The organism is Streptomyces sp. NBC_01320 (assembly GCF_035974375.1).
Classification (GTDB): Bacteria; Actinomycetota; Actinomycetes; order Streptomycetales; family Streptomycetaceae; genus Streptomyces; species Streptomyces yanii.
The window spans coordinates 9682070-9797412 of record NZ_CP108390.1 but is presented as its reverse complement, the minus strand read 5'-3'; the positions used below and the strand labels follow the sequence as shown (position 1 = coordinate 9797412).

At 69.8% G+C, this 115343-nt stretch carries 71 protein-coding genes and 7 pseudogenes (1 of these 78 cut by a window edge); 31 read left to right on the top strand and 47 right to left on the bottom strand.

Going from position 1 to position 115343, the window contains the following annotated elements; genetic code table 11:
- Window positions 1-256 carry the 3' portion of a TOBE domain-containing protein gene (locus tag OG395_RS44440; RefSeq protein WP_327247976.1) on the top strand. It extends 140 nt beyond the left edge of the window, so the window shows 256 of its 396 coding nt (coding positions 141-396); its start codon lies off the left edge, out of view; its stop codon occupies window positions 254-256.
- A 113-nt stretch (window positions 257-369) separates the two neighbouring features.
- Here the strand turns inward: OG395_RS44440 and OG395_RS44435 are convergent, their stop codons facing one another.
- From OG395_RS44435 to OG395_RS44425, 3 genes are all read right to left on the bottom strand, one after another.
- A complete protein-coding gene (locus tag OG395_RS44435) occupies window positions 370-651 on the bottom strand; it encodes an NAD(P)-dependent oxidoreductase (protein ID WP_327247975.1) in 282 nt (93 codons plus the stop codon).
- 82 nt (window positions 652-733) lie between these two features.
- Window positions 734-877, bottom strand: coding sequence for a hypothetical protein (locus OG395_RS44430; protein ID WP_327247974.1), 144 nt, complete (start codon window positions 875-877; stop codon window positions 734-736).
- Between the two features lie 144 nt (window positions 878-1021).
- Complete coding sequence (locus OG395_RS44425) at window positions 1022-1492, bottom strand: molybdopterin-dependent oxidoreductase (protein WP_327247973.1); 471 nt, start codon at window positions 1490-1492, stop codon at window positions 1022-1024.
- 372 nt (window positions 1493-1864) lie between these two features.
- Between OG395_RS44425 and OG395_RS58605 the strand changes: the two genes are divergently transcribed.
- From OG395_RS58605 to sbnA, 9 genes are all read left to right on the top strand, one after another.
- Window positions 1865-2053: a hypothetical protein gene (locus OG395_RS58605; RefSeq protein WP_442818667.1), complete on the top strand. Its 189-nt coding sequence runs from the start codon at window positions 1865-1867 to the stop codon at window positions 2051-2053.
- An 8-nt stretch (window positions 2054-2061) separates the two neighbouring features.
- On the top strand, window positions 2062-2886 hold the full coding sequence (gene modA / locus OG395_RS44415; RefSeq protein ID WP_327247972.1) for a molybdate ABC transporter substrate-binding protein: 825 nt from the start codon (window positions 2062-2064) through the stop codon (window positions 2884-2886).
- Window positions 2883-3761: a molybdate ABC transporter permease subunit gene (gene modB, locus OG395_RS44410; protein WP_327247971.1), complete on the top strand. Its 879-nt coding sequence runs from the start codon at window positions 2883-2885 to the stop codon at window positions 3759-3761. The genes modA and modB overlap by 4 nt, the downstream gene beginning before the upstream one ends.
- Before the next feature lie 109 nt (window positions 3762-3870).
- On the top strand, window positions 3871-4962 hold the full coding sequence (locus tag OG395_RS44405) for an ABC transporter ATP-binding protein (protein WP_327247970.1): 1092 nt from the start codon (window positions 3871-3873) through the stop codon (window positions 4960-4962).
- A gap of 491 nt (window positions 4963-5453) precedes the next feature.
- Window positions 5454-7988: a Pls/PosA family non-ribosomal peptide synthetase gene (locus OG395_RS44400; RefSeq protein ID WP_327247969.1), complete on the top strand. Its 2535-nt coding sequence runs from the start codon at window positions 5454-5456 to the stop codon at window positions 7986-7988.
- 65 nt (window positions 7989-8053) lie between these two features.
- Window positions 8054-11317 carry a non-ribosomal peptide synthetase gene (locus tag OG395_RS44395; protein ID WP_327247968.1) on the top strand — a complete coding sequence of 1088 codons (3264 nt, stop codon included), beginning with the start codon at window positions 8054-8056 and terminating at the stop codon, window positions 11315-11317.
- A gap of 23 nt (window positions 11318-11340) precedes the next feature.
- Window positions 11341-12345, top strand: a complete 1005-nt coding sequence (locus tag OG395_RS44390) for a TauD/TfdA family dioxygenase (RefSeq protein ID WP_327247967.1) — start codon at window positions 11341-11343, stop codon at window positions 12343-12345.
- Window positions 12342-13412, top strand: coding sequence for a 2,3-diaminopropionate biosynthesis protein SbnB (gene sbnB, locus OG395_RS44385; RefSeq protein ID WP_327247966.1), 1071 nt, complete (start codon window positions 12342-12344; stop codon window positions 13410-13412). The genes OG395_RS44390 and sbnB overlap by 4 nt, the downstream gene beginning before the upstream one ends.
- Before the next feature lie 214 nt (window positions 13413-13626).
- Window positions 13627-14634: a 2,3-diaminopropionate biosynthesis protein SbnA gene (sbnA, locus tag OG395_RS44380; protein WP_327247965.1), complete on the top strand. Its 1008-nt coding sequence runs from the start codon at window positions 13627-13629 to the stop codon at window positions 14632-14634.
- A 417-nt stretch (window positions 14635-15051) separates the two neighbouring features.
- Here sbnA and OG395_RS44375 read toward each other — a convergent pair whose 3' ends face one another.
- Window positions 15052-15411 carry a peptidoglycan-binding domain-containing protein gene (locus tag OG395_RS44375; protein ID WP_327247964.1) on the bottom strand — a complete coding sequence of 120 codons (360 nt, stop codon included), beginning with the start codon at window positions 15409-15411 and terminating at the stop codon, window positions 15052-15054.
- 367 nt (window positions 15412-15778) lie between these two features.
- On the opposite strand from OG395_RS44375, the pseudogene OG395_RS44370 reads away from it, so the two are divergent.
- The 3 genes and pseudogenes from OG395_RS44370 to OG395_RS44360 all read left to right on the top strand — a co-directional run.
- Window positions 15779-16086, top strand: a pseudogene (locus OG395_RS44370) (carbonic anhydrase); the annotation flags it as partial.
- 66 nt (window positions 16087-16152) lie between these two features.
- Window positions 16153-16622: pseudogene (gene cynS / locus OG395_RS44365) on the top strand (cyanase).
- Window positions 16623-16741: 119 nt separating this feature from the next.
- A complete protein-coding gene (locus tag OG395_RS44360; RefSeq protein WP_327247963.1) occupies window positions 16742-17242 on the top strand; it encodes a nucleoside deaminase in 501 nt (166 codons plus the stop codon).
- On the opposite strand, the gene OG395_RS44355 is transcribed toward OG395_RS44360, so the two are convergent.
- A complete protein-coding gene (locus OG395_RS44355) occupies window positions 17217-17381 on the bottom strand; it encodes a hypothetical protein (RefSeq protein ID WP_327247962.1) in 165 nt (54 codons plus the stop codon). The genes OG395_RS44360 and OG395_RS44355 overlap by 26 nt on opposite strands.
- A 217-nt stretch (window positions 17382-17598) precedes the next feature.
- Here OG395_RS44355 and OG395_RS44350 point away from each other — a divergent pair, with 217 nt between their 5' ends.
- Window positions 17599-18981 (top strand): MFS transporter, encoded by a 1383-nt coding sequence (locus OG395_RS44350; RefSeq protein WP_327247961.1) that lies wholly within the window; start codon window positions 17599-17601, stop codon window positions 18979-18981.
- Window positions 18982-19043: 62 nt separating this feature from the next.
- Here the strand turns inward: OG395_RS44350 and OG395_RS44345 are convergent, their stop codons facing one another.
- Both OG395_RS44345 and lnt read right to left on the bottom strand, forming a co-directional pair.
- Window positions 19044-19523: an NUDIX hydrolase gene (locus OG395_RS44345; protein ID WP_327247960.1), complete on the bottom strand. Its 480-nt coding sequence runs from the start codon at window positions 19521-19523 to the stop codon at window positions 19044-19046.
- 30 nt (window positions 19524-19553) lie between these two features.
- The gene (gene lnt / locus OG395_RS44340) at window positions 19554-21149 is read right to left on the bottom strand and encodes an apolipoprotein N-acyltransferase (protein WP_327247959.1); all 1596 of its coding nucleotides are present in this window, start codon (window positions 21147-21149) and stop codon (window positions 19554-19556) included.
- 206 nt (window positions 21150-21355) lie between these two features.
- On the opposite strand from lnt, the gene OG395_RS44335 reads away from it, so the two are divergent.
- The gene (locus OG395_RS44335) at window positions 21356-22486 is read left to right on the top strand and encodes an O-antigen ligase family protein (RefSeq protein WP_327247958.1); all 1131 of its coding nucleotides are present in this window, start codon (window positions 21356-21358) and stop codon (window positions 22484-22486) included.
- A gap of 22 nt (window positions 22487-22508) precedes the next feature.
- On the opposite strand, the gene OG395_RS44330 is transcribed toward OG395_RS44335, so the two are convergent.
- Both OG395_RS44330 and OG395_RS44325 read right to left on the bottom strand, forming a co-directional pair.
- Window positions 22509-23072 carry a hypothetical protein gene (locus OG395_RS44330; protein ID WP_327247957.1) on the bottom strand — a complete coding sequence of 188 codons (564 nt, stop codon included), beginning with the start codon at window positions 23070-23072 and terminating at the stop codon, window positions 22509-22511.
- 69 nt (window positions 23073-23141) lie between these two features.
- A complete protein-coding gene (locus tag OG395_RS44325) occupies window positions 23142-23927 on the bottom strand; it encodes a glutamate racemase (RefSeq protein ID WP_327247956.1) in 786 nt (261 codons plus the stop codon).
- Between the two features lie 58 nt (window positions 23928-23985).
- On the opposite strand from OG395_RS44325, the gene OG395_RS44320 reads away from it, so the two are divergent.
- The gene (locus tag OG395_RS44320) at window positions 23986-25164 is read left to right on the top strand and encodes a glycosyltransferase (RefSeq protein ID WP_327247955.1); all 1179 of its coding nucleotides are present in this window, start codon (window positions 23986-23988) and stop codon (window positions 25162-25164) included.
- A 52-nt stretch (window positions 25165-25216) separates the two neighbouring features.
- Here OG395_RS44320 and OG395_RS44315 read toward each other — a convergent pair whose 3' ends face one another.
- Together OG395_RS44315 and OG395_RS44310 are read right to left on the bottom strand one after the other, a co-directional pair.
- The gene (locus OG395_RS44315; protein ID WP_442818666.1) at window positions 25217-26533 is read right to left on the bottom strand and encodes a TerD family protein; all 1317 of its coding nucleotides are present in this window, start codon (window positions 26531-26533) and stop codon (window positions 25217-25219) included.
- 148 nt (window positions 26534-26681) lie between these two features.
- A pseudogene (locus OG395_RS44310) lies at window positions 26682-28311 on the bottom strand (IS200/IS605 family accessory protein TnpB-related protein).
- A gap of 577 nt (window positions 28312-28888) precedes the next feature.
- On the opposite strand from OG395_RS44310, the gene OG395_RS44305 reads away from it, so the two are divergent.
- On the top strand, window positions 28889-29251 hold the full coding sequence (locus OG395_RS44305; protein ID WP_327247954.1) for a hypothetical protein: 363 nt from the start codon (window positions 28889-28891) through the stop codon (window positions 29249-29251).
- Window positions 29252-29393: 142 nt separating this feature from the next.
- Here OG395_RS44305 and OG395_RS44300 read toward each other — a convergent pair whose 3' ends face one another.
- From OG395_RS44300 to OG395_RS44260, 9 genes and pseudogenes are all read right to left on the bottom strand, one after another.
- Window positions 29394-30572: an IS701 family transposase gene (locus tag OG395_RS44300; protein WP_442818665.1), complete on the bottom strand. Its 1179-nt coding sequence runs from the start codon at window positions 30570-30572 to the stop codon at window positions 29394-29396.
- A gap of 70 nt (window positions 30573-30642) precedes the next feature.
- Window positions 30643-30972: pseudogene (locus OG395_RS44295) on the bottom strand (hypothetical protein); the annotation flags it as partial.
- Between the two features lie 56 nt (window positions 30973-31028).
- Window positions 31029-31460 carry a hypothetical protein gene (locus OG395_RS44290; protein ID WP_327247953.1) on the bottom strand — a complete coding sequence of 144 codons (432 nt, stop codon included), beginning with the start codon at window positions 31458-31460 and terminating at the stop codon, window positions 31029-31031.
- A 140-nt stretch (window positions 31461-31600) separates the two neighbouring features.
- Window positions 31601-31837: a hypothetical protein gene (locus tag OG395_RS44285; RefSeq protein ID WP_327247952.1), complete on the bottom strand. Its 237-nt coding sequence runs from the start codon at window positions 31835-31837 to the stop codon at window positions 31601-31603.
- A gap of 150 nt (window positions 31838-31987) precedes the next feature.
- Window positions 31988-32314 (bottom strand): annotated as a pseudogene (locus OG395_RS44280) (hypothetical protein); the annotation flags it as partial.
- Between the two features lie 97 nt (window positions 32315-32411).
- Window positions 32412-32912, bottom strand: a complete 501-nt coding sequence (locus OG395_RS44275; RefSeq protein WP_266988909.1) for a DUF3224 domain-containing protein — start codon at window positions 32910-32912, stop codon at window positions 32412-32414.
- A 92-nt stretch (window positions 32913-33004) separates the two neighbouring features.
- Window positions 33005-33133, bottom strand: coding sequence for a hypothetical protein (locus OG395_RS44270; RefSeq protein WP_327247951.1), 129 nt, complete (start codon window positions 33131-33133; stop codon window positions 33005-33007).
- A gap of 66 nt (window positions 33134-33199) precedes the next feature.
- The gene (locus OG395_RS44265) at window positions 33200-33427 is read right to left on the bottom strand and encodes a hypothetical protein (protein WP_327247950.1); all 228 of its coding nucleotides are present in this window, start codon (window positions 33425-33427) and stop codon (window positions 33200-33202) included.
- 50 nt (window positions 33428-33477) lie between these two features.
- A complete protein-coding gene (locus OG395_RS44260) occupies window positions 33478-34149 on the bottom strand; it encodes a helix-turn-helix transcriptional regulator (protein ID WP_327247949.1) in 672 nt (223 codons plus the stop codon).
- A gap of 384 nt (window positions 34150-34533) precedes the next feature.
- Between OG395_RS44260 and OG395_RS44255 the strand changes: the two genes are divergently transcribed.
- A complete protein-coding gene (locus OG395_RS44255; RefSeq protein WP_327247948.1) occupies window positions 34534-35406 on the top strand; it encodes a hypothetical protein in 873 nt (290 codons plus the stop codon).
- A gap of 65 nt (window positions 35407-35471) precedes the next feature.
- On the opposite strand, the gene OG395_RS44250 is transcribed toward OG395_RS44255, so the two are convergent.
- Together OG395_RS44250 and OG395_RS58600 are read right to left on the bottom strand one after the other, a co-directional pair.
- Window positions 35472-36014: a recombinase family protein gene (locus OG395_RS44250; RefSeq protein WP_327247947.1), complete on the bottom strand. Its 543-nt coding sequence runs from the start codon at window positions 36012-36014 to the stop codon at window positions 35472-35474.
- Window positions 35989-36258 (bottom strand): annotated as a pseudogene (locus tag OG395_RS58600) (DUF4158 domain-containing protein); the annotation flags it as partial. The pseudogene OG395_RS58600 and the gene OG395_RS44250, both read right to left, overlap by 26 nt.
- Between OG395_RS58600 and OG395_RS58595 the strand changes: the two are divergent.
- The gene (locus tag OG395_RS58595) at window positions 36206-37099 is read left to right on the top strand and encodes an amidohydrolase family protein (RefSeq protein ID WP_442818664.1); all 894 of its coding nucleotides are present in this window, start codon (window positions 36206-36208) and stop codon (window positions 37097-37099) included. The pseudogene OG395_RS58600 and the gene OG395_RS58595 overlap by 53 nt on opposite strands.
- Window positions 37100-37127: 28 nt before the next feature.
- Window positions 37128-39962 carry an ATP-binding protein gene (locus tag OG395_RS44245; protein ID WP_327247946.1) on the top strand — a complete coding sequence of 945 codons (2835 nt, stop codon included), beginning with the start codon at window positions 37128-37130 and terminating at the stop codon, window positions 39960-39962.
- 121 nt (window positions 39963-40083) lie between these two features.
- Here the strand turns inward: OG395_RS44245 and OG395_RS44240 are convergent, their stop codons facing one another.
- From OG395_RS44240 to OG395_RS44230, 3 genes are all read right to left on the bottom strand, one after another.
- The gene (locus OG395_RS44240) at window positions 40084-40920 is read right to left on the bottom strand and encodes an alpha/beta fold hydrolase (RefSeq protein ID WP_327247945.1); all 837 of its coding nucleotides are present in this window, start codon (window positions 40918-40920) and stop codon (window positions 40084-40086) included.
- A 96-nt stretch (window positions 40921-41016) separates the two neighbouring features.
- Window positions 41017-41706 carry an alpha/beta hydrolase gene (locus OG395_RS44235; RefSeq protein WP_327247944.1) on the bottom strand — a complete coding sequence of 230 codons (690 nt, stop codon included), beginning with the start codon at window positions 41704-41706 and terminating at the stop codon, window positions 41017-41019.
- Between the two features lie 251 nt (window positions 41707-41957).
- The gene (locus OG395_RS44230; protein WP_327247943.1) at window positions 41958-43334 is read right to left on the bottom strand and encodes an IS1380 family transposase; all 1377 of its coding nucleotides are present in this window, start codon (window positions 43332-43334) and stop codon (window positions 41958-41960) included.
- Between the two features lie 143 nt (window positions 43335-43477).
- Between OG395_RS44230 and OG395_RS58590 the strand changes: the two are divergent.
- Window positions 43478-44320: pseudogene (locus tag OG395_RS58590) on the top strand (transposase); the annotation flags it as partial.
- 75 nt (window positions 44321-44395) lie between these two features.
- Here the strand turns inward: OG395_RS58590 and OG395_RS44225 are convergent.
- The 6 genes from OG395_RS44225 to OG395_RS44200 all read right to left on the bottom strand — a co-directional run bounded on the left by OG395_RS44225 (window position 44396) and on the right by OG395_RS44200 (window position 53849).
- Window positions 44396-45301 (bottom strand): alpha/beta fold hydrolase, encoded by a 906-nt coding sequence (locus OG395_RS44225; protein WP_327247942.1) that lies wholly within the window; start codon window positions 45299-45301, stop codon window positions 44396-44398.
- 85 nt (window positions 45302-45386) lie between these two features.
- Complete coding sequence (locus OG395_RS44220; protein ID WP_327247941.1) at window positions 45387-46352, bottom strand: RNA polymerase sigma factor; 966 nt, start codon at window positions 46350-46352, stop codon at window positions 45387-45389.
- Between the two features lie 172 nt (window positions 46353-46524).
- Window positions 46525-47085 (bottom strand): bifunctional DNA primase/polymerase, encoded by a 561-nt coding sequence (locus OG395_RS44215; RefSeq protein ID WP_327247940.1) that lies wholly within the window; start codon window positions 47083-47085, stop codon window positions 46525-46527.
- A 374-nt stretch (window positions 47086-47459) separates the two neighbouring features.
- Window positions 47460-50567 carry an ATP-binding protein gene (locus tag OG395_RS44210; RefSeq protein ID WP_327247939.1) on the bottom strand — a complete coding sequence of 1036 codons (3108 nt, stop codon included), beginning with the start codon at window positions 50565-50567 and terminating at the stop codon, window positions 47460-47462.
- Window positions 50568-50785: 218 nt separating this feature from the next.
- Entirely contained in the window at window positions 50786-51469 is a 684-nt protein-coding gene (locus tag OG395_RS44205) for an alpha/beta fold hydrolase (protein ID WP_327247938.1), read from the bottom strand.
- 130 nt (window positions 51470-51599) lie between these two features.
- Window positions 51600-53849 carry a helix-turn-helix domain-containing protein gene (locus OG395_RS44200; RefSeq protein ID WP_327247937.1) on the bottom strand — a complete coding sequence of 750 codons (2250 nt, stop codon included), beginning with the start codon at window positions 53847-53849 and terminating at the stop codon, window positions 51600-51602.
- Window positions 53850-54455: 606 nt separating this feature from the next.
- On the opposite strand from OG395_RS44200, the gene OG395_RS44195 reads away from it, so the two are divergent.
- Window positions 54456-54992 (top strand): RidA family protein, encoded by a 537-nt coding sequence (locus OG395_RS44195; protein ID WP_327247936.1) that lies wholly within the window; start codon window positions 54456-54458, stop codon window positions 54990-54992.
- Window positions 54993-55286: 294 nt separating this feature from the next.
- On the opposite strand, the gene OG395_RS44190 is transcribed toward OG395_RS44195, so the two are convergent.
- Window positions 55287-56048: a DeoR/GlpR family DNA-binding transcription regulator gene (locus OG395_RS44190; protein WP_327247935.1), complete on the bottom strand. Its 762-nt coding sequence runs from the start codon at window positions 56046-56048 to the stop codon at window positions 55287-55289.
- Between the two features lie 385 nt (window positions 56049-56433).
- Here OG395_RS44190 and OG395_RS44185 point away from each other — a divergent pair, with 385 nt between their 5' ends.
- The 7 genes from OG395_RS44185 (at window position 56434) to OG395_RS44155 (ending at window position 65117) form a co-directional block, all read left to right on the top strand.
- Window positions 56434-57195, top strand: a complete 762-nt coding sequence (locus OG395_RS44185) for a DeoR/GlpR family DNA-binding transcription regulator (protein ID WP_327247934.1) — start codon at window positions 56434-56436, stop codon at window positions 57193-57195.
- A 128-nt stretch (window positions 57196-57323) separates the two neighbouring features.
- Entirely contained in the window at window positions 57324-58649 is a 1326-nt protein-coding gene (locus tag OG395_RS44180; RefSeq protein WP_327249651.1) for an ABC transporter substrate-binding protein, read from the top strand.
- On the top strand, window positions 58646-59632 hold the full coding sequence (locus tag OG395_RS44175; RefSeq protein ID WP_327247933.1) for a carbohydrate ABC transporter permease: 987 nt from the start codon (window positions 58646-58648) through the stop codon (window positions 59630-59632). The genes OG395_RS44180 and OG395_RS44175 overlap by 4 nt, the downstream gene beginning before the upstream one ends.
- Window positions 59629-60516 carry a carbohydrate ABC transporter permease gene (locus OG395_RS44170; protein ID WP_266988873.1) on the top strand — a complete coding sequence of 296 codons (888 nt, stop codon included), beginning with the start codon at window positions 59629-59631 and terminating at the stop codon, window positions 60514-60516. The genes OG395_RS44175 and OG395_RS44170 overlap by 4 nt, the downstream gene beginning before the upstream one ends.
- The gene (locus OG395_RS44165) at window positions 60513-61502 is read left to right on the top strand and encodes a zinc-dependent alcohol dehydrogenase family protein (RefSeq protein WP_327247932.1); all 990 of its coding nucleotides are present in this window, start codon (window positions 60513-60515) and stop codon (window positions 61500-61502) included. Before OG395_RS44170 ends, OG395_RS44165 begins: the two co-directional genes overlap by 4 nt.
- Window positions 61499-62452 carry a carbohydrate kinase family protein gene (locus OG395_RS44160; RefSeq protein WP_327247931.1) on the top strand — a complete coding sequence of 318 codons (954 nt, stop codon included), beginning with the start codon at window positions 61499-61501 and terminating at the stop codon, window positions 62450-62452. The genes OG395_RS44165 and OG395_RS44160 overlap by 4 nt, the downstream gene beginning before the upstream one ends.
- A 229-nt stretch (window positions 62453-62681) precedes the next feature.
- A complete protein-coding gene (locus tag OG395_RS44155; RefSeq protein ID WP_327249650.1) occupies window positions 62682-65117 on the top strand; it encodes a helix-turn-helix domain-containing protein in 2436 nt (811 codons plus the stop codon).
- 232 nt (window positions 65118-65349) lie between these two features.
- Here OG395_RS44155 and OG395_RS44150 read toward each other — a convergent pair whose 3' ends face one another.
- Window positions 65350-65715 (bottom strand): hypothetical protein, encoded by a 366-nt coding sequence (locus tag OG395_RS44150; RefSeq protein WP_327247930.1) that lies wholly within the window; start codon window positions 65713-65715, stop codon window positions 65350-65352.
- A gap of 550 nt (window positions 65716-66265) precedes the next feature.
- Between OG395_RS44150 and OG395_RS44145 the strand changes: the two genes are divergently transcribed.
- Window positions 66266-67234 carry a helix-turn-helix domain-containing protein gene (locus OG395_RS44145; RefSeq protein ID WP_327247929.1) on the top strand — a complete coding sequence of 323 codons (969 nt, stop codon included), beginning with the start codon at window positions 66266-66268 and terminating at the stop codon, window positions 67232-67234.
- Here the strand turns inward: OG395_RS44145 and OG395_RS44140 are convergent.
- The 13 genes from OG395_RS44140 to eccD all read right to left on the bottom strand — a co-directional run bounded on the left by OG395_RS44140 (window position 67210) and on the right by eccD (window position 109621).
- Window positions 67210-68187 (bottom strand): phosphotriesterase family protein, encoded by a 978-nt coding sequence (locus tag OG395_RS44140; RefSeq protein WP_327247928.1) that lies wholly within the window; start codon window positions 68185-68187, stop codon window positions 67210-67212. The genes OG395_RS44145 and OG395_RS44140 overlap by 25 nt on opposite strands.
- A gap of 142 nt (window positions 68188-68329) precedes the next feature.
- A complete protein-coding gene (locus OG395_RS44135; protein WP_327247927.1) occupies window positions 68330-68707 on the bottom strand; it encodes an aromatic-ring hydroxylase C-terminal domain-containing protein in 378 nt (125 codons plus the stop codon).
- 246 nt (window positions 68708-68953) lie between these two features.
- Window positions 68954-69928, bottom strand: a complete 975-nt coding sequence (gene ispH, locus OG395_RS44130) for a 4-hydroxy-3-methylbut-2-enyl diphosphate reductase (RefSeq protein ID WP_327247926.1) — start codon at window positions 69926-69928, stop codon at window positions 68954-68956.
- A gap of 147 nt (window positions 69929-70075) precedes the next feature.
- Window positions 70076-74302: a hypothetical protein gene (locus OG395_RS44125; RefSeq protein ID WP_327247925.1), complete on the bottom strand. Its 4227-nt coding sequence runs from the start codon at window positions 74300-74302 to the stop codon at window positions 70076-70078.
- Complete coding sequence (locus tag OG395_RS44120; protein WP_327247924.1) at window positions 74266-101547, bottom strand: hypothetical protein; 27282 nt, start codon at window positions 101545-101547, stop codon at window positions 74266-74268. The genes OG395_RS44125 and OG395_RS44120 overlap by 37 nt, the downstream gene beginning before the upstream one ends.
- Entirely contained in the window at window positions 101544-101888 is a 345-nt protein-coding gene (locus OG395_RS44115) for a hypothetical protein (protein ID WP_266988851.1), read from the bottom strand. The genes OG395_RS44120 and OG395_RS44115 overlap by 4 nt, the downstream gene beginning before the upstream one ends.
- Window positions 101889-102014: 126 nt before the next feature.
- A complete protein-coding gene (locus tag OG395_RS44110) occupies window positions 102015-102530 on the bottom strand; it encodes a YbaB/EbfC family nucleoid-associated protein (protein WP_327247923.1) in 516 nt (171 codons plus the stop codon).
- Window positions 102530-105205, bottom strand: a complete 2676-nt coding sequence (locus OG395_RS44105; protein WP_327247922.1) for an AAWKG family protein — start codon at window positions 105203-105205, stop codon at window positions 102530-102532. The genes OG395_RS44110 and OG395_RS44105 overlap by 1 nt, the downstream gene beginning before the upstream one ends.
- 66 nt (window positions 105206-105271) lie before the next feature.
- Window positions 105272-105742 (bottom strand): type VII secretion system-associated protein, encoded by a 471-nt coding sequence (locus tag OG395_RS44100; RefSeq protein ID WP_327247921.1) that lies wholly within the window; start codon window positions 105740-105742, stop codon window positions 105272-105274.
- A 29-nt stretch (window positions 105743-105771) separates the two neighbouring features.
- On the bottom strand, window positions 105772-106095 hold the full coding sequence (locus OG395_RS44095; protein WP_266988843.1) for a WXG100 family type VII secretion target: 324 nt from the start codon (window positions 106093-106095) through the stop codon (window positions 105772-105774).
- A gap of 102 nt (window positions 106096-106197) precedes the next feature.
- A complete protein-coding gene (locus OG395_RS44090) occupies window positions 106198-106542 on the bottom strand; it encodes a WXG100 family type VII secretion target (protein WP_266988841.1) in 345 nt (114 codons plus the stop codon).
- A gap of 111 nt (window positions 106543-106653) precedes the next feature.
- The gene (gene eccB / locus OG395_RS44085; RefSeq protein WP_327247920.1) at window positions 106654-108159 is read right to left on the bottom strand and encodes a type VII secretion protein EccB; all 1506 of its coding nucleotides are present in this window, start codon (window positions 108157-108159) and stop codon (window positions 106654-106656) included.
- 73 nt (window positions 108160-108232) lie between these two features.
- Window positions 108233-109621 (bottom strand): type VII secretion integral membrane protein EccD, encoded by a 1389-nt coding sequence (eccD, locus tag OG395_RS44080; protein WP_327247919.1) that lies wholly within the window; start codon window positions 109619-109621, stop codon window positions 108233-108235.
- Window positions 109622-109786: 165 nt separating this feature from the next.
- Here eccD and eccCa point away from each other — a divergent pair, with 165 nt between their 5' ends.
- On the top strand, window positions 109787-113743 hold the full coding sequence (gene eccCa / locus OG395_RS44075; RefSeq protein WP_327247918.1) for a type VII secretion protein EccCa: 3957 nt from the start codon (window positions 109787-109789) through the stop codon (window positions 113741-113743).
- Window positions 113744-113959: 216 nt separating this feature from the next.
- On the opposite strand, the gene OG395_RS44070 is transcribed toward eccCa, so the two are convergent.
- Window positions 113960-115135, bottom strand: a complete 1176-nt coding sequence (locus OG395_RS44070; RefSeq protein WP_327247917.1) for a S8 family serine peptidase — start codon at window positions 115133-115135, stop codon at window positions 113960-113962.
- Window positions 115136-115343 lie beyond the last annotated feature (208 nt).

Sequence of the window (115343 nt, the reverse complement as noted above, 5' to 3'; positions counted from 1 at the left end):
CGCCTTCTCGATCGAGGTCGCCGGGATCGGTGGTGGCGAGGAGGACGCCCCGTACACGTCTGTCCGCAACGCCTTTCCGGGCATCGTCACCGCCGTCAAGCTCGGCGATGTCGCGGCCCAGGTGGAGATCCAGGCCGGGCCGCACCGGCTGGTCTCGCTGCTGACCCGGGAGGCCGTGGAGGAATTGGGCCTCGAGGTCGGCGTGGAGGCCACCGCCCGCGTGAAGTCGACCAGCGTGCACATCGACCGCACCTGAGCGGACACGTACGGACGGCGGCCGGGGGTCACGCCTTCAGCGAGTAGGAGTGCGCGCGGGTGCCCGCCCGGGTACCGGGCCTGCGCGAAGAGCGAGGAACCGGAGGTACGGGGTCACGCCGTGGTGCGGCAGCGTGCGCCAGGGGTGGTCGGGCGGTGCGGGCTACGCGGGTACCGGACGTCACCCGCGTAGCCCGCCAACTGCCCGCTCCGCAGGGCCCGGTCCACCGCGTCCCGGTCCACGATCTTCGCCCGGGCCGCGTTGACCAGATACGCTCCGCTCTCCATCGCGGCGAGCGGCTCGTCCCCGAACAGGCCCCCCGCCTCCCCGAACAGGCCCCCCGCCTCCCGGTGCAGCAGCGCGTCGACGGGGACGAGGTCACCGTGCGGCGCCATGTCGGCTGCTGCGGATGAAAGGCCGGCACCGGCTCCCGCTCGACCTCCTCGGGCAGGCGGCGCCGGTCCGTACAGTGCAGCTTCACGTCGAACGGCGCGGGGCGGCGCAGCACCGCGAGCCGATGCGTCCGGCGGCGACGGTGCCGACGTACATACCCGCCAGGTCGCCCGACCGGGCCACGCGGTCAGCGTCGCCCCCGCGGAACGCCACCGGCGTGCGCTTCACGGAGCTTCCGCTGACCCGCGACCGGGTGTGGCCGGCCTTGGATGCGGCGGGCGCGGCAGCTGCGCATCAGCCGAGGACGAGCAGCCCCTCATAGAACTGCCGAAATAGAACTGCCGAAGCCCCACCCGGTTCGCCTCGCCGGTGTCACGTCCACGCCGTGTAGCCGCCGTCCACGCGTATCGCGCTGATGCCGCTGATGTGCCGGGCGCCGCAGCGGTCCTGCGGCAGCACGAGCTGCGGGCCGGTCCCGTCGAGCGGGGTGTCGTCGACGCTGGCCGCAAGCAGGACGGACGCACGGCCGAAGTCGGGGTCGATCTCCGCCCAGGACAGGACGGCGTGGTGACCGTCCGCGCCCGTCAGGGCGATCAGGAAGCGCAGGCGGTCCTTGCGCCGGGTGGGGTCGAAGGCAGGGCCGGCGTCGGACAGGACATCGTGCAGCAGCGGTCCTGCGAAGCAATGGTGCTGGATTCCGCTGGTGGCGCACTCAAAGCTCACCTGTACCCGGTGCTGGGGCCAGGCGAGCAGGTCGGGCACCGACAGCCGGGCCGGTCGCGCGAGGTCGCCGGACAGGGCGACCTCTGCCACCGGATCGACGGCCGGAAGGGAATGACTCACGGGCTACCACCTCCCGGATGTCGATACCCGGGCAGCAGTCCCGTATAAACGCACATGCCCACCATCATCTCCAGGCAGTCCAGCTCATGCGATGCCACAGGAGACTTCCACCTTGTATCTGCGGCAGTATGATCTGCACATGCATCTACCGGGTCGGGGAAGCAGCCGCCTCGATGTCAGCGCCGACACACTGCGGCGCCGGGTCGGGGGCGGAACACTGCAGGCCGAGCGTGACGAGCTGGGCCGGCGAATGATCCACGGGCCGGAACCGGCTTCCTCCGCCCGGGAGTTGCACCGCGCCGAGCGGACGAACAACGGATCCTCGGCGCGCCACCGCCTCGCCGGGATCGTCACCGCCGTGATCTCGGAGATGTGTCGGCGCGGGTGGAGATCCAGCCCGGGCCGTTCCGGTTGGTGTCCGTCCTCAGCCGGGACCCGGCTGAGGAACTGACGCCGGAGCCCGGTGTTCCGGCGGTTGCCGTGATCAAGTCGACCCACGTGGTCGTCGAGGGACCGTGGAAGAGTCCGACGGACTCTTCCGGAAGAAACCAGAGGGAGTAGACCCCGTGATGACCCGTTCCGCACGCCGGACCCGCCGGACCCTGCAGGTGGCCGGCGCAGGCGCCGCTGCGCTGCTGGCACTGAGCGCCTGCTCCTCGTCCGACAACTCCTCGGCCAAGCCGGACTCCTCGGCGTCCACGGGCTCGTCGAAGAAGCTCTCCGGCACAGTGACCGTCTTCGCCGCAGCCTCGCTCAAGGAGAGCTTCACGACCCTGGGCAAGGGGTTCGAGAAGACCCACCCGGGTACGAAGGTCACCTTCAACTTCGGCGGCAGCGACACCCTCGCCGCCAGCATCACCGGTGGCGCCCCGGCCGACGTCTTCGCCGCCGCCAGCCCGAAGACGATGGCGATCGTCACCGACGCGAAGGACGCGGTCGGCACGCCGTCCACCTTCGTACGCAACCAGCTGGAGATCGCGACCCTGCCGGGCAACCCCGACAAGGTCTCCTCCCTCAAGGACCTCACCAAGTCCGGCCTCAAGGTCGTGCTGTGCGACAAGACGGTGCCGTGCGGGGCGGCCGCGCAGAAGGCGCTGGAGGCCAGCGGGCTCGAGCTCACCCCGGTCTCGTACGAGCAGGACGTCAAGAGTGCCCTGACCAAGGTGGAACTGAAGGAGGCGGACGCCGCCGTGGTCTACAAGACCGATGTGAAGGCGGCCGGTGACAGGGTGGAGGGCGTGGAGTTCCCCGAGTCCGCCGAGGCCATCAATGACTACCCGATCACGCTGCTCAAGGGCGCGCCCAACACCGACGCGGCGAAGGCGTTCATCGCGCTGGTGCAGTCCGCCGAGGGCCAGAAGGTCCTGACGGCGGCAGGGTTCCTCAAGCCGTGACCGCGCTGGACAAGTCCGGCGCCGCGGACGAGCTCCTCGTGGGCGCCGAGGCCCGCGGGGGCGGGCCGCGGCGCCGGCGCGTGCGGGCGGACGCCCGGGGCAGGGTGCCTCTGCCTCTTCTGCTGCCCGCGCTCGCCGGCCTGGCGTTCCTGTTGCTGCCACTGATCGCCCTTCTCGTACGGGCTCCCTGGCGCAGCCTGCCGGACCAGCTGACCAGCACGGAGGTGTGGCAAGCCCTTCAGTTGTCCCTGGTGTGCGCGACCGCGGCGACCGCGGTGAGCCTGGTGCTGGGCGTGCCGCTGGCCTGGCTTCTCGCGCGCACGGACTTCCCGGGGCGGGGTTTCGTACGGGCCCTGGTGACGCTGCCGCTCGTCCTGCCGCCGGTGGTGGGTGGTGTGGCACTGCTGCTGGCGCTGGGGCGCAACGGTGTCGTGGGGCAGTGGCTGGACTCGGCCTTCGGGATCACGCTGCCGTTCACGACGGCGGGAGTGGTTGTCGCGGAGGCATTCGTGGCGATGCCGTTTCTCGTCATCAGCGTGGAGGGCACGCTACGGGCGGCCGATCCCCGGTACGAGGAGGCCGCCACCACGCTGGGCGCCTCCCGCTTCACCGCGTTCCGCCGGGTCACCCTGCCGCTGATCGCGCCGGGCATCGCAGCGGGTTCCGTGCTGGCGTGGGCCCGCGCGCTCGGCGAGTTCGGCGCGACGATCACCTTCGCGGGCAACTTTCCCGGCCGTACGCAGACCATGCCGCTGGCCGTCTACCTCGCCCTCCAGAACGACCCGGCCGCCGCCATCGCGCTGAGCCTGGTCCTGCTCGCCGTGTCGATCGCGGTCCTGGCCGGACTGCGGGACCGTTGGATGACGGCCTCATGACCCGAACCGCCCGTGAGCCACTCGCAGTCCGCCCCGGATCGCCGAGGCGCCGGACCGCCGGCGCTTCCGTTCCCGTTCCCCCACTGCGCAACCACTGGACGAACCCCTCATGACGGACATCGACGACGCCACGGGCAGCCTCCCCGCCACTGACACAGCCGCCGCGGGCCTGGACGCCCATCTGGTCGTCAACCACGGCGCCTTCCGCCTAGACGTGGCACTGACGGCCGCGCCCGGCGACGTCGTGGCGCTCCTCGGGCCCAACGGCGCGGGCAAGACCACCGCCCTGCGCGCGCTCGCAGGTCTCACCCCACTCACCGGCGGTCATCTGCGCCTCGACGGCGTCGCGCTGGACCGTACGCCGCCCGAGTCCCGTCCGGTCGGCGTCGTCTTCCAGGACTACCTGCTCTTCCCGCACCTCTCCGCCCTCGACAACATCGCATTCGGCCCCCGCTGCCAGGGCACGTCCAAGGCCGAGGCACGCGCGCAGGCCGCCGAGTGGCTGGACCGCATGGGCCTCGCCGACCACGCCGGCGCCAAACCCCGCCGACTCTCCGGCGGCCAGGCCCAGCGCGTCGCCCTCGCCCGCGCTCTGGCCACCCACCCCCGCCTGCTGCTGCTCGACGAGCCGCTGGCCGCGCTCGACGCCCGCACCCGCCTCGATGTACGGGCCCAGCTCCGCCGCCACCTCGCCGACTTCGAGGCGGTCGCCGTGCTGGTCACGCACGATCCGCTGGACGCCATGGTGCTGGCCGACCGGCTGGTCGTCATCGAGCACGGCCGGGTCGTCCAGGAGGGCACCCCTTCCGACATCGCCCGCCATCCGCGTACCGACTACATCGCCCAACTGGTCGGCCTGAACCTCTACAAGGGGCTGGCCGAGGGGCACACCGTGCAACTCGACTCCGGCCCGGCGATCACCACCACCGAGGATCTCACCGGCCCCGCCTTCGTCGCGTTCCCGCCCCGCGCGGTCACCCTCCATCGCGACCGGCCCACCGGCTCCAGCGCCCGCAACCTGTGGCACTGCGAGGTCACCGGGCTCGAAACGCACGGCGACCAGATCCGCGCGGACCTCACCGGCGAGCTCCCCCTCGCTGCCGACCTGACCACGGTCGCCGCAGCCGAACTCGACCTCCATCCGGGAGCCCCGGTCTGGGCCACGGTCAAGGCCGCACAGACGCACGCATACCCGGCCTGACGCAGCGCTCGCCCCCGCCGAGGCCGGAAGCCCCGAACGCCGGGGATTCATGACCCGGCACATCCATGACTTCCGGGCGGCCCCGACCTGCCAGGCACTCCGTTGCCCGCCACCGGCGCCGCCCCGTCCCGGATCAGGCCCACGCCACTCGTATGCAGTAGGGCGAGAACCGTGTGCGGCTCGTCGCCGTCGTATGGGGCCGGATCGTGAATGAGGAATGAAATCAGGCGGCGAGCGCTCGGCTCTCCCGACGCCAGGCCTCCGGCAGCGAGGACCCCCGGGCGTCGCCGAGAGCCGCAGCCGCGCCAACATGATCGAGTTCGAGTGGCAGCCCGACGGTGAGCAGCAGAGACTGGGCAACGGTTGATGAACTGGACAACAGATCCCGACCTCGGAATTCCGGATTGCTCGCTCCGGCCATCGAAAGTCGCGAGTGTCAGGGCGCCGACGATCATGGCCGATGGCGCTCGAATGTTCCTCAAGGAGCTCGCATGGAGGAGAAATCCGTCGACGTCTTGACGCCCGGGCCCGATGAATCTGCGATCGACGAGCGCAGGTACACAGGCCCGAGTACCGGCATCGAGAGAAACCTCGCCGAGGTGCTGGCTGACGTCATGGGCGTCGAGAGGGTGTCGGTCGACAGCCATTTCTTCGATGACCTCGGCGCCAACTCGTTGGTGATGGCTCACTTCTGTGCACGGGTCAGGAAGCGGACGGACCTTCCCTCGGCGTCGATGAAGGACATCTACCGGCACCCCACGATCCGAAGCCTGGCGACGGGACTCGCGGACGCCGCACCCACCCCTGCCGAGCCGCCGGTCCCGGTGTCGGCCGAGGTGGTTCCCCGTGCCGGCACGGTGCGGTACGCCCTCTGTGGAACGCTGCAGTTCCTGCTTTTCCTGGGATATTCCTTCCTCGCCGGACTTGTTGCCGACCGAGGCTATGCATGGGTCTCCGCCGGCTCGGATGTGATCGGCATCTACCTGCGATCGTTCGTCTTCGGCGGCGTCGGCTTCGTCGGCCTGTGCACCTTCCCGATCGTGGCCAAATGGCTCCTCATCGGCCGGTGGAAATCGCGCGAGTTCCCGGTCTGGGGACTGACGTATCTGCGCTTCTGGACCATCAAGGTGCTGATCCACGCCAACCCGATGATCTTCTTCGTCGGCAATCCCCTGTACGTGCTTTACCTGCGTGCCCTGGGCGCGCGGATCGGCAAGGGAGTCACGATCCTCTCCCGCAACGTTCCGGTCTGCACCGACCTGCTGACGATCGGCGCCGGCACGGTGATCCGCAAAGACTCGTTCTTCCTCTGCTACCGGGCACACGCCGGCCATATCCGGACCGGCAGGGTCACCCTCGGCCGGGACGTGTTCATCGGCGAGAAGACCGTGCTCGACATCGACACGTCGATGGGCGACGGCGCACAACTCGGCCACACGTCCACGCTGTACAGCGGCCAGGTGGTCCCGGACGGCCAGCGCCGGCACGGATCACCGGCACAGCTCACCGAGCACGACTACCTGAGGATCGGGCCGGCCAAGTGCGGCACGCTGCGTCGGGCCGGCTTCGGTCTCCTCACCGTGCTGCAGCTGTTTTTCCTCTACGTGCCGCTGGCTGTCGGTGGCGCGTACATGCTGGTGACCCTAGTTCCGGCGCTGCACAACCGGCTGGGCCCGGGTGCTTTGGGGCTCACCTCGCCGGATCTCTACATCGACGCGCTGATCCTTTCCTTCGTGCTGTTCTTCGGCTTCGTCGTCGTGGGCCTTGCCGTCCTGTTCACCGTTCCGCGCCTGCTGAACCTGGCCGTCAAACCGGACAAGGTCTATCCGCTGTACGGGTTTCACTACTCGATACACCGGGCGATCGGGCGCATGACCAACATAAAGTTCTTCACCTGGCTGTTCGGGGACAGCTCCTACATCGTTCCCTACATGCGCGGCCTCGGATACGACTTGTCCCGGGTCGAGCAGACCGGGTCGAACTTCGGCACGGAAGTGCAACACGAGTCCCCGTATCTGTGCTCTGTCGGCAGTGGAACGATGGTCGCTGACGGGCTCTCCATCATCAACGCCGACTTCTCGAGTACGTCCTTCCGGGTGTCCCGGGCCTCGATCGGGGCACACAACTTCCTCGGGAACAACATCGCCTATCCCTCAGGGGCCAAGACGGGCGAGAACTGCCTCCTCGCGACGAAGGTGATGATTCCGCTCGACGGCGAGGTCCGGGAGGGGGTGGGCCTGCTCGGCTCGCCGTGCTTCGAGATTCCCCGGTCGGTCGAGCGCGACTCCCGGTTCGACCATCTCCGGACCGGTGACGAGTTGCGCCGCAACCTCGCCGCAAAGAACCGCTACAACATCCGCTCGATGATCCTCTTCCTGCTCGTGCGGTGGCTGCACTTCTTCGTGCTCACGATGCTCGGCCTGGCGAACGTCGAACTGTACGATTCCTATGGGCATGTACTGATCGCCGCGTTCCTGGTGCTCAGCCTTGGGTTCACCGCGGTCTACTTCGTACTGGTGGAGCGCGGCATCGCGGCATTCCGCGCGCTGCGACCGCAGTTGTGTTCCATCTACGACCCGTACTTCTGGTGGCACGAGCGCCTCTGGAAGGTGCCTGACAAGTACCTCAACGTCTTCAACGGCACCCCTTTCAAGAACGTGATCTGGCGGATGCTGGGGGTTCGGCTCGGCAGCAGGGTCTTTGATGACGGCTGCTATCTGACGGAGCGGACGCTCACCACCATCGGAAGCGACTGCACGCTCAACGCGGGAAGCAAGATCCAGTGCCACTCGCAGGAGGACGGCACCTTCAAGTCCGATCGCAGCACCATCGGCGCCGGCTGCACCCTCGGTGTGGGAGCCCACGTCCACTACGGCGTGACGATGGGCGACGGCGCGGTGCTCGCCCCGGACTCCTTTCTCATGAAAGGCGAGGAAGTCCCACAGCACGCACGCTGGGGAGGAAATCCCGCCACGGAAATGCGAGATGCCCCCGATCAGCCCGAGGCACTGACGCAGAAGGCGTAGCAGCGCCGCGCCCTTGTCGGCGCCGAACAGCACGGTGTCGACGGTGAATGGAGAGGGACGACCAGATGGGAATGCACGTGCAGGCCGACCGGGAGTTCTGGCGCGCTGTGCTCGTCGCCGGTGAATTCACCGCAATACCGCGGTGGACGCTCAATCCGATGACGGGCGTCGGCGAACACGAGGCGACGGTCCCGGACGACGTCGTGGCAGCGTTGGGCCGGCTGGCCGAGAACCTGGCGATGCCACTCGACTCTGTACTGCTGGCCGCGCACGCCAAGGTGCTCGCCGCACTGTCCGGCGAGCACGAGGTCGCGACCGGTTACGTCACGGCGGAAGGCAGCCGGCCGCTGCCCTGCCGGCTGACGACCGAACCCCACTCGTGGCGGACGCTGCTGCTGGACACCCATCGAGTCGCGTCAGATCTGCTGGCGCACAAGGACTTTCCGGTCGATGAGCTCAGGCGCGAACTGGGCCTGGCCGAACCGTCGATGGAGACCGTGTTCGATCCGCACGGCTCGGGCGGCGAACTCGCCGGTGACACCGTGCTGTGGGTGGGATTCTCGCAACGCCGCGGTCGGCTCGTGCTGCGGCTGCGGTACCGGACCGACGCGCTCGACGCGGACTGCGCCGTCAGGATCGCCGGATACCACCTCACCGCGCTCGCGCTGATCGCCGCCGATCCGGACGCCGAACACGGGCGGCAGAGCCTGCTCTCCGCCGAGGAACTCCGCTTCCAGATCGAGGGGCTCGCCGGTCCGCGCCGGGAGCTCCCGGACCGCCGGTTCCACGAGTTGTTCGAGCAGCGGGTGGCGGCACACCCGGACGCCGTCGCGGCGACCCACGGAGAGCGGCAGCTGACGTATCGGGAACTGAACGCGCGTGCCAACCGGTTGGGGCGGGCCCTGCTGGCGCGGGGGCTTCGCCCCGAGGATGTCGTCGCGGTGGTGACCGAGCGCAACCTGGACTGGATGGCCGCCGTGCTCGCGGTCTTCAAGGCCGGCGGCGTGTACCTGCCCATCGAGCCGCACTTCCCGGCCGATCGCCTCGCAACCATGCTCTCCCGTGCCGCATGCGAGCTCGTGCTGACCGAACCCGGCAGCACTTCCACGCTCGACCAGGCCCTCGAATCGCTGTCCGGGGTCCAGAAGCTCTTCGTCGGCGCAGCCTACGAGGAGGACCATGCCGACGACGATCTGGGCCTGCGCGTCGCACCGGACCAGCTCGCCTACATCTATTTCACCTCGGGGTCCACCGGGGAGCCCAAGGGCGCGATGTGCGAGCACGCGGGCATGCTCAACCACCTCTACGCCAAGATCGACGACCTGGGGATCGGCGAGGGACAGGTGGTCGCCCAGACCGCACCCCAGTGCTTCGACATCTCGCTGTGGCAACTGGTGTCCGGGCTCCTGGTCGGGGGGCGGACCCTGCTGGTGGAGCAGGAAGTGATCCTGGACGTCCGGCGGTTCGTCGACAAGATCGTTGACGGCCGGGTCGCCGTCCTCCAGGTCGTACCCTCCTACCTGGACGTCGTCGTGTCGTGTCTGACGCAGCACCCCCGCGAACTGCCGGACCTGCGGTGCGTGTCGGTCACCGGCGAGGCGCTGAAGAAGGAGCTCACGCAGCGCTGGTTCGCCGCCCAGCCCGGAATCAAGCTGGTCAACGCCTACGGACTGACCGAGACGTCGGACGACACCAATCACGAGGTCATGGACCGCGTGCCCGACGGGGACCGGGTCCTGCTGGGTCCCGCGGTCAACAACGTGCACGTCTATGTCGTCGACGAGCACCTGACCCCGGTGCCGCTCGGCGCCCCCGGCCTGATCGTCTTCTCCGGCGTCTGCGTCGGCCGCGGATACGTCAACGACCCCGAGCGCACCCGGCAGGCCTACCTGGCCGATCCGCACCGTGCGGGCGCCCGGCTCTACCGGGGCGGCGACTACGGCCGCTGGCAGCCCGAGGGCAAGCTGGAGTTCCTCGGCCGCCGGGACACGCAGGTAAAGATTCGTGGCTTCCGGATCGAGATCGGCGAGATCGAGAACACCCTGTTGCGGGTGCCCGGTGTGCGCGACGGTGCAGTGGTGGTCACCGAGCGGGCCGACCAGAGCAAGCACCTGGTGGCGTTCTACTCCGGTCGGCGGCCACTCGAGGAAGACGTCCTGCTGGACCGGCTCGGTGAGTCGCTGCCCGATTACATGGTCCCGTCGGCCTTCCACTGGCGGGAAAGTCTGCCCCTGACGGCCAACAGCAAGATCGACAGGAAGACTTTGCAGGCGCTCGCCGGAGAACTCGGCCTCGTCCAGGACGAGTACCGCGCGCCGAATACGCCGACCGAACAGCAGCTGGCGGTCGCATGGGCGAAGGTGCTCGGCATCCCCCAGAACCAGATCGGACGGCTGGACCACTTCTTCGACCGGGGCGGCACGTCGTTGTCGGCAGTGAAGCTGGCGATCACCCTGGACCGTGCGGTGTCCCTCAAGGACGTCACCCGTCACCCGATCCTGGCCGATCTGGCCGGGCTGGTCGACGGCAGGTCCGAGCTGCGCTCCGGGCGCTCCGGGCTGCTTCAGTCACTGTCGGAATCGGACGGTACGCAGGGCGCTGCCCTGGTGTGCTTCCCCTACGCCGGCGGCAACGCGGTGAACTTCCAGCCGATGGCCGGGGCGCTGCCGGGCGGCGGGCCGGCGGTCTACGCGGTCGAGTTGCCCGGTCACGACGTGGCCGCCGGGAGCGAGCCGTTCGCGCCGATGGCACAGGTGGTCGAGCAGGTCGCCGTCGAGATCATCCGGCGTGGCCTGACCAGGGTCCTGCTCTGGGGCCACTCCTCGGGCGCCGCGTTGGCCGTGGAAACGGCCAGGAAGCTGCAGGAGCGCGGGGTGGACGTCCAGCGGGTGTTCCTCGGCGCGCAGCTGCTCGGCAACGCCGCCGACCGGCGCGCCGGCATCACCGAACTGACCGGGCGCAGCGACGCCGAGATCACCGGCACGCTGAGCGCGGACGGCGGGTACCCCGAGCTCGGTGAGCTGGATGCACAGCACGCCGAGCGCATCGGCGCCGCCTACCGGCACGACTGCCTGTCCGCACACCGCTATTTCGCCGACATCCTGGACAGCCCGCCGGCGCTGAAGCTGTCCGCGCCGGTCACCGTGGTCGTTGCCGCCGACGACCCGAGCACGGCGGAGTACTCGCGTCGCCATCGCGACTGGCAGCTCCTCGCCGAGCAGGTCGACCTGCACGAACTCGCCGACGGCGGCCACTACTTCCTGCGTACCCGTCCCACCGAAACGGCACAGGCCGTGCTGCGCGCCGCCGAACTGTTCGCTTCTCCCTGACCGGCAACTGAAAGGAAACCGAGATGCCTTCCATATCCACGGCGTCGCCGCTCGACGTCGAACTCGAAACCGGCAAACCTCCTCTCCTCCGGGCCGAGGCCACCGGCGATGCGCTGAGCTGGGCGGCCGAGCACCGGGACGCGCTGCGCGCTGTCGTCGCCGAGCACGGTTCGCTCCTGGTCCGCGGCCTCGGGCTGCGCGACGTGGAAGGGACCGGCGCCGTTTTCTCGGGACTGGCCACCGGTCTGATGGCCGAGAAGGAGGTCTTCGCGCCCCGACGGACCTACTCCGACGGCGTGTACTCCTCATCGAAGTGGCCGCCGAACCAGCCGATGTGCATGCACCACGAACTGAGCTACACGCTTGAGTTCCCCGGCCTGATGATGTTCGCCTGTCTCGGCGCGCCCACCACCGGCGGGGCAACCGCGGTGGCCGACTCACCGACCGTGCTCGACGCGCTGCCCGCCGACCTGACCGAGCAGTTCGAGCGGGAGGGCTGGCTGCTCACCCGCAGCTACAACGACGAGATCGGGGCGTCCGTCGCCGAGGCGTTCGGCACCGCGGACCGTAGCGCCGTCGAGAGCTACTGCCGTGCCAACGCGATCACGTTCGAGTGGCAGCCCGACGGCGGACTGCGCACCAGACAGCGCCGCAGCGCCGTGGTACGTCACCCCGTCACCGGCCGACGCTGCTGGTTCAACCAGATCGCGTTCCTCAACGAGTGGACGATGGCCCCCGAGGTGCGCGAGTACCTGGTCGACTTCTACGGCGCCGACGGGCTGCCGTTCAACACCCGCTTCGGCAACGGCGACCCGATCGGCGAGGACGTCATACAGCTGCTCAACAGCGTGTACGAGGCCAACACCGCACGCGAGCCATGGCAGACCGGCGACCTGATGCTCGTCGACAATGTCCGCACCGCGCACAGCAGGGAGCCCTTCGAAGGACCGCGCGAGGTGCTCGTCGCCATGGCCGACCCGGTACGTCTGGCCGACTGCTCGTCGACCGTCGAGGTGACCGCGGGATGACCACCATCGGTTCCACCGCCATGAAGTCCGCAAGGTCCACTCCGGTCACCGTGCCCCCGTTCGCCGTGATCTCCGGTGCCCAGGTCCAGCGCGCACTGCACGGGCGCGAGAAACAGATCGTGGAGTTGGTCGAGGCCACCTACCGGGTGCACGGCGCCGGTGATTCGGTGAACCCGCCGTCGTACTTCCTGCGCTTCCCTGACCGCCCGTCCTCACGGATCATCGCGCTGCCCGCCTCGATCGGCGGCGAGGTGGGGGTGGACGGCCTGAAGTGGATCTCCAGCTTTCCGGAGAACGTGACAGCCGGCATCCCGAGGGCCTCGGCCGTGCTGATCCTCAACGACCATGACACCGGCTACCCGTTCGCCTGCCTGGAAAGCTCGATCATCAGCGCCACCAGGACGGCCGCGTCGGCGGCGTCGGCGGCCGACTGGCTCAGCCGTAACCGGCCGCGACCGACGCGTGTCGGGTTCGTCGGGGTGGGCCTGATCGCCCGTTACATCCACACCTTCCTGGCCGGCACCGGCTGGTCGTTCGACGAGATCGGTGTGCACGACCTGTCCGCCGACAGCGCGGCAGGCTTCCGGTGCTACCTGGAGCAGTCGGGGACCACCGGCCGGATCACCGTGCACGACAGCGCCGAGCAGTTGATCCGACACAGCGACCTGGTGGTCTTCGCCACCGTCGCCGGCCGGCCGCATGTCAGCGACCTGTCATGGTTCGCACACCATCCGCTGGTGCTGCACGTGTCGCTGCGCGACCTCGCGCCGGAGATCTTGCTCGCCTCGGCCAACATCGTCGATGACATCGAGCACTGCCTCAAAGCCGACACCTCGCCGCATCTGGCCGAGCAGCTCACCGGCAACCGGGACTTCCTGCACGGCACGTTGGACGACGTGATGGCCGGGCGTGTGACGGTGCCGGCGGACCGGCCGGTGGTGTTCTCGCCCTTCGGCCTCGGGGTGCTCGACCTCGCGGTGGGCAAAGACGTCTACGACGAAGTGGTCCGCCGCGGAGAGTTGCACGTCGTCGACGACTTCTTCCACGAACTGAGCCGCTACGGATGAGTCGGCCCGGAGCCCAGGGGGCTTGTCCAGGACTCATTCCAGGAGAGATCGCCGGTCAAGTCGCCGCAGGTCGGGGCGTACGAGACAGCGACCGCTGACGCAGGGCCCCCGTCCGGCCCGGTTGGGCACTGGCTCCCGCCCGCAAGAGCGAGAAGCCCGCCCACGGTCGGACGGACGTTCCGGAAGTGCTCTGCTCCAGACAGAGGAGACCATCGTGCCCGTCGTATCCGTTCCCTACGCCTTCAACGAAGAGGAGCTCTATGTCGACCTTCGGTCGATCTTCGGGCACTCGCTCTTCCTGAAGTGTGAGGGCTTCAACTTCGCCGGCTCGATCAAGTTGAAGGCCGCGACCGAGATGGTGGAGGCCGCTGAGCGGGACGGAATCCTGACGCCGGAATCGATCCTGGTCGAGTCCTCGTCCGGAAACCTCGGCGTGGCGCTGAGCATGATCGCGGCAAGCAAGGGCTACCGGTTCCTGTGCGTGACGGACTCCCGCGGCAACCTGTCGACCAGGATGATGATGGAGGCGTTGGGCAGCCAGGTGCACATGATCGCCGGGCAGGAGGCCAACGGCGGCTTTCTCGGCGCGCGGATCGAGTACGTCCGTGCGCTGTGCGCCTCCGACGACCGGTACGTGTGGCTCAGTCAGTACACCAATCCGAGCAACTGGAAGGCGCACTACCGCAGGACAGCACCGGAGATCGCCCGCCAGTTCCCGCGACTGGACGTGCTGTTCGTCGGGGCCGGCACCACGGGCACTCTGATGGGCTGCGCGCGCTACTTCCGGGAGTGGCACCGGCCGGTGCGGATCATCGCGGTGGACAGCGTCGGCTCGGTGTCCTTCGGCGGTTCGCCGGGCCGCCGGATGATTCCCGGCCTGGGGATGAGCATGCGCCCACCGCTGCTCGACGAGTCCTATGTGGATGAGGTGATACGTGTCGAGGAGGCGGACACCGTTCGTACCTGCCATCGTCTGGCCAGGCGTGGATTCCTGTTCGGCGGCTCCACCGGCACGGTGGTCAGCGGCGCAACGGACTGGTTGGCCCGGCATGACGCCCCCGGTCTCACCGCGGTGGCCGTCGGCCCGGATCTCGGCGAGCGGTACCTCGACACCATTTACCAGACCAACTGGCTGCAGGACCTCTACGGCGAGGACGTGCTCGACTCCGACGAGGTGGCCGCCGGTTCCTGGGTGGCCTCGCCCGCGCCACCGACACGGTGAGGACCGACGGCTGGGGCCTGCAGACCAGCGACCTCAATGGCAACCAGCGCCATCAGTTCCAGGAACTGGAGGCCCAGGGCCGCTCGTCGGACAGACCCGGGTAGGAAAAACATAGCGCCAATGGCGATTGGGCGGAGGCGAAGCGGAGGAGTCCGCCTACCTCATAGGGCTTGGTCAGGTTGGTGCGCGTGCCTGTTTGTCGCGGGACCGGTGGGGCAGGCGTCGGTCCAGGCGCGAGCAGGGGGCGACCACCGGCCGCACCGAGCGATCAGAACTGAGTGACTGCCGTCGGTGGGGCCTGATGGTCGCCGGCGCGAGTGCGACCCCGGCCGTACGGTGTCCCGCCATGGGGCTGGAACCTGTTCCGCACGTTCCATTCCGACGTGTGCGGGACAGACGCCGACCATCTGGGCACTTTTACCCCGGGTAGGGGTCGTAGCAGTCGAGAGCCGGGTTGTAGAGGACGTTCCAGGTCTCAGCGCCGATGATTCCGTCCTTGGCCAGGCCGTGACACCCCTGGATCCACTTGATCTTGGTGAGCGTCTGACTGCCGAGGGCGCCGTCAACGGTCAGTTTGGGCACACCACCCCAGACATTCGACAGGCACTGGGCCTGCTTCACGGCCACTCCCGTGTTGCCGTACTGCAGGGCCGGCCGGTAGGTCGACGAGGCGTAGGCGCACCCTTCAGGCACGGCACTCGCCGATGGCGCGCTGATGCCCAGAACTCCGACCGCGAGCGCAGCGGCGCTCAGAATGGGGGCGATCCGGCGTTTCATGGCGATTCCTCTCAGTAGCTCCACACCCAACCGGTATCACTTTGAGTGACGGATCGTAACTGCGGGGATATTGATTTTCCCATGTCGGGAGCGCCTGGTCGAACTTCAGCCAACAGCCCGGGCGGCCGGTAACCGACACGAAGCAGGCACACCCCGCGGCGTCGACCGATCGCGGGACAGCCCCACCCGCGACGGACGACCACCGCACTCGACATCCGATCACCCTGGCTTCCCCCTCCAGCAGCGAGCTATAGATGTGATCAATTGACTTTATGGATATCAAGACTTGGACACTATAGGGGCTGCTCATGCATGGTTGATTCCGTCAGCCAGTCGGGCCGGCACCCACCGAAGGGAGTGACTGTGCACCGCGGGAAATCTGCTTCCGGCCTACACCCCAGGACCGGACGGTGTCGCAGCAGCATGGAGTACGCCGCCGCCGTACTGGGCGTGAACGACTTCGTCGTCCGCGGTCACTCCGCGTGCGGAGCCGTGACCGCCCTGGCCGAGGAACACGACCTCAGCGCCACGCCGGTGATCGCCTGCCGGCTGCGACACGCGGACGCCACGACCGCCCGCGCCGTGGCCGACCGGACACTCACCCTGCACGGCTGGATATGTGATATCGCGACCGGAGCCATCGAGACGATCGATGACGTCGCGGCCGCGACATGACCCATCACCCCACCGAACTCGTCGGCCACTCCTCAAGGCCGGTACCGCAGAAACGGAATCCTTCTCATGACACACGCCCAGTTCGACCCCACCGCACGCCAGATCCTCGCCGCCACCGCCGTCGAGGCCAAGACCCGCAAGGACCTGACCTGGCAGCAGATCGCTGATGCCGCAGGCCTGTCGGTCGCCTTCGTCACCGCGGCGGTGCTCGGCCAGCACGCTCTGCCGGAGACGGCCGCCCATGCCGTCGCGGAGCTGCTGGGCCTGGATGCCGACGCGGTGATGCTGCTGCAGACCATCCGACCCGTGGGTCGATCCCCGGCGGGGTTCCGACCGACCCGACCATCTACCGGTTCTACGAGATGCTCCAGGTCTACGGCACGACTCTCAAGGCCCTTGTCCACGAGCAGTTCGGGGACGGCATCATCAGCGCGATCAACTTCAAGCTGGACGTGAAGAAGGTCGCCGATCCGGAGGGCGGCGAGCGCGCCGTCATCACGCTCGACGGCAAGTACCTCCCGACCAAGCCTTTCTGACAGTCCGCCCATTGACCGCGGCGGGCCGGAGCGCGACACGGTCCATCCAGCCCGCCCTCTCTCTTCGCCCGGGACACCGCCTGCCGCCAGGCGCCCCCCTTTCCTCCGGAGGCCTCAGCATGGACTTCGCCCAGCGCACCATCGACATCGCCCGCCAGAACGTCGAAGAGGGCGGGCGCCCCTTCGCCACCGTCATCGTCAAGGACGGCGAGATCCTCGCCGAGAGCCCCAACAAGGTTGCCCAGACCGCCGACCCCACCGCACACGCGGAAATCCTCGCCATCCGCGAGGCCTGCAGGAAGCTCGGCACGGAGCACCTGGTCGGCACCACCATCTATGTGCTCGCGCACCCCTGCCCCATGTGCCTGGGTTCGCTGTACTACTGCTCCCCCGACGAGGTCGTCTTCCTCACCACCCGCGACGCCTACGAACCGCACTACGTGGACGACCGCAAGTACTTCGAACTCGACACCTTCTACGCCGAGTTCGCCAGGGACTACACCGAGCGTCGCCTGCCGATGCGCCACGAGCCGCGGGACGCGGCCGTCGAGGTCTACCAGCTGTGGCAGAAGCACAACGGCGGCAATCGGCGTGTCACCGGGGCACCGACCGCCGCGTAGTGGCCCGGATGAGGTCGAGTGCCTCGGTGACAGAAGCGGCTTCTTCGAGCACGGTGGCGGCGAGGAGGTGGACGGGGACCAAGCCGATGAGCCACTCGTCCTCGGCGGTTCCGCCTCCTTCAAACGCCCTCTCAGGCACGGGAATCAGCCTCCGAACCGCGCCAAATGCCGCATGCCGGGCAGAGCCCCTGAACACCTCGCTGGAGCCCTGGCAAGGGCCCCGCGGCAGCCCCATGTTGCCCGCGCGCACAGCGGTCTCCCTAACTATGGTCCCCCACCACATACGCCCCTGACCTGGCCCTTCCTACGGTGTGGCGACACGGAAACGTCCCCGCAACCGTCCGGAAGTGGTATCCATGGCTGCCTCGGCATCCGCCCCACCGACCACCCGCTCGCTGAAGCGCATCGTCGCCGCGAGTCTCATCGGCACCACCATCGAGTGGTACGACTTCTTTCTCTACGGGTCAGCAGCCGCGCTGGTCTTCAACAAGCTGTTCTTCCCCGACTCCGAACCGCTCGTCGGAACGCTCCTCTCCTTCCTCACCTACGCGGTCGGCTTCGCCGCCCGGCCGCTCGGCGCCCTGGTCTTCGGGCACTACGGCGACCGGCTCGGCCGCAAGAAGCTGCTGGTGCTGAGTCTGCTGCTGATGGGAGGTGCGACCTTCGCCATCGGGCTGCTGCCCACACACGCCACCGTCGGCGTCGCCGCTCCCGTACTGCTCACGGTGCTGCGTCTGGTGCAGGGCTTCGCCCTCGGTGGTGAGTGGGGCGGGGCCGTGCTGCTGGTGTCGGAGCATGGGGATGCGAAGCGGCGCGGGTTCTGGGCCTCCTGGCCGCAGACCGGGGCGCCGGCCGGGCAGTTGCTCGCCACCGGAGTGCTCTCCGCGCTCACCGCGCTGATGTCGGACTCGGCCTTCGGGGCGTGGGGCTGGCGTATCCCGTTCCTGCTCTCCGGTGTGCTGGTGGTCGTCGGCTTGTGGATTCGTCTCTCTGTCGATGAATCGCCGGTGTTCAAGGCGGCGTTGGCGCAGGCCGAGGGGCGCAAGGCGGCCGCGGCGACTGCCGAGAAGATGCCGCTCGTCGCCGTGCTGCGGCACCACTGGCGGGATGTGCTCATCGCCATGGGCGCCAGGATGGCGGAGAACATCAGCTACTACGTGATCACCGCGTTCATCCTCGTCTACGCGGTGACGGCCGCCGACCTGAGCAAGCAGACGGCGCTGAACGCCGTACTCATCGCCTCCGCCATCCACTTCGCGGTCATCCCGATGTGGGGTGCGCTGTCGGACCGGATCGGCCGCAAGCCCGTCTATCTGGTCGGGGCGGTCGGTGTGGGGCTGTGGATGTTCCCGTTCTTCGCACTGATCGACAGCCGCAGCTTCGGCGGTCTGCTGCTCGCCGTCACCGTCGGGCTCATCTTCCACGGCGCGATGTACGCACCGCAGGCGGCCTTCTTCTCGGAGATGTTCGCGACCCGGATGCGGTACTCGGGTGCGTCGATCGGTGCGCAGTTCGCCTCGGTCGCGGCCGGTGCTCCGGCGCCGCTCATCGCCACCGCGCTGCTCGTGGACTACGACAGCTCGACACCGATCTCGCTGTACGTCATCGCCGCGGCACTCATCACTGTGCTGGCGGTCGTGTGCGCCAAGGAGACCCGGCACCGGGATCTCACGGACATCGAGGCGACGGCGGAGCCGGACGCGACCGCGGTGCTGCCCGCCGATGCCCGTACCGCCTGAGTTCCGGTGGCCGGACGGGCCGGGAAACCGGCCCGTCCGGCCACGGTGCGTCTACTACCGCGTCACGGCTGGACCGTCGGCTCGAACCAGGTCGGTTCGTCGGTCAGGGACTGCTTGATCCGGAAGAGGCCGAACTCGTTCAACGGCGGCAGGGCGTCGAGCGGGAACCAGTCCACCTCCAGGGACTCGTCGTCATTGACGCGCGCCTGCCCGCCGGTCGCCCTGCAGCGGAAGGTGATGTCCAGGAACTGGCACCGGTCGCCATTGGCGTACTGCACGGGGTTCAGCGCCTGGGTGAGCACCACCCGCTCCGCCACACAGTGCACGGCGGTCTCCTCGTACACCTCGCGCACCGCCGTCGTCGCGGGCTGCTCCCCCGGTTCGCAGATGCCGCCGATGAGCGCCCACTTGCCGGTGTCGGAACGTCTGCCGAGCAGAACCCTGCCCTCGTCGTCGAAGACCACGGCGCTGACGCCCGGCAGCAGGAGCAGCTGTGTGCCCGCCGTGGCACGGATTTCACGGATGAAGTCAGGAATGGCCATGCGCCGACCCTACGTGGCCCACCCCACCGTTCAGCGTCCTCGGCGCGCCCGTACCGACCTGACGGTCACCCAGCCGAGTCCCGCCGCGGCGATCAGCACGAGCAGCCCTTCGGGGAGCGTGCCCAGCCGGGTCGCGGGGGTCAGCGAGGAGCGCAGCGGGACCTTGTCCACCAGCGCGTCCGGGGTGAACATCTTCGTCTTCTGGACGATCGTCCCGTTCGGGCGGATGACCGCGCTGACGCCGCTGGTGACGGGGACGACGACGGACCGGCTGTGTTCCACGGCCCGCACCCGGCTCATGGCCAGCTGCTGGTACGTCATCTCGCTGCGCCCGAAGGTGGCGTTGTTGCTGGGGACCGCGATCAGCTGGCTGCCGTGCTCGACCGTGTCGCGTACGGCGTCGTCGAACGCGGCCTCGTAGCAGGTGACGAGCCCCACCTTGGTGCCCGCGAGGTCGAACACGCCGACCTTCTTGCCCGGTCCGAAGTCGCGCTGCACCCGGTCGACGTCGGAGCTGAAGATGCGTGCGAACGAACGCATCGGCATGTATTCGCCGAACGGCTGGATATGGCGCTTGTCGTACGTGGCGACGGGGCCGCCCGAAGGGTCCCACTGGATGAGGGTGTTGCGCAGCTTGCCGGTGTCGGGCTCGATGACCGCGCCGACCACGGTGGGGGCGTTGATCGCCTTCACCGCTTCGTCGATGACGATCCGCGCGTCGGCATTGCGGTAGGGGTCGAGATCGGAGGAGTTCTCGGGCCACAGGACGAAGTCGGGCTGCGGTACCTTGCCCGCCTTCACCTCGCGGGCGAGCTGTTCGGTGCGGCGTGCGTGGTTGTCAAGAACGGCGCGGCGCTGGGCGTTGAAGTCGAGTCCGAGGCGCGGCACATTGCCCTGGATCGCGGCGACGGTCGCGGTTCCGTCCTCCGCCGAGTCGTCGACGAGCGGGCGCGCGGCCAACGCCGCGGCCAGGGGTACAAGGACGGTCGCGGCCGCGGTGGCGACCGCGGCACGGGGGATCCGACCGGTGCTGCGGTATACACGGAGGGAACGCACCGCTTCGAACAACCCGAAGCCGCACAGCACCACCGCGAACGAGAGCAGCGGCGTGCCGCCCACCGCCGCGAGCGGCAGGAACGCGCTGTCGGCCTGCCCGAAGGCGATCTTGCCCCAGGGGAACCCGCCGAACGGCACCCGGGCCCGGACCGCCTCGTCCAGGGCCCAGACCGCGGCGGCCCAGACCGGCCACCAGGCGAGGCGGGACACGGCGGCGACCCCGATGCAGCCCACGGCGACGAACAGCGCTTCGGCGGTGGCGAGGGCCAGCCACGGCACCGGACCGACCTCCTCGCCCGTCCAGTGCAGCAGCGGCAGCATGAAGCCGAACCCGGCGAGCAGGCCGATGCCGAATCCGGCGCGCAGCCGGCGGCCGTGCAGGACCCAGCCGAGCAGTGCGAAACCGGGCAGAACCAGCCACCACAGCGGTCGGGGCGGGAAGCTCAGATACAGCAGCACACCCGACAGCACGGCTGCGGCCGGCCGTGCGAGCCGCGGCAGAAACTGTCTCCCCCGCGGCTGAGTGGCGGAGGACTGCTGGTCGTCGACTGGGCTGATGGTGGCGCTCACCTGGCGGAGTCTACGGTGGTGAGGCAAGCGCGGGGCAGACCCGGGGCGGGGACGGAATGCATTCGGAATGCTGCCTGCCGGATCGTTCCTGCGCTTTACCTCCACAAACCCGCCCCACTCCCGTTACCGTGTGCGCCAGTCCCCCGCCGACCGGCCGGATCCGGCCGTCGTGGACGGGACGGTCACAGTTCGGGGGGTCGGACGCGATGACTGCACGGGCGGGCCGGTACGGGGCTCGGGAACGCGGCAACGCGTCCGATGCCGCCGGAGCCGTGATCCTCGCCGCCTGCGCGATCTGGTCCTTGATCAGCGCGGCCGGGCGGGAGACGAGGCCGGAGGGTGTGCTGCTGGCGCTCCTGGCAGTCGCCGCGGGGTTCGCCTGCGGCCGGATCTGCGGCACGCTGCTGCCGGTGGCCACCGCGGCGGTCGCCGCCGTCGCCGCCCTCGTCCTGGCGCTCGTCTGGCGCGGTGGTATGCCGGGCGCCACCGCCGCTGCCGATGTCGCGCCCGGTCACACCGGGGCGGCGGCCGCGCTGCTGGTACTGGCCGCGGGCGCCGCCTGCTGTGCGGCCGCGGCGGCCCGCCGGGCACCGGTGCGTCTCACGCTGCGACTGCTCGCACTCGGCGCCGCCTGCGCCGCGTCGGCCCTGCACTCGGTGGCCGGGTTCGTCACGGCGCTCGGAGTGCTGCTCAGTTCGTTGGCCGCGGTCAGGATGCGTCGCAGACTGCTCGGTCTGACCGGGCTGGCGCTGGTCACGGCGCTGGTCGTCGGTACGTCGTGGGCGGTGGCCGAGGATGCGCTGCCCGACGGGCTGATGGTCTCCCTGGAGGGGCAGCTCACCCGGAACCGGGTGCTGCTCTGGCAGGACGCGGTGGATCTCGCCGAGGAGCATCCGCTGCTGGGCATCGGGCCCGACCGGTTCGCCGAGCTCAGCCCCACCGCCCAGCAGACCGTGCGGTCGGACGGGAAGCCCCACTCGGCGCCGCTGCAGCAGGCCGCCGAGCAGGGGATCGTGGGGCTGGCGCTGCTGGGGGCGGCGTTCGGCTGGCTGCTGTACGTGCTGTGGCGCTCACCCCGCAGCACGGCGGTCGTGCTGACGGCGGGCTCCGCGCTCACCGCATTGGCGGCGCTGGCCAGTGTCGGGAATGTGCTGAGCTTCACGCCGGTGACGGCGGGCGTGGGGCTGCTCGCGGGGCTGGCCTCCGCCCGGCAGCCGATCGGGGACGGCACGCCGGACACGTCCCGTCCGGACGGTGACGAGGATGCGGGCCGTGCCGCGTACGGCACGGGGACCGCGGCCGGACGCCGTCCGCGGGTCGGTCGCACCCCCCTCTGACGGGTAGGGCACCGCTGACCGCTCAGGTCCCGGCAGTTGCGTCGGCCGCCGGCAGGTGGAGCCGTTCGCGGATGAACCGTACGCCCTCTTCCGCATCGTCCACCGTCACGGTGAACGTCCGGCCGTCGCCGAGCTTGAGCACCAGGCCCTCTCCCCTGCGGACCACCACGGCCGTCCCCCGCTCGGGGCGCCACCGGTAGCCCCAGCCGCCCCATTGGCGGGGGGTGATCCGGGGGAGGAACTCCGCCCCGACCACATGGGTGAGCAGGATCCGCCGACGCGGCACACCCATGTGGCCGCAGCGAACTTCCAGAGCGTCTCCGTCGACCCGCACGGCCACATTCACAAAGGCGAGCGTCCCGAACAGCATGAGCAGTCCGGCCGCCACGCAGCCGATCACCGACATCAGCAGGGGGGCGATGCCGGAGGTCCAGTTGGAGCTCACGGCGAGCTCGATACCCAGTGCCATGCACGCCGCACCGGCTGCGGCGAGCAGCCACTGCGCCTTGTTGGTGGCCCGGCCGGTCCAGACGGCGGGAGCCGCCTCGGCACCGGTCTCGCTCGGTTTCCGGGGGTGGTCCCTCATGCCAGCAGCGTACTCAGAATCCGGGCATCCGGGATGGGCCGGACGGGCCCTCGCCGAGTCGACGACGGCTCAGCGGGCGGGGCTGACGGCTGCCAGCAGCCGCCCCTCGGCGTAGGTCAGGGCGGCTTCCGGCAGCTCGGCGTCACGGCCGCTCAGGAGCACGGTGAGGGAGGTGGCCGGTTCGGCCGACGGCGCGGGTGCGACCCCGATCCGGCGCAGCGCCTGGGCGGCGACGGCCCCGGCGGAGCCGTGCAGTGCTACGGGCGGCAGGCCGGGCTGCTGTACGGCGGCACGGATCCGTTCGGCGACCAGTTCGTAATGGGTGCAGCCGAGCACTACAGCCCTTACGCCCGGTGGAGTGAGCGCGGCGGCTGCGGCGACGGCACGGTCGATCGCGGCTTCGTCCGCGTTCTGCACAGCGTCCGCGAGGCCGGGGCAGGGGACCTCGGTGACGTCGACGGAGCCGGCGAATTCCCGGATGAGTCCGCGCTGGTACGGACTGCCCGTCGTGGCGGGGGTCGCCCAGATGGCGACGGGTCCGCCACCGGCCGCGGCCGGCTTGATCGCGGGGACGGTGCCGATGACGGGCAGCGTGGGTTCCAGCGCGGCACGGAGCGTCGGCAGGGCGTGTACGGAGGCGGTGTTGCAGGCGACGATCAGCGCGTCGGGCCGGTGGGCGGCGGCCGCGCGGGCCACGGCCAGGGCGTGGGCGGTCAGGTCCTGCGGCGTCCGCGGACCCCAGGGCATGCTTTCGGGGTCGGAGGAGAGCACCAGATCGGCGTCGGGCCTCAGCCGACGTACCGCGGCGGCCGCCGGGAGCAGGCCGATTCCTGAGTCCATGAGCGCGATCTTCACCCGGTCACCATAGTCGACCGCCCTTGCGGTCTCGTCGGAGTGGGGCAGACTGCGGCAAATGAGCGCCGTTGCCTGGATCGCCGTGGGTTCGCTGGCCGCATGGGTGTGGCTGCTGCTGGGACAGGGGTTCTTCTGGCGGACCGACCAGCGGCTGCCTCGACGTGCGGCGCCGGACCGCTGGCCGTCGGTCGCGATCGTCGTGCCCGCGCGTGACGAAGCCGACATGCTGCCGGTGAGCCTGCCGTCGCTGCAGGCGCAGGACTATCCGGGGGCAGCGGAGATCTTCCTGGTCGACGACTGCAGCAAGGACGGCACCGGTGATCTCGCCCGTGCGCTGTCCGTGCGGTACGGCGGGCTGCCGGTGACGGTGGTGTCTCCCGGGGAGCCGGAGTCCGGCTGGACGGGCAAGCTCTGGGCCGTACGGCACGGGATCGCGCTCGCGCGGGCCCGGGAGCCGGCGCCGGAATTTCTGCTGCTCACGGACGCGGACATCGCGCATGAGCCGGACAGTCTGCGGGAGCTGGTGGCCGCCGCCTGTTCCGGCGGGTTCGATCTGGTCTCGCAGATGGCCCGGCTGCGGGTGGCGAGCGTCTGGGAGCGCCTTGTCGTGCCGGCGTTCGTGTACTTCTTCGCGCAGCTCTATCCGTTCCGGTGGGTGAACCGGGCGAAGGCACGGACCGCGGCCGCGGCGGGCGGCTGTGTTCTGCTGCGGACCGGGGCCGCCGAGCGGGCGCGAATTCCGGAGTCCATCCGGCAGGCGGTCATCGACGACGTGTCGCTGGCGCGTGCGGTGAAGCGCAGCGGCGGGCGGATCTGGCTAGGGCTCGCGGAGCGGGTGGACAGTGTGCGGCCGTATCCCCGGCTGGCGGATCTGTGGCGGATGGTCTCGCGCAGCGCGTACGCACAGTTGCGGCACAGCACGGTTCTGCTCATCGGTACGGTGCTGGGTCTCGCGCTCGTCTATCTCGCCCCGCCGGTCACGCTGGCGGCAGGGCTGCTGGGCGGCGACCGGCCGGCGGCGTGGGCGGGTGGCGCGGCGTGGGCGGTGATGGCGGGGACGTACATGCCGATACTCGGCTACTACCGGCAGTCGATGTGGCTCGCGCCGTTGCTGCCGTTCACCGCCGTGCTGTATCTGCTGATGACGGTGGACTCGGCGGTGCAGCACCACCTCGGCCGCGGCGCGGCCTGGAAGGGGCGTACCTACGCCCGTCCCGAGGCCGCACCGGACCGATGAGCGGAGGGAACACCGGTCCGTCCGCGGTGACGGGACCCGGACGGACCGGGGGTCATTTACGGCCGCGCGTCCAGTTCATCCCCCACCCATAGGCGTAGTCGATGGTGCGCTGCGGACTCACCCCGCGTTCGGGTACGAGATAGCGGGCTTCGCGCTGCACGGTGAGGTCTCCCCCGTTGTTGGTGATGAGTGCGAGTGCGCAGACGGTGGAGGGAACGGTGCATTCGTCGAGCGAGAAGTCGATCGCGGCGCCGTGCTGCGGCTGCAGGGTGACGGTCGCGTGCAGATCGGCGAAACTCCGGGCGCCTTCATAGATGGTGACGAAGATCAGGACTCGGCGGAGCCGGTCCTTGTGGTCGAGGTTGATGGTCAGGTTCTCGCCGGTGGAGACGGCGCCGGTGCGGTCGTCCCCGTCGAGATGGATATACGGGGGCTGTCCGAGAGCGCCGAAGGCGTTTCCGAGCGCCTGCACGACTCCCTTCCTGCCGTCGGTCAGTTCGTAGAGAGCGCAGAGGTCAAGGTCGAGATCCGCGTGGTTGGCGATGGCCCTGCCGAGTTTGCTGCCCCAGCTCTTGAACTGTTTGCGCACCTCCCAGTTGAGATTGACACGCATGGTTCCCGACGTGCCGCCCTGTTTGGCGAGGGAGACGGACGGCGTGTCCTTGGTGAGCGTCACCTTGGAGAGCCGGACGGGCTGGGGGGACGGCGGTACGGGCGGCGCGGCACGGGGCACCGGGGGTGCCATCGGAGCGGCAGCCGGGGGCCGCGCGTGCGGCGGGAGCCCGGGCGGTGACGGCAGGTCAACTCGTGTTGCACCTTGGGGTTGTTGAGACTGAAGAGGCTGGTGCGATTGCTGAGGCTGTTGGGGTTGCTGCGGCTCGTCGACGGAAATACCGAAGTCCGTGGCGAGACCTTCGAGGCCGCTGCTGTATCCCTGCCCCACGGCGCGGAATTTCCAGGCGCCCTGCCGACGGTAGAGCTCACCCAGAATGAATGCGGTCTCCACCGTCGCGTCCGCGCTGTCGAAGCGCGCGATCTCGGATCCGTTCGACATGTCCATGATCCGTACGTACAGGGCCTCCACCTGCCCGAAGCTGCCACCGTCCGCGGAGGCGGCCAGGACGATGCGCTCGATGACGGGCTCCACCCGCGCCAGATCCACCGCAAGGCTGTCCGTGGCACTGCCGGCGGCGTTCCGTTTGCCCTCATGACGCACCGCGCCGGAGCCGTGCACCGGCTGGTTGTAAAAGACGAAGTCCGCGTCGCTGCGCACCTTTCCCGACACGAGAAGGAGCGCCGATGCATCCACGTCCGGCGCCCCCGGGGCGGTACGCCACCCCAATTCGACCCGCACGGCCTGGGCCGCCACTGGAACATTGGCTCCTTTTAGCATGGTCATGCTCACCCCATCACGAGTCCGGCCACCCGAAGACTTTTCCGTGCCAACCTAATCCGCACCCTGCCACGGATCCCACAGTCGCTCCGGACCCTGTCCAGCGATCCTCCGGTAACCGTTCCTAACCAGTGTGCGTAAGTGAGTCTTGGACCCACTGTTGCGTACTGGGCGCATCCCGAACGGTGTTGGATGCGCTGGGTTCCCGCTTTCGCTTCCCGCTCGGCGACGGTCCTCCAGGGGGCCGGTCCGTTGTGGGTGGGCGGGTTCCCTCACGCCCCCGGTGACCTGGTTCGGCCTGGGCGGTCCGATGCCTCGCACGATCACTCCGGTCGTGTGGGGGCGGTGCCGTCCGACGCCGGATCGGATGTCCGAGGGCGCGTCGCCCGATCGCGATGCCCGCGGCATCGTGACGGGACATCTTTCGGTGGGGGGTGACCAGCGGTTTCTGCCAGTGCTGGGCACCCCACAGGCTGGTGTAGGCGGGGTCGACCGCGACGATGCTCAGGCCGTGTTCGGCGGCCATGGAGACGAGCCGGGCCTTGAGCCTGCCGGTCGGGATGCCGGAGATGAGCTGCCGGAACCGCTTCTGGCGGCCGTGTTTCTCACGGGTCTTCTCGGTGGTGAAGTCGAGGTCTTCGATGCCGATCGCGGCGACACCGATACGCACCGCCCAGTTGATCAACCGGGTCAGGGCGTGGCGGATCTGGGCGTCGCGGTGACCGGCCGAACCGGACAGGTCATAGGGGAAACGCCGCGGGTCACCGATCGGGTTGCCGTGCCGGTCGAGAAGGTAGGCGGCGAAGTGGTCGGCGTTGGTGTCGACGCCGACCATGCCCCGGGCGCGGGCGGTCTCCAACGGGATGGTCTTCACGGCGGTGCGTTGCCAGGATGCGGTGAGGTACCAGCGGCCACGGTCCACGTCGAGGTGGACGCGGTAGGCGACGGCCCGGTTCGCGGCGATGCGGTCGGCCCACTCCGCGCCCCGGTGCGCAAACGCGATGCGGGCACTGAGGGTGTACCGGCCGTGCCGGGCGTTGGCCAGGTGCGCGAGCGGGGCAGGCAGCCTGATGCTGACCTCACCAGTGTCGGTGACGCGGATCGTCTCGTTCCCGAACCGCTTCCCCGACTCACCATCAGCAGCGATGAACCAGCGTCCCGCCTCCCACCGTTGCCGCCATTGGTCTTCGGTGAGCTGGGCCTCGGTGAGGTGGTGGCGGGTGTTGAGGAGACGCTTACCGCCCCGTACGACCCGGACCCGCCCGGCCTCCCAGTCGGCGACAGCCGCCGTGTGCCGCGCTTCCAGCATCGCAAGGCGGCGGGACTTGCGGAACCACTCGCCCTTGGAACGGTAGCCGCCCGCGGCCCGCCTCGTTCCGGGCTCCCCGAGCGGGAGGGACAGGCGGTGCCGCAACGTCCTGATCCCGGCCGCCAGCTTCTGGATGTGCGCTGCCTGGCAACGGCGCGCGAGCGCCCACTGACCGTGCGTGGCCTTCGTGATCGCCCCCGCGATCCGCGACGACGACACCCCGGATCAGCTCCCGCTTACGCGCCGCCCAGGTCTCCGCACCGTGCTCCAGACCATCCGCACAGCGGGCCTTGAGATCACCGGAAGTCAGCGCGCCTTGATGCTCACCGACCGCGCGCAGCACCCTCTCGTCCTCGACGGTCAGGTGCTTGAGACGATCCCGGACCGCCACCCCGCAAGGCCCGGGCACCACGAAGGAGGCCGTCAGCTTCCGTAGACCACCCACCACATCACCCCCTCCCCGGCCGGACACCTGCCACCAGACCCAACGAGCAGCAGCCACCAAGGTCACCCATTCGGCCCCAGAACCCCCGTTCCCACCCCCGCGAATGCACCGCCAGGACTCACTCCTGCTCACCACCACTCACTTCGACTCAGTAAACCGACAGCAGCTCACAACCCCCCGTGAATCGCAGATGTGCGGCGGGACGCCCGTGACCTCCGCGCCGGCTTGCGGGTCCACAGCCTGGCCCACATCGTTACCGTTCCTGGGCAGTGGGCAGGAGTGAGTCCTGGCTCACCGGCACGCCCCGAACGGTCTTGGGCGCACTGGTTCTCCGCTTTCGCGTCCCGGTCGGCGACGCATATCCCGTATGCGCTCCGTTCCAGGTGGGCGGAATCCCTTACGACCTGGCCATATGGGTGTGACCCGAGGCGACGGGGAGGCCCCGAACCATCTCGCTGGTGATACGGGGGCCCCGACTGCTGACGCCACACCCGGCGTCCCAGATCGCACCGAGAACGTTACGCACACCCCGCCGGGCATACCCGCAGATCGTCACGCCGATCACCCAATCGTGCCCATGTTCGCCAAAACGATGTGTCTGCCCAGCAGTTGTGAACCCTCGCCCGGCAGTACCGGCTTTCTCCCGGCCGATCACATGATCGCGTGGCTGTGCCCGTCCGCGCCGACCGTTCCGGTCGAGGAGCTGAGGGCCCGGCTCGGGACGATCCTCGCCTGGGACGTGGACGGCCCCGGCCCGCCTGAGACCAGCACCACCGTGTCTGAGATCAAGGACCTCACGCGCGAAGGCTTCGGGCTCGCCGAGGAACTGACCCGACAGATAGCCACCATCTCCCGGTACTCCGCCGCGGCGTTGGAGGCGTCCGTCGTTCTCGGCGAGGCACAGCTACGTGAACTGGACCGGCCGGGGCTGCCGTACTAGTACTGCAACCGCATCTGGAGAATGTGGCCTCGGCGTTTGTAGTGGGAGCGGCGGGCTCGGGCCTGGCTGCGTCGTCGGAAGCGTGACCAGTGCAGATGGTGCTCGTTGCTGTGACAGTGGCGCGTGACGACGACGTGGCCCATCAACCGGCGGATCTCCGGGACGCTGAGGGGTATGAGGTCTTGCTCGTCGTCGAGAGTGCCCCTTTTGTGGCTTCTGCGGCGCGGATGGCGGTCAGGTAGGCGAGGGCGGCCATGGCCAGGGTGATGTGGCGGTACCAGGCCCGGTAGAGCCGCACCTGGTAGTGGTCCAGACCGCACTCTCCCTTCGCGGTCTGGAAGCACTCCTCCACGGCCCACCTCGCGGCAGCCACTTTGACCAGGTCTTTCAGTCGGGAGGCGACCGGGCCGTAGCAGACGTAGTAGGCGATCTCGCTCGGGTCGCTGACGCTGCGTCGGGCCAGCACCCAGTGCCCGAAGCCGTTCTCCCAGTACGGGCGGATCGCGACACGCGCCCAGTCGTAGATCCGCTCACCGTGCGCGCCGGCCCCGCCGGAGATCCGTTTCCACCGCTGGCGGGGCAGCACGGCGACCAGCTGGTCCACCCGCGCGTCCGCCCCGCGCGCGGCGATCACGGTGTCGTTGACCTTCGTAGCCAGCACGTGCGCGACCCGACGTTCCTCCAGCCACACGCGCAGGTGCTTGACCTGCCCGTATGCCTCGTCAGCGGTGACCCACGCGAACGGGACACCCGCGTCGATGGCGCGTTGCAGCATCCACTTGAAGTGCTCGTTCTTGGTCGCGAAGGGAACTCCGTCGTCGATCCCGGCCGCGCGGCAGCGGTCACGGTCATCCGTCCAGGAGACAGGGATGTAGAGCTCGCGGTCGATCAACGCCCGCCCCCTGGCGGAGGCGTAGGCCAGGAATGTTCCGATCTGGCTGTTCTCCGTGCGGCCGGCCGTGCCGGTGTACTGACGCTGGACGCCGGCGGACTTGGTGCCCTTCTTCAGGAAGCCGGTGTCGTCACCGATCAGCACCGCGTCCTTGGCACCGATGGTCTCCACGACGAAGTCCCGCACATCGTCGCGGACCGCGTTCTCGTCCCAGTCGGAGTGGTTGAGCAGCCGCTGGACGCCGTCGGGGCGCAACTGCCCGACCTGCTCCGACAGCGTCCACCCGTTCTTCTTCTCAAGCGGCGCGAGCAACCCGTTCAGGTAGTCCGACGCCCGCTCGCGGGGCTCCGACCTGCCGAAACGATGGGCGAACCGGGCATGGAACCCGGCTATCCCCTCGGACCACGACTCGACCTGCTCAACCGTCAACGATTCATCGCACAGACGGAACAACGAGCCACTCCGCCACCTGTCACGGCAGATGCGGTTGCAGTACTAGGGGCGACTTGGTGCGCAGCAGATCGTCGAGGGCCGCCCGGTAGCCGTTACGGGCATCGAGCGCCGCGTCCAGCCACTATTCATCCCGCCGCAGGGTTTCCGCCGACAGCTCGCCCATGTCGCGGTCGGGCGCCATGGCGGCGTGCACGCGGTTACGGACACGGGCGACCTGCTCCTCGGCCAAGGCGAGGAACGACCGCGGTTCGAGCGCGCGGATCACCGCAGGAGAGGCACCAGTACTGGTCGCCGTCTCGTACAGCTCAGCGACGGGGACGTCGAAGACGTCCTGCAGCTCCCCGTCGACGGTGCTGGGCTTGAGCCGGACGCTCATCGCTGCGCTGCCCTTCCCGTTCGCGCCGCCGATGGCGGTGCCGGTGCGGTCGCGGGTCAGTGCGGAGGGCTGGTCTGCACGGCTGGTCCCTTACGGCCAGCGCGGCTGAGACGGGCGAGCCGTTCGGCAGCGAGATCCCTCCTCCCCGGAGCGTCCGTGTCGAGAAGCCACCGTACGACCAGAGCTCGCCCATCCCGTGCGGCAACAGCCGCGTTGACGCGGTGGGCGAGGCCCAGCGTCGGATTGTCCACCTCGCTGGGCTGGGTCTCCAGCGCGGCAAGGAGGGCGTCCTCCGCCCGGTCGAGCTCCGCCTGGGAGTCCGCCAGAAGCCTGTGCCACTTGACGACGTCGGTGGCGTCAGGGTTGGCAGTCCGTGCCACGGAGACCGCGGCCTTCAACTGATCCATGCGCACCCCGAAATGCGCTTCGATCTGTGCGGTGAGTACGCCCACGACATTCTCTGTGGTGTCGGATATGTCGTCGGACAAGGGGATCTCCTCTTCGCGGGAAGGGAATTGAAGGAGGAGCGATCAACTCGGCTACGTTGTCGCCGGGTTATCGCCGAGTGCCTGTCAGTCAAGGCACATGTAGACGTCGCGGTAGACGTAGGTGCCGGACACCCGGCCCTTCACGCGGTGGAGGACTCCGACGGCGGTGGACCGGTCGTGGGCTTGGAGCGGATTGTCACCGCGCGGGTGCCGATGGCCCACAGTCCGGGCCGGCCGCAGTCGCGGATCGTCGGCAGGGCGCTCTGCGCGCTGCTGGGCACGGCCGATGGGGTGGCGGTGGCCGCGGTCGCGGACGCGATCGGCAGCACGAGGGAGCCGAGCATCCCGGCAGATATGGAGATTCTGGTTGAGCGCATGCGGAAGTAACCTCCGTACGAGAAAGGGGGAATGCGAAGAGAGGCGGACCGGTCGTGTCGCCCCGTCGGCTGTCTAAAAGTCCGGAGAATCGCCGGTTTGGCCAACCGGCGATCGTCGGCTATGTTCCGTCGCGCCAGTCGGCTTGTTGGTCAGCGCGATCGGCCGGGCGGGCGAGGAGCACGCGCCTTTGGCGGGAGAACCTGGCGGATTGGCGACGCAGTCGGCCGCACCGGCGGAAGGGGTCCTGCCGTGCCGGCGAGCCGGTCGTCGCACCACTGGAGGGCTTCTTCGACCGTGACGAACCCGCCCTCGCGCGGGGTGTGGGTCCACGCATCGGTGCCGACCTCCTCGACCACGACGCGGACCGGAGACGGGGCTCGCTCGTCGAGGACGCCCAGTGCCACCACGGTGACCATGTCGTCCGGGTCGTCGCGGGTGTAGGAGTAGCCCATCGCGTAGTGGTCGCCGTCACCCGAAGCGAACGGGCTTCGGCGGTCACAAGAGGATCTCCCGTGGTGGACAGTTCAACCACCTCGTCCCAAAGCGGCCGTTCAGCGCCCGTTCCCCCGCCTCTCAGCAGTCGAACACTCCCCGGAAGTGCCCGTAGTTCTCCAACGTCGGGCTGGTTGTCGCGGTGTTCGTTCCGCTTCCACGCGCGTCGGCCAGGTCGCCGGTGCCCGATCCCCGGATGATCCGCCAGGTTCCGCCACCCGCTGTGCTGCCCCGTCCGATCCAGGTGAACGATCCCGATCCGCACCCCTCGGCCGAGCCCGTCAGCGTCTCCGTCCCGACGTAGCGGTACTGACCCGGCGTAGACTCTGGGTACAGGCAGTAGTCGTAGGTCGTCGTGCCCTGCCAGACATCGCCCGGCTGCGTCCCGAACGTGGCACTCCCGTGGATCGCTGTGCCACCCGGAGCACAGACTGTGTCCGTCGAAGGGACGATCTCCGTGCCCGGGTCGTAGTAGTGACTCAGGATCTGCGAGTCCGCTGCGCTGCCGGGCGTCGCGGCGAGCACAGACGCCGTCAGTGCGAGCGCCACCACGCCGGCCGCTCTGGTTATGCTCCAATTCATTTGTCTTTACCGTTCTCTGAGGGTTCATCAAGGAGTTTCGCGGAGATCCGAAATAGCTCGTACGCGGTGACGGTTTCGAATCCCAAGTGCTCTTACACGGGAAAGCCGAACGGGCTGACCTGAAGGGTGCCGACGCTCAGTCCGCGTTCCCGTCCCGCTTCGAGTGCCGCCTCCGTGAGTGCCGTGCCGATGCCTTCGCGCCGTTGGTCCTCGACAGTCATGACGACATAGACGCCGACTAAGGGGAGAAGCCAATGATGCCCATGTGGAGGACTTCAGCCCCTTCCCTAGTTCGCCATACCAGTCAAGTCCAGGAAGACTTCCATGTCCGCGCTCAGCACGAGCTCGGGGTAATACACCACATCCGGGCCGAGCATGAGGAGTTCCGGATGTGGATTGAGCGGTCTGCCTCCCCAGTCGACGCCCAGCGATCTGATCCGGCCCGCGCCTTCCCGAGGCCGCTCCGCGAGAGAACTGGACCAGTCGTCGAACAACGGCCGTACCCGCCACAGCACCACTCGACCGGACCACCGGATGAATTCACGGGAATCCTCGAAAAGGCCTTTCAGAGAATACCCGTCCGGACCGCACACGCCACGGCCTGCGTCCTGTTCTTACAGTTCAGCTGCTTCACAGTCTCATGGATGATTCCCTTGATCGTCCGCTCCGAGTAGCTCATCTTCTCGGAGATCTCAAGCGTGTTCATCCCTTCGGACAGCATGCGGAGCACCTCGATCTCCCGCGGCGCGAGTCCGCCTCTCCTCGACAACTGCGCGAGCGTCTGCTGTCGTTGCTGATGCCCCAGTTCGGCAATCAGATGACCCACCAGTTCATTCGGAAAACGACTGCGTCCGGAGCTCGCCTCGATGGTCGCGTCGAGAAGTTGCTCAAGGCTCGAGCTGCTTCGGTAGAGAAAGCTGGTCAGTCCGTATTCGACTGCCAGGGTGAGTTGCTGCTCGTTGACGCGATCTGCCATCACCACGACCGGGACCGGTGCGCCGCCGGCGCGCGCAGCATCCTGCCTGAGAACCCTGAGCCAGTCGTCGTTCAGGCAGTGCAGCAGCATGACCGACACGTCCACATCGGGGAGTCCCTGCTGGGGAACGATGTTCACGCCGGAATGCGACTGCAGGTAGGCGCCGGTCGCATGTTCCAGGAAGGTGTCGCTCGCCCTCAGGACAACTCGGATCGGAACTGCCAGCGCGGTTCCCGTTCCATCCGTCTGAGTCACAGTCATCGTCACTTCAGCAACCCCCAGATAGAACCGACATGCACACCTCGGCACGCACCCTGGCCTGCCGCTTGGACGACGGGGCCTGCGAGTGGGCTTCGAGCTACATCGGCACACTACGGCGACTGCCAGTGGCGCAGCTTCGGTCAAATGACCCAGTAAGATTTCAGCCAGCTTGGTTCTCTTAGTGCACTATGCGCCGGTTTCAAGTCGGATCGATGTCGAGGGCCACGGCCGGCACGAACAGGAAGCATCACATACCCTTTCGCGCTGACGTGGCCCTCGCGTGTGCCCTGGGCCTCATGGCGTTCCTACAGTCTTCGAGAGAGCCACTGACACAGCGCTCCTGCCGACTCCTCCATCCTCCGCGGCTCAGGGAGAAGCGACGCCATGAACGTGACGAAGAGACCCCTCGACAAAGAACCGAGCATACGCTCGACGATCGTTCCGTCCGACCTCAGGACCGACCCCGAGGTCCGAGCGCAGCCGGTCCCGCGTGCCGCTGCCCGGATAGTCTCCAACGGCGGGCGCGGAATAGCCCGCGACCGGCTCCAGCTGTGCAGCCAGTACGGCACGCGATTCCGCCGGACCATGTCGGACGTGGGAGGGGCACTCCCGAAGGAGTGGGCCTCTGGGGACGGCCGTCGCGCCGGCGACGTCGGCGCTCTCGCCGACCTGGCCGCGGTCCGCCTCTACCTGGCCGAGGAGTGGGCATGGCTGGATCCGACGCTGCTCGAGGGAGAGCCCGGTGCACACATCCCTCTTGCTCGTTGCGTCGCATCAGGCCTGCGCAGGCTGCCTGTTTACCGAGGTCCCGCGATCGTGCGCACCGGTGTGGCCGACAGCCTGGTGAGGTGGTATCGCGACAACCCCGTGGTCGTCGACCACGGTTTCTGGAACGCGACGTCGTCCCCAGCGGCGCTTGGCGCGGGAGGCCCCGGGTATCTGGTGTGGTCGCTCACCGGACGCCGTACGGACTCCGTCGATCCGTACACCCGAGGAAGGCTGGTGTTCGTTCCCGGCACTCGTTTCAAGGTCCTCAAGGTGCTCGACAGCCGGGGGCCCCGCGTGCTGATGCGCGAGATGTTCCCCCAGGAGCCCGCTGAGAAGCGTCCGGCCAGTCCCGGCGCCCGCAACGCCGAGTGGCTGGACGGGACTACGCTGGAAGAGCTGACGCAGTCGACGGCCAGGCCGGCCGGACTGATCGTCGCCGAGTGCACGGGCCCGCGGAACCGCCCCCCGGGGCTGATCACCGCGAAGTAGGGGTGCCGTTAACGAACGTGTCACCTGCTGCAAACGGTGCCGTGCGGCTTGATCGGGCTGCTTTTTCAGGTGGTTGTACGGGCGCGTTCGAGGACCCGGTACACCGTGGCGCGGCTGAAGGAGAACTGTTCGGCGAGGTCAGCGATGGAGTGCTGACCGGTGGCATGCTGCTCGGCCAGGTGGGCGTGCCGACGGGTGACGGGCTTCGGCTGCTTGCATTTCAGCTTCCCCTTCGCCCAAGCGACTGCCACGCACTCGCGGCTGCGCAACCGCAGCAGGTCGACCTCGAACTCGGCCAAGGTGGCGCGGATGTTGAAGAACATCTCGCCCATCAGGTCGGCCTGGTCGTAGACCGTGCCCCGAGGGAGAACCGGACGCCACGGGCGACGAGGGAGTCGGCGATTGTCGCGGGCGTCGGGAACGGAGCGGGCAAGGCGGTCGAGTCCGGGCGAGTACCCGGGCCCGCGCCTCCGCTGGCAGCCGGGCGGCGATACGCGAGAACCACGTCTCCTCCGCGGTGCGCAGGGCGGATCGGACCATCCGCGTGTTCCGGTCCGCTGCCAGCGGCTCGATGCACACCTCGCGGCAGTGCTGCAGTAACTCCTCACGGACCCGCTCCGGCCTGCGCTCCGCGTGCGCGATGTTCGCCACCAGCCAGGCCGTCAGCTTCTCCGCGTCCTGAATCGAGCACACCCGAAACCCCAGGTACTCGCGTATCTGGGCACAGTGGTACTCGATCGTGCTGCCGGTCCACTGGTAGGAGTCGAACTCCCTGGCCGGCAGCTTCATCTGCCCGGCAATGTGGGCGACCACCTCATCCGGGAACTCCGCCCGGCCCCGGGGGAAGCGCACTCTGCCGCGTGTAGTGCTTCAGCAGCAGCGCGAAGCTCAGCCGCGTCGGCCCGCGCTTCCCCTCCACGGGCCGCCATCGGGAAGTGGATCGACGAGGACGGCCTGCGCTTCGGACCAGGCGAACGCATCGAACTGTGCTACGGGTCGCATTCGACCTACACTCTGCCTCCCGAAGCCCTGCGCATCACGGCGGAGGAGTCCGCACGGCGAGGCGCCCCGGGGCACATTCATGCCGCGGAGACGTCGGCCGAGGACATCACGCCCCGGGAGCGGTTCGGATCCGTTCCCCGGCTGCTCCGGGAGACCGGGCTCATGGACGGGCGGCTGCTGGCAGCCCATTGCCGTCCACCTCTCCGAGGGCGACGTCTCCTTGCCGGCCGAGTCAGGAGCCGGCGTCGCACACCGCCCCGGCTCGAACGCCAAGGTCGCTTCCGGAACGGCCCCTCTCCATGCCCTCCGCACGACGTCGGCTTCCGTCGGCCTCGGGACCGACGGCCCCGCAAGCAAGTGCGATCTCGACCTGTGGGAGGAAGCCCGCCTCGCGATGATGTTCTCCCGCCTCGCCACCACGGACCCGTCGGCGCTCACCGCCGAGGAAGCGTTCCTGATGGCGGGGACAGTCGGCGGCGCGGCACTCAACAGGGCGCATGTGGGCGGCCGGCTCCCGAGCGGTCAAGGACGTCTGGGCGGTCGGCAGCACGCGTCGCCTGAGGCGGTGCACCTACCGCTCGTACAAGGCGAACGACCAGAGGTCTTGGCGAGCGACGCAAGGTCTGGCAATGTGATGTGGCTCACACACATACAAGCGAACTTTCGGGTGTCCCTTCCGTCATGCCCTTGATCCGGCTCGAGCAGAATGGAAGGTCCTCATGTCATTCCCTACCTCACCAGCCTCGGACGGCCGCAATCACCCCGCGGACGAAGACGGCGCGCGTTCAGCGGGCCGCCTCGTCGGACGGTCGGCGGAGCGGGCTCTCATCGACGATCTCTTCGATTCCGCCGCCACCAGGGGCGCCGCACTGGTACTGACGGGAGAGGCGGGGGTAGGGAAAAGCGCCTTGCTGGACACCGCGGCGGAACGGGCGTCCGAGGCGGGCTTCACAGTCGTAAGGATCGCGGGCTCGCAGTTCGAGCAGAGTGGCAGCTTCTCGGGCCTCACCCAGCTACTCCAACCGCTGGCGGAGGAGATCCCGGCTCTGCCGGCGCGGCAGGCGGAGACGCTCCAGGCAGTCCGAGGACTGTCCGAGGAGCAGCCGGCCGAGCTGCTCGCCATTGCCAACGCTGTACAGGTCCTGCTGTCCCAGACCGCGGCGAAGCGTGGCCCCATCACGCTGGTCATCGATGACTCAGCCTGGCTCGACCGGCCCAGCGCCGTGGTTCTGGGCACCGTCGCCCGTAACGTCCGGACCGGTTCCCTGGTCTTGCTCGCGGCATCCCGGACCGGCGACGAATCCTTCCTGAGCAGCACCGGGATACCTTCGTACGAGGTTCGGGCCCTGGACGAGGAATCCGCGAAGGCACTGGTGGCGGAGCGGTTCCCCGCCATGACGGCCAGGGTCCGGCAGCGTCTTGTCACGGAGGCCGCCGGCAACCCGCTGGCACTACTGGAACTGCCCGTCCCGCTCAACGAGGCTCAGCAGACGGAACAGGGACCGCTGCCGGCTGTGCTGCCGCTCTCCGAGCGCCTCAAGAAGATCTTTTCCGTACGGGTCAGTGCCCTGCCGCGCGCGACACGGGAACTGCTCCTGCTCGCCGTTCTGGACGGCTCCGGTGATCTGCACATCCTCGAGCGGGCCGTTGACAGCTCGGACGTCCTCACCAGGCTGGGCCCTGCCGAGCGGGGAGGCCTGGTATGGGTGGATTCCCTGACCGGCCGCCTGGTCTTCCGGCACCCGCTCACTCGTTCCGCGGTCATCGAGCTGTCCACGAGCGCGGAGCGTCGACGGATGCACCTGGACCTGGCCGAAGAGTTCCCGGAAGGTTCGGAACGCCGGGTCCGCCATCTGGCCGCCGCGGCGGTCGGCCCGGACGATCAGGTGGCTGCGCTCCTGCACGATGTGGCCTACGGGACGCTGCGTCGCGGCGACGCCGTCGGCGCCATCACCAGCCTGCTGCGCGCTTCCGAGCTGAGTAGCTCCGGGACGACGAAGGGGCGCATGCTGGCTGAGGCAGCATGCCTCGGCGCCAACATCACTGGTGACCTCCGCAACGTACGCTCCCTGCTGGACAATGCCATGTCCGCCGATCCCGTGGGCGCGGATTCGCTGGCCGCGGCGACCGCGGCAGCCAGCCAGCTCCTCAACGGCGAAGGCGACGCGGACACCGCCCACCGGCTTCTCGTCGGCGCGATCCGCAGTCATGCCCAACCTGGTCAGACGGACGACAACATCCTCCGCGAAGCTCTGCACACGCTGCTCATGGTGTGCTTCTTCAGCGGCCGGCCGGACCAGTGGCAGGCCTTCGACAGCGCGGTGGCAGATGTCCTGCGGCACTCTCCCGATCCCCTGCTGCGCGTGCTTCGCGGCGCCTTCGGTGATCCCGCTCACGCGGCATCGTCGGTTCTGGACGTGCTGGACGACCTCATCCTCGGCCTCACCCGGGAGACCGATCCCCGGCGCATCGTGCGGACCGCCATCGCGGGTGCCTATGTCGACCGCCTGCCCAGCTGTCGTAGTGCTCTGCGGCGTGTCGTCGACGACGGCCGCAACGGAGGAGCCATCGCCACGGCGATAGAGGCCCACTTCCTGCTGGCGAACGACGCCTACGCGGGCGGACAGTGGGACGACGTTCCGGACGTCATCGACGAAGGTCTGCGCTGGTGTGCGACACACAACTACCGCCTGCTGGGATGGACGGGTCACTTCCTGCGGGGACTGCTGTCAGCCGCGCGAGGCGACAACCGGACCGCGCTGGAGATCGCTGACCGTCTCGATTGCTGGGGGAACCCCAGAGGACTGGGTGCGCTGCATGTGTACGCCTCCCACATACGGGCGCTGTCCGCGCTCGGCAGCGCGGACTTCGAGAGCGCGTACCGCTGTCTGAGATCGCTGAGCGCCCCTGGTCGGCTGCCCTCGCACATGCCCCATTCCCTATGGCTCTTCTGGGACTTCGCCGAATCCGCGGCTCGGACCGGTCACCATGCCGAGGCCATCGAACACGTCGCGGCGGTCAGGACATCCGGCATCCCGTCCATCTCACCGCGCCTGGCCATGATGACCGACGCCGCCGGGGCCATAGCCACCCCGGACGTCATCGACCATGACCTGTTCGAGAGGGCCATCGCGGCCCCCGGCGCCGAACGATGGCCTTTCGACTGGGCGCGGATCTGTCTGGCCTACGGCGAGAGGCTGCGCAGAGCCAAAGCAGGAGGGGCCGCCGGCGTCCATCTGGAGGCCGCGCTCAGCACGTTCCAGCGCCTGGGGGCCCAACCGTGGTGCGCACGAGCCGCGAACGAACTACGGGCGAGCGGCGTCCACGTCACGACCGTGACATCGACTGAGGACAGTCGTACGCCACTGACTCCGCAGGAAGCGCAGATCGCCCAGCTGGCCGCCACAGGACTGACCAACAAACAGATCGCCGCCCAGCTCTTCCTGTCCCCTCGCACCGTGGCCGCACATCTGCGCAGTGTCTTTCCGAAGCTGAACGTCACCTCTCGTGCGGGACTGCGGGACGCACTCACGCGAAGCATCGCCTCTTCGTGACGCAAGCGGCAGACCCGCACGATGGTCCTGTGGACTACTCCAGGATCCGGATACGCCTGTGGAAGCGCACGACGGACAGCCCACCTGGAGCAGGTGGGCTGTCGCGGAAGACGGAACGGGGTCAGCGGGTGGAGCGGTCGGCGTTCTTGATGAGCTTGGTGACCGCGTCCGGATGACTGATCATGACGGAGTGCGACGCTCCGGAGACCTCGACCGTGCCACGGGCGTGGGCCCGCTGGTACTCGAAGCGCTGCAGGGCCGGCGGAATGGCCTTGTCCGAGGCAGCGATCAACCCCCAGGAGGGGATGTCGTGCCAGGCGGCGGCCTTGGTGACGTCGGTGAAGGAGGAGGCGCTGAACGGCCGTTGGGCCGCCTGCATGACGTTGGTGACCGAGACCGGGAGGTCCGCCGCGAAGGTGCTGCGGAACTTGTCGGCCTTGAGGTAGAGGTCCGTGCCGGTGCTGCCGTCCGGGTTCGGGAACGGTACGGGATCGAGCGCGGCAGGGATCTCGGTGCCCGGGTACTTGTTGATGAGATCGCCGAGCAGCTCGCCCTCGTCGGGCACGAAGGCGGCGACGTAGACCAGCGCCTTGACGTGGGGATTGGCAGCGGCGGCGTTGGTGATCACGGCGCCGCCGTAGGAGTGGCCTGCCAGGATGATCGGGCCGTCGATGGACTTGAGGACGCTCGCCAGGTACGGAACGTCGGTGGGAAGCCCACGCAGCGGGTTGGCGGTCGCGACGACCGGGTAACCGTCGTTCTGGAGCCCCTCGATCACTCCCGCCCAGCTCGCGGATGCGTCCGCGAAACCGCCGTGCACCAGCACGACCGTCGGCTTGGTGCCGTCCGACTGGCGCTCCGGCGTTGTCGCCGAAGCCATCGATGCCACAACGGCGACTGCCGCTGCGCCGGAAACGCCTGCCGCGATCAGACGGCGACGTACGACCTTGATACGCATGTCTTGCCTCTCATCATTCTGATGGTTGCCCTGCCGCAGCCGAGGCGCTCAACAGGGCAGATCGCACACCTGTGACGCAGGCGCGTGTACTTCAGGTCAGCCCTGGACGCCCGCAGCCTGCTTGATCAGCTCCGCGACGGCCGCGGGTCGGGACATGTAGACGGCGTGGCTACCAAGGACCTCGCTCACGGTGGCGCCCGCTCGCTCCGCCATGGCGTGCTGCGCCGGCGGAGGGATCATCCTGTCCAGGGTCGCTACGAGATACCAGCTCGGCTTGGTACGCCAAGCGGCCTCCGCCACCACCCCGTTGAGAGCGTCGACGCCCCAGGGAACCTGTGAGTCCGCCATGAACTGCGCGTCCTCCACCGCCACATCGTCTGCGAACGAGTGCGCGAACTTGTCACGGTCGAGGAACAGGAAGCCGTCCTGGGGCGGCAGAATCGGCGGAACGGGTGCGCCCGGCGCCGGGTCGGCGATCAGCGTGCTGACCGACTCGCCCTTGTCCGGGGCGAAAGCAGCGATGTAGGCGAGCGCGGCGACCTTGGGGTGCCGGCCGGCCTCGGTGATCACGGCGCCGCCGTAGGAGTGGCCCACCAACACGGTCGGCCCGTCCTGAGCGTCGAGGACCTGCCGCGTGACCGCGACATCGCCCTCGAGGGAGTGGGTCGGGTTCTGCACGATGCTGACACTGAAGCCTTCGCGGGTGAGGAGATGGTGCACGGCCTGCCAGCCGGAACCGTCGACGAATCCTCCGTGCACGAGGACGACGTTCTTCAGGGGACTCATTTCATGGCTCCTGATGTCTGTAAAGAACCTGTGATGCAAGTGAAAAACTAGCTCGTTCCGTCCTTTTGGGCTTCGGCTGAATGACCTAGCCTCGATCTTTCGTGATTGGTCATCAACTTCGGTTGGCGGCAGATTCGTCGGTGTGGTGCGTGTGCGGGCATGCGGGTGGCCCGATCGTCGCGTCGGGTGGGCGCCGGGTTCCACGGTTCCGGGCAGTGGCTTTTCTGCTCGTCGGGGCGGGTCGTTGCTGGTCAGTCTGGGCTCGGGAGGGCGTCGAGCCGTCTGATCGCGTCTGTGATCACGTCGGTCCATGGCCAGTGGCGGGCGAATCGCAGGTGCCGTTGGCGGGCGGTGGTGATGAGTTGGGCGGCGGCGGAGAACAGCCGCAACCGCAGGCGGCGGGGCTCCCAGAGGCGGGGTCTGCCGGTCAGGGCGAGCATCGGCATCCAGGCGAGCAGGTCGAGAGCAAGCTGGACGATCTCCAGCCAGATCCGGTTCTGCGCGGTCTGGTGCAGGGGCAGGTTCCGCAGGCCGGTGGCCCGCGCGTTGCGAATGCGGTCCTCTGCCCTCGCCCTTCGGCGGTGCCTCAGTTCCAGATCAGTGATCTTCCCTCCCGCCGTGTTGGTGGCGAAGCAGGTGAGCCGCAGCCCGTCGGCGTCGGTGAACCGCAACTGGGCGCCGGGGTGGGGACGTTCCTTGCGGACGATCAGCCTCATCCCCTTCGGCCAGCCCTTGAGAACGTCGCCGTCGAGCTCGGCGGTCCAGGCGCCCTCGCGGATCTCACCGCCCGGCTCGACCGCCGGGGCCCACGCGGAGGCCGGGACCTTCAGCACGGCCTGATGAATCTGCTCGGTGATCGTCATCCCGACCGAGTACGACAGCCACCGGCCCCGTTGCGTGAGCCAGGCGAGGAACTCATGGGTGCCGCCCGCGGAGTCGGTACGGATCAGTGTGGACCGGCCGCGCCGGTGGCGCTTGGGGAGCTGGGCCAGTGCGAGCCGGGTGGCGGTGATGTGGTCGGCGGCGGTGTTGGATCCCGCGTTCCCGGGCCGCAACAGGGCCGCCACCGGCTCCCCGGTGCCACCACTTCCGTGGTCGACGAAGCCCATCAGCGGGTGATGTCCGAACGACTTCTTCCAGGTCGCGGCCGCGTCCTGCTTGTCGGAGTGGGCCAGCACGAGCACTCCGTCCAGGTCCACGATCACCTGGCCGCCCGCATCCGGCGCCGCATTCTTGGCCAACGTCCAGACATACTCGCGCACTTCGGCGCGAGCCGAGCGGATCGCGGTCAGGGCCTTGTCCCCGGCCGCGGCAAGGGTGTCGATCAGCCGGGAAACCGTGGGGTCGGAGGCCACCGGCCCGAACACAGCCGGCTCGGCCCGCAGCATGCCCACATCGGCCAGGCAGTCACCGCCGAGCGCGACCGCCAAGGCCACGTCCAGCAGGATCTTGCCCGGATCGTGCACCGCCCGAGCCTTCCGCCACGGCGTCAGCGCCGCCGATATCGCGGTATCCAGGCCGGTCTTACGGGCGGTCTCGACCAGTAGCACCCCGCCGGCCTGCGAGACCACCCCGCTCCCGCCGCCCTCGATGCGGACACGCGGATAGGACCCGATACGCTTCTTCACCTGAGGAGTGCTTCTTTCATGCGACGACCTGGACCCTAGACAAGTCCCATCGTTGCAGGTCAGGAGCACTCTTCGTGTTTCCGATCACGCATCGGACACCCGGCCACATGAAAGCCCGAGGCTAGTAGGGCGTTGTTACGTGTCTGGGCAGGCGGTGGTTCTGGTGGTTTCCTGCGGGTACGAGGGCGGATGAACTTGTCGCGTGTCGTGGCCGGTTGGAGGAGCTCGCCGGGGAGGTGTTCGCACCTTTGGCGCGTGCTGACCAGTGGGTGAAGGGCGGGTTGTATCTGCGGGGTCTGTTGCTGGACGGGCGGCGGAAGTCGATGCAGCCGATGGCCGGGCGCCTGGGTGTGGACCATCAGCAGTTGCAGCAGTTCATGACGTCCTCGACCTGGGCGGTAGGCGCAGTCCGTGCCGGGCCGGCCCGCCGGGCAGTGGCGGTGGTGCGTCCGCGGGTGTGGGTGGTGGACGACACCGGCTTCCCCAAGGACGGATACTCCTCGCCCGGGGTGGCGATGCAGCACTCCGGCACCCTGGGCAAGATCGGCAACTGCCAGACCGGGGTCGGTGTCCATGCCCCCTCCGACACCGCTTCGTGCCCGCTGTCATGGCGGGGCTGTCGGACTGCGGCCCGCGGTGCTGGTCGCGGATGCCGGCTACGGGGCGGACGCCGACTTCCGGCACGCCCTTCAGGACCGGGGGCCTGGCCTACGCGCTGCAGGTCAAGTGCAAGATGACCGCCCACGCTGAAGCGGCCGAACCCTACGAGCCGCGCTACGTCGGGCTCGGCCCGCGCCCGCTGCCCCGCTACCGCACCCGACAGGCTCTCAGCCTGCGCGCATGTCCTGGCCGCGGGTCGCCGCCACGCGGCGACCGTCACCTGGCGCAAGGGATCCAAAGCAGCGATGACCTCACGCTTTGTGTTCCTGCGGGTCCGGCCTGCCGAGCGTCGCCCGAAGCCTGCGGCCGACGGCGTCATCGGCCTGACCTGAGCAGAGAGGGTCGCGTCAGCAGACCGGTGCCCTGTCGGCGCGCCGCCGCAGTGTCCACGGTGTCATGTGTCAGGCGGCGCCCGAAGTTGTGGCGGTGACGAACCGTGTCACTCCTCGGGAGAACTCCTCCGGTTCCTCGATGTGACCGAAGTGCCCGCTTTGCTCCAGGATCAGCAGTTCCGATCCCGGGATCATCTGATGCAGCTCCTGGGCCCACCTCACTCCGCAGATGAAGTCGTGACGGCCGACGACGACCAGGGTCGGCACCGTGAGCGAGCCGAGCTGCCGACTGTCGTCGATGAGGTGCGGTTCGAGGTTCTCGTCCAGGCCCGAGATGAATGTGGCGCTCACCGCGGCGCGGAAGTGCGCGAACTCCGTTTCGCGGCCCCAGTAGTCGGCGAAGTACACGGGCACCAGCGCCCTGAGCAGCGTCGTGAACCCGGCGTCGTCGGAGGTGGTGGGAATCGCCGCGAAGGCGGCCAGGACCGCGGAAAGTTCAGGGTTGTCGGAGTGCCGCTCGGCGAACTGCTGCACCAGACGCACGGCTTCGGCGACGTGTTCGGGACCGGTGAACGGCGCACTTTCGTACAGGATCACCCCGGCGATCCGTTCGGGGTGACGCAGGGCGTGATACTGGGCGACGAAGCCGCCGTGGGAGTGGCCCAACAGGTACACCTCGGGCACGCCGAGATGCTCGATCAGACCTTCGAGGAGCCGGCTGTAGCGCGGCCGGGTGTAGCCATGCCGATGGGAGGCGAGGCGGCCGGAGCCGCCGGTGCCGATCGGCTCCGGATAGACGACCGTGAGGTGTCGTTCCAGCGCAGGCATGCGCAGGTACTCCCAGAAGATGCCGGGCCCGCCGGAGTGCGCGATGCACACAGGTCCCGTGCCGTGGACGTGATACCTCTGCGTCACCCCGTCGATGTCGACGGTGTGGGTACCGACCGTGAGGGGGTCGGTTCGGGGGATGGTCATGGAACTCTCCGGGTTCAGCAATCGGCGATGACACCGACAGGACGCGGAGCAGAGGACGAAGTTCACTCCGCCGAAGTGGCGTCCATCACATAGCAGGCAGCAGGTCCATGAGCTGCACCGGCCGGGAGTGGGCGAGCCGCAGATGTTGCACCCGGCCGGCGTCGTCCAGGGTCATGAGCCACGCCACGCCCGGCGGGCAGTGCTCGGGGTTGTCCGCCGGATTGATGATGTCCATCTCCCAGACGGTGAGCGACCGACCGGCCACCGCATGGATGAGACGCTGTCGCACGCCCTCTTCGACGTCGTTGTCCATGCTGCGCACGAGAAGGTCCCAGCCACCCAGCCGGTCGGGACCACTGAGGAGGGCGATCTCGGGAGACCAGCGTTCCGTCAGCAGCTTGCCGAAGTGTCCGCTCTCGGCAGCGGCGAGCGTCTCGCGAGCCTCGATGCGGCTGGCCAGTACCCGCTGCTCCGCGTCACCGTGCGCGGCGTCCGCCGTAGCGGCGAGAGCGGCCGTCAACTTGGCCCGCCCCAGGCTCAGTCTGCTGCGCACCGTGCCCACCGGAACGCCGCAAGCACGAGCGATCTGCTCGTACGAGGTGACCCCGGTGGTGAAGTGCCGCAACACCAAAGGCATACGCAGCAGCGGCGAGAGCTCCTCCAGCGCCTCCCAGACCCAGTCCCGCACCGCGCTCCGCTCAAGCCACTGCTCCGGACCGTCCTCCGGCGACGGCAGATGCAGCTCGTCCACGGGCTGGGCGGCGACGGCGCCCCGCAGCAAGGACCGGCCGGCGTTGCGCACGATCATCCGCAGCCACGCACCCACAGCACCCGGGTCACGCACATCACCGATCCGCCGCAACGCCGTCAGCGCCGCGTCCTGCATCACGTCATCCGCATCCGCGCCCGGCCCCAGAATGCTCAACGCCACCGCACGCATGCCCGCCCTATGGCGTTCCAACAGCAACCCCAGAGCGGCGATGTCACCGGCCTGAGCCGCCCGCGTCAGCGTCGCATCCTGAACACGCGCCGCCTCGACCGCGTCCCGCATCACAAGTTCCCTTCAGGCACTGGTCACTTGACAGTAGGGCGCCCGGATGCGGCTGCGCCACTCATGGGACGGGGTTACCCGTTGGAGGCTGAGCGAAATCTTGCCCAGGGGAGTTCAAGGGCCCTGCGGCGATCAGGGCATCTCTTCATGCACGTCGAGCCGCTCCATGGTGTCATCCCGCATGCGCCCACACCCCCTCGAGTGCGGCCGGAGCGAGGGCAGGTGTGGGCCGAGGGATCTCGCCGTACCGGTCCGCGCAGGTGAGCACCTCGGCGGAGGCGACGAGCACGGCGGCCAGAGCGACCGGGAGGAGCGGGCTGGCCGAAGGCCGCCGGGTCGGGGCGCGGAGCCACTCGTAGCGGTCGCCGAGCACGGGCTGGGGGCCGGGGACGACGACCACGGAGCCGTGGCTCAGGTAGCGGTGCGCGGGAGCCGCTCCCTCTCCTCGCGCGAGTTGGTGGGCGAAGCCCTGCCAGCTCTGCGAGGCCAGGATGAAGCCCATTCTTCCCGCCCGGTGGTCCAGTACTATCGGCCCGAAGGGCCGTCTTCGGCGCAGCAGTTGATCGAGCGCCTCGATGCCGACTCGCTGGTCGACCGACACCACGTCGAAGAAGCGGCCAGTGGGCAGCATGTACGGCGCCCGGGGGTTGCTCGCCCACGTGGTCAAACATGCTGACGGATCATCGGCTGCCTCGGACAGCCAGGCGAAGTCCCTCCATGTCATCCTCTTCATGTCACTCACCTCTGTCGGACTCAGTGTCGGCAGCGAGGCCGCCCGACGCCCATGCTGAGCGTCATCTGCCCTGGCCCGGGCAGATGACGAGGAGTGACGGGGAATGACGTGTCACGCGCGGACTCGTCTCTCTGCCGCGAGTCAGCCGTCCCCGGTCTCCGGACACATGCGACGCGCGGCGATGAACAACATTGCGTTCGTCGGGCGACCGACGAGTGACTCACTCCGCTCTCTCAACGGAGTGCGCAGTGCCCCGCATGATGGCGGCTCGTGCCTCTGCTCATGAATTCCCGCTGTTGGTCACAGGTTTGTATGACACCCCAGGTTAGGCAGTGCCGTCCCCCACCGGCTTCGACCAAATGGCCTAAAGATGCTCAGACGGCCCGACGTACGGGGCTGTCCACGGCCAGCTGATCAAGGCCGGTCAGCGCGTCGCGCAGCCCGCCGCGGGAGGCGATGTCCAGCTTGCGGAAGGCGCTGCGCAGGTGGGCGGCCACGGTGCGGTGGGACAGAAAGAGCTGGGCGGCGATCTGTTTGTTGGTGAGCCCCGTGGCAGCGAGCTGGGCGGTCTGCCATTCCTGCGGAGTCAGCGGCGCTTCGACACCCGCTACGGGCGTGACAGGGGCCGCGGCCTGGCCGCTTGCCCGCAGCTCGCCGGCCGCGCGTGCGCTCCACGGGGCGGCTCCGAGGCGTTCGAAGGTGCACAGGGCGGCCTCGAGGTGGGGGCGTGCCGCGACGCTCGCCTGGGCTCTGCGGAGTCGTTCGCCGTAACCCAGGCGGATCCGGGCCAGATCGAAGGGCCAGTGCTCTGCGTCGGGTGTGGCGATGGCCTTGTCGAAGAGATCGCGATCGACGACGTACGGGTCGGCCAGGGCGGTCGCCGCCTCCGTGATCATGGCCAGACGTGGTGAGATGGAGGGGATGCCGGCGTCCCGGACGGCCGCCAGATGTGCGGCTGCCTCGGCGTGGTGACCGGTGCGGGTCGCCGCCTCGGTGAAGTCCCAGATGAGCCACAGTGCGTGCGGGACATGCGGCGCCGGCCGGCTCGCCGGGCTGACGGATGTCACATGCCGGTAGGCGCTGTCGAAGTCGCCGCGTCCCAGCGCGGACAGAACCTTGATGTGCGATGAGTAGACGCGCAGCGCGCCCAGGCCGCGGGGGTTGCTCCAGGAGGCGAGGCGGTCTGCGATGCTCCGGGCGACTTCGTCGTCACCGCGTGCGGCGGCTAGCAGGCCCTGCAGCAGACGGCCTGGCCAGGCCTGGAGTCGGTAGTCATGGGACGCGCACCAGTGCAGGGCCTCGTCGGTCAGTTCGGCGACATCGTCCCACCGTCCCCTGGCGTAGGCGTCGTCGGCCAGAAGGAGCAGGGCCGGTATGGCCGAGGCCACGGCTCCTCCGCCGCGGCCGTCCTCGACGACGCGCAGCAATGCGCTGTGGCAGCCCGGCAGGCGGTCGACGTAGGCGGCGCAGGTGGCCGTGCGGACGATGCGAGTGGGGTCGGTCTGCCGGTTGAGTCCGGAGATCAGTGCGTCAAGGCGGGGCAGTACCGGCAGCGCCGCGTGGGCCGGGTCGCCGAGGGCGCCGCGCAGAACCAGTAGCAGGGGGTCGGGGGCGTGCGGGCGGAATCGCGCCAGGATCGTGTCGAAGGACTGCCACAGTTCCGGCCGCCCGCTGAAGGAACACACCATGAGCAGGGTGTGGAGTGCCTCGCGCAGCATGATGTCATCGGCCGGGCCCTCGGGGGCGTGGTCGGTGATCGCTCCGACCAGCACCCGGTAGGCGCCGTCCGCGTCACCGTCCCAGTTGAGGAGCTCCCCGGCTGCCGCCGCGGCGGCAGCCGGGGGCGTGCCGCCCAACGGATCGACGGCCGCGGCATCGTCGAGAAGTGCGCGTACGTTGCGCAGGTCGCCGGTGACGTTGGCGCTCAGGCAGGCAGCCTCAGCCAGTCTCCGCCCCCTGGCTGTACCTGAGCTACTGAGCTCCGAGGCGCGTAGCAGGGCGGAGACAGCGCCGACGGCGTCGCCGCGGCGCAGGGTGGTGTAGGCGGCCTCGTGCAGCAGAGCGGCCACCTGGTCGTCCGGCCCCACGGTGGCGCGGGCCAGGTGCAGGGCTCGACGTTCGGATCCTTCCGGGAGTAGGTCGGCGAGCGCCCGGTGCGCCCAGCGGCGCTCGGCGCTGGTCGACAGTTCCATGACGGCCGAGCGGGTCAGCGGGTGCCGGAAGACCAGGCGCCCGGCTCGGGCGTCGACCCGCACCAGCCCCGCACGCTCGGCAGGAGAGAGCTCGGTGAGAGTCCCTGGTCCGTCGCCGGTCCGCGGCAGGAGGTGCAGGTCGCCCGTGTCGTCCAGAACCGCCAGCAGGAGCAGTTTCCGTGTGGCGTCCGGCAGGGCCCTGACCCGCTCGGAGAAGATCATCCGCAAGCGCTCGGTGAGCGGAAGGACCATCGGCAGAGAACGTCGCTGCGTCTGCTGCGCGAGACTGAGCGAGACAGGCAGCTCAAGCAACGCGAGGGGGTTCCCCCCGGCCTCCGCGAGCACCCGTCGGCGAACCGTGGAGGTCATGGCCGGAAAGCGCTCCGCCACCAGCTTCATCGCCGCCTTCGCGTCGAGGGGCGGCACTTCGTGTACCTGCGTCCCCGTGTCGGGGAGAAAGGCCTCGTCCCGCCGGGAGGCGGCCAGCAGCGCAACGCGCCCGGTGCCGGCATGGCGGGCGACCGTACCCAGCACCACCGCACTGGGCCGGTCCAGCCATGCGTAGTCGTCGATGACCAGTGCCAGGGGGCTGCTCCGGGTACCGATCCGGAACAGCAGACCCCGCACCGCGTACGCGACAGCCGACAGCTCCTCCGGTTCACCCGCCGAAAGGCCAAGAATCACCTGAAGGGTGCGCGCCTGCCGCGCCGGCAGGGAAGCCAGCTCTCCCGCCAACGGCAGCAGGATCTGATTGAGCCCCGCGAAACCGACATGCTGATCGAACTGCGCTCCGGCAGCCCGCACCACACGGAATCCACGTTGCTCCGCCCGCCGCGCCGCGCCATTGAGCAGCGCGCTCTTGCCCACTCCGGCCGCACCGGTCAGGAACAGCGCGGCACTCCGTGTTGCCGCCTCGGCGAGGAGCGCGTCGACCAGCGCCAGCTCCGCCGATCGCCCGACGAGACCGCCGGTGCCGCCATGGGGCCCGCTCTGAGCGATGACGTGCTCGGCCATCGGGACGACGCTGGATGTGCCGGCCGTCGCGGAAACGCTGGTAGAGGGTGTCTGAAGAAGGTTGATCATCACTTTCACCTGCAAGCGGTCGGAGATGCGAGATGCGCCGCGACGGCCGAAGGGCGGGAGCCGGCCGCGGCCCGCGTTTGCGTGGCCGGAACGGGAGAAGTCGGTCAGCGTGGTCCCGGCCGATGCCGACCCGGTCGCCTTGGGATCGGCGGGACCGGTGCGCCGGGCGGCGGTCGGCGGGTCGGCGATCCCCTCGGTGATGACCATGCCGCCGTACACATGACCAACCAGGACGACCGCACTGTCGACTCGGGCTCTGCACGACGGCCACCCGGTGGCCGTCGGCCGTCGGCACGATGTCCCTGACCGTCCCCGTGATCAGTCCTGACTGGAGGGACTGGCCCGACGCTTCCAGGCCATCTGCGCCGTCGTGCCGCTCCGGGAGGGCAAAGTCGCCGCGCGGAGCGCCGCGTCCGCTCCTCCGGTCAGACGGTGGCGGCCTCGCGGATGAGGCCGGCGACCACGCCGGGCTGCGAGACGTAGACGGCGTGGCTGCCGATGGCCTCGACGACGGTCGAGCCTGCGCGCTCGGCCATGGCCCTCTGGGCCGGCGGCGGGATCATGCGGTCCTCGGTGGCGACCAGGTACCAGCTGGGCTTGTGCTGCCAGGCCGGTTCGGTGACCGCCCCGCTGAGGGCGTCCACGCCCCAGGGGACCTGAGCGTCGGCCATGAACGCGGTCTGTTGTTCGGGCAGATCGGCGGCGAAGGCGTCGTGGAACCTGTCGCGGTCCAGGAAGAGGAAGCCGTCCTGCTGAGGCAGGATGGGCGGCACCGGCGCCCCGGGCGCCGGGTCGGCGATGAGCGTGCCGACCGACTCCCCCTTGTCCGGGGCGAAAGCAGCGATGTATGCCAGCGCCGCGACGTTGGGGTGCATACCGGCCTCGCTGACGACGACCCCGCCGTAGGAGTGGCCGACCAGGACGGCCGGGCCGTCGAGCGTGTCCAGCACCTGGCGGGTCGCGGCGACGTCACCCTCGAGCGACAGCGTCGGGTTCTGCACGATCCGGATGCGGAAGCCGTCCCTGGCGAGCTCGTCGTAGACGCCCTGCCAGCCGGATCCGTCCACGAAGCCACCGTGCACGAGCACGATGTTCCCGATGGTCGACATGCGCTCTCCCCGGTTGGATGGACAGGCCCCCACAGGCCCGTCCGACTGGCTCCAGTCAACGCGCCCGGCAGTGGTGAGACCACGCAGAACAGCACGCAGAAGTTCTGCGCACCGAACACGGCTCGACGCGTCAGGGTGCGGTGGACACCAGGTCGCGGCAGCGGCGGCTGGCATCGGCGTCACCGACCGCCTCGAACACCTCGGCCGCCCTCGCGTAAGCACGGCTGCTCTCGTCCTTGCGGCCCTCGTCGGCGAGCAAGGACCCCAATGTCTCCAGGGCGTGGGCCTGCGGGACGTGCGACTGAGCCTGCTCCATGAGTCCGATCGCCTCGACGAGCTTGGTGATCGCTTCGGGCCGACGGCCGAGCAGTCCGAGACATTCGCCGGCACGGGCCAGCGCGATGGGACGGACGAACGCCGCCACGCTCGGCGTCACCCCCGACCCGGCGTCATTCAGGAACGCCCACAGGTCGAGGTACCGCTCCAGGGCCTCGGCGTGATGCCCGGCGTCACGAAGGCAGGTGCCAAGGGCGCCGAGGCAATGGCAGTACGCGTCGAAATCGCCGTTGGCCTTGAACATCTCCGCCGCCCGGGTCTCCGACGCGGTGGCCTCGTCAAGCCGTCCGAGTCTACGCAGCGCGCCTCCCGCGTGGTGGAGGGCGGAGGCGATTTCTGCCGTGGAGCCACTGCGCGTGGCGAGGTCCATCGCCTCGGTGGTGTACCGCAGTGCGGTCTCCGGGTCGTCGCGCGGCAGCAGATGGACCCAGGCCAACGAGTTGAGCTGGCAGGCCTGCCGGACCGGATCGCCCAGGCCGGCAGCGGCCTCGACACCGAGGGAGAAGACCTCGTGCCAGTGCGGCGCGTGCATCCAGCGGTCGGAGAACCAGTCCAACGACTCCACGCAGTCGAGGACGGCGGAGTGCCGGCCGTCGCTCGCTGCCGTCCCCAACGCACCCAGCCAGTTGTCCACATTCACGCGCAGCCAGTGATCGGCCTCCTCCTCCGAAGACAGGTCGGCGAGGTCGGCGTCAGGCTGGTCGGGGTGGCCGTAAGCCGGTTCGAACCATCGCCCGGCGGTGGTGGCCATCCGCAGCAGCCAGGACGTCATCGTCCCCCCGATCGCCTCCCGCTCAGCCGCCGGGTCCTCGGCCTTGAGCCGCTCGCGGGCGAACAGCCTGACCAGGTCGTGAAAGCGGTAGCGGCCCGCCCCGCTGTCCTGTAGCAGGCCGAGGTCGATCAGCTCATCGAGCACGTCCCAGGCGTCCTCGACGGAGATCTCGCCGACCACCGCGGCGAGGGCGGCGTCGAAGTCGTGGCCGGTCACCAGAGCGAGTCGGCGGAAGACCTTGCGTGCGGACGGCGCGAGTTGCTCGTACGACATCCGGAACGCGTTGGCGATCTTGAGGTCCCCTGCCTTGAGCTGGTCGAGACGGCGCTCGTCGTCGGCCAGCCGGGTGACGAGTTCGGCGGCGCTCCATGCGGGGCGACTGACCAGCCGGTTGCCGATGATCCGCACTGCCAGGGGCAGGCCGCCGCACAGCTGCGCGAGCTGAGTGAGCACTGACTCGCCGTCCGAGGCGCCGCGGTCCCTCGTGATCCCGGTCAGCAGGAGGGTGGTGTCCAGCAGGGGCAGGGGGCCCAGGTTCAGGCGGCGCACGCCCTCCAGGCCGGCCAGCAGCCGACGACTGGTCACCAACGCTCTGCCCAGGCCTCCACCTGGCAGCAGTGGGCGGATCTGCTCTTCCGAGGCGGCGTTGTCGAGCACGACCAGCACGCGTCTGTCCCTCAGCAGCGATCGGTACAACGAAGCGCACTCGGAAATGTCAGGAGGGATCTGCTGGTCCGGGACACCCAATGCACGGAGCAGCTGCGCCAGGGCCTGGTCAACGGGCAGAGGGCGCGAGGACATGCCGAACAGATCAAGGAAGAACACCCCGTCCGGAAAGTCCGGGCGCAGGGTGTGGCCGGCATGAATGGCGAACGCGGTTTTGCCCAGACCGGCAGGACCGGTGATCAGTCCCACAGCGGCGACGGCCGCCGAGTCCTCGTCGCGGACAAGGTTCTGCGTCCAGGCCAGTTCCGCGGCCCGGCCCGCGAAGTCATCTATGTTTCGCGGGAGTTCGCACAGGCCGGTCGGGCGCTTCCAGTGATCCCGCAGGCGGCCGTCGCGTGCCAGCTCGATGAGTTGTTTGCGGTCGGCCCCTTCCAGTGCGAGTGCGTCTGCGAGGGCGGTGACGGTGCGGTGCTGAGGCCCTCTGCTGCGTCCCCGCTCCATGTCCGACAGGGTGCGGCCACTGACGCCCGAAAGTTCGGCGAGTTGCTCCAGCGTCAGGCGCGCCGCATGCCGATGACGACGAAGCAGTTCCGCGAAGGGGGGCATGGCAGTGATGAGGAGCACTCCTTCTCCGCTGTATCACACCTGGTCCGTCGGGGCCCAGCCGCAGGCCAGCTTACTCAACAAAACGGAAGATTCCAGGAGTTCAGGCGAAGAATGCGCGCGCTCGACGGCGACGATGACCCTGGCGGCACCGACTGTCGCCGCAACTACCCAGCCACCACCGCAAGACAGGAGCGGTATTGACGAACCCACCCCTGCCCGCGCCTCAGCTCCGGGGGCACATCCGCAAGCATGGCATCGCCCCAGCCAACGCCCATCGCGGGACCTGGCACGAGGCTGGACATCGCCGATAGGCGGTCGAGGGTACCGGGCGCGCACGATGAGGTCGCGGTAGTCCCGCCAGGTGAAGCCCTTCGGCTCTCACTTGCGAACCCGAATCCAGTTGAGGAGCGAAAAGAATCACTCCCCATGCCTTGACGGGCCTCACACAGGCGATCTACGCTCCGCGTCGCCGGAGTGAAACTCTCGGCCCAATCGCCTTCCACAGCGAATTCGGCATGCCGTCGCCCGCCAATTCCACACGACCGCATGTCAACTCGCCGGTAGGGGCTGATCTGTATCAACCCTCATAACAGGAAAGAAGCAGTGATGAGTGCCCGAGGTGAGTCCATTCCAAACGAGTCCCCCAATAACAGCCTCGTCCGCCGCCGCCTCCTCGCTGGCGCCTGCCTCACAGGAGTGGCCACCGTTGCCAGCCAACTTGCCGCACCCGAGGCATCGGCAGCGCCCAGCAGAACCGATCTCTTCCACTACTGGGAATCCCAGCAGAGATCCCTCGGGTATTCCCAAGGGATCCGGGTGGACAACACCGTCTGGCTGTCGGGCACAGCGGCCCTCGACAAGGACTTCAACTGCATTTCCCCCGGCGATCTGCCCGCCCAGATGACCTTCATCTACCAGCGTATCAAGGAGAGCCTGGGCAAGTACGCTCTCGATTTCCGACATGTTGTCCGCGAGAATATGTATGTAACTGACATGAATGCCCTGGTCGGGGCATTGCCGTACCGCAAGGGTATTTATGCCAACGGCCCCTTCCCGACCTCCACGACAATCCAAGTCAACCAACTGCTCGTTCCCGGACTCATGATTGAGATCGAGGTGACCGCCTGCCGAGCCCTGCCATAGGCGCGAGCTCGTTCCTTCCAGCGATTTTCTGACGACAGTTCGACCATGGTTCGCGAATTGCCTGCGGCATCCCGGACCGGCAAGACGGTTCCGGACGCCGCTGCTGAACTTGAATGCGTGATGCCGGCTTGATCGCGGTCAGCTGCCCGCGATCAGGCCGGTTCCCTTGAGGCATCCGTCGACCAGATGCGGTCGCTACTGGATCTGCTTGAGGCCGCACTTCACGCCCTTGGCCATCTGGTCGAGGTTCACGGCGGCCAGGTTGCCGACGGTCCCTGTGCCCCGACGAGGGTGCTATACGCGGATGACCTGAGGCCCGAGCAGCGAGTACCGATGCGCCTCCGCCGAGGGCAGCGAGGTGTCGGTCACGATCGCCTCGAACTCCCGCACCTCGGCGAACCGGCAGAAGCTGACGGCCCCGAACTTGGTGTGGATCCCGGAGAGGATCCGACGCCGCGCCGAACGCACCGCCTGCGCCTTCACCTCGCCCACCGCGGGGTCGGGGGTGGTGAGCCCGTACTCACGGGAGATCCCGTTGGCCCCGACGTACGCCAGGTCGATGACGAAGCCGCCCAGCATCTCCGTGGCCCAGTGGTCGACCGTGGCGAGCGTGCCGCCCCGCACCCGCCCCCCGAGCAGCAGCACTTGGACCTGATCCCGCGCGGCCATCACGGAAGCGGTCGCAAGCGACGCGGTGATGACGGTGAGCGGACGGTCCCGAGGCAGGGCCTCCGCTATCAGCTGAGGCGTGAAGCCCTCGTCGACGAAGACGGTCTCCGCCTCGCCGAGCAGCTCGGCGGCCGCCTGCGCGATCCGGGCCTTCTGCGGTACGTAGCGCACGGTGCGGGCCTCGAGGGTCGTCTCGAACCCGGCGCTCTCCACCGGGTAGGCGCCGCCGTGCGTGCGACGTACGAGCCCGTGCTCCTCGAGGACCCGCAGATCGCGGCGGACGGTCTCCAGGGAGACCTCCAACTCCTCTGCCAGAGCGACGACTTCCACTGCTCCCTCACGGCGGGCGACCGTGAGAATCGCATGGCGACGGTCTTCGGCTGTCACAGCCCTCACCACTTCGACGCTAGGGAGGCCCCGGGTCGGCGTCCGGGGCCTCGCTGGATGCCTGAACGGCCCAACCACGACCCATGATGTGGCACGCGCCACACGGTGAACATCGGCAGGATGACCAGAACTTGCGGCACGTCAGAGAGATCTCACCAAGATCGAACGGGCAAGGAGTGGGCCCGGCCCTTACCTCCAACGGGCAGCGATGTTGCCCGCTCCAACCGCCGCCAGCCACCTGATCAGCAGAAACGGGGGCCGGCAATCGGGCATGAACGGGCAGCATGCGCACGGCGAACTGTCTGGTCACCGCTGTCAAAGCACTAGTACAAACATCCCACAGGCCCGAACGGGCAGTGACATAGCCCCGGTTGGAAGGTGTGGCGTGGACACCCATGAACGCCGACGGAGGATCCTGCGCATCACTCGAAGTTCGGGATCCGTGGAAGTAGCGGAGCTGGCCGCAGAGTTCACCGTCGCCAGGGAGACGATCCGCCGGGACCTGCATGCGCTGGAACGGAAAGGACTGATCCGCCGCAACCACGGCGGCGCCCGGCCCGTGGAGAGCGCCGGCTTCGAGACGACCCTCGTGGAGCGGACCACCCGCAATGTTCCGCAGAAAACCAGAATCGCCGCGGCGGCCGCCCAGTTGCTCGGCGAGGCGGAGACGGTCTTCATCGACGAGGGCTTCACCCCGCAGCTGATCGCCGCCGCGCTTCCCCGCGACCGTCCGCTGACCGTGGTCACCGCCTCCCTGGCGGTGGCCCACACCCTGACCGACGCGGAGCAGACGACCGTACTGTTGCTCGGCGGCCGGGTGCGGCCCTCGACACTGGCCACGGTCGACCACTGGGCCTCCCGGATGCTCTCCGGCCTCGTCCTCGACCTGTGCTTCATCGGCGCCAACGGCATCTCGCGCGAGTACGGTCTGACCACCCCCGACCCGGCCGTCAGCGAGGTCAAGAGCCAGGCGGTACGCGGCTCTCGGCGCCGGGTGTTCGTGGGCGCGCACACCAAGTTCGGCGCCGTCAGCTTCTGTCGCTTCGCCGATGTCCGGGACGTCGAGGCGATCGTCACCGACACCGGCCTGCAGTCGGCCGAGGCCCAGCGCTACTCCTTGCTCGGCCCCCAGGTCATCCGGGTGTGAACACACCCGCCCAGTAATCCACTTCAACCCGCAGCAGTCACCCGCAGGAGGCCGCCATGCCTGTCCAGAATCGTCCCCACGTCACGCGTCCCCAGGTCACGCCCCGGAGCCGACGCCATGCCATCGGCATGCGCATCGCGGCGGCCGGCGCCGCCGGCGTGCTCCTCGCCGCCTGCAGCGGTGCAGGCGGCACCGCCGCCTCCGGCGACGACACCATCAACGTACTGATGGTGAACAACCCGCAGATGGTGGAGCTGCAGAAGCTCACTGCGGCGCACTTCACCAAGGACACCGGAATCAAGGTCAACTTCACGGTGCTGCCGGAGAACGACGTCCGCGACAAGATAAGCCAGGATTTCTCCAACCAGGCGGGCCAGTACGACGTCGCGACCATCAGCAACTACGAGGTCCCCATCTACGCGAAGAACGACTGGCTGCACGCCCTGGACGAACACGTCGCGAAGGACACCGCCTTCAACCAGAAGGACATCCTGGAACCGCTCACGAAGTCCCTCACCGCGGCCGACGGCAAGCTGTACGCCGAGCCCTTCTACGGCGAATCGTCCTTCCTCATGTACCGCAAGGACGTCTTCGCCGAGAAGAACCTGACGATGCCGGAGCACCCCACCTGGCAGCAGGTCGCTGACCTCGCGGCCCGGGCCGACGGCGCGAAGCCGGGGATGAAGGGCATCTGTCTGCGCGGGCTGCCCGGCTGGGGCGAGGTCATGGCCCCGCTGACGACCGTCGTGAACACCATGGGCGGCACCTGGTTCACCAAGGACTGGAAGGCGCAGTTGACCGCGCCCGAGTTCAAGAAGGCCACCACGTTCTATGTGGACCTGGTGCGCGAGCACGGCGAGGCGGGCGCTCCGCAGGCCGGCTACGCCGAGTGCCTCAACAACCTCACCCAGAGCAAGACCGCCATGTGGTACGACGCCACCGCGGCCGCCGGGTCCCTGGAGGCCAAGGACTCCCCCGTCAAGGGCAAGATCGGGTACGTCCAGGCCCCGGTGGACAAGACCGAGAGCTCGGGCTGGCTCTACACGTGGGCCTGGGGCATCCAGAAGGCCTCCAAGAACACCGACAACGCCTGGAAGTTCATCTCCTGGGCGTCGAGCCAGAAGTATGAGGAGTTGGTCGGCGAGCAGATCGGCTGGGCCAACGTTCCGGCCGGCAAGCGGTCTTCGACGTACCAGAACCCCCAGTACAAGAAGGAATCCGCGGCCTTCTCGGACGTGACCCTGCAGGCCATCGACTCCGCGCGGCCCGATGACCCCGGTGTCCAGGACCGCCCCGCACCCGGCATCCAGTTCGTCGGCATCCCGGAGTTCACCGACCTGGGCACGAAGGTCTCGCAGGAGGTCAGTGCGGCGATCGCGGGCCGCCAGTCCGTCGCCGAGGCCCTGGAGAAGAGCCAGGCGCTCGCCGAGAAGGTCGCGAAGGAGTACCAGTGACCACATCGGTCAGCGCATCCCCACCGGCGGCCGCTACGCCCCGGCGCACGGCGCAGGCGAAGCACTCCAAGAGGAATGGGCAGCCGTCCGCCGCCCGTGCCTGGGCGACCCGTGCACCACTGCTGCCCGCCCTGGTGTTCCTCATCGCGGTCACCCAACTGCCATTCGTGGCAACCCTGGTGATCTCATTGTTCGACTGGAACTCCCTGAACCCCGACGCCCGCAGTCTCAGCTGGTTCGAGAACTACAAGACGGTCGCCACCGACCCCGCCATGCGCGAGTCGGTTTTCACCACCATGCTGCTCACCGCCTCCGTGGTCGTGGCGTCCGTGGTCCTCGGGCTGCTGCTCGCGCTGCTCATGGACCGCACGTTCCGTGGCAGGGGCTTCGTACGCACCTTGCTGATCACACCATTCCTGCTGGTCCCGATCTCCGCGGCGCTGCTGTGGAAGCACGTCCTCTACAACCCCGAGTACGGGCTGTTCAACGGGGCGTGGACGTGGGTCGCCGGGCTGTTCGGCGACGACACCCCCACACAGCCGGACTGGATCTCGAACTCGCCACTGCTCGCCGTCGAGGGCGCGCTGGTGTGGCAGTGGACGCCGTTCATGATGCTGATCCTGCTGGCCGGGCTGCAGAGCCGGCCGCCGGACGTGATGGAGGCGGCCCGTCTCGACGGGGCCTCCGAATGGCAGATGTTCCGGTACGTCACCTTGCCGCATCTGCGCCGCTATCTCGAACTCGGTGTGCTGCTCGGCTCGATCTACATCGTGCAGAACTTCGACGCCGTGTTCACCATCACCTCGGGCGGCCTCGGCACCGCCAACCTGCCATACACCATCTACCAGACCTTCTACCAGGCCCACGAGTACGGACTGGCCTCGGCGGCCGGGGTGCTCGTCGTGATCGGCACGATCGTGATCGCGACGTTCGCGCTGCGGGTGGTCTCGTCCCTGTTCAACGAAGAGGTGAACCGCCGATGACCGCGCTCACCACCGCACGTCCTTCCGGCCGCGAGGCACCGCTCCCGCCCGCCGCCCGCAAGGCACGGCGCCGCTCGGCCCGGCTCGGTGTGGTCGCCTGGTGCGCCGGCATCGTCTTCTGCCTGCCGGTCGCCTGGATGGTGCTGACCTCACTGCACTCCGAGCCGGACGCGGCGACCAACCCACCCTCGCTCGGCGCCGCGCTCACACTGGACGGCTACAAGAGGTTCTTCGGCGCCGGTGGGGGCGCCGACCCGTGGCCCTCGCTGATCAACTCGACCACGGCGAGCCTGTGTTCCACGGCTCTCGTCCTGGCCCTGGCCCTGCCGGCAGCCTACGCCCTGTCCATCCGGCCGGTCCGCAAGTGGACGGATGTGATGTTCTTCTTCCTCTCCACGAAGATGCTGCCGGTGGTGGCGGGGCTGCTGCCGATCTACCTGTTCGCCAAGAACGCCGGGATGCTGGACAACATCTGGCTCCTGGTCATCCTCTACACATCGATGAACCTGCCGATCGCGGTCTGGATGCTGCAGTCGTTCCTCGCCGATGTGCCGGTGTCCATCATCGAGGCCGCCCAGGTGGACGGGGCCAGGCTGCCCACGATCCTCACCCGGATCGTCGCACCCATCGCCGCGCCGGGGATCGCGGCCACCGCGCTGATCTGCTTCATCTTCAGCTGGAACGAGATGCTGTTCGCCCGCGTACTGACCGGAGTCACCGCGCAGACGGCGCCCGTTTTCCTGACCGGATTCGTCACCAGCCAGGGCCTGTTCCTCGCTCAGCTCTGTGCCGCTTCGGTCGTCGTGTCCTTGCCGGTACTCGCCGCCGGTTTCGCCGCCCAGGACAAGCTTGTCCAGGGCCTCTCCCTTGGAGCCGTCAAATGAGGGCAGCAATCGTCGAGGCGCCCGGCAAGGTGTCGGTCACCTCGCTCCCCGACCCCACGCCGGGGCCCCGTGAAGTGGTCGTCGATGTGGCCGCGTGCGGTCTGTGCGGGACGGATCTGCACATCCTCCAGGGCGAGTTCGCCCCTACGCTGCCCATCGTCCCGGGCCACGAGTTCGCGGGCGAGGTGGTCGGCATCGGCGCCGAGGTGACCGAACTGTCGATCGGCGACCAGGTCGCCGTCGATCCCTCCCTGCACTGCCACGAGTGCCGCTCCTGCCGCGCAGGACGCGGCAACCTCTGCGACCGGTGGGCGGCGATCGGGGTTACCGTTCCGGGCGGCGCTGCCGAGTACGCCCTGGCGCCGGTGGCCAATTGCGTGCGGCTGCCCGAGCACATCGACGCACGCGATGCCGCGCTCATCGAGCCGCTGTCCTGCGCGGTACGCGGCTACGACGTGCTCAGCGGCACACTCGGGGCCCAGGTGCTGATCTACGGCTCGGGCACCATGGGCCTGATGATGCTGGAGCTGGCCAAGCGCACCGGTGCCGCCACGGTCGACGTCGTCGACGTCAACCACGAACGCCTCCACGCAGCAAGGCAGTTGGGCGTCTCCGGTTCCGCCTCGGCGGCGGCCGAGCTGGAGCGGCCGGGCGGCTGGGACGTGGTGGTCGACGCGACGGGCAATGCGGCCGCCATCCAGGACGGTCTTCGCCGCGTCGCCAAGGGGGGTACGTTCCTGCAGTTCGGGGTCGCCGACTATGCGACGACCGCGATCATCGAGCCGTACAAGATCTACAACCAGGAGATCACCATCACCGGCTCGATGGCCGTCCTGCACAGCTTCGAGCGGGCCGCGGCCCTCTTCGCCACCGGCATCCTCGACCCCGGCGTCTTCATCAGCGACCGACTGCCGCTGGAGCAGTACCCCCAAGCGATCGACCGCTTCAAGGCGGGCCAGGGACGCAAGATCGTGGTGCAGCCGTGAGCGGCCTCAACCACGAGCCTGTGCCGGTCCCCGGCCAGACGGCCGCGCCGCACCGCGAAGGAACGGTCCTCGTCATGGGCGAGGCACTGACCGATCTCGTGCCGGCCACGGACGGCACCCTGCGCCCGCAGCCCGGCGGCGCACCCGCCAACGTGGCCACACATCTGGCCCGCCTGGGCGTCCGTACCGCTTTCGCCGGCACGCTGGGCGATGACGACTTCGGCCGCCGGAGCGAGCACCGGCTCCGCACCGCCGGCGTGGAGCTCGACCTCTGCGCGCGCTCCAGCCTACCCACGGCCCTCGCCGTGGCGGACCCCAGCCCGGAGGGGACGCGCTACCACTTCCACCTCCAGAACACGGCGACCTTCGAACTGACGGATTTCACAGACCAGTTGGGGGACTTTCACGCCGTGTACATAGGCGGCCTCGCCGCCGTCGTACCCCCGGCATCCGAGGCCGTGCTCGCCGCCGCCCGCGCGGCGGCACGCCACTCGGTGCTCGCGGTGGACCCCAACGTCCGCACGGACCGCACACTCGACCCGGCGAGCAGCCTGCGCCGCCTGCGCGAGCTGTGCGCGCTGGGCCACATCGTCAAGGTCAGCGACGAGGATGCCCGCCAACTCTGGCCCGGCGACACCCCCGAGACACCCTGCCGCAAGCTGGCGGCCGAGGGGCGCCTGGTGCTCCTGACCCGCGGTGCTCAGGGCAGCTCGGCCTTCTTGCCGGGCGACATCCACGTCTCCGTACCGGCCGTGCCGGTGACTGTGGCCAGCACCATCGGGGCGGGCGACGCCTTCATGGCGGCGGTCCTGGCGCGGCTCGTCGGCAGCGGGGCCCTACGGGGCGACGGCCCTGCCGTCCTGACCGCCGTACAGGCCGGGGAGGCACTGCAGTACGCGGCGTCGGTCGCGGCGGCCGTGTGCGGCCGGGCGGGAGTGGACGTGGAGTGATCGGTGGGTGCCCTATGTGTTTGGTCAAGGTCGGAGACCAGTAGGTTTGTGTGGTCATGACTGCATCAAGTCGGTGGGGCAAGAGCACTCCACGTTCGGAGCGAGTAGTGCTCTGAGGTGGGCGGCGTCCCGTTCATGGGTGCAGGGGAATTTGACGACGGTGATCTCCGGCGCGCAGTCCGCACCGGTGGCCTATTCGGACGTCGCCGACGTGTGCGTCGGCAGTTTCATGACTGGTCGGTGGACGGTACGAAGCGGTGTGTCCGGTGGCATGGGGTGCAGGCGAACAGTTGCCGATACGGTTCCCCGGTATGGGTCGTTGGTGGTAGAACGTGCGCGGTCAGAGTCGTTATGTGCAAGATTGCGGCGAGGGGTGCCTTCGCCGCTGAGGGGGTGTGGCGCCATCACTGGACGTCTCGGTTTCGGGGAGGTTTTACGCAGTCATCGGCGCGCGGCTCGTCTGACGTTGGAGAAGTTGGCCGAGGTGTCGGGGGTGAGTGCTCGGACTCTGTCGGACATGGAGCGCGGCCGCAGCAGGGGGCCTCAGCATCGGACCGTGACCGCATTGGCGGACGCGCTCGCGCTGGAGGGCGATGCCCGTAAGCGGCTGCTCGAGTTGGCGCGCGAGGGCCGGCTACGGGATCACTGGACGCGTCCGACGGGTCTGTGTGAACTTCCCCGGTCGGTTGACGACTTCACCGGCCGTGCCGCTGAACTGGTCTGGGTGAGCGAGCTGGTGTACGCCGAGAGTTCGCCGGGTGTCGGCGTGGTGGGGCTCATCACCGGGTCCGCGGGCCTGGGGAAGACCACGCTCGCCGTCCATGCCGCTCATTCGGTACGGCCGAGCTTTCCCGACGGGGTTTTCTTCCTCGACCTGTTCGGCATGTCCCAGCGCCCTCTGGCCGCCGATGACGCCTTGCAGTTGCTGCTGCGTGCGCTCGGTGTCGCGGACCAGCAGATCCCGGGGGACATCCAGGGGCGCGCCTCCTTGTACCGGTCGCTGCTGAGGGACAGGCGTGTCCTTGTCGTCCTCGACAACGCCGCGTCGGAGAACCAGGTGCGCCCGCTGCTGCCGGGAGGGGGCGTGGGCAGGTCGCTGATCACCTCCCGGCGGTTGCTGTCGGGTCTGGAGGGCGTCCGCAGGCTCATCCTCGGGCCCCTGCCGCTGCAGGAGTCCACGCAACTGCTGACCGGGATTCTGGGCGAACGCTCCGCATCCGACGGGGAATCGGCCCTCGCGCGGCTCTCCGAGTTGTGTGGCGGTCTGCCTCTGGCGCTGCGGATCATCGGGAACCGCCTGGTCAGCCGGCCCGGATGGGACGCCGCCGAACTCGCCGCCCGGCTGGCGAACGAGGAGCGCAGACTGGACCAGTTCAAGGCCGGCGATCTCAAGATCGCCAACGCGTTCGGGATGTCGTACGAGCAACTCGCCGATTCCGCGCGGCGGATGTTCCGGCGACTCGCTGTGGTACCGGGACAGGACTTCGACGCCACCCTGGCGGCCGTCGCCGGAGGGGTGCCGAACGAGGATGCCTGGGAGGCTCTCGACGACCTCGTCGACCTCGGCCTGCTGCACGACAGCGCCGCGGGCCGTTACCGCTTCCACGACCTGGTCCGCCTGTTCGCCCGCGGTCGGCTCCACGAGGAGGAGGCCGTGGCCGAGTGCGAGGTGCTGACGGGACAGGTGACGTCGTGGCTGCTGCGGATGGCCACGCTGTCCGGGCGGTGGTTCGAACCCGGCTACGGCCGTCCCGACGGGCCCGACCCCGATCTCGCCGTCCCGTCCTCCGTCGAGGAGGCCGACTGGTGGCTGCGGGTGAACGTGGACAACTGGCTGGGGGCGATGCGGGCTTCGGCCGGCAGCGGCCGGCACACCCTCGTCCTCGACTGCGCGGAGTCGATGCACTGGTTCTCCGAACGGTGGGCGCACAGCCCGCACTGGCAGGAGGTCTTCACACGGGGAGCGGAGGCCGCCGCCGCCCTCGGCGACCTGGCGCAGCAGGCGACCCAGCTGAACTATCTGGCCTGGGTTCATTCGGTGCCGCCCAGCGACGCGGAGGCTGTACTGCGGTATGCGGCCGAGGCGCTGGAGTTGGCCACCCGGGGCGGTGCCACGGCGCAGATCGCCTGGGCACACGAGTACACCGCTTCGGCACTGCTCATGCTCGGCCGACTGGAGGAGGCCGTCGCGTCGTCTTCCCGGGCAGCGGAGATGTTCAAGACCATCGGCGACATCGACTCCTACGTCCAGAGCCTCGCCTGCATCGCCAACTGCCTTCTCGACGAAGGGCGCTACACCGAAGCGTTGGAGCAATACCTCGGACTGCTCACTCTGTTGGACGACCCGGAGTCGGGGATGACACCGAGCGTCGCAACGCACAGCCGGCCATTTGCGCTGATGCGAATCGGCTTTTGCCTCGGACACCTCGGCCGCCGTGCGGAGGCGATCACCACGCTCAGCGAGGGAATCGACCTCATGGACACGCTCCAGATGTCCGACTACCGGCAGGCCGGGGCCCTGGAAACACTGGCTGCTCTTCTGACCGGCGAAGGCCGGACCGGCGAGAGCAGCCGCGCCTACGCGCGGGCGGCGCAGGTCTTCGAAGCGATCGGTGACACCGGGGCGAGCAGCCGCTGCCACGCTCTGGCGACCGCCGCCCGCTGACCTCGTCCAAGGTGCTGCCCGCGGAGATCGGGCGGGTACTTCGGCGTGCTGTTCTGCGTGGCCCGGCCGCGTCTTTTCGACTTGGCTCGTGTGCACCGGGACAGACGTCAAGGCGCTGTCCCTCCAGGTCCGGAGTGACCATGGCAACTATCAGGACCATCGTTCTCGCACACGGTGGCTTCGTGGACGGTCGGAGCCCCCGGGGAATCCCACCCCCCGGCGGCACAACCGGTCAGCCGAAGGTGAGGTAGGGGCTGGTCGTGGTGCCCCCGGCGTAGAAGGTGGTCGAACCCGGATTCTGGGGATGCCCGGTGCCGACGTAGAACATGCCGGGGTTGGTGTTCCAGTAGCCCCAGATCTTGACGTAGCTGGTACCGGACTGCAGCGGGACGACCTGGCACACTCCCCGGGAAACGTCGCCGGAGGTGCCCTGTTGGGGGAACTCGAAGTGGACCCTGTAATTGCCGGACGCGCAGATGGTGCTCGTGCTGGTGGCGGCGGACGCCGGGGCCGCCACCCCCATCACCATTCCTGCGGCGGCGACAGCTGTGGCTCCGGCGGCGGCTGCGGCACGCTTCATGCGGGGGGCCAGATTCATGGGGAGACCCTTTCTCGGGAAGTCGTCGCGGAAGCCGATGCCGACGGGTCGGCTCACGGGCTACCCAGGCTTCCACCGTCGTACAGTTCGTCAGATCGAGGACGTCCACCGGGACGGCATGGCCTGACGCCGGAGATCCGACACCTCTTGGAGCCGGCTTCCCGGTGCAGTTCATGATTGCCGCGGTCGTCGGCCGCAGGACCAAAACCTGTTGGAGCTTGCCCGTTCAACGGCGTCCTCTGCCCCGACGGGAAGAATCCCCCCTGGGCAGGTCAGTTCCGCCGATCGGTCGCGGCCGGTGGCGCGGCGCGCCAGGAGCCGTCGGTCGCTGCAGTCCGGATGGCCGGACCGGATCCGCGCACCATGCGGCCCGGTCCGCGACCAAGCGATCGAAAATCCCCCACCGGCGGAGTGGTACGGGTGAGCGCGGCGTCCTCGGCCCGTGCGTGTACATCCGCGTCCAGATCCATGGGTTCACCTTCCGGCGCGGTCCAACGGCCGGGCTCCACAACGGGTTACGCTGCCCGGCCCCATGGGCGAGGATGTTGGCATGTACCAGTTGACTGCGGTCGGTCCCGTTCCCTCGGTCAGCGATTGGAACGACGCGTTCACCGGTCTGCACGGAGCGAGCCGCGTCGCGGTGGCGGATCGTACCGCCCCGTGGACCGGGCGGCTCGACTGCCAGCATTCGCAGAGCTACGCCATCTCCCTGTGCACCGGTGGACAGCAGACGGTCACCCGGACGTCCCGGCACATCGGGAGCGATCCGCGGGGCACGTACGAACTGCTCGTCCCGCTGGCCGGGACCGCCTGGGTGGAACAGGGGCCGGCCTCGGGCGAGATCGCGCCCGGCGCCATGGCCCTGTGCTCCATCGACCGGCCGATGGCCTTCGCGCACAACGCCGACCTCCGCTCGATCTCACTGATCGTGCCGGGTCGGGAGGTCCTCGCCCGCAGCCCGACGGTCTCGCGCGAGCCGCAACTGTTCAGCGGGGCCAGTGGCCTGGGCCGGGTGATCCGGACCATGGTCACCGCGCTGCAGGAGGAGCGGGAGCAGCTCTCGGAGGTGCCGTTCGACCTCGCCTGCGAGCGGCTGCTCGACCTGGTGTGCCTGGCCGCGGAGGGCGCCGTCGACTCGGCTCCCTCCGGGCAGCGAGCGACGGTCGAGGCCGACATCCGCCGGTACGTCCGCCGCCACGCCGGCGACGACGGCCTGGACGTCGCGGGCATCGCGCGCGCACTGGGCTGGTCGACCCGCTACATCCAGCAAGTGCTGCGGGATGCGGGAACGACCTCGCGCGACCTCATCCGCCGGGAACGGCTGCTCCTGGCCCGGACGCGGCTGTCCAGTCCGGGCTGGGCGGGGCAGTCGATCGCGGGGATCGCGCACGCCTGCGGTTTCGGCAGCCACGCGTCGTTCAGTACCGCGTTCCGGCAGGAGTTCGGCATGACGCCGCGCGAGGCCCGGCACGGCGCCCTCCCGCCGCCGGCGGGTCAGGCGCCCGGCGGGGTGAAGTAGCGGCGCGGGTTGTCGACCAGCATGGTGGTGATCTCCTCCTCGGTGACGCCGGACCAGCGCAGCGCGGGGAGCACCTGGTCGTGCAGGTGGGTGTGGTGCCAGTCCGGGGCGATCTCCTCGCGCACGCCCGGCGGGAACCAGTCGATGTGGCACGAGGCGTCGTGCGACAGGACCATCCGGTCGGCCAGTCCCTCGTGGGCGAGGGCCGCGACGGTCGCCACCCGCTGGTCAGCGGGGAGCAGGACGTCGAGGCCGAAGCGGTCCATGCCGACGTACGAGCCGTTGTCGATGAGCTGGTGCAGGTAGTCCAGGTCGGCGGTGTCGCCGCTGTGCCCGATGACGACCGCGCCGAGGTCCACGCCCTCGCTGCGCAGGACCTCCTGCGCGGTCAGTCCGGTACGGGCGGCCGCGTTGGTGTGCACGGTGATCGGCGCTCCGGTGCGCAGGTGGGCCTGGGCCACCGCCCGCATCACCCGCTCCACGCCCGGGGTGAGTTCGTCCTCGATGGCGCACTTGAGGAACGAGGCCCTGATGCCGGTGCCGGCGATGCCCTCGGTGAGTTCGCGGACGAACAGGTCGGTCATGCCCTCGGGGCCCCCGAGCATCGTCCCCGGCCCGTGGTAGCGGAAGAAGTCCGGTACGTCGGCCAGGGTGTAGATGCCGGTGGCGGCGATGATGTGCAGATCGACCTGCTCGTTGATCAGGGCGACGCGACGGACGTCCCGCCCCAGCCCGATCACGGTGGGGTCCACGATCGTGGTGACGCCCGTGGCGGCCAGGGCCTTCAGCCGGGTCACGGCGTCGGCGACGCGCTCCTCCTCGTCCCAGGTCTCCGGCATGCTCCGCCGGAATTCCTCGCTCAGGACGAAGACGTGCTCGTGCATCAGGACGGTGCCGAGGTCGCCGACCGCCACGGGCCCGCGGACGGTGTGCAAGGGGGAGGACGAGGTCATGGGGGTGGCCCTTCGGGCTCTCGCCGGAGCCCGAAGGACTGCGGCCTGATCTGGTGGGACGGTGTCGCTGTCCACTCTCGGGCGCCGCGTCCGGGATCTCTTTCGCCCCGGCGCATGGCTGTTGCCCACGGGCGCGGTGTCCCTACCGGGCCGCCGTGGCCGCCATAGCCTCTGCCGTCGCGGAGGCGGCCTCGTTCGCGACCGCGGCAAGCCGGTCGTCGTCCCGGTCGGTGCCGGCCCAGGCCACGTGCCCGTCGGGGCGGATGAGCGCGGCGCGCACCCCGCTCCAGGCGGCCGGGGAGGCTCCGGCGAACTCGGCGGAGGCCGCACAGGCCGCCACGGAGCTGAGCAGGGCCACACCGATGGAACCGCCGACCTGCTGCATGGTGTTGACGCCCGCGGAGGCCGCGGTGGCGCCGCTCGTCCCGGGGGCGAGGACCAGGCCGACGCCGAGCCTGAGCACCACCAGCGCGGGCAGGATGCGGGCGGCGTAGGCGCGGTCCGGACCCAGCACGGTCATCCCGAGCAGCCCACCGCCGGCGCCGTCCCGAGGGGGACGACGGGCCTGGGCCCGATGCGGACAGCAGGACGTTGGTGGAAGGGTGGAGGTGATCATGATCGCCGTAACCATCGGCGGGAAGGCCAGGCCCGTGGCCGTCGGGGGGAGTGGCCCGGGGGCCTGCCGAACTCCGTCAGCACGCCGCCGAGCAGGAGCCCCACCCCGCCACCCCCGGTGCGCGGGGCGGAACACTGTCCGGCCGCCGGATCAGGGGCGGGACGCGGCCAGTTCGCGGGGCAGGGAGAAATGCTGGCCCTCGCGCGCGACCTCCACCGTGCGCACATCCCGGTACCCGCGGGCGGCCAGCTCCGCGATCACCGCCCCGATGGATTCCGCGGGCGCGGAGGCCCCCGCCGTGACGCCGACGACGGCGACGCCGTGCAGCCACCCGTCTTCGATCGCGGCCGGGTCGTCGACCAGGTGGGCCGGGGTGCCGCAGGCCCTCGCCACGTCCACCAGGCGGCAGGAGTTGTGGGAGTTCGCGGAGCCCACGACCAGCACGACGTCGCTCGCCCCGGCCAAGTGCTTCGCGCCCGCCTGCCGGTTCTGCGCGGCGTAGCAGATGTCGTCGCTCGGCAGGTCCTGGAGCCCCGGGAACCGCTTGCGCAGCTCCGCCGCGACCCGTTCGGTCTCATCCACGGTGAGGGTGGTCTGCGCGAGCCACACGAGCCGCCCCGGGTCCGCCACCTCCAGCACGCGTGCGGCTTCGAGGCCGTCCACGATGTGCGTGCGCCCTGGGGCCACCCCGGCGGTCCCGATGACCTCGTCGTGGTCCGGGTCCCCGATCAGCAGGATGTCGTAGCCGAGTTCGGCGTACCGCCGGGCCTCACGGTGCACCTTGGTCACCAGCGGGCAGGTGGCGTCGATGACCCGCAGGCCCCGGTCCGCCGCCGCCTCCCGTACTCCCGGGGCCACTCCGTGGGCGGAAAGGACGAGAACCGCCCCCGCCGGGACCTCGTCGACCTCGGCGACGAAAACGGCGCCCGCGTGCTGCAGCCGTTCCACGACCTGCCGGTTGTGCACGATCTGCCGGCGCACGTAGACGGGCGCCCCGTACCGGGTGAGGGCCCGCTCGACCGTCTCGACAGCCCGGGAGACCCCCGCGCAGAACCCGCTGGGCGCGGCGAGCAGAACCGATCTGCAGCCCGGCACTCCGGACTGCCGCGCGGACCCGTTCCCCATGTCGACCTCCAGGACTTGTCGGCTGATCCGGAGAGAAGCACCGAGCGCCCGGCCGGGACACGGGCTCGGTCCGAACTGTGCACCAACGGGCACCGGTGCCGCCCGCAAGGGTGCGGGCGGTTGCGCGCCGGTGGGCTCGGCGGCCCCCTAATCGACCGTAACGTGCGGTCCCGGGGCGTCCGTCCCGTGCCGCGGGGGGTCGACGCTGGTCCACTCGCCGTCCCCTTCGGTGCGGACGCGGGAGATCCCGTCGAGGCCGGTCTCCAGGTGTGACGGTGTGTCGGCGACCCACACCGCTGTGCCCATCCGGTACGACAGCTGATCGGCGAGGTACTGCCGAGCGACCGCGTCGCCCACCCCGACCAGGACGAAAGCCCCCGGGACCGCTCCGGATCCGGCGGCGGCGAGGATCTCCGCGATGCGGGTCGCCGCCTCGTCAGGGGCGTACGGCTCCGCGATCCCCTCCGGGCCGAACAGCATCAGGTTGCCACCGTCGGCCTCGACGAGGAGGAAGCGCACCCGGTCCGCCGCCCAGGGCGCCGGCACGATCTGGGTTGCGCCGTCCGCGTCCTGGAGCATGTGTCGGGTGTCCACTTGGGGACCCGGCTGTTCCTGGATGCCTGTGCGCAGGTCGGTCAGGGCCTCGGCGGTGGGCAGGTTCAGCTCGGTCGGCTCGCCGACCGGTTCGGGGCGCTGCGCGCCGGTTGTTCCCGGCTGCTGTCCTGTGTCCGATTCAGTGTCGTTGTCCGGGCCGGTCTGCCAGCCGCCCGGGGTGTCGATGCCGTCGTCCGCCGGGCCGGTGCCCTGCAGCGAGCCGCCCCCGCGGGGGCTCTGGTCCACGGGCAGAGCGCGGAGCGCGTCGTGCAAGGCCGAGAGGAGGACGGTTCTCCGGGCGGGCGGCTCGCCCTTGTCGGGCTGCCGGGAGCGGTAGTGGTCGAGGAGAGCCTCCGTCTCACGCGGAGTGTCGTACGAGGCCGCGGCGGTCAGCACCGTCGCCTCGAGCTGCGCGACCCGGTCGTCCCCCGTCGCCGCCTGGGGCAGGTCGAGGAGTTCGGAGGCGTCGCGCAACTGCTCCTGCCAGGAATCGGGAAGCTCGCGGCGCAACCGGGCCAGGGCCGCTATGGCCAGCGTGCTCAGCTTGTCCGCCTCCTCGAACTCCACCTCCTCGTCGGCCGCTTCCCGCTCTACGTCAACGCCGAACCCTTCGATACCGGCCTCGCCCGTGGCCCGACGCTTACCGAGAGCCCTCTCCGAGAACTGCCCGGACGGGCGGCCCTGCCTGGCCCCATCGCTCAGGGCCGACAGCAGGCCGTCGACGGGCTGGGTGACGCCGTCCACGTCCTGGAGCAGGTGCCGGGTTCCGACCTGGGGGTCCACCTGTTCCTGGATGCCTGTGGGCAGGTCGGTCAGGGCCTCGGGGGTGGGCTGGTTCAGCTCGGCCGGTCCGCCGGCCGGTTCGGGGTGCTGCGGGGAGGCCGCCCTGGGTTCCTGGTCCGTGTCCGATTCGGTGTCGCTGTCTGACTCCGTGTCGCTGTCCGGGCCGGTCTGCCAGGCACCCGGCATCAGGCCACGCAGGCCGCGTGACGGGGGCTGCGCGCCCACGCGGGGCTCGGTGATGACCACCGGATCGAGCGTGAGGAGCTGCTGGGCCCGTTCTACGGGCGCGAAGAAGGTGAGGGCGTCCTGCTCCACCGTGACCTGGATACCGGCCCCGGTTCCGTCCGAGCGTTCCAGGCCGATGTTCCAGCGGGCCCGGCCGACGGAGAGGTGTGTGTACTTGCGCTGGTCCGGGTCGGCCAGATCCTCGCCCAGGGTGCCCATCGACTTGTCCCCGCTCTCCAGCATGCTGGAGAGACCCCCGCCACTCTGCCCGGTCCCCCGGCTCCGACCGACGTCCACACCGATACCGGGCCGCAGGACATCCGGACCCTCCGTGGCCAGACCGGAACGCAGCGATGCCGAGCCCGTCAGACGCAGCGCGGCATCGACCGCACCGCCGACCGAGCGGTGCGAACGCCGGAAGTCCTTCACGATCGTCCCGGTGACGGTCCCATCGCCCTCGCCATGCATCGACGTAACACTCAGGCCCTCAAGGTCGAGGGACAGCACAAGAGTGAGCCCCTGGTTGATGAACATGCCCGGGACGGTCAGGGGAACACGGAGCGTGCCGCCGCCCAGCAGGTGGACGGCCCGCTGGTGCATAAAGGCCATGCTGAACACGACGGCCAAACGGCTTTCGAGATGGGCGCGGGCACCGTGCCAGGTGTTGCCGCCCAGCGCCGAGGACACGTTCTCCCCCAGCAGGTTCTCCGCCTGGGCCAAAAGTTCGCGCAGTCCGCCGATGGTGCCGATGAACGACTCGGTCAGGTCCTCGGAGTCGGGCCGCAGGCCGGTGCGCGGCCCGGCCCTGTGTGCGGGAATCGTCCGCGGCGCCGGCCGGCCGGGGCCCGCGGGAGGCTCGGGCTGCATCAGCTGCTGCGGATGCGCCAGCGTCAGCGCCCCAGACAGGGTGGTGTCGACGAGTTGGTGCCGGGTGTGCTTGCCGATCAGGGAGAGCGCCGGGCCGACCACACCGGTCGACGCGGTCGCCCCCCGATAATAGTCGAGGGACATCGTGACCCGCACGTCATACGCCACCAGAGCGGGCTTGTCCACGTGCAGCAGACCGGAACTGCGCGTCTGGCCGAGCGAGGAACCCAGGGAACGTCCCTGCCCGTAGGCGGCACCGAAACCGCCACCACCACCCCCGTCCACCACAGGCTGGGCCGGATCGTGCAGCGCGTGCCCGTAGTTCCAGCCGGCATTGCCCGAATGCGACCAGGAATGGGACGCCGAGTAGGAAACGTCCTCCCGGCGGACATTCTTGCCCTCGATGACATGGAGGGTGTCCGTGTCGCCCGTGTGGACGGGGCGGGACAGGTCGACCCGGGCCGTGACCACGGCCAGCGCCGTGGACACAACATCCCGGTAGGGCACCACGATCCGGAACACACCCGAAGCCATGGGCTCCATAGCAGCCTTGGTGCCCTGCCGGGTGCCCAGAGCAGCACGCAAACGCGTCAGCACAAGCTCGGCATGATCGGCATCCAGCTGCCGGAAAAGCGTGTCCCGGGCCCGCTCGACCACCGGCGCGAAGTCAGGGATGTCATGCAACACCGCATGCCCCAGACCATCGGCCGGATGAGTGGTGGGGAACGGACCATCGGCACCCGTACTCGAGGGCACCGGCTCGGCGGCACCCGTGATGGAGGGCACCGGGGACAGGCGCGAGGGCCCCGCCTGGGCGGCCGGCTCGGCCGTCTCTGTCGACGCGCGGCCGTGGCCCTGCTCGCGCATCCGCTCCGCGAGCCCGGCCGGCATCACGAGCAGGGCATGGGCGTCGTCGATCGTACGGCGGGCCGTGCGCTCCCCGTAGATGCGCGCGGTCGCCGGATCGGTTCTCAGGGGCACGGGGCTGCGGGACCACAGCTTGGCGACGAGCCGGTACTCCATCCGGGCGTAGATGTGCTCCTGGTCACCGAGGACGATATCGACCCGGTCACTCTGCCCCTCAGCACTCACCGTCAGAGTGCGCGGCGCCCCCGTCCCGTAGCGGTAACCAGCCGTCGGGGTGTGCGAGTTGTCGGTGGCCGCGTTGCGTTCCTCGGCAGTGCCCCCGTAACCCTCGGGGCGGGGGTCGGAGGTGAAGGAGACGTTCACACCGACAGATCCGCTCAAGCTGATCAGGTCACGGGTGGCGCTGTCACTCACCGAGGCCGTCGTCAGCGTGTGGTCGTACTGATACGACGTCTGGCTGACTCCCCTGGTCGTCATTTCTGCGACGACCGCCCGGAGTTGGAGTTCGATCCGGACCGGCATGCCGAAAGTGCCCCGGCCGACCGTGCGGGTCCAGAACGGGCGGCTGCCGCCGATGAAGTCCTCCACCCGCGAGCCCATCGCGTTCAGCGCCGTGTGCAGACCGACCCGCTCCGAAGGCTCCAGATCCACATCCAGCTCGGTGAGGAGCTCCTCGACGGCGGTGTGCATCCGACTGGTGTCCGCCATGAACAGGGTGTGCAACGGCGGCCGTTCGTTCTCGCCGGGCACATAGACAAGCTCCTGCCGGTCCGGGTCGAGTTCCCGGCTGGCCATCCGCGTGTCAGGGTCGAGATGCGAACGCATACCGACCGAGTCGTGCCACTCCCCGTCCGGCCCCAACTCCTCCAGGAGATCGTCGGCGACCATCAGACGCACGTTCAACGTGACCGGCCCGGCGGTGTCCTCACCGACCCGGCCCTCCTCCGCCGCGCCCAGATCCCTCTCCGGCGCCGGCGCGCCGGTCGCGGACCGGATCGTCGTCAACTCGATGACGTTGCCGCCATCCGTGACAGCCACGGGCGGCTGAGCCGGCACGGGCGCGGGCGGGACGGGGTCACCGTGACATGGACGTCGACCGCACCCACGAAACCGGCCATGAACCGCGACCCGCCACCCGAAGCACCACCCACGGAGAAACCGCCGCCCGTGGTCGCCACCCAACCGGTCCCCACCCGCGGCCCGATACGGCCACCCGCACCACGGAACCTGAACTGATCCGGAGTCGAGCTGTAGTTCAACGGAACGTCGAAACCGCCCTCCAAAGAGGAGGCGGTGGACCGGCCACCCTGAAGCTCGTAGAAACCGCCGTAATACGTCTCGCTGTTGCCGTCCCACATCCCCCGATGTGTGAAGTCGTCCGGGTCCAGGGTGCCGGACAGAGTCAGGACCACCTCCTGCGGACCCGTCAGCCCGGGCCTGCTCAACACCACGGAGATCCCACCATTGACGATGTCATGCAGCCGCGCCGCGAGCGGTTCCGGACGCACCAGGTTGGCGATCGTCATGAGGTTGGTGTGCTCATGCGCCTTCACCCCACGCACCGACCGGGCCAGAGCGAGCACCGCATTGGCTGGCGGGTTCCCCTCCTCCTCCGGCGGCAGCATGTCCGGCGCCGCCGCACGCACCGCACGCACCACCTGCTCCATCAGACGCTGGGCATCATCATGCTCCACGGAGTCGACCCGACTCAGCTGAGGCAGCCAACTACCCAGCACCGGAGCGAAACGCAGCCGCCGGCCGGGAGAAGTACGGGCATGCAGTTCGACATTCCCGGCATGCGGCCCGTCCACGACGGCCCGGGGAGCGTGTCGTGGGTTAATCAGCCCCAGCCGCACAGCCTCCTGCGAGAGAATACGCAGCCGGGCCGTGCCCTCCACGGTCACCGCCCGGCCACGGCCCCGGACCGTGGTACGGGTGCGCCCGGCGACCACCACAGTCGGCTCTTCCAACTTGATCTTGTGCAGGGTCACCGAACCCGCCTGCTGCCCCGGGTCCGACACCCCCACCGAACGGCTGCCCCCCAGCGCCGGGACGGAGACGGTCGACCCGAACTGCCCGGTGCCTGTGCCCCACAACGCCGCCGCGGACAGCGACAGGGCATCACTGCCACTGTGACGGTGAGCGACGTTGTCGACGTTCACATCCTCAGTATCGATATGGATCATCCAGTCGACCCGGGTCGTGCCGTCCTCCTCGGTCACCAGCTCCGCATTGTGGAAAGTGGTGCTCAGCTCGACGAACTCGGTCGCTCCGCCGCCAGTGTTGAACGGGACGGACAGATAGCCGCCCGCCATGGCCCGGTGAAGGGCACCGGCGATCGAATGGACAGCCGTGAACGCGTCGACCGCACTCTTCTCCGGCATCCCCACCCGCGACATCGACTCCGGCAACACAGAGAACACAGCCCGGCGCAACTCCTCGGTGTGATCGAAAGACTCCACGACCGAAGTACGAGGCACGGGCAACGGAGCATGCAGCTGGTCCGGAGCCACCTGCGTGACAGCCGCGTCGGGACCGCCCGCCTCCCCCTGCTCCACCGGCCGGCCGAACGGCCACCACTCCTGATAGGCGATGGCATCCCGGGCGGCGCGCCCCCGGTGCTGCCCCAAATTCTCCACGGCGTCACGGAGCAGGCCGGTGCCCGCGCCCCTGCGGGACGGCGGCACAGGTGCATGCCACCACTCGGACGTCGCGTGAGTGACCTCCTCTGACGGCTTGGGCCGGCTCTGCAGCAACCGCCGGTCGTGCCGCCCCACCAACGCCCCCTCCAGAACAGCCTGGTTCTGCCCCGGCGCCACAAACCCGCCCACACCCTGCACGGTCACGTCGTAAAGCACGTCGTAAAGGAAGTCGACAGCCCGGTAAGTGCCCTTGGTATAGCGGGCGGTGGTCGCTCCGGAGGAGACGGTGCTCGTCGAGGCCGCGTTGTACCCGGCGAGCACCGAACTGAACACCGCCGCCGTCGAACTCAGATGCGGAATCGCCTCGAACGTGAGCAGCATCGCAGCGGGCAACGCAATGCCATGGGCCCGGGTCCGGCTGCTACCCACCGACTCACCCGACTCCAGGAGCTGACGGGTACGCGGCTCCCGCTTCGCAGACACCGTCGGCGGCAGATACCCCTCGGTGCCGGGCAGACGGCGCCCGTGCGGATCGGTGATCTGACGCCAGTCACCCACCCGCACCCGCACAGCCGCCTCGAAGTACCTGCCGTCCACATGCAGACCGAGAACGAGACGGTCACCGATCGCCTGCGGCAACTCACTGATGAAACTCTCCACCGAGAACCGGTCATCGAGCGCCCGCCGCACACCCTCACGCACGCCCTCGGGGACCGCCTGCACAATCGCCTCACGAATCGCCCCGTGAAGACGCCCGTCAGGCAGATCGAACGTACCCGCCCCGGCGGACTGCCTCAGACTCGGAGCAGTGAGGGCCTCGGGCGGGGCGAAGAGAAGCCTCTCATCCAGGGCATCCCGGTCACGTATCCAGTCCACCGTAGACATCTGAGGAACCTGAACCGGACCGGCAACAGCAAGCGGGGCGGAGCCGGAGCCTGAGGCGCCCGGGGTGAAGATGCCCTCATACGCCGGGTCGGTGACCGGACGCGAGCCGCCCCCGCGGGGGCTCTCGCCCACAGGCAGATCGCGGAGCACCTCGTGCAGGGCCGTCAGGAGAACGGTTTCCCGGGCAGGCGGCTCACCCTTGTCAGGGTTCCGGGAACCGTGGTGGCCGACGAGGGCCACCGTCTCACTCGGAGTGTCATACAGAGCCGCGGCGGTCAGCACCGCCGCCTCATGCTGCGCGACCTGTTCTTCCTCCGTCACCGCCCAGGGCAGCGCGAGGAGACGGGAAGCCTTGCCCAACTGCTCCTGCCAGGAACCGGGAAGCTCGCGGCGCAACCGGGCCAGGGCCCTCGCAGCCGGCGGGCTCAGCTCCTCCGCTCTCTCGAACTCCGCCTCGTCCACGGGGGACCCGGTCGTGGACACGGCGTCAGGCACCGCTTCGGGTTCCGCGGAGGACTCCGTGACCGGACGGACCGGAGCGGGGTCGTCGAGCAGTTCAAGGGCCCGGGCCAGGGCCTCGTCGCGCCGAGCGGGGTTCCGGTAGAGACCGCTGTCGCCGTGGAAGACGGCTGCGAGGCGGCGGGCGGCGCGGCCGTCGGCGGGGAGTGCGGAGAACGGCGTGGAGGTGAGCGGGTCGGTGAACCGGCCCTGCTCGGCGAGCAGCGACCGCGCCGCGGCGGCAGCCCGTACGAAGCCGGCCGTGTCCGTGGGGAGGTGGTTCCAGTAGGCCTGGAAGGCTTCGTCCGGCATCCGGGCGGGATCGGGTGCCGCGGCCAGCCACCGGTCGTGGTCGTTGCGCTCCTCGTCGGTGGGCAGGTTCGGCTCGGTCGGCGCGGCGACCGGTTCCGAGGTCGGCGCGTCGGCCGTCCGCTGCGCCTGCCCCGTGTCCGACTCCGTGTCGCTGTCCGACTCCGTGTCGCTGTCCGGGCCCGGCTGCCAGGCACCCGGCATCAGGCCACGCAGGCCGCGTGAGGGGGGCTGCGCGCCCACGAGGGGCTCGGTGATGACCACCGGATCGAGTGTGAGGAGCTGGTCGGCCCGTTCCACGGGCGCGAAGAAGGTGAGGGCATCCTGCTCCACGGTGACCTGAACGCCGGCCCCGGTTCCGTCCGAGCGTTCCAGGCCGATGTTCCAGCGGGCCCGGCCGACGGAGAGGTGTGTGTACTTGCGCTGGTCCGGGTCGGCCAGATCCTCGCCCAGGGTGCCCATCGACTTGTCCCCGCTCTCCAGCATGCTGGAGAGACCCCCGCCACTCTGCCCGGTCCCCCGGCTCCGACCGACGTCCACACCGATACCGGGCCGCAGGACATCCGGACCCTCCGTGGCCAGACCGGAACGCAGCGATGCCGAGCCCGTCAGACGCAGCGCGGCATCGACCGCACCGCCGACCGAGCGGTGCGAACGCCGGAAGTCCTTCACGATCGTCCCGGTGACGGTCCCATCGCCCTCGCCATGCATCGACATAACGCTCAGGTCGTCGTGGTCGAGGGACAGGACAAGAGTGAGCTGCTCGTTGACGAACATGCCCGGGACCGTCAGCGGGACACGCAGCGTGCCGCTGCCCAGCAGGTGGACGGCCCGCTGGTGCATAAAGGCCATGCTGAACACGACGGCCAAACGGCTTTCGAGATGGGCGCGGGCACCGTGCCAGGTGTTGCCGCCCAGCGCCGAGGACACGTTCTCCCCCAGCAGGTTCTCCGCCTGGGCCAAAAGTTCGCGCAGTCCGCCGATGGTGCCGATGAACGACTCGGTCAGGTCCTCGGAGTCGGGCCGCAGGCCGGTGCGCGGCCCGGCCCTGTGTGCGGGAATCGTCCGCGGCGCCGGCCGGCCGGGGCCCGCGGGAGGCTCGGGCTGCATCAGCTGCTGCGGATGCGCCAGCGTCAGCGCCCCAGACAGGGTGGTGTCGACGAGTTGGTGCCGGGTGTGCTTGCCGACCAGGGAGAGCACCGGGCCGACCACACCGGTCGACGCGGTCGCCCCCCAGTAGTGGTCGAGGGAGATCGTGACCCGCACGTCATACGCCACCAGGGCGGGCTTGTCCACATGCAGCAGACCGGAACTGCGCGTCTGACCGAGCGAGGAACCCAGGGAGCGTCCCTGCCCATAGGCGGCACCGAAACCGCCACCACCGCCCCCGTCCACCACGGGCTGGTCCGGGTCGTGCAACGCGTGCCCATAGTTCCATCCGGCGTTGCCCGAATGCGACCACGAATACGAGGTCGAGTACGACACATCCTCCCGGCGGACATTCTTGCCCTCGATGACATGGAGAGAGTCCGCATCCCCCGTGTGGACGGGGTTGGACAGGTCGACCCGGGCCGTGACCACAGCGAGCGCCGTGGACACGGCACCCCGGTAGGGCACCACAATCCGGAACACACCCGAAGCCATCGGCTCCATAGCGGCCTTGGTGCCCTGCCGGGTGGCCAAAGCAGCACGCAGACGCGTCAGCACAAGCTCAGCGTGATCGGCATCCAACTGCCGGAAAAGCGTGTCCTGGGTCCTCTCGACCACCGGCGCGAAGTCAGGGATGTCGTGCAACACCGCATGCCCCAGACCATCGGCCGGATGAGTGGTGGGGAATCGGTTGTCTGCGCCCGTGACCGACAGCGCCGGGAGCCCCGGGGACAGCCGCGAGGGCCCCGGCTCGGCCGTCTCGGCCGACACGCGGCCGTGGCCCTGCTCGCGCATCCGCTCCGCAAGCCCGGCCGGCATCACGAGCAGAGCGTGGGCGTTGTCGATCGTGCGGTCGGCCGTGCGCTCACCGTAGGTACGCGCGGTCGCCGGATCGGCTCCCAGCGGTACGGGGCTGCGGGACGACAGGCTAGCGACGAGCCGGTACTCCATCCGGGCATAGATGTGCTCCTGGGCACCGAGGACGATATCGACCCGGTCACTCTGCCCCTCGGCACTCACCGTCAGAGTACGCGGCGCCCCCGTCCCGTAGCGGTAACCAGCCGTCGGAGTGTGCGAGTTGTCGGTGGCCGCGTTGCGTTCCTCGGCAGTGCCGCCATAGCCCTGCGGGCGGGGGTCGGAGGTGAAGGAGGCGTTCACACCGACAGATCCACTCAAGCTGATCAGATCGCGGGTGGCACTGTCACTCACCGAGGCCGTCGTCAGAGTGTGATCGTACTGATACGACGTCTGGCTGACTCCCCTGGTCGTCATCTCCCTCACGACCGCCCGGAGTTGGAGCTCGAGCCGGACCGGCATACCGAAGGAGTCCCGGCCCACCGTCCGGGTCCAGAAGGGGCGGCTGCCGCCGATGAAGTCCTCGACACGCGAGCCCATGGCATTCAGCGCCGTATGCAGACCGACCCGCTCCGAGGGCTCCAGATCCACGTCCAGTTCGGTGAGGAGTTCGTCCGCGGCGGTGTGCATCCGACTGGTGTCCGCTATGAACAGCGTGTGCAACGGCGGGCGTTCGTTCTCGCCCGGCACATAGACGAGCTCCTGCCGGTCCGGGTCGAGTTCCCGGCTGGCCATCCGCGTGTCAGGGTCGAGATGCGAACGCATACCGACCGAGTCGTGCCACCGCCCGTCCGGCCCCAACTCCTCCAGAAGATCGTCGGCAACCATCAAACGCACGTTCAACGTGACCGGCCCGGCGGTGTCCTCTCCGACCCGGCCCTCCTCCACGGCGCCCAGATCCGTCCCCTGCGCCGGCGCGCCGGTCGTGGACCGGGTCGTCGTCAACTCGATGACGTTGCCGCCATCCGTGACAGCCACGGGCGGCTGAGCCGGCGCGGGCGCGGGCGGACGGGACCGGGTCACCGTGACATGGACGTCGACCGCACCCTCGAAGCCGGCCATGAACCGCGACCCGCCGCCCGAGGCACCACCCACGGAGAAACCGCCGCCGGTGGTCGTCACCCAGCCAGTACCCGCCCGCGGCGCGATTCGGCCACCCGCACCACGGAACGTGAACTGATCAGGCGTCGAGCTGTAGTTCAACGGCACATCGAAACCGCCCTCCAAAGAGGAAGCGGTCGACCGGTCACCCTGAAGCTCGTAGAAACCGCCGTAATACGTCTCGCTGTTGCCGTCCCACATCCCCCGTTTAGCGAAACGGCCCGGGTCGAGCGTGCCCGACAGAGTCAGGACCACCTCCTGCGGACCCGTCAGCCCGGGCCTGCTCAGCACGACAGAAATCCCGCCGTTGAGGATGTCGTGCAACCGCGCCGCCAGCGGCTCGGGACGCACCAGGTTGGCGATCGTCATCAGGTTGGTGTGCTCATGCGCCTTCACCCCACGCACCGGGTCGGCCTGCGGCAGCATGTCCGGCGCCGCCGCACGCACCTCCCGCACCACCCGCTCCATCAGACGCCGGGCATCATCATGCTCCACAGAGTCGACCCGGCTGAGCTGGGGCAGCCAACTGCCCAGCACCGGAGCGAAACGCAGCCGCCGGCCGGGAGAAGTACGGGCGTGCAGTTCGACATTCCCGGCATGCGGCCCGTCCACGACGGCACGGAGAGCGTGTCGTGGGTCGATCAGCCCCAGCCGCACAGCCTCCTGCGAGAGAATACGCAGCCGGGCCGTGCCCTCCACGGTCTCCGCCCGGCCACGGCCCCGGACCGTGGTGAGGGTGCGCCCGGCGACCACCACGGTCGGCTCTTCCAGCTTGATCTTGTGCAGGGTCACCGAACCCGCCTGCTGCCCCGGGTCCGACACCCCCACCGAACGGCTGCCCCCCAGCGCCGGAACGGAGACGGTCGACCCGAACTCCCCCGCGCCCGTACCCAACAACGCCGTCGCGGACAACGACAAAGCGTCACTCCCGCTGTGACGGTGAGCGACGTTGTCGACGTTCACATCCTCAGTATCGATATGGATCATCCAGTCGACCCGGGGCGTACCGTCCTCCTCGGTCACCAGCTCCGCACCATCGAAGACAGTGCTCAGCTCGACGAACTCGGTCGCTCCGCCGCCGGTGTTGAAGGGGACGGACAGATAGCCACCCGCCATGGCCCGGTGAAGAGCGCCAGCAATCGAATGGACAGCCGTGAACGCGTCGACCGCGCTCTTCTCCGGCGTCCCGACCCGTGACATCGACTCGGGCAACACTGAGAACACCGCCCGACGCAGCTCCTCGGTGTGATCGAACGACTCAACAACCGAAGTACGAGGCACACGCAACGGAGCATGCAACTGATCCGGGCCCATCTCCGTCCCGGCCGGGTCCGTATCGCTGCCCGCTTCCTCCACCTCCGGCCGGCCCAACGGCCACCAGTCCTGGTAGACCGTGGTGTCCCGGGCGGCGCGCGCCCGGTGCTGCCCCAAATTCTCCAGAGCGTTGCGGAGCAGGGCAGTGCCCGCATCCCCGCGGAACGGCATGGCCGGGACACCCACATCGGAGACTGCCGAAGGGCCCGCCCCGCCGATGGCCGGCACAGACGCATGCCACCACTCCGACGTCGCGTGGGTGACCCCTTGCGACGGCTTGGGCCGGCGGCTCTGCAGCAACCGCCGGTCGTGCCGCCCCACCAACGCCCGCTCCAGAACGGCCTGGTGCTGCCCCGGCGCCACCGACCCACCCACGCCCTGCACAGTCACGTCGAACAGCACGTCATAGAGGAAATCGACAGCCCGATAAGTGCCCTTGGTGTAACGGGCCGTGGTCGCACCGGAGGAGACCGTGCTCGTCGACGCCGCGTTGTACCCGGCGAGCACCGAACTGAACACCGCCGCCGCCGAACTGAGATGCGGAATCGCATCGAGCGTGTAATTGAGCAATATCGCGGCAGGCAGCGCAATGCCGTGTGCCCGGGTCCGGCTGCTCCCCACCGACTCACCCGACTCCAGGAGCTGACGAGTACGCGGCTCCCGCTTCCCGGACACCGTCGGCGGCAGGAACTGTTCGGTTCCGGGCAGACGACGGCCATGCGGATCGGTGATCTGACGCCAGTCACCCACCCGCACCCGCACAGCCGCCTCGAAATACCTGCCGTCCACATGCAGACCCAGAACAAGACGGTCACCGATCGCCTGCGGCAACTCACTGATGAAACTTTCCACCGAGAACCGGTCGTCCAGCGCCCGCCGCACACCCTCACGCACGCCCTCGGGGACCGCCTGCACAATCGCCTCACGGATCTCCCCGTGAAGACGCCCATCGGGCAGGTCGAACGTACCCGCCCCCCCGTACTGCCTCAGACTCGAGGCGGTGAACGCCTCAGGCGGGGCGAAGAGGAGATTCTCGTCCCTGGCGTCCCGGTCACGTATCCAATCCGTCGGGGACATCTCAGGAACCTGAACCGGGCCGGCAACAGCAAGCGGGTCGGAGCCGGAGCCTGAGGCGCCCGGGGTGTCGATGCCCTCGTACGCCGGGTCGGTGTCCGGACGCGAGCCGCCCCCGCCGGGTTTCTGGCCCACGGGCAGGTCGCGGAGCACCTCGTGCAGGGCCGTGAGGAGGACGGTTCCCCGGGCGGGCGGCTCGCCCCTGCCGGGCTGCCGGGCGCGGTGGTGGTCGAGGAGGGCCTCCGTCTCATTCGGAGTGTCATACACGGCCGCGGCGGTCAGCACCATCGCCTCGAGCTTCGCGATCAGTTCTTCCTCCGTCTTCGCCCGCGGCAGGTTGAGGAGTCCGGAGGCTTTGATCAACCGCTCCTGCCAGGAATCGGGAAGCTCACGGCGCAACCGGGCCAGGGCCGCCACAGCCAGCGGGCTCAGCTCCTCCGCTCCCTCGAACTCCCCATCCTCGTCCATGAGGGTGTCGCGATCCGCCCCGGTCGTGGACACGGCGTCAGGCACCGCTTCGGGTTCCACAAAGGACTCCGTGACCGGACGGACCGGAGCGGGGTCGTCGAGCAGTTCAAGGGCCCGGGCCAGGGCCTCGTCGCGGCGAGCGGGGTTCCGGTAGAGACCGCTGTCGCCGTGGAAGACGGCTGCGAGGCGGCGGGCGGCGCGGCCGTCGGCGGGGAGTGCGGAGAACGGCGTGGAGGTGAGCGGGTCGGTGACCCGGCCCTGCTCGGCGAGCAGCGACCGCGCCGCGGCGGCAGCCCGTACGAAGCCGGCCGTGTCCGTGGGGAGGTGGTTCCAGTAGGCCTGGAAGGCTTCGTCCGGCATCCGGGCGGGATCGGGTGCCGCGGCCAGCCACCGGCCGCGGTCGTTGCGCTCCTCGTCGGTGGACAGGTTCGGCTCGGTCGGCGCGGCGACCGGTTCCGAGGTCGGCGCGTCGGCCGTCCGCTGCGCCTGCCCCGTGTCCGACTCCGTGTCGCTGTCCGACTCCGTGTCGCTGTCCGGGCCCGGCTGCCAGGCACCCGGCATCAGGCCACGCAGGCCGCGTGAGGGGGGCTGCGCGCCCACGAGGGGCTCGGTGATGACCACCGGATCGAGTGTGAGGAGCTGGTCGGCCCGTTCCACGGGCGCGAAGAAGGTGAGGGCGTCCTGCTCCACCGTGACCTGAACGCCGGCCCCGGTTCCGCCCGACCGCTCCAGGCCGATGTTCCAGCGGGCCCGCCCCACGGACAGGTGTGCGTACTTGCGCTGGTCCGGGTCGGCCAGATCCTCGCCCAGGGTGCCCATCGACTTGTCGCCGCTCTCCAGCATGCTGGAGAGACCCCCGCCGCTCTGCCCGGTCCCCCGGCCCCGCCCGACGTCCACACCGATACCGGGCCGCAGGACGTCCGGACCCTCCGTGGCCAGACCGGAACGCAGCGATGCCGAACCCGTCAGACGCAGAGCGGCATCGACCGCACCGCCGACCGAGCGGTGCGAACGCCGGAAGTCCTTCACGATGCTGCCGGTGATGGTCCCCGCACCCTCCCCGTGCCTCGACGTAACACTCAAGTCGTCGTGGTCCAGAGACAGGACAAGAGTGAGCCCCTCGTTGATAAACATGCCCGGGACCGTCAGCGGGACACGCAGCGTGCCGCCGCCCAGCAGGTGAACGGCCCGCTGGTGCATGAAGGCCATGCTGAACACGACGGCCAGGCGGCTCTCGAGGTGAGCGCGGGCACCGTGCCAGCTGTTGCCGCCCAGCGCCGGAGACGCGTTCTCCTCCAGCAGGGTCTCCGCATGAGCCAAAAGTTCGCGCAGTCCGCCGATGGTGCCGATGAACGACTCGGTCAGGTCCTCGGAGTCGGGCCGCAGGCCGGTGCGCGCCGGAGCCTCGTGCGCGGGGATCGCCTGCGGCCTGCGCCGGCCGGGGCCCGTGGGAGGTTCAGGCTGCATCAACTGCTGCGAATGCGCCAGCGTCAGCCCCCTGCGCAAATTCGCATCGACGAGTTGGTGCCGGGTGTGCTTGCCGACCAGGGAAAGCACCGGACCGATCACACCGGTCGACGCGGTCGCCCCCCAGTAGTGGTCAAGGGAGATCCTGACTCGGATGTCATAGGCCACCAGGGCGGGGGTGTCCACGTGCAGCAGACCGGAGCTGCGCGTCTGACCGAGCGAGGAACCCAGGGAGCGTCCCTGCCCATAGGCGGCACCGAAACCGACACCGCCGCCCCCGTCCACCACGGGCTGGGTCGGGTCGTGCAACGCGTGCCCATAGTTCCATCCGGCGTTACCGGAATGCGACCACGAATACGAGGTCGAGTACGACACGTCCTCCCGGCGGACGTTCTTGCCCTCGATGACGTGAAGGGTGTCCGCGTCACCCGTGTGGACGGGGTTGGACAGGTCGACCCTGGCCGTGACCACAGCGAGCGCCGTGGACACGGCACCCCGGTAGGGCACCACGATCCGGAACACACCCGAAGCCATCGGCTCCATGGCGGCCTTGGTGCCCTGCCGGGTGGCCAAAGCAGCACGCAGACGCGTCAGCACAAGCTCAGCGTGATCGGCATCCAGCTGCCGGAAAAGCGTTCTCCGGGTCCGCTCAATCACCGGCGTGAAGTCAGGAATGTCATAGGGCACCGCATGGCCCAGACCATCGGCTGGGTGAGTCGTGGGGAACAGGCCATCGGCCGTGATGGAGGGCGCCGACTCGGCCGACGCGCGCTGGTGGCCCTGTTCGCGCATCCGCTCCGCGAGCCCGGCCGGCATCACGAGCAGAGCGTGGGCGTTGTCGATCGTGCGGTCGGCCGTGCGCTCACCGTAGGTACGCGCGGTCGCCGGATCGGCTCCCAGCGGTACGGGGCTGCGGGACGACAGGCTAGCGACGAGCCGGTACTCCATCCGGGCGTAGATATGCTCCTGATCACCAAGGACGATGTCGACCCGGTCACTCTGCCCCTCAGCACTCACCGACAGAGTGCGCGGCGCCCCCGTTCCATAGCGGTAACCAGCCGTGGGGGTGTGCGAGTTGTCAGTGGCCGCATTCCGCTCCTCGGCGGTACCGCCATAGCCCTGGGGGCGGGAGTCGGAGGTGAAGGAGGCGTTCACACCGATGGACCCGCTCAAGCTGATCAGGTCACGGGTGGCGCTGTCACTCACCGACGCCGTCGTCAGAGTGTGGTCGTACTGATACGACGTCCGGCTGACTCCCCTGGTCGTCATCTCCCTCACGACCGCCCGGAGTTTCAGTTCGAGCCGGATCGGCATACCGAAGGTGTCCCGGCCGACCGTGCGGGTCCAGAACGGGTGACTGCCGCCGATGAAGTCCTCCACCCGCGAGCCCATGGCATTCAGCGCCGTATGCAGACCAACCCGCTCCGAAGGCTCCAGATCCACGCCCAGATCAGTGAGCAGTCCCTCCACCGCGGTGTGCATCCCGCTGGTGTCCGCCAGGAACAGGGTGTGCAACGGCGGACGTTCGTTCTCACCCGGCACATAGACAAGCTCCTGCCGGTCCGGGTCGAGTTCCCGGCTGGCCATCCGCGTGTCCGGGTCGAGATGCGAGCGCATACCGACCGAGTCGTGCCACCGCCCGTCCGGCCCCAACTCCTCCAGAAGGTCATCGGCGACCATCAGACGCAGCTTCAGGGCGACCGGCGCGGCGGTGTCCTGTCCGGCCCGGCCCTCCTCCGCCGCGGCCAGATCCCTCCCCTGCGTCGGCGTACCGGTCGCGGACCGGACGGGCGTCATCGGGATGGTGTCGCCGCCGTCCGTGACCGGCGCGGGCCGCTCCGCGGGGACCTGCGCCGGCGCAGGCCGGCCGGACCGGGTCACCGTGACGTGGACGCCGACCGCACCCTCGAAGCCGGCCATGAACCGCGACCCGCCACCCGACGCGCCACCCACGGAGAAACCGCCGCCCGTGGTCGCCACCCAGCCAGTGCCCACCCGTGGCCCGATACGGCCGCCCGCACCACGGAACGTGAACTGGTCCGGGGTCGTGCTGTAGTTCAGCGGCACATCGAAACCGCCCTCCAGAGAGGACGCGGTGGACCGGTCACCCTGAAGCTCGTAGAAACCGCCGTAATACGTCTCGCTGTTGCCGTCCCACATCCCCCGATGGGTGAAACCGCCCGGGTCGAGCGTGCCGGACAGAGTCAGGACTACCTCCTGCGGACCCGTCAGCCCGGGCCTGCTCAGCACGACAGAAATCCCACCGTTGACGATGTCGTGCAACCGCGCCGCCAGCGGCTCGGGACGCACGAGATTGGCGATCGTCATGAAGTTGGTGTACTCATGGGCCTTCACCCCGTCCTCGTCCGGCGGCAGCATGTCCGGCGCCACCGCACGCACCTCCCGCACCACCCGCTCCATCAGACGCCGGGCATCATCATGCTCCACGGAGTCGACCCGGCTCAGCTGCGGCAGCCAGCTCCCTAGCACCGGAGCGAAACGCACCCGCCGACCAGGAGAGGTGCGGGCGTGCAGTTCGACGTTCCCCGCGTGCGGCCCGTCCACGACGGCACGGGGAGCGTGTCGTGGGTCGATCAGCCCCAGCCGCACGGCATCCTGCAAGAGGATACGCAGCCGGGCCGTGCCCTCCACGGTCACCGCCCGGCCACGGCCCCGGACCGTGGTACGGGTGCGCCCGGCGACCACCACGCTGGGCTCTTCCAGCTTGATCTTGTGCAGGGTCACCGAGCCCGCCTGCTGTCCGGGGTCCGACACCCCCACCGAGCGGCTGCCCCCGAGCGCCGGGACGGAAAGGGTCGACCCGAACTGCCCGGTGCCCGTGCCCCACAGCGCCGCCGCGGAGATCGACAGGGCATCGCTGCCGCTGTGACGGTGAGCGACGTTGTCGACGTTCACATCCTCGGTATCGATATGGATCATCCAGTCGACCCGGGGCGTGCCGTCGTCCTCGGTGGCCAGCTCCGCATCGTGGAAAGCGGTGCTCAGCTCGATGAACTCGGTCGCTCCGCCGCCGGTGTTGAAGGGGACGGACAGATAGCCGCCGGCCATGGCCCGGTGTAGGGCACCTGCGATCGAATGGACAGCGGTGAACGCGTCGACCGCGGTCTTCTCCGGCGTCCCGACCCGTGACATCGAGTCGGGCAGTACGGAGAACACGGCGCGGCGCAGCTCCTCGGTGTGATCGAAGGACTCGACGACCGAGGTACGAGGCACCCGCAACGGGGCGTGCAACTGGTTCGGGGTCACCTGCGTGGGTGCCAGGTCGGGACCGCCCTGCTCCACCGGCCACCACTCCTGGTAGGCCGTGGTGTCCTGGGCGGTGCGCGCCCGGTGCTGCCCCACATTCTCCAGAGCGTTGCGGAGCAGAGCAGTGCCCGCATCCCCGCTGGACGGCGTGGCCGGCACAGGCGCCTGCCACCACCCGGACGTCGCGTGGGTGACCCCCTGCGACGGCCTGGGCCGGCTCCGCAACAACCGCCGGTCGTGCCGCCCCACCAACGCCCCCTCCAGAACGGCCTGGTTCTGCCCCGGCACCATCGACCCGCCGGCGCCCTGAACGGTGACGTCGTACAGCACGTCATACAGGAAGTCGACGGCCCGGTAGGTGCCCTTGGTATAGCGGGCGGTGGTCGCTCCGGAGGAGACGGTGCTCGTCGACGCCGCGTTGTACCCGGCGAGCACCGAACTGAACACCGCCGCCGCCGAACTGAGATGCGGAATCGCATCGAGCGAGTGATTGAGCAGCATCGCAGCAGGCAGCGCAATGCCGTGTGCCCGGGTCCGGCTGCTCCCCACCGACTCACCCGACTCCAGGAGCTGACGAGTACGCGGCTCCCGCTTCCCGGACACCGTCAGCGGCAGATACCCCTCGGTCCCAGGAAGACGACGACCATGCGGATCGGTGATCTGACGCCAGTCACCCACCCGCACCCGCACAGCCGCCTCGAAATACCTGCCGCCCACATGCAGACCCAGAACAAGACGGTCACCGATCGCCTGCGGCAACTCACTGATGAAACTTTCCACCGAGAACCGGTCGTCCAGCGCCCGCCGCACACCCTCACGCACGCCCTCGGGGACCGCCTGCACAATCGCCTCACGAATCGCCCCGTGAAGACGCCCATCGGGCAGATCGAACGTGCCGGCCCCGCCGTACTGCCTCAGACTCGACGTAGTGAACGCCTCAGGCGGCGCGAACAGGAGATCCTCGTCCCGGACATCCCGGTCACGTATCCAGTCCGTCGTGGACATGTCGGCGACCGGAACCGGGCCGACTACGGGGAGGGGCTCGGAGAGTGCGGCCGGGAGGGACTCGGAAGGGGACGCAGGCGCTGGATCCTGGTGCTCCGGGGTCCGCTCCGGCCGGGGCACCGGGCCCAGCTCGTCCGCCAGGTCATCGGGTTCGCCGCTCATGAGCGCACCGACCGCAGGGCTCGGCGGGAGCGCCACGTCCGCGGCAGCCGAGTGCTCCGGGGAGCGGAGGTCGGAGCCTGAGGCGCCCGGGGTGTCGATGCCGTCCTCCGCCGAGCCGGTGGCCGGCCGCGAGCCACCCTTGCGAGGGCTCTCGCCCACCGGCAGGTCGTGAAGCACCTCGTGCAGGGCTGTGAGGAGAACGGTTCCCCGAACGGGCGGCTCACCCTTGTCGGGCTGCCGGGAGCCATGGTGATCGAGGAGGGCCACCGTCTCACGCGGAGTGTCGTACAGAGCCGCGGCAGTCAGCACCGTCGCCTCACGCTGCGCGACCCGTTCCTCTGCCGTCACCGCCAGGGACAGGGCAAGGAGCCTGGAAGCATTACCCAACTGCTCCCACCAGGAAGCGGGAGACTCACGGCGCAGCCGGGCCAGGGCCGCCACAGCCAGCGGGCTCAGCTCGTCCGCTCCCTCGAACTCCGCCTCCTCGCGGGCTGCATCCGGCTCTACGTCAACGCCGGACCCTTCGCTACCGGCCTCGTCCGTGGACCGGCGCTTACCGAGGGACTTCTCAGAGGGCGGCCGGGCCACCGCCCCGAGCGGATCGGTGTCGGCGGGGACGGTCCCGGCGGGGAGCAGGGTGGGCCGGGGCGCGGGGCCGGGTTCTGGCGCGGGTGTGGGCTCGGGTTCTGGCACGGGCTCCGGCAGGGACGAGCCGCGATTGAGGTCCGCCAGGGGGATGCCCTGGATGCGGGAGACCGTGTTGAACGCGGCCCGGGACACCGGCTCCGGCCACTCGGATGCCGTGGCCACGGCGTAGCGGGTCCGCTGGATCCCCTCCAGCGAGGCCGGGCCGAGCTTGCCGGTGAGGACCGCCTGGGTGCGCTGCTTCGCGGTCAGGGTGATCCCGGCGCCGTTGAGCTGGCTCAGGGCGATGGCCGGGCCACTGAGGTCGACGGGCCCGGGCGGCAGGTCGGCCTCGGTCATGGCGGCGGCGACCCAACGGCCCAGCGCCGCCAGGTCGGGCCGTCCGTCGGCGTCGCGCATCCCCGGCTCCAGGGCGTCCCGGGTTTCCAGGGCCCGGAACAGACCCTGCGGGCTCGGGTCGGCCGCCTCGAGGGTGTGCTCCGGGTCCTCCTGGACAACCGGGGTATCGGCCACGCTGCCGGGCTCCGGGACCGCGCCGGACTCCGGCTCGCCCGGGGACTGCGACTCTCCCCGGGACTCCGGCTCCTGCCGCGGCTGCGGTTCGGGGCGGGGCTCCGGCTCCGGCTCCGGCTCGGCGGTGACGGATTCCGGCGTCGCCGGGTAGTCGACCGTGATGACCGCGCTGCGGCCGCTCGTACGCAGCTCCGGCTCGAGCAGGGCGCTCGCCCGGTGCGAGGTGGCCGACCCGGTCGTGGTGAACCTGAACCGGTCCGCCAACCCCGGCTCCGCGCCCAGCGCGCCGAGCTCCTCCGACACCAGACGGAGCAGCTCCGTACCCGCGGCCTCGGCGCGCCGCTCCCCCATCTGCCGGGCGGCGGCCGAGGAGAGTGCGAGCAGTTGCCCGTTGCCGTACCCCACGATCCGGATGTCCGGCACGGCCCCGGGCACCGCGCGGTGCTCGTGCGCGTACCCGGCGAGCCGCCGCGCCAGCGGGCGCACCGCATCGGTCTGTGCGCCGCTGATCCGGACGCCTTCGGCGAACATGACGCTGTGAGTCTCGTCCGGGCCGGTGGCCGTGGTCCGCTCGGGCCGCGGCAGCGGGTGGTCCCGGAGCACGGGCCCGGAGGCGTGCGCGGCCTCGATGGCGGCGAGCGAGTCCTCCGTGACGACGAGCCCGCCCTCGGGGTCCGCCATGACCCCGTGCTCCTTCACCGCCGTCGAGTCGGCGGAGGAGCGGAACACCGCGTTCTCGGAGGCGTAGCGGTCGGACTCACCGAGGTAGTGCAGCAGTTCGTGGAGCAGGATCTCGTCGGTCTCCCCGAGGTCGAGGTGCAGTTGGTCCGCGTCCGGCAGGAGCTCCCCCTTCGGGGTCGAGGTGACGGTGATCGCCTCTTCGTGCGTGGCGCCCCGCTTCAGCTCGACGCGTACGTACAGCCGGTCGCCGGAGTCCTTGAACCTGTGCCCGCGGTCGTTCAGCGCCTGGTCCAGGATGCCCTGGAGCCGCTGCTCGAAGACCTCCCGGTCGGCGGTGCGCAGGCCGATGACGGGGAGTTCCAGCGTCACGTCGCGGACCCACGCCTCCGGGGTCACCTGGATCCGCCGGATCTGCGACCGGATCAGAGTGGTGTGCCCCTCGGCCATGGTGCGCGACGGGTCGAACCGCTCCGTGCTGAGGTGCACCACCGGGGCGTCGTCCCGGCGCGCGGCCCAGGCGGCGTCGCGACGCACGGCGGACGGGCCGGGCTCGGGCGTCCAGGGGCCCCGGCTGACCCTTTCCGAGTGCGGAGTCGGCGAGGTCCGGAGTCCCGCCCTGCCCTGCCTGGCGCGGAAGGCGTCGACCAGCGTGTCGATGCCGGCCCGGGTCCGCAGCCGCTCGACCAGCTCGCGGGAGCGGATCAGCTCGGGGGCCTCCTCGGCGTATTCGATCGGGAGCGGGCCGTCCTTGGGCCGGGCGCCGCTGTTCTCCCACACGTAGCCGTTTCCCGAACGGGCCCGGCGCGTGGCCCGCGCGTAGACCAGCAGGTCCACCGTGCCGTCCTCGGGATTCGCGACGTACGTGTAGGAGATGCCGCCCCAGCCCGAGCCGAGGTGGGCGTGCAGGGCGCCGTTGAGGTACGCGGAGCCCTCTTCCGGATTCTTCGCTCCCGAGGCCAGCCTGGACAGGAGCCCCTCGTGTCCGCTGAGCAGGCCCTCGTGCATCCGGTTCGCGTACCGCACGCGGCCGGTGTACTCCCAGGTCGCCGGGGTGACCGGGTCCAGTACGGTGAAGCGCGCGCGCACCCGCTCGACCCGCTCCTCCACCGCAGCACGGCGCTCGTCGTCGCCCCGGCGCCAGGCCGGCCGGACGGCGTCGCGAACGAGCGCGCGGTTGTCGTCCGCCAGGGCCACGTCGATGGAGCCGAGGTACCCGTCCACGTCCTGGTCCAGGTCCCCGGTGAGGGGTTCCCTCGCGGCGTAGTGGGCGAAGGTGAGGGTGGACGCGTCCTCGGGCTGCTCCTCCAGCAGCTCGACGAGGTCGGGCCGCAGGAGCAGCAGGGCGGCCAGTTCCGGCTGGCCGGGCAGTCGGGTCAGGATCGCGGGACGGTCCACGAGCCAGTCGGTCAGGGCCTGGTCCTGGGCCAGGAGTGCGGCGACGGGCGGGGCGGCCTCGGCGAGGGCCGCCAGCTGTGCGGCCTGCGCCGGTGTCTCGCCCGTCCCGGGCCGCGCCTGCGTGGGCGACGGCACGGGGGTGGGTGCCGGTTCGGGGGCGACCACATGTGCCGGGGCGGGTGCCGGTACGGGATCGGCGTCCGGTCCGGGTTCCGATGTGGTCGCGGGAGCGGGGTGCTTCGCACCGTACTCGTCCACGGCGCGCCGGAGCGCGCCGGAGCCGGCCCTCGCGGTCTTGCCGAGCTTTCCCTTCTTGCCGGTGCCGAGGGCGAGGACGGCGGCCTCGAAGTGCGGCTGCCCGAGGCCGTACCGCAGCAGTTCGGGGTCGCCGAGGACAGCCTTGGCGAGCGCGGGCTGGGTGTTCAGCAGGGTGGTGAACGCCTCGTCGGCGAAGAGGTCGCGCAGATCCTCGCCAGTCAGCTCCGGGGAGGCTTCGGCCATGCTGTCGAGCAGGTTCGCCCGGCGGGCCGCCTTGGCCAGGAGCGCGGGATCGGCGTTCACCGCCGTGACGAGCGCCGGCAGGTGGTCCAGGGCCCGCCACAGCCGGGTCTGCCGATGAGCGTCGCGTACCAGGACGCGGTGGGCACGGACCAGGGAGAGGACCCCGGGCTTGCGCAACTGGCCGGAGAGGGCCGGTACGGCGATCAGGGCCTCGGCCAGGCCTTGGAGGCCGTGCAAGGCGGGCACCAGGTTCGGGTCGGCGAGGACGTCGGTCGCCAGGCCCATGGCGCCGAGGGGGTGCAGGTCGGGGTGGTGGGCGAGCAGGTCGGCGAATCCGGGGACCTTGAGCATGGCCTCGGGCAGCCGCGGCTCGTCGGCAACCGCGGTCAGCAGGTCGCGGGAGGCCAGGATCTGCTCGGTCACGGTGTGCGCCTGCTCCAGGCCGGCCACCAGGCCGGCGTCGGACAGGAGGCCGCGCACCTCGTCGGCATGGAGGAAGGCGTTGGGGTGCGCCGTGAGCGCGGACGCCAGGATCGGCGCGTCGTAGAGGATCCGGGCGAGGCCCGGGGTGCTCGCGACGGCTGCCAGGAGCGGGCTGTCGGCATCGGACGTCACGGCGCGCACGACCGCGTCGACGCGGTGGACCCGCTCCGGGGCACCGTCCCCGTAGAGGTCGAGCAGTTCCTCGAAGAAGGGGTCGTTGTCCCGCAGCGACGGGAGGAGCCGGAGGCCGTCGCGCAGCAGCGCGTCGGTCATGGCCTCGCTGACCTCGATGAAGCGCTCGGCCGGGGACTTGTAGCCGAAGGCCCCCTGCAGGTGCGGAATCCGCACGAACCGGAAGAGATTCCGGTTGCGGGCGATCTGATTCCCCGAGTCCCAGTCCCGTGCCAGTTCCTCGACCAGAAAGGAGTCCTGGACGAAGGCGTGATGGAGCGGGCCGTTGGTGCGCAGCGCCGCGGTCAGCTCCGTGTTGAGGTGGAGCGCGCGCTGGGCGTGCTGCGAGGGGTCGGTGAGGACGGGGAGGAGGTCCGGCCGGTGACGGAGGGTGGGGAGCAGTTCCTTGTTCGCGTACAACAGGTGGAGGAGGCCTTCGTCGGTCGCGACGGCATCCCGCAGTCCGGGGATCTCCTGGTACGCGTCGTGCAAGGAGTCGAGCACGCGCAGGCCGGTCTCATCCTGGGCGCCGCGCAGCACGTTACGGGCGGCCTCGTGGGACAGGGCCAGGGTGCGCAACCGGGCGGCGTCATGCACCGAGATGTCGAGGCCGGTCTCGGTCATGGTCCGTACACCGGCGGCCTTGACCTCGCTCAGCAGGGCGACACGGTCGTCGACGAGTTCGGTGAGGCGCTGGGGGTGCTGCCGGATGATCTGGGTGACGGCCGGCCGCTCCACCACGGCGTTGAAGATCTCCGCGTCGGTGGCGAGGAGCGGCAGTAGCGGCGCGGCCTGCTCCGTGGCGAGGGCGTCGAGCAGTTCGTCGCCGAGCAGGAAGCGCGACCAGTGTCCCGCCGTGCGCGTGGTGGTGGCGCCCGGGGTGTGCGCCGTCTCGGGCGTCTGCGCGGCGGCGGCCGCGAACGCCTTCAGTACGCGACCGTGCCGCCCGCCCGCCCCGGTGGCGGCCGGGGTGCCCAGCAGCGCGTTCACGACGAGCGGGAATCGCGCCGCCAGTTCCAGGAGCGCCGTTTCGCCCGCCGTCAGCGCGGCCAGGGCGTCCGGCACCTCGTGCAGCAAGCGCATGAGGTCCTGGTTCTCGTTGAACACCGAGAGCAGCAGGCCGTCACGGCCGGCAGCCGCCACGAACCCCTCCGTCGCGGTCGCGACGGCGTAGGAGTTGGCGCTCACCATGGCCCGGAGCATCCATGCCCCGCTCCGGTGGTACGTCTCCGCCAGCTCGGGGCGGCCACGCAACCTCTCCGCGAGCACGAGGAGTTCGTCGGTCAGCGCGGGGCTGATTCCCTGGACCGACGGGTGGCGGAGCATCGCCCGGAGCACGCCGGGGACGAGCAGTGCGTCCTCGTGGTTCAGGAGCAGGGAGCGGGCGTCCGCACCGTGTGTCGGGTGCAGCAGGCGCCGGTACTCGTGGGGTGCGGACAGCAGATCAGGGCTCTGCGTCAGGATCCTCGCCAGTTCCGGTTTTTCGATCAAACTATCGACGAGGTTGTCGTGCCCGGTGAGTGCGGTGCGCAGGACCCGATGGAAAGCGGCCTCGGTCCCGTCACCGGCGTCCGGCCGGGACGTGGACTCCTCTTCGGTGGGATTCGGGGCGGCCGAGGCGAGCGCCCGCTCCAGGGTTTCGCGACCTTTCGAGGTCAGTGCCTTGGCGAGGGCGTTCGGCTGATCCGAGAGCGTCGCGGCCAGTTGGGGGTTGGCGTAGGCGGCCCGCAGCAGCCCGGGGTCGGCGGCCAGCTCCTTGCCCAGTTCCGGCACGTCCAGGAGTACGTCCGAGAGGAAGGGGTCGCTGTCGAGTACGGACAGCGTTCCGGGGTCGAGGTGCGCCGCTGCCAGCATGCCGGGGACGCCCAACACGGTCTTGATCTGCTCCGGGTGGGTTCGCATCGCGGACAGCAGGGGCCTGTCGGTGAGGAGCCGGTGGATCTCGTTCGAGTCGGCGAAGGCCTCCAGGTGGTCGAACATCTCGTACTGGAGGTCCAGGCTGTCCTTGATGGCGCCGAGCACCCGCAACAACTCGGCCTTTCCGTCCGGACCTTGGGCATCGAGGTCGATGAGCAGGGCCGCGAAGTGCGGTACGTCGGCCACGAGGTGGTTCGTCAGGGACATCTGGTCGTGCCCCATGACGAGCCTCACCAGCTCGAGGTTGCCGCCCAGCCCCATGACCACCCGGTGGTTGCGCAGGACGATGTGGCGCAGATTCCGGTCAGTCTCCAGCTCGCGCAGCATGTGCCCGTCGCCCAGGATCCGTTCCACGGCGGCGCCGTCGCGCAGCAATGGCCCGACCTCGCCTTGCAGATCCGGGTTTCCGAGCGTGTCCAGCAGATCCGGATGGGCGGCGAGCAGCGCGATGAGCCAGGGATGATCGTCGACGGCCTTCGCGAGGTCCGCGGAGCGGCCGGCGGCGTCCATGACCCCCCGCTCCCGGGCGAGCCCGGTCAGCGTGGCCGCGCCCAGGTTGTCGGGGCTGTCGGGATGCAGCTGGTGGGAGAGCAGGAACGCGACGACGCCCCCGTCGAGGACGAACTCGGGATGGCTCCGGGACAATTCATCGGCGTAGCCGAGCAACGACGGCACCGCTTCGGCGACGAACTCCGCGCGCGACTCAGGGGTGGAGCGATCGTTGCCGGGGTTCCACGCGCGCCATTGGTCGTAGGCGTCGCGGACAAGTTCGTGCGCATTCTCGGGGGACAGTCGAATGCCGTTGAACAGCCCCCCTGCCGTGGAGTCCGGGGCGGCTGCGGAGCCGACGGCGGCCGGGGTGGCCGCAGTGGCCGTGCCGGGCCCGGTGGAGGTTCGGGGTTCCTGGCTCCCCGACTCGGCGGCGGTGGCCCTCTTCTTCGCCTTCTTCTTGGCGGAGGACTTGGCGCCGGCGAACAGGCCCGGCCGCTCCGGCGGGAGGTCCCGCACCAGGCGCTCCGCGATGCCGCGGGCGCCCTCGCTGTCACCGGGCCAGGTGTAGAGGTGGTGCGCGACGCGGCGTACAACCTGGTCCTCGGGCTTGAGGCGGAGAAACGCGTCGGTGTCGCGGTCGATCGCCGCGGGGAGCCTGCGCAGCGGGCCCACCAGGCCGCGCGCGTCGGCCAGCGCCGACTCCAGGTTCTCCCCGACGGCCTCCTGCCGGGCGCTCTCCCAGAGCCGGTCGAACGCCGCCGGGTCGAAGGGCAGGTCGGTGCGGCGTGCGGCGGTCTCGGCGGCGTCATTCGCCTCGTCGAGGAGCCGCGCGGCGGCCGTCCGGGCTCCCTCGGTGTCTGCGGGATCGAGGAAGAGGTGCGCTGCTGCGGTCTCGGTGAGCGTGGCGCGCTGCTGCGGGGCGACCGTGGCGCCCTTGTCCGTGAGCAGGCCGTCCACCACAGTCCCGGCCTGCCGGGAGGCCTCGGCTGCCTGCTCCGCCTGCTCCCGCACCGACGGAGCCGGTTCCTCCCCGGGGGGCGGGGTCTTGGTGTCGAGCTCCCACGCGGCGGTACCGGGGCTCCCGCCCCGCGGTCCGAACCCCAGATCCCAGCCCCACTCCTCCACCAGCTCGGCGATGTTGATGTGGTCGGGCCGAGTCAGGACAGGAGCTTGCGAGGCCCGTCTGGCCAGATAGTGGGCCAGACCCTGGCCGGGGTACGTCAGTCCCTCCCAGCTCACCCGGTAGTGGGCGGCGACCGCCAGGAGCCAGCCCTTGCCCTGCGGGTGGGCCCCTGCCTCGGGGTGCCTGTCGCGGGCCCCCAGCGTCCAGCCCGCCGAACGCGCCAGATCACGCGCCGCCCGGTCTCCGCCCTCGCGCAGGGTCGGCCCGAGAACGACGGAGATGTGGCGGGGATCCGCACCGAGGTCGCGGGCCATCTTGTAGAGGCGGACCGGCGTCAGTCCCATCTCGACGGCGATCCTCGGCAGGTCCTCCGGGACCCGTCCGATGGTATCCGCGAGTTCGAGGAGGTCGTCGGCCTTGCGCAACCCCAACTCCCGCCGCAGCCGGTCCACGGCCTTGACGTCGAACCATTGGTACGCGAGGAGCCGGGCCGTGCGCTGCCGGTTCGCCCGCAGGTGTTTGGAGACGAACGAGACCAGGGCCGGTGAGCCGGCCGGGTCCGCCCTGTAGGAGGGCGGCTCCGACTGCTGCTCCACTGAGCCGGCACGGTCCGCCGTGTAGGAGGGCGGCTCCGGCTGCTGCTGCGCGGGCGATGCGCCGGCCTCCTCGTACGCCGGCGGGGGCGGCGTACCGGGCTCGTTCTGAGCGACCTGCTCGGCGGGGTCCGGCTGAGGCAGGAGCGGAAGGGATTCCGCGAGGTCCACGGCGTCGGAGTCCGCGTAGGCGAGGTCCGAGTTCTCGTCGTCCGGGAGCCGATCCCAGCCCTCGTCCGAGGAGACGGAGGAGACGGAGGAGATGAAGGAGGAGGTGTCGGAGTCGTCGTCGGGAACGGTGCCCGGCTCCATCACCGGACGGGCCGGTGCGGGGTGCGTCGCCGTGTGCGGGAACAGCGGGTCTTCGAGCAGTTGCACCGCCCAGACGCGGGCCTCGGCACGGCGGGCGGGGTCGGTGCGGAGCCCGGCGTCGCTGTAGAGAAGCTCCGTGAGGCGGCGGGCAGCGCGGGCGTCGTTGTCGAGCTCGGAGAACGGAGTGGCAGTGAGCGGGTCGGTGACCCGGCCGTGCTCGGCGAGCAGCGACTGAGCCGTGGCGGCGGACTGGGCCAAATCGGCGTTGTCGGCCTTGAGTTTGTCCCAGCGGCGCTGGAAGGAGCGGATCGACAGCCGGCTGCCGTCGCCGTCGTCGCCGTCGTCCTCCCTGTCGTCGACGAGAGTGTCGGAGTCCGAGCCCATCGTGCCGGTTTCCACGGAGGACTCCGTGACCGGACGGACCGGAACGGGCTCGTCGAGCAGGTGCTGGGCCCGGGCCAGTGCCTCGTCGCGGCGGTCGGGGTCCTGGTAGAGGTCGGGGTAGCCGTGGAGGATGACCGCGAGGCGGCGGGCGGCGCGGTCGTCGGCGTCGAGTTCGGAGAACGGGGTGGAAGTGAGCGGGCCGGCGGCGCGCCCGTGATCGGCGAGCAGCGACCGCGCCGCGGTGGCCGCGCGTACGAATCCGACGGTGTCCGTGGGGAGTTGCTCCCAGTGGTGCTGGAAGGCCTCGTCCGACAGCCTGTGCTTCTCCGGTGATTCCTCGGGCCTGGCCGCCGCCAGCCACCGGTCACGGTCCCTGCTGGACTTTCGGGCGCGGCGGGGCCTCGGCAGTCGGGCGACGGTCACGGAGCGTCCGTCCGGCGAGCCGACGAGCGTCGTGGTGCCGTTCGGCTGCACGACGTTGACGGTGAGCCCGTAGACCTGTCCGGCCACCAGGGGCAGCACGTCGTCCGTGGCGTCGGACGCCGACGTGTACGTGCTCATCGCGTACGCCAGCGAGCGCCGTTCGTCGTCGCCCCAGGCCCTGTTGACGGCCCGGAGCTCCTGGGCGTAGATCTCCGACCGCGGCAGCGGGTCCCCGATGCGCAGCCGGTCCGCCGTGCGGTCGCTGGCGACGGAGGCCTGCGCCTGCGCGTCGACGGCGGTCCACAGCGGGCGCGTGCCGGCGCCGGGGTCCGCCTCCAGCTCCGCGACGAGGGCCTGCGACAGGTGGGCGCGGATCTCCGCCGGCGTTCCCGTGACGAGGTCGGGGGCGGTGGCGCCGAGCGCGAGGACCAGACTGTCCTCGCCCATGCCGGAAGCGCGCGGGATGACTCCCTGCACGATCAGGGTTTCCTGCTGATCCATCGTCAGTTCGTTCTGGCCGCGCACCTCCTGGTCAGGAGAGGCCGGTCCGGACCAGGGGGTGCCGATGTCGGTGGTGCCGGTGCCGGTGTCGCTGGTGCGCGTGTCGATGGTGCCGGTGTCGATGGTGCCGGTGTCGTTCAGGTCTTCCAACGGGAAGGTCAGGTCGCCGGTCTCGAAGACGCTCGGCTCCGGCATGGAGCGCGGCCCGGTCCCCGTTGCCGGGTCCGACGGGTTCACCGGAGTGGTACCGGGAGCGGGGTCTGTGCCGGGTGCCTGGACCGGGTTCACCTCGACGGTGGGGACCGGCATCCGCACGGACTGCGGTCCGGGGCGCTGCCCGTCGGGGGTGGCGTCACCGCTCACAGGTCCCGTACCAGGCAGTACTCCGGTGCTGCCCGGACCCGTCACGGTGCGGGGAGGGCCGTCCTTGCCGTTCGGCGGGAGCGTGCCGGGGGTGCCCGCCGGGTCCGCGACGAACCCCTGGGGCCGGTTCGGGAGCTGCCAGGTGTCCTGGCCCGCGTCGCTCCGGACGACGTCCGGGGTGGGCGTCGAGGGTGTGGACGGAGGGGTGTCACCGCCGGGCTGGTAGGTGGAGATGTCGGGGAGGTCCTGGGTGCTGGTGGCCACGACCGGCGGGCGGCCGGATCCGCTGCCGTTCCGGTTACCGGTGCCGTTCGGGTTCCCGCTGCCGTTCGGGTTTCCGCCGCCGTTGCGGGTGGGGTCTCCCCCGCCGGTTCCGTTGGCGTCGCCGTTCGAGGTCGTGAGGGGCGGACGCCGGGTCGGCCCGCTCGGGTTGAAGTCCGTACGAGGGCCCGTGCGGCCGTTCGTGCCGTTGCTGCGATCGTTGTTCCGGGACGACCCGGAGTCCGAGTTCGAGTTCGGGGTCGAGTCCGGGTTCGCGCTTCGGGTCGGCCAGTTGTGGGAGCTGGAGTTCACCCCGTCCGGGGTCGGCGGCGGCTTCAGGAACTTGTTCCTGAGCCAGCTCGCCCCGCCCGCCGCGCCATGCTCCAGGTTGCGCTCGACGACGCCGCTGCTGCCGGCCCCCAGGAACGTCGCCCAGGTGAACCCGAAGCCTTCGAAGAACAGGCCCATCGCCGCCGCGCCGAGGCTCTCGCCGAAGCCCTCGGACACGAAGTCGTTGACGTTGTCGCCGGCTTCCTTGAGCACACGTTGGCCGAAGTCCGGCGGGTTCTTCACGCCTCCGAAGTCGTTCGCGTTCTTGCCCAGCTTGGACAGGAGGTCCTTGCCCTTGTGGAAGGCGCCGCCGAGGATCTCGCCGATGCCGCCCGCGAAGAACCCGAAGAGGCCGTCCTTGCCGATCGACCCCCAGTCGAGGTCGTTCCGCCTGAAGAGCTTGTTGCCGAAGAGTTTGTTGCCGAGCTGGACGGCGAACGAGAGCAGGGCCTCCTCCAACGCCTCGAAGACGCCCGGCAGCACCTTGACGCGCTGGAGGAGCGTGGCGATGCTCGCCAGCACGGCCACGCGGGCACGGTTGAAGATGGCCTCCGAGAGACCGCCCAGACCGCCGAAGCCGAACACGGCCAGGAACGCCACCCAGGCCAGCAACGCCAGCATCTGCAGCAGGGCGGCCATGACCTGCCAGTACATCTCGTAGATCTGCTGGGACTTGTCCTGCAGGTCCGCCCGCACACCGTGCAGCTGTGCCTTGAACTCGTCCAGGCGCGACTTGCCCCGGCCGGTGGTCAGACTGTCGACGGTCTGCTGGAACTGCCGGCGGGCCTCCTCCGGCATGCCGTCGCCGATCTTCAGGCTGGCATTGCGGGCCATCTCCACAATCGTGTCGAGGTCCTGGGCGAGCCGCTCGTGGACCTGGCCCGCTTCGAGGGCCTTCTGCGGCAGCGCGCTCGGGGGCAGGTCGCCCGTGAGGATCATGACGAGCTTTCTGGCCCAGTCGGGCCAGCCCCCGAGTCCGGGGTCTATCGCGGGGCTCATCCGCGGGATCCCGACCGGCCGTCGTTGCCCTTCTTGATCGAGGAGAGGACGTCGTCCTGGTGGTTGACGTACTCGTTGGCGTTCTTCACGGTGCCGTTCGCCAGCGCCGAGAGGGCCTCCGTGAAGGCCAGCATGCCCTTGGTGACGTTCTTGACCGTGTTCTCGTAGGGCGGGCCCGCCTTCTTGGCGAAGTCGTCGTCATCCGTCCCGTACCAGGTCCTGGTCTGGTTCACGCCGTCGTTGTACCTCTGCACCACTTCGTCGATGTGCGTCGTGAGATTGCGCAACACCTTGGTCGCGTCGAGGACGTCGTTGGCGGACGCTTCGAAACTTGAGGGCATGCCTACTCCCGGTGTCGCGCGGTGGTGCGGGAATTCTGCGCCCGGAAATGCCCGGGCGCCTGCGTCAGTTGACGTACATGTTGATCACAGATGACGGCCGCTCAGTTGATCACGGATGACGGCCGCTCAGTCGTTCGGGTCGCCCTCCACCTCGTCGTAGAGCGCACGGCCCCGCCCCCGTCGCCGGCCGGACGCGCCGTCGGCCGGCCGCTCGGGCTCGGGGGGCGCCGCCGGGCCGAGGAACTGCCCGATCAGGGCGCCCCAGTCGGCCGTCGTGCCCGGGATGCCGGGCAGATCGGGCATGCCCGGCATGGAGTTGAGGGCGTTCACGCTCTCCGTGAGCGGTTTGACCGCGTCGGCCACGTCCCGGGAGGCGAGGGAGCGCGCCTTGTTGAAGGCCTCCATGACGGAGGCCGCCAGCTGCGGGGCGGCCATGCTCTTGTAGCGGCCCTCCAGGAAACGGACGGCCGTCACCTCGCCGGTGCCCGCGACGGTCACCTCGACGCTGCGGTCCTTGGAGGTGGCCGAGAGCCGCATGCCGCGGACCTGCTCCTGGGCCTGGGCGGCCGCGCGCTCCGAGGCCTCCAGATCCGCGACCGCCATGGCGAGGCGTTCTTCGATCGAGTGGTGCGGCGAGCCCATCAGCCCTCTCCTGTCATGAATGCGTTGCGCTTCGCGCCGGTGGTGCTGGGCTCCTCCCGGCCGAGGACGGCCGGGTTGCCCTCGTCTTCGGTGCCCCAGACGTCCTCTTCCTCGGCCAGCCAGTTGGCCCGCTCGCGGTCGGAGCTCTGGGTCTGCTGGCCGCCCTGCTGGCCGCCGGGTGGGGGCATGTACGGGGGCGTGCCCCCGGTGCCCTGGCCACCGGGGCCCTGGGCCATACGGTTGGGAGAGCCCGCGGGGTCGCCGACGAACTCGCGGACCCGGTCACCACCGCCCAGGGCGCCACCCGCGCCGCCCATACCGCCGGCTCCCATGCCGGGGGGCATCATGGGCGGGGCCCCGGTCGCGGGGTTGCCGCCCGGCACGCCACCGAGGGCGTTGGGGTCGCTGCCGAGGGCGTCCGCGCCGTAGGCGGGGAAGTCGGTGGACAGGTCGTAGCCCGCCTCCTCGTAGCTGGGCGGGTTCGCGAGGAGCGAGTTCCCGCCGCCGCCACCGTACGTACCGCCACTTCCTCCCGGTACTCCGCCGCCCGCTCCGGACACCCCGGGAAGGTCGAAACCGGGGCTGTTGAGGCCGGGGAGCTGCGGGGTGGTCAGGGGGAGGTCGGGGCGCCCCCCCAGCGGCTTGCCGTCCGGGCCCAGGTACGAGGTGTTGCCGTCGGGATCGGTCAGGGTGACGACCCCGCCCGGGTGCAGCACGCGCTTGGTGCCGTCGGGTTTGACGGTCGTGGTGGTCCCGTCGGGCTTGGCGGTGACCTTCGTACCGTCGGGCTTCTCCGTCAGGATGGTGCCGTCGGGGCTGCGGGTGACCTTCGTACCGTCCGGGCTGGTGGTGAGGACACTGCCGTCGGGCAGGACGGTCCGGGTACTGCCGTCGGGGAAGGCGACCGGCGTACCGGAGCCATCCCGGTTCTGGAGGGTGGGCGGCTTGGATCCGAGGAGCGTGGAGTTCGGCAGACCGGGAATGATGGGGCTGCCGTCGGGGTTTGTGCCGCCGGGGAGCTCGCTGCCGGGGAGGCCAGAGCCGGGGAGACCCGATCCAGGCGGGCCCGCGAGGTTGACGTTCGGGGCGGGCACCCGGGTGGTCGTGTTCGGGTTGCCGCTGCCGCCGGGACCTCCTGAACCGGTGATGCCCGGTATACCGCCGGGAACCCCGCCCGGCACGTTCAGGCCGGAGCCGTTGTTCAGCCCGCCGCCAGAGCCGTTACCGCCGGGGTTGTTGAGATCGGGAGGGGGCGCGTTCTTGAGGAACTCCTTCGGGTCGGGAATCCCGCCGTCCTTCCCGCCCGTACCGTCCTTCCCCCCGGTTCCGTCGGCCCCGTTGCCGCCCTTGTCGTTCAGGTCGTTGAGCTTGGGGGGCGGCGGGATCTTCGTCTCGTTGTTGCCGCCCTTGCCGTCGTCGCCGCCCTTGCCGTCCTTGCCGCCCTTGCCGTCGTCCCCGCCGAGGCCCAGCTTCCGCAGGATGTCTTCCCAACTCTGGTCGGAGCCGTCGCCGCCCTTGCCGTCCTTGCCGTCCTTGGCGTCGCTGCCGATCGGCGAGGTGTTCCTCGTCGCCAGCGGGTTGGTCAGGACGGCGGTGGCGTCGACGAAGGCGTTGTTCACTTCGCTGAGTTCCCTGTTGCCCGCCGGCAGCAGCATCGACTCGACGGCGTCGTTCCAGAGCTTGATCGCCAGCTTGCCGATGTTGCCCCAGCTGTCGATCTGGGTGAGATCCCCCCAAGTGGGGTGGTTCTGCTGGAAGGAGGGGCCGGCGAGCACGTCGTAGCCGTCATTGCCGCTCTGGTCAAGCAACACTTGGCTGATGTTGTTCGCCTGGATCCAGAGGGCGACGTCGTAGATCAGGTTCGACAACGCCAGCATCGGGTTGGACACCGGGTTCGCGCCCCACTGGTACCAGGCCATGACCAGGTCGTAAGCCGACTGGTGGACCGCGTTCGCCGCACCGATGAGGGAATCGCCCTGCTTGGTGAGGGAAGCGCCCCGCCCGTTCACCGGCAGCAGGGCGTAGTTCTTGGCCGAGAAACCGGGCGGGAGGAGCTGTTCCTTGTAACCCTTGTAGTTCTCCTCCATCCGCCTGATCAGGGCGGCGAACGCGTCGGCGGCCGTTCCCTTCATGTCCGCGTCCTTGTGCCCGAGGGAGTCGGCCCACTGCTTGAGGACGGCCTCCTCGTCATTGAAGTACTGGAAGGTGCGGTCGTAGGCGCCGGCGACGTCGGAGAACGACCGCAGGTTTACGGCGTTCTGCGGTTCGATCACGAGACCGCCGTAGGAACGGCCCTGCGTGGAGAAGGGGTTGTTCACGATCCCGTTGAGCATGTTCAACGGGCCGAAGATGTATTGGTCGAGCGGGGTGCCCGGCTGGGCAGGGCGCTCGGACGGGTTCCACAGGAAGTCGATCGTGATCTTCTTGAGTTCGGCGTAGCCGCGTGGGCCTATTGGACCCGTGTAGTAGGCGAGTACGTACGAGTGGCCCTCCACGTTGGGGCCGACGGTCGACAGTTTGTCCACTACGGCGAAATCGCCGAGCGTTTCGACCTTCACGTTCATCAACGGCGTCTTGTCGTCGGTACCGTTGAGATGCTCGAAAAGGGTCGAGCGGTCGGGCATCGGATAGCCCGTCAGCAGCTGGACCGCCGAGGCCCACAGGTCGGCAGGCATGGATACCCTCCGCTCTTCCTTCTGGTGCGGTCCGGTCGCTGAAGGCGCCGGTCTTGGTCCGGTCGCTCAGGTGCCGGTCTTGGTCGGGTCGGTCGGCGTTTTGGTCGGGTCGTTCGTGGGGCTGCCGGCCGACTTGATCGTGTTGAGGAACTCCTGCGCCTTGATGTCGTCGAGAGTCCCCCCCTGCTTCTTGAGGAACTCCTCCACCATCTTGAGGAGGGTGTCCTTGATCTCCTGCGACAGGTTCGTCATGTTCTGGAGCATCGTGTCGATGCTCTGTGTGAACTTGAGCGTGGTGCTGTTGAGGGTCGATCCGTGCACCGTGTCCCCGCCCGACATCAGCCCTATCGCCAGCGGCTTCGTGAGCGAGAAGGTGTCCGGGTTGGTGTAGCCCCGGGCGATGTTGCGGGGCGAGAGGGCGGTGCCCGAGTCCTTGCCGAGCTCTTCGATCACGGCGAGGAACTCGGTGAGCGGCCCGTTGATGAAGGCGTTGATCGCCGGGGTGTCGAGCTTGGTGAGCTGCGCCTGAGTGGGCACCGGGATGCTCCCTGGGTCCGGAGGGGTGGTCAGTAGACCTGGAGGTTGCCCCAGTCCTGGGCCAGGCCGCGGTCGAGGACGCCGTAGCCCTCCGCGATCTCGCTGAGCAGCTTGCCGCTGCCGGCGACGGCCTGCGCCGCGTGGTCGACGTAGCCGTGCCACTCGACGAACTTGTCGTTGAAGGCACCCTTGTCCATACCGATGCAGCTGTCGGCCCACTGGGCGATGGCCTGCTGGAGGTTGTTCAGGACGGTGTCGATCGCCTCGCTCGCGTTGATGAGCTGGGCGGTCACACCATCGGTTGTGCCGTAGTGGATGTTGATGGATCCGTGGTCGTAACTGGCCTCGGGCACGAGGTCCTCCTTCTTCGTCTGCTTTCGCCTGCTGCTGGATGCGCTGCGGCGCGGCGGCGGGCCTTCAGGGTGTTTCCGGGTCCGCCGGGAGCTCCGGACGGATCAGCCCTTGAGGCCGGAGATGGCGTCCTGCATCCGCGTGATCTGGCTGGTGGTGGTGTCCTGGAGGTCCGACTGACGGCCGGAGTTCCTGATCATGGTCTCCTTGACGCCTTCCAGGCCCCGCTCGACCTTCATCACGTCGGCGTCCCACGAGGCCAGGAGGTCCTGGTACGCCTTGCCGTCCGCGCCGCCGTAGCCGCTCGGGCCGACCAGGTCGTTGGCGGAGGAGCGGACGATGCCCCGGATTCGGGTGATGTCGTCATGGGCGTTCTGCATCAGCTCGGCGATCTTGATGTTCGCCTCGCGTTCGGTTTTGTATCCTCCGCCGGGAATGCTGTCGGGCATCGGGACCACCCTTTCCGTGGTGAGTTCGTCCTGAGGTTCGAGTGTGTTTCCACCCGCGCCCCGGGCGGATCCGTCGCGTGACGTACCTGCCGCTCCGAACCTGGATTTACGTCAACTCCCCGGGGCCGGCGCCGGGGTTGTGGCGGCGCCCGGGCAGCTTCTGCGCGGGGCTCCGGCGTCCGCGGCGGGGGCCTTGGCGGCCGCTGCGGGGTCCAGGGTCGCGCCGGTCGGCAGGGTCATCAGCAGGGCCGACGGCAGACCGCGTACGTCGGCGGCCGTGTAGCCGAGCGCCTCCAGGGCCCCGCCCGAGGCGACCGGGTGGCGTACGCCCGAGTCGGTGACGAGGAAGACGGTGTCGCCCATCCGGGTGCCCGCGCTGCTGAGGGCCTGGATCAGGGCGCCCTTGCCTGGCGGCACCTCCACCCGGTCCACGGGCAGGCAGGCCGGGGCCACGTCCACGGCCGGCGGCTGCGCCACGTGGTCCTCGGCGACGGCGGCGGGGGCGAAGGAGACGCTGACCGCCAAGCCCGTGCCGTCGCTCGGCCGGACCACGGCGCAGGGCTCGGTGCCGGCGGGGATCGAAACCAGGCGGGGCGGCGAGGCCGGCAGGCCGGCGCCGCCCGGGCGGACCGTCGCGGGCGCCAGGTGGCCGCGGGCGGCCTCCGCCCCGAGCGGACGCGCGGCCGGGGTCTGTCCCTGGTACGCGACTTTGCGGGTGTCCGGGTCGCCGAGGACGAGGGCGGTCTCCGTCTCGGTCAGCGGGGTCAGCCCCTCGCGCAGAAGCAGGTGGAACTGGCCGGCGGCGCCCGGGACTTCCACCCTGAAGACCTGGCCGATGCGGGTCGGGCGCCCGTCGAGCGCGGGTCCGGCTTCCCCGCGGCCCGGTACGGCGGGCGCGGCGAGGTCGGCGGCGGCGGGGAGCGCGAAGAGGAAGGCCGCGGAAACGGGGTGGACCGGGGCCGATCCGTAACCGAGCGAGGTGACCGCGCCGGTGGCCTCGTCCAAGAGGTGACGCTCCCCTCCCAGGAGCACCGAGCGGCGCCCGTCGGGCCCCTGGACGAGGAGCCCCTGACCAGGGCCCAGCGGCCGCCCGTCCGCGGCGGCGCCGAGGGCGAGCCGCGTCCGTACGTCCACCTCCCCTGAAGTCTGTTTGGTCGTGGACGCACACACCTGCCAGGGCGAGGACAGCAGGGCGGCGCGGCCGGGGAGGTAGTCGGGGGCGCCGGGGATGCCCACGGGCGGGCCGTGCGGGGCGTCCTTCGTGGCCTTGCTGCTGACCGTCGCGGACTTCATGTCGCCGCCGAGCAGCAGGCGCGCGGAGGCGTAGTTGAGGACGGGGCGCAGCCGGCCCTGGGCGTACACGTACCGGTTTCCGGTGTCCTTCTCCAGCACCAGGGTGCCCTCCGCCCGCCAGCTGGTCGAGGCGCCCGGGGAGAAGAGGCCCCAGAGGGCCGAGACGAGGACCACTACCACGCCGATGGCCAGCCCGAAGGTCATACCGCGGTTGGTGCGCCCGCCGGGGGTCTCCAGGTGGTCCGAGTTGGCGCGGAGCATTCCGGAGGTGAGCCGGCCCATCTGGAAGAGATGGGCCTGTACCTGGTCGCGCCTTGACTGCACGTGGCCCTCCGGCCTGGTCGTCGGTGTTCGGGATGTCTGCGGCGGGTCGGGCGGGACGGCGGCGGACCGGGTGTCAGCCGGTCATCTCGCGTGCGAGGCCGTACACGCCCAGGACCCACAGGGCGAGGGGCAGCAGGGCGAGCGCCACCAGGGAGTGCAGGAGTTCCGCCGCGCGCCCCCAGTACGGCACCGTCCGTCGTCCGGGTACGGTCCAGATGGCGATGGTGAGGATGATGGCGAGCACCACCAGGACCGCGACCAGGCCGAGCCTGCCGCTGTCGCCGAGGGCCCGGGCCCAGGCCATGGCGAGGACGGCGACACCCCAGACACCGGGGGCGAGGATCGACACCCGCTGCCAGACGCTGCCGAGGTTGCGGCCGTGCAGGAGCAGGAGCACCGTCAGGGTGGTCGCGGTGATGGCCTCGGCGAGGCCGAAGTGGTCGGCGAGTACGGTGACGCAGACGGTGCAGACGAAGCCGGTCGCGGCGTAGAGGGCGGTCAGCCAGGCGTTCGCGGTCGCCGCGCGCCGGGCCACTTCCTCGCTCGGATGCGGTTCGATGGCCTCCTGGAGTTCCTCGGGTGAGGTGGGCAACGGCCGCATCTGCATGCCGGACATCCGGAAGGCGAGTGCGGGGACGAACCCGCCGAGGACCACGGCCCCGACGGCGACCACCGCGGCGACGTCGGAGGCCGGGAATCCGGTGGCGGCGATCAGCCCGCCGGCGGCGGTCGCGAAGGCGGCGACCACCCCGACGGAGAGAAAGACGGCTGCGGAGGCGCCCACCACGGACAGGGCGAGGACGGCGCCACCGGTCGCGGCGGCGCCGCCGGAGAGCAGCCGGGGGCCGAGCAGGTCCGCGCCGGGCGGTCCGCCGGGCAGCAGCCAGCCGGCCAGGGCCAGGAAGGGGACGGCAGCGCAGCCCAGCATGACCGCGGTGAACGCGTCGCCGACGGCCCGGCTCGCCGTGCCCGCGCCGGCCAGGAGGAGTACGCCGCACAGCGCGGCGGTCAGACCCCGGTCGACGGGCGGCAGTCCGGGCATGGCAAGGACCAGGGCCACGGCGGCGAGGAGGGTGGCGGCGACGGCCCGGACGAAGGTGCGGCTGCTGGACTCGGTCCAGTCGCCGCCGAGGCGTCCCATCACGGTGGAGATCCCGTCGACGATGTCGTCGAAATGGGCCTCGGGCATGGCGTCGGCGGCCGACCGCAGGTAGAGGGTCTCGCCGTCGCGCACCTCGAGGGTGGACAGCGTGCCCTCCTCGTCGAGCGGCGCCTCGCCCAGACGCTGGAGCACCCAGCCCTGTCCCTCGACGGTGGTCTCCTCCGCCGCACTGCCGGCAAAGCTGAGCAGCGCCGGCAGCAGGTCGGACACGGGGATATCGGTCGGGGCAGCCAACTCGACTCTGCGATCCGGCAGTTGGATGGTCAGGCGGCTCAGCCCGGCGAGGGGACTCTCACTCATGGGCCGCACACTACGGGCGGATGAGCGCTCCGCCCTTCCGACGAATGACGCAATTCCCCGGCCCGGATGACGGTGTTCTCCCCGGGGCCGGCTGGGTGGACCGGGCCGCCGCCTAGGGTCTGAAACCCGTAGCGCCGCGCCGACGCGCAGACGAAGGAGCAGTCCGTGAGCGTGACCCTCTACCGCAGGCCGGCCCGCAGGCGCGGGCCGGAGATGCCGGACGGTGAGCTGAGCCTCCAGGAGCCGCCGGTCCTTGCCGAGGCCCAGCCGAACGCCGGTGGCATCTGGACGTTCCTGCCCATGGGCATGATGTCCATGTCGATGATGTTCGTGTTCCTGCGGCCGGGCGCAGGCGGCGTGTTCATGTACGTGGCGGTCGGCATGATGGCCACGGGCCTGGTGGCGATGCTGGTCGGTCAGGCCATGCAGCATCGGGGCGAGCGCAAGTCGAAGATGAACGGGGAACGGCGCGACTACCTGCGTTATCTGTCGCAGGTCCGGCGCCGGGTGCGCCGGACCATCGTGGAGCAGGGCGAGGCCCTGGCCTGGCGCCATCCCGCACCGGGGGCACTGTGGTCGCTCGCGCGGTCCAGCCGGCTGTGGGAACGGCGGGTGAGCGACGAGGACTTCGCCGAGGTGCGGATCGCCCGTGGATCGCAGCGGCTGGGGCTGCGCCTGGCTCCGGTGACCACCCGCCCGGTGGAGGACCTGGAACCGCTGACGGCGCACGCGCTGCGCTGTTTCGTGGAGGCGTACGCGCAGATACCCGACCAGCCCATCGCCGTGTACCTGCGGGCGTGGTCGCGGGTGCTGGTGCGCGGGGAACCGGAGGAGGCGCGGGCCTTCGCGCGGGCCGTGCTGGGGCAGTTGGCGACCCTGCACAGCCCCGACGACCTGTGGATCGCGCTGTGCGTCTCGGACGAGGTGAAAGAGGAATGGGACTGGGCGAAGTGGCTTCCGCACGCGCTGCACCCGCAGGCCACGGACGGCGCGGGGCCGACCCGGATGGCCGCCTCGGCGGTCGGTGAACTGACCGACCTGATCGGCGCCGAGTTCGCCGAGCGCCCGCCCTTCGATCCGACGGCCTCGCCCACCCGGGACGAGCCCCTGGTGGTCGTGTTGATCGACGGGGGCAACGTGTCCTCGGGTCACCGGTTCGACGGCGCCGGGTTCCGCAACTGCGTGGTCATCGACCTCTCGGAGGAACTGCGCTGGCGTCCGGGCCGCACCGTCCTGCGGCTGGAACTGACCGAGGGCCGTGTCGAGCTGGTCCGTACGGACAGCAACCGGCGTGAGCAGTCGACGGTGCTCGGCGTACCCGACGCGCTGGGGCCGAACGCGGCCCGGGCACTGGCCAAGGAGCTGGCGCCCTTCCGGGCGACGACGGGCGGGGAGTCGGCCGAGCCGCTGGCCTCCGACATCCAGCTGACCGGGCTGCTCGGCATCAACGACCTGCGCCGCCACGAGCCGGCCACCCTCTGGCAGCGGCGCAGTGCCCACCAGCACCTGCGGGTGCCGATCGCGCTGGCCGGCAACGGCGTAGCGGTGGAGCTGGACCTGAAGGAGTCGGCGCAGGGCGGGATGGGGCCGCACGGCATGCTCATCGGGGCGACCGGCTCCGGCAAGAGCGAGCTGCTGCGCACCCTCGTGCTCGGGCTGGCCCTGACCCATTCCTCGGAGCGGCTCAACTTCGTCCTCGTCGACTTCAAGGGCGGCGCGACCTTCCTGGGGCTCGACACCCTCCCCCACGTCTCCGCCGTCATCACCAACCTGTCCGACGAGGCCGCCCTCGTGGACCGTATGCAGGACGCCCTGCACGGTGAACTGATGCGCCGCCAGGAGCTGCTCAGGCAGGCCGGCAACTACGCCTCGGCCCTGGACTACGAACAGGCGCGGGCCGGCGGCGCGCCGCTCGCCCCGCTGCCGAGCCTGGTGGTCGTGGTGGACGAGTTCAGTGAACTCCTCTCCGCGCACCGTGACTTCATGGACCTGTTCGTCATGATCGGCCGACTGGGCCGTTCGCTGGGCGTGCACCTGCTGCTCGCCTCCCAGCGGCTGGACGAGGGCCGGGTGCACCAGCTCGAAAGCCACCTGTCGTACCGGATCGGGCTGCGGACCTTCTCGGCGATGGAGAGCCGCGGCGTGCTGGGCGTGCCGGACGCCTATCTGCTGCCGCCCGAGCCGGGCAACGGCTACCTGAAGACCGGCGTGGAGGAGCTGACCCGGTTCCGCGCCGCGTACGTGTCCGGAACGTACCGGGGCCGGACGGGAGCCGTCTCCACCTCCCGGGTGGCCAACCAGATCGTGCCGTGGAGCACCACCTGGGTCGTCCCGCGGCAGCCGGTGGAGCCGACAGAGGAGGAGGCGGCGGCGGCGCGGGCCGCGAGCGAGGAGGAGTCCGACTCGCTGCTGTCGGTGGCCGTGGGTCGGCTGGTCGGCTCCGGGCCGGCGGCCCACCAGGTGTGGCTGCCGCCGCTGGCCGCTTCCCCGCCGCTCGACATGCTGCTGCCGCCGCTGGAGCCGCACCACGAGCGCGGGCTGACCGCGGTGGAGGGGGAGCCGCGGCTGCGGGTCCCGGTCGGGGTGGTCGACCGGCCCTTCGAGCAGTTGCGGGACCTGCTCACCGTCGACCTGTCGGCGGCGGGCGGGCACGTGGGGGTCGCGGGCGGGCCGCAGAGCGGCAAGTCCACGATGCTGCGCACCCTGATCGCCTCGCTGTCGCTGACCCACACCCCGCGGGAAGTCCAGTTCTACTGCCTGGACTTCGGCGGCGGCACGATCTCGGGGCTGGCCAAGCTCCCGCACGTGGGCGGGGTGACGGGCCGCCTTGACGAGGACCGGGTGGGGCGTACGGTCAGCGAGGTGAGCGTGCTGCTCAGCCGGCGCGAGCAGTTCTTCCTGGACCACGACATCGACACGGTCACCAGCTACCGGCGCCGCCGGGCGGCCGGGGAGTTCGCCGACGAGCCCTTCGGCGACGTCTTCCTCGTCATCGACGGCTGGCCGACCGTGCGCCAGGACTTCGACCACCTCGCCGACGACATCAACAAGATCGCGCAGCGCGGGCTCAACTACGGGATCCACGTGCTCCTGTCGACCGCCCGCTGGATGGAGCTGACCCCCGTCCTGCGCGAGGCCATCGGCACCAAGATGGAGCTGCGCATGGGTGATCCGATGGACTCCGTCATCGACATGCGCAAGGCGGCGACCGTCCCCGCGAACGCGCCGGGCCGGGGACTCACCGCCCAGACCAAGCTCCACTACCTCACGGCGCTGCCGCGGATCGACGGCGTCGAGTCGGTGGACGACCTCGCCGACGGCGTCGCGGGCCTGGTGAGCGCTGTGGCGGACGGCTGGGCGGGGCGTCCCGGGGCGCCCGCGGTCCGCATGCTCCCCGCCCGCCTCGGGTACGGGCAACTGCCCGCGCCGCAGGGGCACCGGCTGCCGATCGGCATCGAGGAGAACGAACTCCAGCCCGTCCACCACGACTTCGAGGAGAGCCCGCACCTGGTGGTGGTCGGCGACACCGAGTGCGGGAAGACCAACCTGCTGCGGTCGCTGGCCCGGTCGATCGTCTCCCGGTACACCCCGGCGGAGGCGAAGATCCTGATCGCCGACTTCCGGCGCGAACTGGTCGAGGCGGTGCCGTCGGAGTACCGGCTGGGCCACGCCGTGTCGGGGGACGCGCTGCGCGAGTACGCCCAGGGCGTGGCCCAGGCCATGTCCGAACGGACCCCGGGCGAGGACATCCCGCCGGCCCGGATGCGGCTGTGCGACTGGTGGGAGGGGCCGCGACTGTTCGTCCTGGTGGACGACTACGAGATGGTCGGCAGCGGCTTCAACTCGCCGCTGGAATCCCTGCTCCCGCACGTCCCCCTCGGCTTCGAGGTGGGCCTGCACATGGTCGTGGCGAGGGCCTCGTCGGGTGCCGTGCGCGGCACCTCGGACAGTGTGGTCCGGACCCTGCTCGACGCGAACAGCACGGCGCTGATGATGTCCTGCCCGCCGAGCGAGGGGACCTTCATCGGGAACGTGAAGCCGAAGCTGCTGCCGCCGGGGCGTGCCATCCGGATCGCCAGGCGGCGCAGCCGGATGATCCAGACCGCGCTCCTGGAGGACTGACAGCCTGTCGGGTGACCTTCGATCGGATAGCGGACGCGGTCTGGTGCGTGCGATTCCAAGGCGGCGGGATGTCCTCGGACGGGGTCTCCCCTGCTCGAACGAAGCTGAGAGCCTGGGGAAGGAGCTACCAGGATATTTCGGCAACGCGGGAAGCGTGCGTGCCAGGGCGTGGCCGCCCGATCAGTGGTCACCCGACAGGCTCTGAGCGGGGGCCGCTCAGCCGGCCCGCCAGCCGCGCGCCCGCGCCCTGGGCACCATCCAGCCGAGGGCCCCGACGAGCAGGACCAAGGACACGCCGCCCGTCGCGATCAGCATGCTGCGCGACCGGGCGCCCCCATCCGGGGAAGCAACCGGCAGGGTGACCGGACGGGCCTGCGCCAGGGCCGCCGCGAAGTCGGCCGGCAGCACCCCCGAGACGGCCGCGTACGGGTCCAGGCGCGGCACGGCGGCCGTGTACGAGCTGCCCAGCAGCCGGGTCCGGGTGCGGTTGGCGTCGATGCCGGGCTCGTAGGACCGGACCAGGGCCGCGGCGCCCGCGGCGAAGCCCACCGCGAGGGAGGAGCCGGACCCGGTGAAGGCACCCTCGCCGCCCGGTCCGACGCTGACGACCCGGTCCCCGGGGGCCCCGAGGTCGGCGTGGCGCGGGACGGCGGCGTTCGGCGGGCGGGAACCGTCGGCGGCGAAGTCCACGACGGAGAGCACACCGGGCTCGGCGGCCGGCCAGTAGTCCCGGGGCTGCGCGGCGTCCGCGCCGCCCTGGCGGGGTGGCTGGTCGGGCACGGCGGGCGCCACCACCAGGGCGTCGGCGCGCCGGGCCAGCTTCACGGCGGCGGTCAGCTTGGCGCTGCGGTCGGGGAACGCGAAGGGGACGGCGATCACCTTGGCGCCGCCGGCGACGGCGGCCTCGATCCCCCGCGCCGCCTTGGCCGGGGTGGTCGCGCCCCTCGGGGTGGTGGCCCGGACGGCCAGGATCCGCGCCTCGGGGGCCACCCCGGTGAAGCCGGAACCCTCGCGCGGTGCGGCGGCGATCAGTCCGGCGACGAAACTGCCGTGGCCCACACAGTCCTGGCCGCTCTCGGCCCCGACCGGAGTCACCCGTCCGGCGAGCGCGGGGATCGTGGTGCCGACCCCGGTCCCGACCACGGCGACGGTGACCCCCTGGCCGCGGGCCATGCGCCACACCCGGTCCAGGCCGAGCATGTCCTGGGTCCACGGCGGCTGCTCGGCCCGTTTGCCGGAGGCCGGACGGCAGGGCGCGTCGTCCGCCAGGGTCTGTACGACCACCGGCAGGGTCTCGTCCGCGGACCCGGCGGCCGCGCCGGGGGCGGCCGCAGCGGCGACCAGAGCCATCGCGGACATCAGGGGGGCCGCGCCCCGTCGCATCGCTCTCATGGACGCAGCGTAGGAGCGCCACTCGTCAACCGGTGCCGCCGTGAGTGAAGTTCGGCATGCCCGAGGCCCACCGCGCCGAAATCTACGTCACCGACCGCCCGCCCTACGTCGCGGGAACCAGTCATTGTTCGGTAGCCGCCGCCCACCCGCCCCCGGCAGCCTGTGAGCCCACGCGATCCGCGTCACGCACCGCGGCATCACCGCACCA

Bases quoted from the DNA above. Each gene is read 5' to 3' on its own strand.
- OG395_RS44435 (WP_327247975.1), bottom strand. From the start codon at position 651: ATGGCGCCGCACGGTGACCTCGTCCCCGTCGACGCGCTGCTGCACCGG.
- modA (WP_327247972.1), top strand. From the start codon at position 2,062: ATGACCCGTTCCGCACGCCGGACCCGCCGGACCCTGCAGGTGGCCGGC.
- OG395_RS44405 (WP_327247970.1), top strand. From the start codon at position 3,871: ATGACGGACATCGACGACGCCACGGGCAGCCTCCCCGCCACTGACACA.
- OG395_RS44400 (WP_327247969.1), top strand. From the start codon at position 5,454: ATGGAGGAGAAATCCGTCGACGTCTTGACGCCCGGGCCCGATGAATCT.
- OG395_RS44395 (WP_327247968.1), top strand. From the start codon at position 8,054: ATGGGAATGCACGTGCAGGCCGACCGGGAGTTCTGGCGCGCTGTGCTC.
- OG395_RS44390 (WP_327247967.1), top strand. From the start codon at position 11,341: ATGCCTTCCATATCCACGGCGTCGCCGCTCGACGTCGAACTCGAAACC.
- sbnB (WP_327247966.1), top strand. From the start codon at position 12,342: ATGACCACCATCGGTTCCACCGCCATGAAGTCCGCAAGGTCCACTCCG.
- OG395_RS44375 (WP_327247964.1), bottom strand. From the start codon at position 15,411: ATGAAACGCCGGATCGCCCCCATTCTGAGCGCCGCTGCGCTCGCGGTC.
- OG395_RS44360 (WP_327247963.1), top strand. From the start codon at position 16,742: ATGGACTTCGCCCAGCGCACCATCGACATCGCCCGCCAGAACGTCGAA.
- OG395_RS44350 (WP_327247961.1), top strand. From the start codon at position 17,599: ATGGCTGCCTCGGCATCCGCCCCACCGACCACCCGCTCGCTGAAGCGC.
- OG395_RS44345 (WP_327247960.1), bottom strand. From the start codon at position 19,523: ATGGCCATTCCTGACTTCATCCGTGAAATCCGTGCCACGGCGGGCACA.
- OG395_RS44335 (WP_327247958.1), top strand. From the start codon at position 21,356: ATGACTGCACGGGCGGGCCGGTACGGGGCTCGGGAACGCGGCAACGCG.
- OG395_RS44330 (WP_327247957.1), bottom strand. From the start codon at position 23,072: ATGAGGGACCACCCCCGGAAACCGAGCGAGACCGGTGCCGAGGCGGCT.
- OG395_RS44320 (WP_327247955.1), top strand. From the start codon at position 23,986: ATGAGCGCCGTTGCCTGGATCGCCGTGGGTTCGCTGGCCGCATGGGTG.
- OG395_RS44305 (WP_327247954.1), top strand. From the start codon at position 28,889: ATGTTCGCCAAAACGATGTGTCTGCCCAGCAGTTGTGAACCCTCGCCC.
- OG395_RS44285 (WP_327247952.1), bottom strand. From the start codon at position 31,837: ATGCGCTCAACCAGAATCTCCATATCTGCCGGGATGCTCGGCTCCCTC.
- OG395_RS44275 (WP_266988909.1), bottom strand. From the start codon at position 32,912: ATGAATTGGAGCATAACCAGAGCGGCCGGCGTGGTGGCGCTCGCACTG.
- OG395_RS44270 (WP_327247951.1), bottom strand. From the start codon at position 33,133: ATGACTGTCGAGGACCAACGGCGCGAAGGCATCGGCACGGCACTCACG.
- OG395_RS44260 (WP_327247949.1), bottom strand. From the start codon at position 34,149: ATGACTGTGACTCAGACGGATGGAACGGGAACCGCGCTGGCAGTTCCG.
- OG395_RS44255 (WP_327247948.1), top strand. From the start codon at position 34,534: ATGAACGTGACGAAGAGACCCCTCGACAAAGAACCGAGCATACGCTCG.
- OG395_RS58595 (WP_442818664.1), top strand. From the start codon at position 36,206: ATGTGGGCGACCACCTCATCCGGGAACTCCGCCCGGCCCCGGGGGAAG.
- OG395_RS44245 (WP_327247946.1), top strand. From the start codon at position 37,128: ATGTCATTCCCTACCTCACCAGCCTCGGACGGCCGCAATCACCCCGCG.
- OG395_RS44240 (WP_327247945.1), bottom strand. From the start codon at position 40,920: ATGCGTATCAAGGTCGTACGTCGCCGTCTGATCGCGGCAGGCGTTTCC.
- OG395_RS44235 (WP_327247944.1), bottom strand. From the start codon at position 41,706: ATGAGTCCCCTGAAGAACGTCGTCCTCGTGCACGGAGGATTCGTCGAC.
- OG395_RS44225 (WP_327247942.1), bottom strand. From the start codon at position 45,301: ATGACCATCCCCCGAACCGACCCCCTCACGGTCGGTACCCACACCGTC.
- OG395_RS44220 (WP_327247941.1), bottom strand. From the start codon at position 46,352: ATGCGGGACGCGGTCGAGGCGGCGCGTGTTCAGGATGCGACGCTGACG.
- OG395_RS44215 (WP_327247940.1), bottom strand. From the start codon at position 47,085: ATGAAGAGGATGACATGGAGGGACTTCGCCTGGCTGTCCGAGGCAGCC.
- OG395_RS44210 (WP_327247939.1), bottom strand. From the start codon at position 50,567: ATGGTCATCACCGAGGGGATCGCCGACCCGCCGACCGCCGCCCGGCGC.
- OG395_RS44205 (WP_327247938.1), bottom strand. From the start codon at position 51,469: ATGTCGACCATCGGGAACATCGTGCTCGTGCACGGTGGCTTCGTGGAC.
- OG395_RS44200 (WP_327247937.1), bottom strand. From the start codon at position 53,849: ATGCCCCCCTTCGCGGAACTGCTTCGTCGTCATCGGCATGCGGCGCGC.
- OG395_RS44195 (WP_327247936.1), top strand. From the start codon at position 54,456: ATGAGTGCCCGAGGTGAGTCCATTCCAAACGAGTCCCCCAATAACAGC.
- OG395_RS44180 (WP_327249651.1), top strand. From the start codon at position 57,324: ATGCGCATCGCGGCGGCCGGCGCCGCCGGCGTGCTCCTCGCCGCCTGC.
- OG395_RS44170 (WP_266988873.1), top strand. From the start codon at position 59,629: ATGACCGCGCTCACCACCGCACGTCCTTCCGGCCGCGAGGCACCGCTC.
- OG395_RS44165 (WP_327247932.1), top strand. From the start codon at position 60,513: ATGAGGGCAGCAATCGTCGAGGCGCCCGGCAAGGTGTCGGTCACCTCG.
- OG395_RS44155 (WP_327249650.1), top strand. From the start codon at position 62,682: ATGACTGGTCGGTGGACGGTACGAAGCGGTGTGTCCGGTGGCATGGGG.
- OG395_RS44150 (WP_327247930.1), bottom strand. From the start codon at position 65,715: ATGAATCTGGCCCCCCGCATGAAGCGTGCCGCAGCCGCCGCCGGAGCC.
- OG395_RS44145 (WP_327247929.1), top strand. From the start codon at position 66,266: ATGTACCAGTTGACTGCGGTCGGTCCCGTTCCCTCGGTCAGCGATTGG.
- OG395_RS44140 (WP_327247928.1), bottom strand. From the start codon at position 68,187: ATGACCTCGTCCTCCCCCTTGCACACCGTCCGCGGGCCCGTGGCGGTC.
- OG395_RS44135 (WP_327247927.1), bottom strand. From the start codon at position 68,707: ATGACCGTGCTGGGTCCGGACCGCGCCTACGCCGCCCGCATCCTGCCC.
- ispH (WP_327247926.1), bottom strand. From the start codon at position 69,928: ATGGGGAACGGGTCCGCGCGGCAGTCCGGAGTGCCGGGCTGCAGATCG.
- OG395_RS44120 (WP_327247924.1), bottom strand. From the start codon at position 101,547: ATGAGCCCCGCGATAGACCCCGGACTCGGGGGCTGGCCCGACTGGGCC.
- OG395_RS44115 (WP_266988851.1), bottom strand. From the start codon at position 101,888: ATGCCCTCAAGTTTCGAAGCGTCCGCCAACGACGTCCTCGACGCGACC.
- OG395_RS44110 (WP_327247923.1), bottom strand. From the start codon at position 102,530: ATGGGCTCGCCGCACCACTCGATCGAAGAACGCCTCGCCATGGCGGTC.
- OG395_RS44105 (WP_327247922.1), bottom strand. From the start codon at position 105,205: ATGCCTGCCGACCTGTGGGCCTCGGCGGTCCAGCTGCTGACGGGCTAT.
- OG395_RS44090 (WP_266988841.1), bottom strand. From the start codon at position 106,542: ATGCCCGACAGCATTCCCGGCGGAGGATACAAAACCGAACGCGAGGCG.
- eccD (WP_327247919.1), bottom strand. From the start codon at position 109,621: ATGAGTGAGAGTCCCCTCGCCGGGCTGAGCCGCCTGACCATCCAACTG.
- OG395_RS44070 (WP_327247917.1), bottom strand. From the start codon at position 115,135: ATGAGAGCGATGCGACGGGGCGCGGCCCCCCTGATGTCCGCGATGGCT.